The 115,343-nt window shown below is 60.1% G+C and carries 100 protein-coding genes (2 of these 100 cut by a window edge); 67 read left to right on the top strand and 33 right to left on the bottom strand.

The genetic code is table 11. The annotated features are described in order from the left end of the window. Positions 1 to 366 carry the end of an LLM class oxidoreductase gene (locus tag CFAEC_RS12035; protein ID WP_290277140.1) on the top strand. Its footprint begins 591 nt before the window's first position, so 366 of the gene's 957 nt are visible here — the last part of the coding sequence; its start codon lies beyond the left edge, outside the window; the stop codon is at positions 364 to 366. 27 nt (positions 367 to 393) lie between these two features. On the opposite strand, the gene CFAEC_RS12030 is transcribed toward CFAEC_RS12035, so the two are convergent. Beyond that, complete coding sequence (locus CFAEC_RS12030) at positions 394 to 1,785, bottom strand: NAD-dependent succinate-semialdehyde dehydrogenase (RefSeq protein ID WP_290279920.1); 1,392 nt, start codon at positions 1,783 to 1,785, stop codon at positions 394 to 396. Between the two features lie 213 nt (positions 1,786 to 1,998). On the opposite strand from CFAEC_RS12030, the gene CFAEC_RS12025 reads away from it, so the two are divergent. Further along, entirely contained in the window at positions 1,999 to 2,568 is a 570-nt protein-coding gene (locus CFAEC_RS12025; RefSeq protein WP_290277139.1) for a nucleosidase, read from the top strand. A gap of 11 nt (positions 2,569 to 2,579) precedes the next feature. Here CFAEC_RS12025 and CFAEC_RS12020 read toward each other — a convergent pair whose 3' ends face one another. After that, positions 2,580 to 3,926 (bottom strand): AI-2E family transporter, encoded by a 1,347-nt coding sequence (locus CFAEC_RS12020; RefSeq protein ID WP_290277137.1) that lies wholly within the window; start codon positions 3,924 to 3,926, stop codon positions 2,580 to 2,582. A 116-nt stretch (positions 3,927 to 4,042) separates the two neighbouring features. Between CFAEC_RS12020 and CFAEC_RS12015 the strand changes: the two genes are divergently transcribed. From CFAEC_RS12015 to exaC, 10 genes are all read left to right on the top strand, one after another. Beyond that, entirely contained in the window at positions 4,043 to 4,627 is a 585-nt protein-coding gene (locus CFAEC_RS12015) for a S24/S26 family peptidase (protein ID WP_290277136.1), read from the top strand. A 122-nt stretch (positions 4,628 to 4,749) separates the two neighbouring features. Continuing rightward, positions 4,750 to 5,292, top strand: coding sequence for a SipW-dependent-type signal peptide-containing protein (locus tag CFAEC_RS12010; RefSeq protein ID WP_290277135.1), 543 nt, complete (start codon positions 4,750 to 4,752; stop codon positions 5,290 to 5,292). A gap of 104 nt (positions 5,293 to 5,396) precedes the next feature. Continuing rightward, on the top strand, positions 5,397 to 5,984 hold the full coding sequence (locus tag CFAEC_RS12005; protein ID WP_290277133.1) for a SipW-dependent-type signal peptide-containing protein: 588 nt from the start codon (positions 5,397 to 5,399) through the stop codon (positions 5,982 to 5,984). Next, complete coding sequence (locus CFAEC_RS12000) at positions 5,985 to 7,406, top strand: hypothetical protein (protein ID WP_290277131.1); 1,422 nt, start codon at positions 5,985 to 5,987, stop codon at positions 7,404 to 7,406. Then, positions 7,399 to 8,022: a hypothetical protein gene (locus CFAEC_RS11995; protein ID WP_290277129.1), complete on the top strand. Its 624-nt coding sequence runs from the start codon at positions 7,399 to 7,401 to the stop codon at positions 8,020 to 8,022. Before CFAEC_RS12000 ends, CFAEC_RS11995 begins: the two co-directional genes overlap by 8 nt. Positions 8,023 to 8,358: 336 nt before the next feature. Further along, complete coding sequence (gene dnaK / locus CFAEC_RS11990; protein ID WP_290277127.1) at positions 8,359 to 10,218, top strand: molecular chaperone DnaK; 1,860 nt, start codon at positions 8,359 to 8,361, stop codon at positions 10,216 to 10,218. Further along, positions 10,218 to 10,889, top strand: a complete 672-nt coding sequence (gene grpE / locus CFAEC_RS11985; RefSeq protein ID WP_290277124.1) for a nucleotide exchange factor GrpE — start codon at positions 10,218 to 10,220, stop codon at positions 10,887 to 10,889. Before dnaK ends, grpE begins: the two co-directional genes overlap by 1 nt. A 218-nt stretch (positions 10,890 to 11,107) precedes the next feature. Further along, positions 11,108 to 12,295, top strand: coding sequence for a molecular chaperone DnaJ (dnaJ, locus tag CFAEC_RS11980; RefSeq protein ID WP_290277123.1), 1,188 nt, complete (start codon positions 11,108 to 11,110; stop codon positions 12,293 to 12,295). 218 nt (positions 12,296 to 12,513) lie between these two features. Then, positions 12,514 to 12,858 (top strand): heat shock protein transcriptional repressor HspR, encoded by a 345-nt coding sequence (locus CFAEC_RS11975; protein ID WP_435384287.1) that lies wholly within the window; start codon positions 12,514 to 12,516, stop codon positions 12,856 to 12,858. A 371-nt stretch (positions 12,859 to 13,229) separates the two neighbouring features. Beyond that, positions 13,230 to 14,750 (top strand): acetaldehyde dehydrogenase ExaC, encoded by a 1,521-nt coding sequence (exaC, locus tag CFAEC_RS11970; RefSeq protein WP_290277118.1) that lies wholly within the window; start codon positions 13,230 to 13,232, stop codon positions 14,748 to 14,750. A 70-nt stretch (positions 14,751 to 14,820) separates the two neighbouring features. Here the strand turns inward: exaC and CFAEC_RS11965 are convergent, their stop codons facing one another. Together CFAEC_RS11965 and CFAEC_RS11960 are read right to left on the bottom strand one after the other, a co-directional pair. Next, entirely contained in the window at positions 14,821 to 15,972 is a 1,152-nt protein-coding gene (locus tag CFAEC_RS11965) for an alpha/beta hydrolase (protein ID WP_290277117.1), read from the bottom strand. Further along, a complete protein-coding gene (locus tag CFAEC_RS11960; protein ID WP_290277115.1) occupies positions 15,969 to 16,211 on the bottom strand; it encodes a hypothetical protein in 243 nt (80 codons plus the stop codon). Before CFAEC_RS11960 ends, CFAEC_RS11965 begins: the two co-directional genes overlap by 4 nt. A 97-nt stretch (positions 16,212 to 16,308) precedes the next feature. Between CFAEC_RS11960 and CFAEC_RS11955 the strand changes: the two genes are divergently transcribed. Further along, on the top strand, positions 16,309 to 17,100 hold the full coding sequence (locus tag CFAEC_RS11955; protein WP_290277113.1) for a carbon-nitrogen hydrolase family protein: 792 nt from the start codon (positions 16,309 to 16,311) through the stop codon (positions 17,098 to 17,100). Positions 17,101 to 17,113: 13 nt separating this feature from the next. On the opposite strand, the gene CFAEC_RS11950 is transcribed toward CFAEC_RS11955, so the two are convergent. Then, positions 17,114 to 18,340: an FAD-binding oxidoreductase gene (locus tag CFAEC_RS11950; RefSeq protein WP_290277111.1), complete on the bottom strand. Its 1,227-nt coding sequence runs from the start codon at positions 18,338 to 18,340 to the stop codon at positions 17,114 to 17,116. 359 nt (positions 18,341 to 18,699) lie between these two features. Between CFAEC_RS11950 and CFAEC_RS11945 the strand changes: the two genes are divergently transcribed. Continuing rightward, positions 18,700 to 19,308, top strand: a complete 609-nt coding sequence (locus CFAEC_RS11945; RefSeq protein ID WP_290277107.1) for a hypothetical protein — start codon at positions 18,700 to 18,702, stop codon at positions 19,306 to 19,308. 724 nt (positions 19,309 to 20,032) lie between these two features. Here CFAEC_RS11945 and CFAEC_RS11940 read toward each other — a convergent pair. Both CFAEC_RS11940 and CFAEC_RS11935 read right to left on the bottom strand, forming a co-directional pair. Beyond that, on the bottom strand, positions 20,033 to 21,076 hold the full coding sequence (locus tag CFAEC_RS11940) for an LLM class flavin-dependent oxidoreductase (protein WP_290277106.1): 1,044 nt from the start codon (positions 21,074 to 21,076) through the stop codon (positions 20,033 to 20,035). Between the two features lie 89 nt (positions 21,077 to 21,165). Continuing rightward, complete coding sequence (locus tag CFAEC_RS11935) at positions 21,166 to 22,323, bottom strand: NAD(P)-binding domain-containing protein (protein ID WP_290277104.1); 1,158 nt, start codon at positions 22,321 to 22,323, stop codon at positions 21,166 to 21,168. Positions 22,324 to 22,642: 319 nt separating this feature from the next. On the opposite strand from CFAEC_RS11935, the gene clpB reads away from it, so the two are divergent. Further along, positions 22,643 to 25,201 carry an ATP-dependent chaperone ClpB gene (gene clpB / locus CFAEC_RS11930; protein ID WP_290277102.1) on the top strand — a complete coding sequence of 853 codons (2,559 nt, stop codon included), beginning with the start codon at positions 22,643 to 22,645 and terminating at the stop codon, positions 25,199 to 25,201. A gap of 11 nt (positions 25,202 to 25,212) precedes the next feature. On the opposite strand, the gene CFAEC_RS11925 is transcribed toward clpB, so the two are convergent. Beyond that, complete coding sequence (locus tag CFAEC_RS11925; RefSeq protein ID WP_290277100.1) at positions 25,213 to 26,097, bottom strand: chymotrypsin family serine protease; 885 nt, start codon at positions 26,095 to 26,097, stop codon at positions 25,213 to 25,215. Between the two features lie 139 nt (positions 26,098 to 26,236). On the opposite strand from CFAEC_RS11925, the gene CFAEC_RS11920 reads away from it, so the two are divergent. Beyond that, the gene (locus CFAEC_RS11920; protein ID WP_290277099.1) at positions 26,237 to 26,524 is read left to right on the top strand and encodes a DUF7218 family protein; all 288 of its coding nucleotides are present in this window, start codon (positions 26,237 to 26,239) and stop codon (positions 26,522 to 26,524) included. 27 nt (positions 26,525 to 26,551) lie between these two features. Here the strand turns inward: CFAEC_RS11920 and CFAEC_RS11915 are convergent, their stop codons facing one another. Next, a complete protein-coding gene (locus CFAEC_RS11915; RefSeq protein ID WP_290277097.1) occupies positions 26,552 to 27,937 on the bottom strand; it encodes an MFS transporter in 1,386 nt (461 codons plus the stop codon). Positions 27,938 to 28,057: 120 nt separating this feature from the next. Here CFAEC_RS11915 and CFAEC_RS11910 point away from each other — a divergent pair, with 120 nt between their 5' ends. From CFAEC_RS11910 to CFAEC_RS11875, 8 genes are all read left to right on the top strand, one after another. Beyond that, positions 28,058 to 28,777 carry a helix-turn-helix domain-containing protein gene (locus CFAEC_RS11910; RefSeq protein WP_290277095.1) on the top strand — a complete coding sequence of 240 codons (720 nt, stop codon included), beginning with the start codon at positions 28,058 to 28,060 and terminating at the stop codon, positions 28,775 to 28,777. Between the two features lie 56 nt (positions 28,778 to 28,833). Next, the gene (locus tag CFAEC_RS11905) at positions 28,834 to 29,664 is read left to right on the top strand and encodes a sulfurtransferase (RefSeq protein WP_290277093.1); all 831 of its coding nucleotides are present in this window, start codon (positions 28,834 to 28,836) and stop codon (positions 29,662 to 29,664) included. A gap of 36 nt (positions 29,665 to 29,700) precedes the next feature. After that, positions 29,701 to 30,972, top strand: a complete 1,272-nt coding sequence (locus CFAEC_RS11900) for a TtfA family protein (RefSeq protein WP_290279918.1) — start codon at positions 29,701 to 29,703, stop codon at positions 30,970 to 30,972. A gap of 64 nt (positions 30,973 to 31,036) precedes the next feature. After that, on the top strand, positions 31,037 to 31,591 hold the full coding sequence (gene pyrE / locus CFAEC_RS11895; protein WP_290277091.1) for an orotate phosphoribosyltransferase: 555 nt from the start codon (positions 31,037 to 31,039) through the stop codon (positions 31,589 to 31,591). Next, positions 31,536 to 32,255, top strand: coding sequence for a TrmH family RNA methyltransferase (locus CFAEC_RS11890; protein WP_435384234.1), 720 nt, complete (start codon positions 31,536 to 31,538; stop codon positions 32,253 to 32,255). Before pyrE ends, CFAEC_RS11890 begins: the two co-directional genes overlap by 56 nt. An 88-nt stretch (positions 32,256 to 32,343) precedes the next feature. Then, a complete protein-coding gene (locus CFAEC_RS11885; protein ID WP_290277089.1) occupies positions 32,344 to 33,561 on the top strand; it encodes a glycoside hydrolase family 76 protein in 1,218 nt (405 codons plus the stop codon). A gap of 274 nt (positions 33,562 to 33,835) precedes the next feature. Continuing rightward, on the top strand, positions 33,836 to 34,870 hold the full coding sequence (fbaA, locus tag CFAEC_RS11880; RefSeq protein ID WP_290277088.1) for a class II fructose-bisphosphate aldolase: 1,035 nt from the start codon (positions 33,836 to 33,838) through the stop codon (positions 34,868 to 34,870). A 108-nt stretch (positions 34,871 to 34,978) separates the two neighbouring features. Beyond that, positions 34,979 to 36,157: an FUSC family protein gene (locus CFAEC_RS11875; protein WP_290277086.1), complete on the top strand. Its 1,179-nt coding sequence runs from the start codon at positions 34,979 to 34,981 to the stop codon at positions 36,155 to 36,157. On the opposite strand, the gene CFAEC_RS11870 is transcribed toward CFAEC_RS11875, so the two are convergent. Continuing rightward, positions 36,154 to 37,005 carry a diacylglycerol kinase family protein gene (locus tag CFAEC_RS11870; RefSeq protein ID WP_290277084.1) on the bottom strand — a complete coding sequence of 284 codons (852 nt, stop codon included), beginning with the start codon at positions 37,003 to 37,005 and terminating at the stop codon, positions 36,154 to 36,156. The two genes, CFAEC_RS11875 and CFAEC_RS11870, sit on opposite strands and share 4 nt — an antisense overlap. Before the next feature lie 120 nt (positions 37,006 to 37,125). Here CFAEC_RS11870 and CFAEC_RS11865 point away from each other — a divergent pair, with 120 nt between their 5' ends. Next, positions 37,126 to 38,415 carry an adenylosuccinate synthase gene (locus CFAEC_RS11865; protein WP_290277081.1) on the top strand — a complete coding sequence of 430 codons (1,290 nt, stop codon included), beginning with the start codon at positions 37,126 to 37,128 and terminating at the stop codon, positions 38,413 to 38,415. 385 nt (positions 38,416 to 38,800) lie between these two features. Continuing rightward, entirely contained in the window at positions 38,801 to 40,522 is a 1,722-nt protein-coding gene (locus CFAEC_RS11860; protein WP_290277080.1) for a DUF5635 domain-containing protein, read from the top strand. 89 nt (positions 40,523 to 40,611) lie between these two features. Here CFAEC_RS11860 and CFAEC_RS11855 read toward each other — a convergent pair whose 3' ends face one another. Continuing rightward, positions 40,612 to 41,796 carry an amidohydrolase gene (locus tag CFAEC_RS11855; protein ID WP_290277079.1) on the bottom strand — a complete coding sequence of 395 codons (1,185 nt, stop codon included), beginning with the start codon at positions 41,794 to 41,796 and terminating at the stop codon, positions 40,612 to 40,614. A 94-nt stretch (positions 41,797 to 41,890) separates the two neighbouring features. On the opposite strand from CFAEC_RS11855, the gene purT reads away from it, so the two are divergent. The 3 genes from purT (at position 41,891) to CFAEC_RS11840 (ending at position 45,291) form a co-directional block, all read left to right on the top strand. Further along, a complete protein-coding gene (gene purT / locus CFAEC_RS11850) occupies positions 41,891 to 43,117 on the top strand; it encodes a formate-dependent phosphoribosylglycinamide formyltransferase (protein ID WP_290277078.1) in 1,227 nt (408 codons plus the stop codon). Positions 43,118 to 43,207: 90 nt separating this feature from the next. After that, on the top strand, positions 43,208 to 44,281 hold the full coding sequence (locus tag CFAEC_RS11845; RefSeq protein ID WP_290277077.1) for a hypothetical protein: 1,074 nt from the start codon (positions 43,208 to 43,210) through the stop codon (positions 44,279 to 44,281). Between the two features lie 17 nt (positions 44,282 to 44,298). Next, positions 44,299 to 45,291 (top strand): hypothetical protein, encoded by a 993-nt coding sequence (locus CFAEC_RS11840; RefSeq protein ID WP_290277076.1) that lies wholly within the window; start codon positions 44,299 to 44,301, stop codon positions 45,289 to 45,291. Here CFAEC_RS11840 and CFAEC_RS11835 read toward each other — a convergent pair. Together CFAEC_RS11835 and CFAEC_RS11830 are read right to left on the bottom strand one after the other, a co-directional pair. Further along, positions 45,288 to 45,824, bottom strand: a complete 537-nt coding sequence (locus tag CFAEC_RS11835; protein WP_290277075.1) for a GNAT family N-acetyltransferase — start codon at positions 45,822 to 45,824, stop codon at positions 45,288 to 45,290. The genes CFAEC_RS11840 and CFAEC_RS11835 overlap by 4 nt on opposite strands. A 202-nt stretch (positions 45,825 to 46,026) precedes the next feature. Next, complete coding sequence (locus CFAEC_RS11830; protein ID WP_290277074.1) at positions 46,027 to 47,394, bottom strand: FAD-dependent oxidoreductase; 1,368 nt, start codon at positions 47,392 to 47,394, stop codon at positions 46,027 to 46,029. Between the two features lie 528 nt (positions 47,395 to 47,922). Between CFAEC_RS11830 and pta the strand changes: the two genes are divergently transcribed. Continuing rightward, the gene (pta, locus tag CFAEC_RS11825) at positions 47,923 to 49,305 is read left to right on the top strand and encodes a phosphate acetyltransferase (protein WP_290277072.1); all 1,383 of its coding nucleotides are present in this window, start codon (positions 47,923 to 47,925) and stop codon (positions 49,303 to 49,305) included. Positions 49,306 to 49,309: 4 nt separating this feature from the next. Next, positions 49,310 to 50,506 (top strand): acetate kinase, encoded by a 1,197-nt coding sequence (locus CFAEC_RS11820; RefSeq protein ID WP_290277071.1) that lies wholly within the window; start codon positions 49,310 to 49,312, stop codon positions 50,504 to 50,506. Positions 50,507 to 50,613: 107 nt separating this feature from the next. On the opposite strand, the gene CFAEC_RS11815 is transcribed toward CFAEC_RS11820, so the two are convergent. Genes CFAEC_RS11815 through CFAEC_RS11805 form a run of 3 tightly spaced genes read right to left on the bottom strand, consistent with a single transcriptional unit; the run spans position 50,614 to position 55,521 of the window. Then, the gene (locus CFAEC_RS11815; protein WP_290277068.1) at positions 50,614 to 53,112 is read right to left on the bottom strand and encodes a serine/threonine protein kinase; all 2,499 of its coding nucleotides are present in this window, start codon (positions 53,110 to 53,112) and stop codon (positions 50,614 to 50,616) included. Next, positions 53,102 to 54,163: a transporter substrate-binding domain-containing protein gene (locus tag CFAEC_RS11810; protein ID WP_290277065.1), complete on the bottom strand. Its 1,062-nt coding sequence runs from the start codon at positions 54,161 to 54,163 to the stop codon at positions 53,102 to 53,104. Before CFAEC_RS11810 ends, CFAEC_RS11815 begins: the two co-directional genes overlap by 11 nt. Further along, positions 54,163 to 55,521, bottom strand: a complete 1,359-nt coding sequence (locus CFAEC_RS11805) for a GlnX family signal transduction membrane protein (RefSeq protein WP_435384286.1) — start codon at positions 55,519 to 55,521, stop codon at positions 54,163 to 54,165. Before CFAEC_RS11805 ends, CFAEC_RS11810 begins: the two co-directional genes overlap by 1 nt. Positions 55,522 to 56,083: 562 nt before the next feature. Here CFAEC_RS11805 and CFAEC_RS11800 point away from each other — a divergent pair. From CFAEC_RS11800 to CFAEC_RS11790, 3 genes are read left to right on the top strand one after another with little or no spacing between them, the layout of a single operon-like run. Beyond that, positions 56,084 to 56,611, top strand: coding sequence for an NUDIX domain-containing protein (locus CFAEC_RS11800; RefSeq protein ID WP_290277061.1), 528 nt, complete (start codon positions 56,084 to 56,086; stop codon positions 56,609 to 56,611). 24 nt (positions 56,612 to 56,635) lie between these two features. Further along, positions 56,636 to 57,574 carry an ABC transporter ATP-binding protein gene (locus CFAEC_RS11795; protein ID WP_290277059.1) on the top strand — a complete coding sequence of 313 codons (939 nt, stop codon included), beginning with the start codon at positions 56,636 to 56,638 and terminating at the stop codon, positions 57,572 to 57,574. Positions 57,575 to 57,577: 3 nt separating this feature from the next. Beyond that, positions 57,578 to 58,339, top strand: coding sequence for a DUF2705 family protein (locus CFAEC_RS11790; protein ID WP_290277057.1), 762 nt, complete (start codon positions 57,578 to 57,580; stop codon positions 58,337 to 58,339). 7 nt (positions 58,340 to 58,346) lie between these two features. Here CFAEC_RS11790 and CFAEC_RS11785 read toward each other — a convergent pair whose 3' ends face one another. Next, positions 58,347 to 59,660: a Na/Pi symporter gene (locus tag CFAEC_RS11785; protein WP_290277055.1), complete on the bottom strand. Its 1,314-nt coding sequence runs from the start codon at positions 59,658 to 59,660 to the stop codon at positions 58,347 to 58,349. Positions 59,661 to 59,883: 223 nt separating this feature from the next. On the opposite strand from CFAEC_RS11785, the gene CFAEC_RS11780 reads away from it, so the two are divergent. Further along, positions 59,884 to 61,083, top strand: coding sequence for a multidrug effflux MFS transporter (locus CFAEC_RS11780; RefSeq protein ID WP_290277053.1), 1,200 nt, complete (start codon positions 59,884 to 59,886; stop codon positions 61,081 to 61,083). Positions 61,084 to 61,123: 40 nt separating this feature from the next. Here the strand turns inward: CFAEC_RS11780 and cls are convergent, their stop codons facing one another. The 4 genes from cls to CFAEC_RS11760 form a co-directional block, all read right to left on the bottom strand. Then, positions 61,124 to 62,626: a cardiolipin synthase gene (cls, locus tag CFAEC_RS11775; protein WP_290277051.1), complete on the bottom strand. Its 1,503-nt coding sequence runs from the start codon at positions 62,624 to 62,626 to the stop codon at positions 61,124 to 61,126. A 26-nt stretch (positions 62,627 to 62,652) separates the two neighbouring features. After that, positions 62,653 to 63,444, bottom strand: coding sequence for an exodeoxyribonuclease III (locus tag CFAEC_RS11770; RefSeq protein ID WP_290277049.1), 792 nt, complete (start codon positions 63,442 to 63,444; stop codon positions 62,653 to 62,655). A gap of 71 nt (positions 63,445 to 63,515) precedes the next feature. Continuing rightward, the gene (locus tag CFAEC_RS11765) at positions 63,516 to 64,523 is read right to left on the bottom strand and encodes an N-acetylglutamate synthase, CG3035 family (protein ID WP_290277047.1); all 1,008 of its coding nucleotides are present in this window, start codon (positions 64,521 to 64,523) and stop codon (positions 63,516 to 63,518) included. Next, complete coding sequence (locus CFAEC_RS11760; protein WP_290277046.1) at positions 64,513 to 65,094, bottom strand: peptide deformylase; 582 nt, start codon at positions 65,092 to 65,094, stop codon at positions 64,513 to 64,515. The genes CFAEC_RS11765 and CFAEC_RS11760 overlap by 11 nt, the downstream gene beginning before the upstream one ends. Before the next feature lie 16 nt (positions 65,095 to 65,110). Between CFAEC_RS11760 and CFAEC_RS11755 the strand changes: the two genes are divergently transcribed. From CFAEC_RS11755 to CFAEC_RS11740, 4 genes are read left to right on the top strand one after another with little or no spacing between them, the layout of a single operon-like run. Then, positions 65,111 to 65,323 carry a DUF3263 domain-containing protein gene (locus CFAEC_RS11755; protein ID WP_290277044.1) on the top strand — a complete coding sequence of 71 codons (213 nt, stop codon included), beginning with the start codon at positions 65,111 to 65,113 and terminating at the stop codon, positions 65,321 to 65,323. Positions 65,324 to 65,328: 5 nt separating this feature from the next. Further along, entirely contained in the window at positions 65,329 to 66,033 is a 705-nt protein-coding gene (locus tag CFAEC_RS11750) for a LytR C-terminal domain-containing protein (RefSeq protein ID WP_290277042.1), read from the top strand. Between the two features lie 51 nt (positions 66,034 to 66,084). Beyond that, positions 66,085 to 67,221, top strand: a complete 1,137-nt coding sequence (locus CFAEC_RS11745; RefSeq protein WP_290277040.1) for a glutamate--cysteine ligase — start codon at positions 66,085 to 66,087, stop codon at positions 67,219 to 67,221. Then, positions 67,208 to 67,813: an alpha/beta fold hydrolase gene (locus tag CFAEC_RS11740; RefSeq protein ID WP_290277038.1), complete on the top strand. Its 606-nt coding sequence runs from the start codon at positions 67,208 to 67,210 to the stop codon at positions 67,811 to 67,813. Before CFAEC_RS11745 ends, CFAEC_RS11740 begins: the two co-directional genes overlap by 14 nt. A gap of 193 nt (positions 67,814 to 68,006) precedes the next feature. Here the strand turns inward: CFAEC_RS11740 and CFAEC_RS11735 are convergent, their stop codons facing one another. From CFAEC_RS11735 to CFAEC_RS11700, 8 genes are all read right to left on the bottom strand, one after another. After that, a complete protein-coding gene (locus tag CFAEC_RS11735) occupies positions 68,007 to 68,384 on the bottom strand; it encodes a monovalent cation/H(+) antiporter subunit G (protein ID WP_290277036.1) in 378 nt (125 codons plus the stop codon). Then, positions 68,385 to 68,660: a monovalent cation/H+ antiporter complex subunit F gene (locus CFAEC_RS11730; RefSeq protein WP_290277034.1), complete on the bottom strand. Its 276-nt coding sequence runs from the start codon at positions 68,658 to 68,660 to the stop codon at positions 68,385 to 68,387. Positions 68,661 to 68,666: 6 nt separating this feature from the next. Further along, entirely contained in the window at positions 68,667 to 69,176 is a 510-nt protein-coding gene (locus CFAEC_RS11725) for a Na+/H+ antiporter subunit E (RefSeq protein WP_290277032.1), read from the bottom strand. Next, complete coding sequence (locus tag CFAEC_RS11720) at positions 69,173 to 70,957, bottom strand: Na+/H+ antiporter subunit D (RefSeq protein WP_290277029.1); 1,785 nt, start codon at positions 70,955 to 70,957, stop codon at positions 69,173 to 69,175. The genes CFAEC_RS11725 and CFAEC_RS11720 overlap by 4 nt, the downstream gene beginning before the upstream one ends. Continuing rightward, the gene (locus CFAEC_RS11715) at positions 70,950 to 71,441 is read right to left on the bottom strand and encodes a Na(+)/H(+) antiporter subunit C (protein ID WP_290277027.1); all 492 of its coding nucleotides are present in this window, start codon (positions 71,439 to 71,441) and stop codon (positions 70,950 to 70,952) included. The genes CFAEC_RS11720 and CFAEC_RS11715 overlap by 8 nt, the downstream gene beginning before the upstream one ends. Further along, the gene (locus tag CFAEC_RS11710; protein ID WP_290277025.1) at positions 71,442 to 74,489 is read right to left on the bottom strand and encodes a Na+/H+ antiporter subunit A; all 3,048 of its coding nucleotides are present in this window, start codon (positions 74,487 to 74,489) and stop codon (positions 71,442 to 71,444) included. It abuts the gene before it with no gap. Positions 74,490 to 74,877: 388 nt separating this feature from the next. Then, the gene (locus CFAEC_RS11705) at positions 74,878 to 75,432 is read right to left on the bottom strand and encodes an acetyl-CoA acetyltransferase (protein WP_290277024.1); all 555 of its coding nucleotides are present in this window, start codon (positions 75,430 to 75,432) and stop codon (positions 74,878 to 74,880) included. Between the two features lie 322 nt (positions 75,433 to 75,754). Then, positions 75,755 to 77,128 carry a dipeptidase gene (locus CFAEC_RS11700; protein ID WP_290277021.1) on the bottom strand — a complete coding sequence of 458 codons (1,374 nt, stop codon included), beginning with the start codon at positions 77,126 to 77,128 and terminating at the stop codon, positions 75,755 to 75,757. 277 nt (positions 77,129 to 77,405) lie between these two features. Between CFAEC_RS11700 and CFAEC_RS11695 the strand changes: the two genes are divergently transcribed. From CFAEC_RS11695 to ppk2, 13 genes are all read left to right on the top strand, one after another. Further along, positions 77,406 to 77,960 (top strand): hypothetical protein, encoded by a 555-nt coding sequence (locus CFAEC_RS11695; RefSeq protein ID WP_290277019.1) that lies wholly within the window; start codon positions 77,406 to 77,408, stop codon positions 77,958 to 77,960. After that, positions 77,960 to 80,734, top strand: a complete 2,775-nt coding sequence (locus tag CFAEC_RS11690; RefSeq protein WP_290277017.1) for a vWA domain-containing protein — start codon at positions 77,960 to 77,962, stop codon at positions 80,732 to 80,734. Before CFAEC_RS11695 ends, CFAEC_RS11690 begins: the two co-directional genes overlap by 1 nt. Before the next feature lie 41 nt (positions 80,735 to 80,775). Then, complete coding sequence (locus CFAEC_RS11685; RefSeq protein ID WP_290277016.1) at positions 80,776 to 84,366, top strand: tubulin-like doman-containing protein; 3,591 nt, start codon at positions 80,776 to 80,778, stop codon at positions 84,364 to 84,366. Then, positions 84,367 to 87,168: a hypothetical protein gene (locus tag CFAEC_RS11680; protein WP_290277014.1), complete on the top strand. Its 2,802-nt coding sequence runs from the start codon at positions 84,367 to 84,369 to the stop codon at positions 87,166 to 87,168. Next, positions 87,168 to 89,315, top strand: coding sequence for a SaeA-related protein (locus CFAEC_RS11675; RefSeq protein WP_290277012.1), 2,148 nt, complete (start codon positions 87,168 to 87,170; stop codon positions 89,313 to 89,315). The genes CFAEC_RS11680 and CFAEC_RS11675 overlap by 1 nt, the downstream gene beginning before the upstream one ends. Positions 89,316 to 89,317: 2 nt before the next feature. Continuing rightward, positions 89,318 to 91,303, top strand: coding sequence for a GAP1-N2 domain-containing protein (locus CFAEC_RS11670; RefSeq protein ID WP_290279914.1), 1,986 nt, complete (start codon positions 89,318 to 89,320; stop codon positions 91,301 to 91,303). Beyond that, the gene (locus tag CFAEC_RS11665) at positions 91,300 to 92,259 is read left to right on the top strand and encodes a hypothetical protein (protein WP_290277011.1); all 960 of its coding nucleotides are present in this window, start codon (positions 91,300 to 91,302) and stop codon (positions 92,257 to 92,259) included. The genes CFAEC_RS11670 and CFAEC_RS11665 overlap by 4 nt, the downstream gene beginning before the upstream one ends. A 1-nt stretch (position 92,260) precedes the next feature. Beyond that, entirely contained in the window at positions 92,261 to 93,490 is a 1,230-nt protein-coding gene (locus CFAEC_RS11660; RefSeq protein ID WP_290277009.1) for a TRAFAC clade GTPase domain-containing protein, read from the top strand. Then, positions 93,487 to 93,699 (top strand): hypothetical protein, encoded by a 213-nt coding sequence (locus tag CFAEC_RS11655; RefSeq protein WP_290277007.1) that lies wholly within the window; start codon positions 93,487 to 93,489, stop codon positions 93,697 to 93,699. Before CFAEC_RS11660 ends, CFAEC_RS11655 begins: the two co-directional genes overlap by 4 nt. A gap of 267 nt (positions 93,700 to 93,966) precedes the next feature. Beyond that, positions 93,967 to 95,610, top strand: coding sequence for a chaperonin GroEL (gene groL / locus CFAEC_RS11650; RefSeq protein WP_290277005.1), 1,644 nt, complete (start codon positions 93,967 to 93,969; stop codon positions 95,608 to 95,610). 452 nt (positions 95,611 to 96,062) lie between these two features. Then, positions 96,063 to 96,236, top strand: coding sequence for a hypothetical protein (locus CFAEC_RS11645; protein ID WP_290277004.1), 174 nt, complete (start codon positions 96,063 to 96,065; stop codon positions 96,234 to 96,236). 82 nt (positions 96,237 to 96,318) lie between these two features. Next, positions 96,319 to 96,456 carry a PorA family porin gene (locus CFAEC_RS11640; RefSeq protein WP_290277002.1) on the top strand — a complete coding sequence of 46 codons (138 nt, stop codon included), beginning with the start codon at positions 96,319 to 96,321 and terminating at the stop codon, positions 96,454 to 96,456. Positions 96,457 to 96,598: 142 nt separating this feature from the next. Then, positions 96,599 to 97,498: a polyphosphate kinase 2 gene (gene ppk2 / locus CFAEC_RS11635; RefSeq protein ID WP_290277001.1), complete on the top strand. Its 900-nt coding sequence runs from the start codon at positions 96,599 to 96,601 to the stop codon at positions 97,496 to 97,498. A 55-nt stretch (positions 97,499 to 97,553) separates the two neighbouring features. Here the strand turns inward: ppk2 and CFAEC_RS11630 are convergent, their stop codons facing one another. The 3 genes from CFAEC_RS11630 to CFAEC_RS11620 all read right to left on the bottom strand — a co-directional run bounded on the left by CFAEC_RS11630 (position 97,554) and on the right by CFAEC_RS11620 (position 102,493). Continuing rightward, positions 97,554 to 101,435, bottom strand: a complete 3,882-nt coding sequence (locus CFAEC_RS11630; protein WP_290277000.1) for a Pls/PosA family non-ribosomal peptide synthetase — start codon at positions 101,433 to 101,435, stop codon at positions 97,554 to 97,556. 8 nt (positions 101,436 to 101,443) lie between these two features. Further along, a complete protein-coding gene (locus tag CFAEC_RS11625) occupies positions 101,444 to 101,890 on the bottom strand; it encodes a MarR family winged helix-turn-helix transcriptional regulator (protein ID WP_290276999.1) in 447 nt (148 codons plus the stop codon). Positions 101,891 to 102,199: 309 nt separating this feature from the next. Continuing rightward, the gene (locus tag CFAEC_RS11620) at positions 102,200 to 102,493 is read right to left on the bottom strand and encodes a rhodanese-like domain-containing protein (protein WP_290279911.1); all 294 of its coding nucleotides are present in this window, start codon (positions 102,491 to 102,493) and stop codon (positions 102,200 to 102,202) included. A 160-nt stretch (positions 102,494 to 102,653) separates the two neighbouring features. On the opposite strand from CFAEC_RS11620, the gene CFAEC_RS11615 reads away from it, so the two are divergent. The 5 genes from CFAEC_RS11615 to CFAEC_RS11595 are packed head-to-tail and all read left to right on the top strand — an operon-like array spanning position 102,654 to position 106,144. Then, complete coding sequence (locus tag CFAEC_RS11615; protein ID WP_290276997.1) at positions 102,654 to 103,259, top strand: DUF4178 domain-containing protein; 606 nt, start codon at positions 102,654 to 102,656, stop codon at positions 103,257 to 103,259. Beyond that, positions 103,259 to 103,744: a DUF2617 family protein gene (locus CFAEC_RS11610; RefSeq protein WP_290276995.1), complete on the top strand. Its 486-nt coding sequence runs from the start codon at positions 103,259 to 103,261 to the stop codon at positions 103,742 to 103,744. The genes CFAEC_RS11615 and CFAEC_RS11610 overlap by 1 nt, the downstream gene beginning before the upstream one ends. Next, positions 103,741 to 104,154: a DUF4247 domain-containing protein gene (locus CFAEC_RS11605; protein ID WP_290276993.1), complete on the top strand. Its 414-nt coding sequence runs from the start codon at positions 103,741 to 103,743 to the stop codon at positions 104,152 to 104,154. Before CFAEC_RS11610 ends, CFAEC_RS11605 begins: the two co-directional genes overlap by 4 nt. A 17-nt stretch (positions 104,155 to 104,171) precedes the next feature. Continuing rightward, positions 104,172 to 104,597, top strand: coding sequence for a DUF350 domain-containing protein (locus tag CFAEC_RS11600; RefSeq protein WP_290276990.1), 426 nt, complete (start codon positions 104,172 to 104,174; stop codon positions 104,595 to 104,597). Then, positions 104,585 to 106,144, top strand: coding sequence for a polyamine aminopropyltransferase (locus CFAEC_RS11595; protein ID WP_290276989.1), 1,560 nt, complete (start codon positions 104,585 to 104,587; stop codon positions 106,142 to 106,144). Before CFAEC_RS11600 ends, CFAEC_RS11595 begins: the two co-directional genes overlap by 13 nt. 52 nt (positions 106,145 to 106,196) lie before the next feature. Here CFAEC_RS11595 and CFAEC_RS11590 read toward each other — a convergent pair whose 3' ends face one another. After that, positions 106,197 to 106,673 (bottom strand): inorganic diphosphatase, encoded by a 477-nt coding sequence (locus CFAEC_RS11590; RefSeq protein ID WP_290276986.1) that lies wholly within the window; start codon positions 106,671 to 106,673, stop codon positions 106,197 to 106,199. A gap of 166 nt (positions 106,674 to 106,839) precedes the next feature. Between CFAEC_RS11590 and dacB the strand changes: the two genes are divergently transcribed. The 10 genes from dacB to CFAEC_RS11540 form a co-directional block, all read left to right on the top strand. Next, positions 106,840 to 108,105, top strand: coding sequence for a D-alanyl-D-alanine carboxypeptidase/D-alanyl-D-alanine endopeptidase (gene dacB / locus CFAEC_RS11585; protein ID WP_290276983.1), 1,266 nt, complete (start codon positions 106,840 to 106,842; stop codon positions 108,103 to 108,105). After that, positions 108,106 to 109,047: a tRNA lysidine(34) synthetase TilS gene (gene tilS, locus CFAEC_RS11580; protein WP_290276980.1), complete on the top strand. Its 942-nt coding sequence runs from the start codon at positions 108,106 to 108,108 to the stop codon at positions 109,045 to 109,047. 54 nt (positions 109,048 to 109,101) lie between these two features. Further along, positions 109,102 to 109,686: a hypoxanthine phosphoribosyltransferase gene (gene hpt / locus CFAEC_RS11575; protein ID WP_290279909.1), complete on the top strand. Its 585-nt coding sequence runs from the start codon at positions 109,102 to 109,104 to the stop codon at positions 109,684 to 109,686. Positions 109,687 to 109,834: 148 nt separating this feature from the next. Next, on the top strand, positions 109,835 to 112,351 hold the full coding sequence (gene ftsH, locus CFAEC_RS11570; RefSeq protein WP_290276979.1) for an ATP-dependent zinc metalloprotease FtsH: 2,517 nt from the start codon (positions 109,835 to 109,837) through the stop codon (positions 112,349 to 112,351). After that, positions 112,329 to 112,937 (top strand): GTP cyclohydrolase I FolE, encoded by a 609-nt coding sequence (folE, locus tag CFAEC_RS11565; RefSeq protein ID WP_435384233.1) that lies wholly within the window; start codon positions 112,329 to 112,331, stop codon positions 112,935 to 112,937. The genes ftsH and folE overlap by 23 nt, the downstream gene beginning before the upstream one ends. Next, positions 112,938 to 113,792: a dihydropteroate synthase gene (folP, locus tag CFAEC_RS11560; RefSeq protein WP_290276975.1), complete on the top strand. Its 855-nt coding sequence runs from the start codon at positions 112,938 to 112,940 to the stop codon at positions 113,790 to 113,792. After that, entirely contained in the window at positions 113,785 to 114,189 is a 405-nt protein-coding gene (gene folB / locus CFAEC_RS11555; RefSeq protein ID WP_290276973.1) for a dihydroneopterin aldolase, read from the top strand. Before folP ends, folB begins: the two co-directional genes overlap by 8 nt. Next, positions 114,190 to 114,678: a 2-amino-4-hydroxy-6-hydroxymethyldihydropteridine diphosphokinase gene (gene folK / locus CFAEC_RS11550; RefSeq protein ID WP_290276970.1), complete on the top strand. Its 489-nt coding sequence runs from the start codon at positions 114,190 to 114,192 to the stop codon at positions 114,676 to 114,678. 3 nt (positions 114,679 to 114,681) lie between these two features. Continuing rightward, positions 114,682 to 115,149 (top strand): DUF3180 domain-containing protein, encoded by a 468-nt coding sequence (locus tag CFAEC_RS11545; protein ID WP_290276968.1) that lies wholly within the window; start codon positions 114,682 to 114,684, stop codon positions 115,147 to 115,149. A gap of 10 nt (positions 115,150 to 115,159) precedes the next feature. Continuing rightward, positions 115,160 to 115,343: the 5' end (the start) of a DUF6779 domain-containing protein gene (locus CFAEC_RS11540; RefSeq protein WP_290276965.1), read on the top strand. The gene runs 593 nt beyond the window's last position; 184 of the gene's 777 nt are visible here — the first part of the coding sequence; its start codon is at positions 115,160 to 115,162; its stop codon lies beyond the right edge, outside the window.

Genomic DNA, 115,343 nt, shown 5'->3' with positions numbered 1-115,343 from the left:
CCGTTGTTGACCGTGGGGTCGTGTCTGCAGTCAATGGCCTGGCACCGGGAGCATGCCGACGCCCACGTGACCTACCACCGTGCCCTGCCGGTACAGAAGAAGTACATCGACGGTTGGCGCTCGGAAGGCAATGGGAAACCGTTCGCCATGTCGATGTCGCTGGATCTGCATGCGGATGTGGACGCGGCCGCGGGTCCGATCAAATTCGGGTGGCGTGTCGGGGCCAGGCGCCTGGTGGAGATTCTCCGCGAGCTGGAGGCGATGGGTGTGGATCACGTCATCCTGGGTGTGAAACGGGGCACCAGACCCGCTGAGGAGGTGGTGGATGAACTCATCCACCATGTGATTCCGGAATTCAGAGTGTAGAGATCCGGAAGCACCCTCATCGGTTAGTTAGAAGTTGCCGTCAATATCGGTGACAACCACAACCTTCTGGTTCACGAACTCCTTGATACCCAGATCAATCAGTTCATGCCCATAACCGGAGTTCTTCACCCCGCCGAAGGGGATGTCTGCCTTCACGCCGGTGGGCTGGTTGATGTAGACCATGCCGGTATCGATGCGGCGGGCGACCTTCCTGGCGCGGTCGATGTCCTCGGAGAACACCGAACCACCCAGCCCATAAGGGGTGTTGTTGGCCAGTCGCACCGCCTCGTCTTCATCCCTGGCGCGGTAGAACTGGGTGACCGGCCCGAAGAACTCAGTGTGGGCGGTGATGGAATCATCGGGAATATTGGTCAGCAGGGTGGGGCGGAAGAACGCACCCTTCTCTGGAACCTCAGCGCCGATGACCTCGACGGTGACACCTTCATTGCGGGCTGTCTCCACCTGGGTGGCCAGATCATCGGCGGCCTTCTGTGAGGACAGCGGTGCGAGGGTGGTGGCAGGATCCATGGGATCACCGGCCACCAGCTCGGCAACGTGCCTGGTGTATTCCTCCAGGAATTTATCCGCTACCGCATCAACCACGATGAGACGCTTCGAGGAGACACACACCTGGCCTGCGTTCCAGTGACGGCCGAAGGCAGCCCACCGGGCGGCCTTCTCAATATCGGCATCCTCCAGGACCACGAAGGCATCCGCACCGCCGAGTTCCAGGGTGGACTTTTTCAGATGCTTGGCGGCGGTGGAAGCAACCACGGAACCTGCACGCTCAGAACCGGTTAATGCGACACCCTTGATGCGGGGATCAGCCAGGATGCGGTCTGTTGCATCATGGTTGGCGAAGATATTGGTCAGCAGCCCCTCGGGTGCACCGGCGTCCATATAGAGCTGAACCATGGCCAGCGCTGACTGTGGGACATTCGCGGCGTGCTTCAACACGATGGTGTTACCGGCCATGAGCTGAGGTGCTGAAATGCGGATGACCTGATAAAACGGGAAGTTCCACGGTTCAATGGCATAGAGAACACCCAGTGGTTCATTCACCAGCGAGACATCAGTGTCACCGAAACCCTTGGCGCGGAGATAACGGGGAGCAAGGTGCTCCGGTCCGAACGTGGAGTAGTACTCGAGAATATTGGCAGAGAGTTCAACCTCAGCCTCGGCCTCACCGATGAGCTTGCCCATCTCCAGTGTGAGGATCTCAGCATAACGGCGTGAATTCTCACGCAGCTCCCGGGCGGCGCGGCCCAGCAGTGCTGCACGCTCCTCAACCGGCTGGTTTTTCCAGGATTGGAATGCGTTATGGGCGCCGCTGACGGCGGTTTCGATCTGCTCCGGGGTGGCATCGTCGAAGGTTTTAACCACGTCACCGGTGTAGGGATTAATTGTCTGATAGGCTATTTGATAAATCCTTCCTAAAAATATTGGCTGATTATAATGTAATTCCTATCGTATCAAAAGTTGACATGTCAAGTAAAAGTGGGTGTGGAAGGTTTTTGAATGGGCGGATAATTCCTCAGGGAATCTCCAAGTAGAAGGTGCCCCGGGCAACGCAGTGTTGCCCGGGGCACCTTCTGTCTCATGTTGGGGGAGGCTGTCGGTTACGGTGAGCTGGTGACCACTACACTTTTTGTCTCCGCAACGCGGGAGGAAGCTGCTTATCTTCCCGCAGGTACTGATCTGATCGTCACCGGCATTGGCACTCTTAATTGTGCGATCGCCCTCACCAGGGAACTGGCCGGCAGGTCAGCACTTCCGGATCGGATCATCAACATCGGTACCGCTGGCGGTCTGCACGACGGTATCAGCGGTGTGTTTGAGATCGCGCGTGTTTTCCAGCACGATTTCTCCAGCGACCTCATCTCCCAGATGCTGGGGCGTCCCTATCCCAATGGCAGTGGGCTGCCGGTGTCTGGTCGTCTTCCCGTGGCACATCTGGCTACCGGTGACGCTTTCATCAGCGACACCGCCACGCGCGAACGCCTCGCACGCAGCGCGCACCTCTGCGATATGGAGGGTGCTGCGGTGGCGGCGGTCGCAGCCAGCTTTGGCGTTCCCGTGACCCTGCTGAAGCAGGTCAGCGACCAGGCTGACGAGGGGGCGGCGACCACCTGGTTTGAGGCGGTTGATGCAGGTGCCAAAGAGCTTTACGACGCCCTGATCGCCCACGACTTCCTTCCATAAGGCGGGAAGGGTTAGTCGTCCTCCACCGGTGTGGAACCAGGTCGCTCCGGGGTATTCTTCCGGCGGCCGATGTTGGCTAATCGTTCACGGACAGAGTGGAACGCCTCGGAGGAGTTCGTTCCACTCTTGTTCGCGGACCGTTGAGTCTGGATCTTGATGTCATCCACCGTGATTTCACCGGAACGTAGTGACACCAGCTCTGCGTGATAGCGGAACCACACCGCGACCACCGCTGCGACGGGCACCGCAAGGAATGCGCCCATGATGCCGAACAGGGTGGAACCAATCGTGACGGACAGCAACACGATGGCGGCGTGCAGTTGCATCGCCTTGCCCTGCAGGAATGGCTGGAGGACATTGCCCTCGAGTTGTTGGACCAGAATGATCAGGCCGAGCACCAGCAGTGCATTGGTGAGTCCGTTGGTCACCAGGGCCACGATCACGGCCAGGGCGCCTGCGGTGAACGCACCGATGATCGGGATGAAGCCACCGAAGAAGGTGATCACCGCGAGGGCCAGGGCGAGCGGAACCTGGAGGATGACCAGGCCGATACCGATGAAGATCGCGTCCACCAGGGACACCAGCGCCTGGGTGCGGATGAAGCCCGCGAGGGTATTCCAGGAACGGGTCAGAACCTCGGTGAGGTGCCAACCGGCGTTATCACCGGTGTATTTGCGCAGCCAGGGAAGGAATCTCACACCGTCCTTGAGGAAGAAGAACGTGAGCACGAACATCACGACGATGGTGACCACCACGGTGGTGGCTGCCGAGAAACCGGTGAACACACCGGAGGCGATATTTGATGCCTGATCCTGGACCCATGCGGTGGCGTCACTGACGAACTCATCAAGCTGTCCGAGGTCGAGGTTCAACGGGCCGTTCTGAAGCTGGTCCAATAATGATTGGACACCTTCATAGGCGCGTTCATAGACCTGCTGGGACTGGCTGGCCACGCTGGGGGCAATGGCCGTGAAAATGCCACCGATGAGGAGGAAGAATCCGAGGATGGTTGCGACGGCAGCCAACGCCGGTGGCCATTTGTGTTCCCGCAGGAACTTGGTCACCGGCCAGAGGACAGTACAGACCAGCAGCGCCAGGAGAATGGGGAGCAGACCTGCCCAGATGAATCCGAGACCCTGCCAGAAGATCCAGGCGGCGATGACAAAAACAATGAAGCGCAGTGCCCACCCCGCGGCCCAGCGTCCATCCCGGCCGATCACGGCTGCACGGTCGATGGTTTGACCGGCTTCAAGGGCCTCGAAGTCCACGAGGTCACCTTCCACTGCTTCCGAAAGCTTCTCGGACATGTCTGTATTCTTCCCCGTGCTTTGTGGGGGGATGTCTGATGGTTCGGTCATCTGAGCTCCAACTATCAATGGTATGAGTGGAAGTGATCTATGAACCGCAACGATACCGGTTCTTAGGTTGTTAGTCTGGACAGCATTATCTGAGGGTTATGGCGGGAGGGGTCGGGGTGGGCGTCGCAAAGCGTAAAAAGGCGTCCGGCCACCGGGCGGCGCTGCGTTGGCTGGGGGAGGTGGTGCTGACTGCGCTGGCGGCATTCGGGGTGCTCTGCGTGGTAGCGGTGATCGCGGCGTATGCGTTCGGGATCAATATCATGATGTTCAAAACCGGATCGATGTCCCCGGAGATCCCCGCGGGTTCAGTGGCATTGGTGAGGACGATCCCCGCTGGTGAGGCGGAGGTGGGTGACGTGGTGGCGGTGGATCGCGCGGGCAGGTTGCCGATCACCCACCGTGTGATCTCCAATGAACCCGATCCGGAGAACGCCCCGGAGGGACGGATCATCCAGATGCGGGGCGATGACAATCCGCACCCGGACCCCTTCCCGTATCACGTGGAGGAGGTGAAGTTGCTGTTCTGGTCGCATCCGGAATGGGGACATCATGTGGCACGGCTGGCGGATCCGCGCACGCTGGGACTCGTGACCATCATGGCAACGGTGATAGTGATCTGGGCGTTCTGGCCCAGGGATGGACGTGGGGGAGCGGGTAGGCACCGGCGACGGAATCAGGGCACGCCAAATCGGGAAAATTAGCCCAAAACCACATTTTGTCCTGATTTTTCCGAATAAATGTGTGCGACTCCATTGTCTTAAAAAAGAAACTGAATATAATAAATAACTGAGAGTCGGGAAAGCGATAGGTAGGTGGGATTCACATGGGGCAGAGATCCCGCCAACTCCGCGCACTTGCGGCGGGCGGCGCGGTGCTGGGTATCGGTGCCACCATGACACTGGCGGCATGGAGTGACGTGGAGATTTTCGAGGGCACTTTTCAAGCCGGGACTTTTGATATTCAGGGATCGGCAGACGGCATCGCCTGGGCCAGTCATGCAGATACCCCACTGCGGTTGTCCTTCACCGGTTCTGACAACCTGGTCCCCGGAGTGGCGGTATATGAGGAATTCCACCTGAGAAATATCGGCACCATCCCGGCGCCGGTCACCTACTCCGCTGTGGCCCAGGGGGATCTGGGCCTGGAGGCAGACCTCACCTACCGGCTTTCCGCCGTTGATGCAGGTGGCTGCGATGCCGGCACTCTGGCAGCTGGGACCGCCATTGCGGAGGGGGAAGAGTTTATCCTTGCAGTGGATGCGACCCAGCCACTGTGCATCGAAGTCCAACTGGCTGACTCCTATGGTGCAACCCTTGCAGAGCAGGGGAGGGTCGTCTGGACCTTTGATGCAGTGCAACAGGAATGACCGTGCAGAGGCTGCAAGGCTGGGACCGCCAGCCGGAGAAAAGACAGCGCCTTTATACGTGAGAGATCTACCACCGCTAAAAAACAAGAAATGATCTGATTGACGTGACGCAGAGTCGACGCCTCCGGGCAGTGCTGGCATCCACCGCGGTGCTGGGGCTCGGTGCTGTCGCAACACTGGCACTGTGGTCTGACTCTGAAGTTATCTTCGGCGAGTTCACCTCGGCAGGTTTTACCGTGGAGAGCGCCCCTGCCCCCACCGCCACCTTTGAAGAACATGACAGCCGTGACGGTGCTGTGGTGCTCAACTTCGACCTGCCCTTCGGCGGTCTCGTCCCCGGGGAACCAGTGGAGGCAGAACTGTGGTTCCGCATGACAACCGCCACATCCGGCGAGGTGCAGGTGCTGGCACCGGTGGTGGAACGCGCGGATCTCAATGACCACGTGGATATAGAGGTCAGTACCGGTGCCTGCCCGGTTGGGGGACAGGAGCTGCAGTCAGGTTCCCTGGGTGAACTTGTCCCTGCAACAGAGACACTGAAGCTTCCTCCCGCAGGTGGGAACGGCCCAGGTATTGCTCAGGGGCTGTGCATCGGGGCAACCCTCCGGGACATCTCTGATCTGCCTGCGGGAAATTACTCCACCGGGACAATTGAGTGGAGTTTCGCAGTGACAGAGAGGGTGGTGGGGTAGATGGCGGGTCATCATTCACGGTCGTTTGCCAACTCTGCTGTGGTGGCGGTGCTGGTGGTGCTGGTGTCCATTGCCGCTGTGATCCTGTCCTGGGGTGTCATCAGCATTGTTGGTGCCAAGGAAGACGGATCGCAGTCATCGCTGACACCTGCCACGGATTCAGTGACCTTCGACGCGGAGTTCCAGGCTGAGGAAAAACCTGTGGAAGTTATCGGGCAGTACGCAAGAACCTACGTCCGTGGTGCCAGTGGAGATGAGTATGAACTGCTCAGCGGCTACAGCGGAGAGCGTCAACCTCGTCAGACTGAAGAATGGACAGAGATTGATGATGGCAGGGATCATGAAGCAGGCACAGTGAATTTTGGCACGGCTTGCGTCTACGGCGGGGATGATTCCACAGCTTCCTGTGGTGAAGCAGGTGATGCAGGAGCTGCTGCAGGTGCTTCATTAACAGGTGGGTATATAGATGAAATGCTGTATAAGGCAGACCTCCTCGGGCTGCCGATTGGAATTGTCTTCCCTCCCAATATGAAGGCTGCCGCCACCATTCCATTGGGGGTTCAGGCACGATGTGCTGTGGATGAGGATGGGAATCCTGATCTTTTTGGGAGCCGCCCAACCGGGACCATTTCGGTGGGAACCGGTATTCTTCTGGGGCTCATTGAAAACGTCGACCATTACGATCTGGCTACTCTGATCAATGAAGGGGGAGACCCCTTCCCTGACGGGGACACTGTTCACGTGAGTCGGACGAAACGGAATGGCACCCTGGTTAGCTCCTCCTATATCCACACGCAGATCACTATGAACTGGGGAGTTGATAACCAGAATCTCCGGGCTTTTTCCGAAGTGACGGTGGCTTATCGAGGTGAAGTTCTCGGCCCGACTGAGTGGGATTCCCACACCATCCGTTCGGAATGCGGATTGAAGCTTTCAGATGGTCGCGGCAGCACAGCTCCTCACGGTGCTTCTTCCCCCGTCGCCCAGTCTCTGGGAGCTTTGATGATGCCCCCTGCAACATCCGCGACCGGTAGTCCGCAAATCTTCGGTTTCACCACCGAAGACACCATGAGCCTGCCGGGAATGGATTATCATCTTCTGGCTACCCGCGAACTTGATGCGTCCGATCGCCTGGAGATCGAAGCGGTGCTCGCTGAGATTGCTGCTTCTGGCGATGTTGAAGGCCCCAACTGGAAGTTGTTTGACGCCCAGGCGGCTGGTGAGCTTGTCCCGGTTGTTGAAATTGAGCTTGTCGACGGCGCGATCGCCCAGGCCCGTCCCCTGATTCCCGGCGCTTCAGTACCTGTACCTGATGTTGTCATCACCACCTCCTCAGCACCCACTACATCCGTCAATGCTACACCGACCACCTCTGCGCAGACCACCTCTGCCACCACCCCGGAAGGTGATGGCGATGAGTAACCTCCTGCGAAGCCGTGGTGGAGTAGTTGCTTCCATCTCTGCTCTGGCGGTGGCAGCGGCCCTGTTGGCAGCGCCTCCTGTACTGACCGAAGCCCAGCGGAGCACCACACATTTTGCTGCCGCTGAACTGTACACCTCTGTTCAACCGGTGTTGAACCTTGAAGGGTCCACTGATAACGCAACCTGGGGTGGGTCGACAACACTTGATTTCGGCCCGGAGCAGATGGCTTTGGCTGTGGGAGAGGAGAATGCTGTCTATGCATCGCTGTTTGTGCGACCTGGTGCTGGAACGAATGCGGCAGCCTCAGTAACAGTCACTGAAACCGGGTTGTTGGATACCGGCTTCGCAGACTCCCTGCGAAGTCAGATTTATGTGGATCCGCCCAGTTGTGATGAGTCCGGTATCGGTGCACAGCAACCAATTGCTTCTGGAGCGTTGCGTGGACAGTCCACCTCCCGCTTTGGTTTGGATGCCCCGGAGATAATCGGGGAGGCGGGCGATCCTGTTGGCCTGTGTGTCCAGGTCTGGATGAATGACAATAACTGGTTGCTCGGCGGGACAATCCCACCCATGGATGCAGCCAGGTGGGAGATAGCTGCAACCACGACCAGTTGACGGCTTGCTCAAAGGTTCGCTGCACGGGATCGCGTGATGGATTTCGCCCTCGCAACCCCGAAAACTTGGCCGGATAACGGTGAAAAACGTCCGCTCTTAGCGAACAAAACTTCCGTGCCGCCTTATGGAACCTCAGGGTTGTCCCCTATTTAGCCCTGATTACCAGCAGGAATGGGCAAAGTTGAGTCGACTTGGAATAACTTTATGGTTAGGGTGGTTGCAGAAGGTGTAAGGTTGAGTGTGATCCGCTCAAGGGTATCTGTTAGTATGATCCCCGAAGTTGAGCTCAACGCAGTCAACCGCCGAAAGTAAATCGAAACATCAGGAGGAAACATAATGGGACGTGCAGTAGGAATTGACCTTGGTACCACCAACTCTGTGGTATCCGTACTTGAAGGTGGAGAGCCGGTAGTTATTGCAAACTCCGAGGGCTCCCGCACCACCCCGTCCGTGGTGGCATTCGCCAAGAACGGCGAGGTCCTGGTTGGCCAGTCCGCCAAGAACCAGGCTGTCACCAACGTTGACCGCACCATCCGCTCCGTCAAGCGCCACATCGGCACCGACTGGTCTGTCGCCATCGATGACAAAAACTACACCTCCCAGGAGATCTCCGCACGTACGCTGATGAAGCTGAAGCGCGATGCCGAGGCTTACCTGGGCGAGGATGTCACCGACGCCGTCATCACCGTCCCTGCCTACTTCGAGGACTCCCAGCGCCAGGCCACCAAGGAGGCTGGCCAGGTTGCAGGTCTGAATGTTCTGCGTATTGTCAACGAGCCAACCGCTGCTGCTCTGGCCTACGGCCTGGAGAAGGGCGACCAGGAGCAGACCATTCTGGTCTTCGACCTCGGTGGTGGCACCTTCGATGTCTCCCTCCTGGAGATCGGCGATGGCGTTGTTGAGGTCCGTGCGACCTCCGGCGACAACGAGCTTGGTGGCGATGACTGGGATCAGCGTGTTGTTGACTGGCTGGTTGAGAAGTTCCAGTCCTCCAACGGCATCGACCTGACCAAGGACAAGATGGCCCTGCAGCGTCTGCGCGAGGCTGCTGAGAAGGCCAAGATCGAACTGTCCTCCTCCCAGAATGCCAACATCAACCTGCCATACATCACCGTTGATGCTGACAAGAACCCACTGTTCCTGGACGAGAACATCTCCCGCGCTGAATTCCAGCGCATCACCCAGGACCTCCTGGACCGCACCAAGACCCCGTTCAACCAGGTGGTCAAGGATGCCGGTGTCTCGGTCTCCGAGATCGACCACGTCGTGCTCGTCGGTGGTTCCACCCGTATGCCTGCCGTGACCGAACTGGTCAAGGAGCTCACCGGTGGCCGCGAGCCGAACAAGGGTGTCAACCCGGATGAGGTCGTCGCAGTCGGCGCAGCCCTCCAGGCCGGCGTGCTGCGCGGCGAGGTCAAGGACGTGCTGCTTCTCGACGTCACCCCACTCTCCCTGGGTATCGAAACCAAGGGTGGCGTGATGACCAAGCTCATCGAGCGCAACACCACCATCCCGACCAAGCGTTCCGAGACCTTCACCACCGCAGAGGATAACCAGCCTTCTGTTCAGATCCAGGTCTTCCAGGGTGAGCGTGAGATCGCCAACGCCAACAAGCTGCTCGGATCCTTCGAGCTCGGTGGCATCGCACCTGCACCACGTGGCGTCCCACAGATCGAGGTCACCTTCGACATCGACGCCAACGGCATCGTGCACGTCACCGCCAAGGACAAGGGCACCGGCAAGGAAAGCACCATCACCATCCAGGACGGCTCCGGTCTGTCCCAGGAAGAGATCGACCGCATGGTCAAGGACGCCGAGGCTCACGCCGAAGAGGACAAGAAGCGCCGCGAGGAGCAGGAAGTCCGCAACAACGCTGAGTCCCTGGTCTACCAGACCCGCAAGTTCGTCGAAGAAAATGACGACAAGGTCTCCGAGGATCTCAAGAACACGGTTGAGGAAGCCGCCAAGGGTGTTGAGGAAGCACTCAAGGGCGAAGACCTCGACGCCATCAAGGCTGCCGTGGAGAAGCTGAACACCGAGTCCCAGGAAATGGGCAAGGCCATCTACGAGGCTGACGCAGCTGCAGGGGCAACCCAGGCAGATGCCGGCGCCGAAGGTGCTCCAGCAGATGACAACGTTGTTGACGCTGAGGTCGTGGAAGACGACGCAGCCGAAAACGGTGAGGACAAGAAGTAATGACCAACCCCAACGGAATGCCCGACAACCCCGGCGATCCTGAGAACACCGACCCGGAGGCAACCTCCGCGGACTTCGCCGAGCAGGCGGCGGATGATGCCGCAGCCCGCCAGGCCGAGGATCCAGAGGCCGGACACGACGCTGAGGTAGAGCCCGAAATCGACCCGGCGCTGGAAGCTGAGATCGACGCGGCCCTCGCTGACGTTGATGTGGATATTGATCCAGATGCTGACGGCGACGGTGTGGTTACCGACATCGAACAGCAGCTTGCTGAACGCACCGAGGATCTGCAGCGGGTCACCGCCGAGTACGCCAACTACCGTCGACGTACCGAACGTGACCGTGCCGGCATCATCGACACCGCCAAGGCCGGCGTTGTTAGTCAGCTGCTCCCGATCCTTGATGATCTGGATCTGGCTGAGCAGCACGGTGACCTGGCAGAAGGTCCACTGAAGACGTTCGCGGACAAGCTCCTGAACACCCTCACCGGCCTCAAGGTGGAAGCCTTCGGAGCCACCGGTGATACCTTCGATCCGGAGATCCACGAAGCAGTACAGGATCTGTCCGAAGGTGACACCAAGGTCCTGGGCACGGTTCTCCGCAAGGGGTACCGGTTCAATGACAAGCTGATCCGTAATGCGATGGTCATCATCGCCGATCCGGAGCAGTAGAACCCACCTCAGCAGGACTGGTGGGTGACGGACAGGTTGTTCGTCGATAAGCGTGCAGTTTCAACCGCACGCACAATGGGGCGCGGTGTCTGGAAAGGCCCCGCGCCCTTTGTGGCCACCCCCTGGTGGCGATAATTGCATAGTTTATGAATACAGACTTGTAGAATTACACATTTTAATTACCTCACGCAGCACAGAATGAGGGGAGGAGATGCCCAGTGAACAACGCAGAATGGGCAAATAAGAACTATTACGCGGACCTGGGTGTCTCCAAGACCGCAACCGCCGACGAGATCAAGAAGGCCTACCGCAAACTCGCGCGCGAAAATCACCCGGACAAGAACCCGGGGGACACAGCCGCGGAAGACCGGTTCAAAAAGGCCGCCGAGGCCTACGATGTCATCGGCGATGAGGACAAGCGCAAAGAGTTCGACGAACTGAAGTCGCTGCTGGCCTCGGGCGGAATCCGTGGAGGATTCGGAAGCGGGGGTGCCGGCTTCCCCGGCGGGTTTCGCCAGACGCAGGGCTTCGACGCCTCCGACCTCTTCGGAGGAGCCGGACAGGGTGGAGGATTTTCTGCGGACGGCGGTCTGGGCGATATCTTCGGTGGCCTTTTCAACCGCGGCAGTGGTCCTCGCCAGTCAGCTCGGCCGACGCGGGGGGCGGATGTAGAAACCGACATCACCCTGGAATTCACAGAGGCAGCCAAGGGAACCACCATCGCAGTGGAGCTCACCGGCGACGCACCGTGTAACACCTGCCACGGTTCCGGATCCAAATCCGGCCACCCGTCCAAGTGCGGGCAGTGCAACGGTTCGGGATTCACCTCAGAAAACAAGGGTGCCTTCGGGTTCTCCGCACCCTGCACCAACTGTGGCGGCACCGGTGAGGTCATCACTGACCCCTGCGCCGACTGCAGCGGCCAGGGCACCGTCCGGCGGGCGCGTTCCATCACCGTCCGGATTCCTGCAGGCGTGGAGAACGGGCAAAAAGTCCGCCTCGCCGGTCAAGGTGAAGCAGGCCCCAACGGCAAACCCGCGGGTGACCTCTTCGTCCGTGTCCACGTGAAGGATGATCCGGTGTTTGAAAGAGATGGCAACAATATCCACGTCACCGTGCCGGTGAGTTTCTCGGAACTCGCCCTTGGCGGGGCCATCTCGGTTCCGACCCTGGACAAACCCGTCAAGCTGAAACTGGCACCGGGCACCCCGGATGGTCGCACCCTCCGGGTGCGTGGGCGCGGTGTGGAAACCAAGAACATTAAGGGCGATCTCATGGTCACCGTGCAGGTCACAGTGCCGGACAGTCTGGATGACGCCGCCACCGAGGCACTGCGTTCCTACGCCGAGGCGGAGAAAAACTCAGGTTTTGATCCCCGAGCCGACTGGGCGGGAAACAACAGGTAGCCGATACGCAGTAACCGAGGAGACCACCATGATGTCGGGGCCCCAACCAGGGTGACCCCCACATGACCGAGGGGAAGCAGAAGAAGGCAGCGAGAGCGATGTCAACAACCAAGAGCAACCATGATCACGACCACAGTCGGGACAGCCGTGACGGTTCCGACCGCCCGGGGTTCAGCGGGGAAGTTTATGTCATTTCTGTTGCCGCGGAACTGGCCGGGATGCACGCCCAGACCCTGCGCACCTATGACCGCATGGGGCTTGTCACCCCACGTCGAACACAGGGCGGTGGCCGTCGGTATACCCGCAACGATGTGGAACTCCTGCGTAAAATCCAACGTCTCAGCCAGGAGGACGGCGTCAACCTCGCCGGAATCAAGGCCATTATTGAACTGGGTGAGGAAAACCGGAACCTCAAGGATTCACTCCGTAAACTCACGGCCGAGAACGATGAGCTGAGAAATGAACTCCGCCGCGGTGGTGGCCGCCCGCGGGGTGAACTCGTCCATGTTCCCCGCTCCACCGCAGTGGTGATGTGGGAACGGCGTAAAGGACGCAACCTCTGATCCGACCTGAAACCTGACCTTCTAAGGCGGGGAAGACCCGGTGGGAGCAGGAGACGCGGTGGCGTGGGAAGATTCCCAGCCACCGCCTTCACGTATATTCGAACCAGCTGTGAAGATACCTGGTGGGGGTGGATGAGGCCTCGGGGACAGGACTTTTCTACTGCAGAAATACATCTTCGGGGGTGGGGCGGTTGATCGGTGCTGGCGGGGTTTTGGTCAACGGGTTTATGGTGGCAGCAAAGTGGGCCCTTGTGCCTGCCGTCACATATATTCATCTGGTGTCGCCTGGCGCACAGTCCTGGTGGGTGCTGTATCGCCACTTGCCCGGATATGAAAGCGTCAGGCGCTGACAGGATCTTGAAGGAGATGCCATGACCGTCTATGCAAACCCGGGAACTGAAGGCGCGATCGCCAACTACGAGAAGCGGTATGACAACTACATCGGTGGCCAGTGGGTCCCACCGGTGGATGGCCAGTATATGGAGAACATCACCCCGGTCACGGGTGAGGTGTTCTGCGAGGTCGCACGGTCCACCGCCGCTGATGTTGAAGCCGCACTGGATGCAGCACATAAGGCTGCACCGGCGTGGGGTCGTACCTCTGTTGCTGAGCGCGCATTGATTCTCCACCGCATCGCGGACCGCATGGAGGAGCACCTCGAGGAGATCGCTGTTGCTGAGACCTGGGAAAACGGCAAGGCGGTCCGTGAGACCCTTGCCGCTGACATCCCTCTTGCGATCGATCACTTCCGCTATTTCGCCGGCGCCATCCGTGCGCAGGAGGACCGTTCCTCCCAGATTGACCACAACACCGTTGCCTACCATTTCAACGAACCGATTGGTGTTGTCGGCCAGATCATTCCGTGGAACTTCCCGATCCTCATGGCGACCTGGAAGATCGCACCGGCGCTGGCGGCAGGTAATGCCATCGTGATGAAACCTGCGGAGCAGACCCCAGCCTCCATCCTCTACCTGATGAACATCGTCGGTGACCTTCTCCCAGAGGGGGTGCTCAACATTGTCAACGGGCTTGGCGATGAAGCCGGTACCGCGCTCTCCGGTTCGGACCGCATCGGCAAGATCGCCTTCACCGGTTCCACCCAGGTGGGCAAGATCATCAACAAGGCAGCCTCCGACAAGATCATCCCGGTCACCCTTGAACTGGGTGGCAAGTCCCCCTCGATCTTCTTCGATGACATCCTGGCCAAGGATGATCCCTTCCGCGAAAAGGCCGTCGAAGGCTTCGCCATGTTCGCCCTCAACCAGGGCGAGGTGTGTACCTGCCCATCCCGAGCGCTGGTCCATGAGTCCATAGCCGATGAGTTCCTCGAGCTCGGCGTCCAGCGGGTAAAGAGCATCAAGCTGGGCAACCCGCTCGACACCGAGACCATGATGGGTGCGCAGGCGTCCCAGGAGCAGATGGACAAGATCTCCAGCTACCTCAAGATCGGCCCGGATGAGGGCGCGGAAACCCTCACCGGTGGCAAGATCAACAAGGTGGAGGGCCTGGACAATGGTTATTACATTGAGCCGACCGTGTTCCGCGGCACCAATGATATGCGGATCTTCCGCGAGGAGATCTTCGGACCGGTGCTCTCTGTGGCCACGTTCTCTGACTTCGATGAGGCCATCAAGATTGCCAATGACACCAACTACGGCCTCGGCGCCGGTGTCTGGACCCGCGATCAAAACACCGTCTACCGTGCCGGCCGTGCCATCCAGGCTGGTCGTGTCTGGGTGAACCAGTACCATAACTACCCGGCACACTCGGCCTTCGGTGGTTATAAGGAATCCGGCATCGGCCGCGAGAATCACCTGATGATGCTGGCCCACTACCAGCAGACCAAGAACCTCCTGGTCTCCTACGATCCGAACCCGACGGGCCTTTTCTAAACGGCTCAGAGGAATCCCGCTCATGCTGCCTGCCCCCTGTGACTACAGGGGGAGAGCGGCATGGGCTTTTTCATCGTTTCATCACCTCAGCCAAACGGTCCAGGAACGTTGGGTCTTCCCAATAGTCTGAGTGCCCCGCAGTTGATTCCCATACTGTCGCCCCGAATCGGGCGGATGAAGGATCGGCTCCGTGAATCCCACCGAAATCAGTGGCGGCCAATCCGATGGGATCCCGCGAACCGGTGACGGCATAGACCTCCCCGGCGATATCGCTGGCATGCCCGACCCCCGCGCCCGGACTGCCAACCAGCACCACGGCATCAAACCCCGGGGTGCTTGTTGCTGTGCTTGCCGACGCCCCGTTCCCCACCACCACGCTCCCATAGCTGTATCCCACCACGACGCGCCGTTGCTCGGGTTGGCGGTGGGCCAGGGTTTCCTGGAAGGCCCGCAGGTCCTGGGATCCGGTCACGGCAGTGCGGTCAGACACCGCCAGTGGGATGGAGGCGGGGGCTGTGTACCCCAGCCACATCACGGCAGCGGCACCCGTGGACTGGTGGAGGGTGCGCACCCGGTCGAGGTTGCCCTGCCACTGGGCGGGATCAGACGACCCCACACCGGCCACCAACGTGGCCACGGTATCGGCTGCATCGATATCACCGATGGCTGTCACCAGGGTGCCATCGCCTATTTCTAGAAGAGTGATGTCGGGGTTGTCCGCGACGAAGCCCTGGATGTGCGGGGGAGCGTTCATGAGGTTGAACTCGTGGATGGCCGTGGCCGGCAGATCGCCGAAATCCTTGAGTTCCCGAAGGGGCGGGGTGGCGATCTGGGTGCACAGGGCGGCGATTTCCCGGGCACACATGAAGTCCAGAAGATCACCCAGCCCCGCGATCTGGTGAAGCACTGCGGTGGCCATGGGGGATTGGTCGGTGGCGCGTTCAACAGTGGCCAGGTAAGACTCCAGAACCCGCACGGTGGTGGCGGTGCTGGAGAGGACCCGGGCCGCAGAGGAGATCCGGTGGACCGTGTCGGTGAGTACGGCGTTATGGCGGTGGAGCTGTGTGATGCTGAGCAGCAGGGAGCTGGCATCGGTGAAGGTCGGGAGGGTGTTCCAGGCAGTGGTTCGGCTGATGGACTGGTTATCCAGTGTGGCTGCGATGGCGAGCAGAGCATCCGCGAGGGCCTCCAACTCAGTGCTGCGCAGGTTGAGGGTGGTCATCGACGATCCAAGTCGGCTGCAAGGGATGCGTCGATGTGTAGGAACCGACCCGCCAGATCCTGCATGGAGGACATGAGTGAGGAAAGGGAGAGTTCTTCGCGGTCAAGCCCGGACCTCCAACCCACGTCCGCCTGGAGCAGCGCGGAGGCCGTGCGGCTGGGGTGGCACTGGACGGTGAGTGTGGGAAATGCGAGCGTATCGGTGGTGTGGCTGAGCCGATCAGGGAAATCTGTAGTCATGAACATGGCTTTGAGTACAGATCGAATCCGCTTGAATGACAAGAATCTTCTGCTTTACCCTGTGAATAACTTGGGCTCTCCACCTAGGCTGTGAAACATGCGCATCGCTTTGATACAGATCACCACCGGTTCCGATAAAATGGCCAACCTCGAATTGGTGAAAACCACGGCAACTGAGGCCGCCGAACGTGGCGCACGGTTACTCGTCTACCCGGAGGCAACCTCCCAGGCGTTCGGGACGGGGCGCCTGGACCCACAGGCGGAAGACCTGGAATCGGGTGAGTTCGCCACCGCGGTGAAACAGCTCGCGGAGGATCTTGATGTGGTGATTGTCGCCGGGATGTTCACCACCGCAGACACCGTTGAGCGTGAAGGCAAAACCATCCACCGTGTGCACAACACCGCCCTGATCACCGGTGGTGACCTGCACGAGGGGTATCGCAAGATCAACACCTATGATGCCTTCGGTTACCGGGAGTCCGACACGGTTAAGCCGGGAAACGAATCACATCTTTTTGAACTCGACGGCGTGAAGATCGGTGTGGCGATCTGCTACGACCTCCGTTTCCCCCAGCATTTTCAGGACCTGGCGCGCGCCGGGGCCCAGATCATTGTGGTGCCCACCTCCTGGCAGGACGGCGATGGAAAACTAGAGCAGCTGCAGGTGCTCAGCAAGGCGCGAGCCCTGGATTCCACCAGCTGGATTCTCATGTGTGACCAGGCCCGTCCCACCGAGGAACGGAAAGGCCCCACAGGTATCGGGCATTCAGCCGTGATTGATCCAACGGGTGTGGTGATCGCGAGTGCTGGTTATGAAGCGGAAACAATCATCGCGGATGTGGATCTTTCAGGGCTGGAAAAGGTCCGGGAATCCATCCCGGTCCTGTAATCCACAAGAATTATTAAAACGGCAGGTGCTCGATCCGGTTGCGGGGTGTTCCGCGCCTGATCAGGGCTCGCCGGATATCCCTGGCCATCTGCTCCGGTCCGGCGATGAGCACATCACGATCAGCCCACGCCCCCACGCTGGTGACGATCTCCGCCATCATCCCCACCTGGGTCAGATGCAGACCGCGTGGAGGTTTGGACGCCTCGGTGCCCTGCACCCACCAGGCATCCTCTTCGTTTGTGGTGACGGGGACAACCGACAGCCACGGGCAGGCCGCTGCGAAATTCCACAGGCCCATCAGTTCATAGAGTTCCCCGGGGTATTCCGCTCCGACGAAGAAATGCAACCGTGGAGGATTGGTCTGGCTCATCAACTCAAACATCATGGCGCGCAGTGGCGCGAGGCCGGTGCCGTAGGCGATGAATAACAAATCATTCGGTTTCTCGGCTGGAGGGTCGGTGCTGGGGGTGGCGTCGACAAGCTCCGTTGAGGTCGGGCGCCCGAAGAGGCGCTGGCCGAACTCGCCCTGCCCGGTGCCGATCGACCACACATCACCCGGCCGGGAATTCGCCAGCAGACGCAGGGCGTTGTCCTCATCATTGACCTGGATGTGGAACTCCACCTGACCCCACTGGTTGGCGGGGATGGAGGGGCAGAGGAAACGCCAGGCATTCTGCAAGTAATCAGTGGTGACCGGAACATATTGGCCGGGGGAGTAGTCAAGTTCGGCCTCTGCCTGGAGGCGAACCACATAGAAGCGCCTGCTGCGTTTTTCCACCTCCACTACCGTGGCGGGGATGGAGGCGGGCTCACCGGCGTCGATGGATTCCTGTGCCGCGCGGGCCATATCCCGGGTCACCGCGGTGACGGCACGTTCCGCGAAGAGTTCTGTTTCGAAGGGGAGATTCTGACAGACCTCGCGGAGTGCCAGGTTGGTGGCCTTGCCGAATGTGGTGAAGGCAGCGGGGGTGAAACCGAAACGACGATAATCCCGGGCGAGGGTGCGGAAATACTCCAAGGTATCTGCCCCCACCGCGCCCTCAGGGCCCACTCCATCAAGCAACGCTGCCAATGATTCCGCCATGCTGATGTGGGTCTTGTCATCGGCGTGCGGAATGTAGGCGGATGCGAGTGGGTCAAGACTGAACAACCTGGTTATGAGCGTGCGGAGGAACACGTCCGGGTTGTCCTCAATGAGGGAGGTAACTGGGCGCATGGGTCGGGGTGTCACGTTCTCCATTGTGCACTTTTTTGCTGTTGAGGTGGGGTAAAGGCACGCCTCCGGTAACTACCGGGCTTAAGAAAGATTAGCTATGAGGAGTGCAGCATCAGATTGATGCAGAAGATAGGGAAGGAGATCTGGTTTTCCAGCTCGCTACATCGAAGTCTGATTTGGTCACACCTGAGCTGCACTGAAGTGCTTCTACGAATGTTGCTTATAGCAAATTGGATGTAAGAAGCGTCTCCGCAACCAGGAGGGCATAACTGCCGGTCAGGTGGCCGGGTGGCAAAGGTTACATTCACTTAGCAAACTTAATATGTTAGAGTTTGCTGTGTTGGCTGGGAATAATTTGTGAATTTCTTAAAAGGAGTTTGGGTATGAAGGTGCTCAAGAGAGCGCTATTGGGTGTCCTGGCTATTTTCTTGGTGGTGCTGATCTCGGCAGGTGCCGCGATCTACCTCACCAAACCGTTCGCTTCACCGGTTGAGATTGAAACAACTTCCAGTGACTCGCGGATCATCACGGCAATCGAGAAGCAGGAACAGATTGTGCTGATGAGTGCCAGCGTCCAGGGGATCAGTACTGAACGGGTCGACGGCACAATCTGGGGGCGGACAGTTCCAGGCGCCTCACGGACACAGTTTCTGCAGTACAGTTATCGGGCGAAGTTGGGAATCGAAGGTGAAGATGTTTCGGTAGAAGCTGATGGCGCAGATCGGTTTATCATCCATATTCCTGAGTTCATCTTTATCGGCCACTCAGATGAAAAGTTTGAAACTGTCATGGAGAAGAACGGGGCGTTGAGTTTCGCGACCACCGACATTGATCCTGCAAAATCGATTACGAAGATCCTGGATGTGGAAGCTAAAACTGAAGAGATCAACGCTAACCGCGACCTGCTCGAAGAACAGGCGATAGCTTTCTACACCGGGATCATCACCGCTATCGATCCGAGTGCGGAACTGGATTTTCAGTTCAGCAACTAAGGCTTTAACTGAGGCTTTAACTAAGGCTTTTGGAACTGCGCTCAGTTGCGGGATGTGCCCGATTCGAGCTACCGGCTCGATGGGCCCTCAGCTTTCGAGGATCCTAGGGCTTCAGTACGTGAGTGCGGCAACGAGATTGACCACCAATCTCAAAATCCTTAATCAGTAGATGCAGACTAACGAGGGACATTGCTCATGCAATGTCCCTCGTTTTGATCATTGTGGGGAGTCGCAGAAAAAACACGTCCTCCAATGAGCAGCCACCTCTCCGATCGTCGATTGAGTGGCGCTCATTCTAGGCCCACTATGTGGCCATTCCCCTCAATGTGAAAGGACAACTCGTGTCTAATCGTTGCTGTGGATTCGGCAACTTCCTCGTCGATTCCCTACAGTTGGTCCTCACTGGTGGGCTCTGGGCGATTTGGATCTTCATCCGCGAGATGAGACGTCGATAGGCAGGGCGGTGGTGGTGGCCCAGTTTCCGCCGCCAGCACCAGCCGGCACCACTGATCTCCTGGTCTATGTCTGACAAATAGAGTGCGCAGCTTGAATTGCGCCCGGCCGGTGTGTCCGGTCATCAAAAACGAACCCAGGGATCGATATGTTCTGCAGGTGACTTCCCGAGTGGGCCCCGCGGGAGCTTTTTCTCAGAAGCGTTGAATTCTCGCGTTGGCCTTTCGCGAGGCCCGTGAATCCAGCTCGGAACCTGCCAAGAATCGATCACCTAAAACTCATACCCGGTCACTGGTCCGTTGGTGTTGGGCTCCCATCCCAGTGCCGGTGCAACATGTTCGGCGAAGTTGGCAAGGATGGAGGCGTTGAGTTCCACGCCCATCTGGTTCGGGACGGTGAGCATGAGGGTGTCGGCATCCATGACGGCCTTGTCCTGCTTGAGCTGATCAATGAGCTCATCCGGGGATCCGGCATAGGAGCGCCCGAAGGTGGTGCGGGTGTCATCGATGATGCCGATCTGATCCTCGCCCTGGCCCTGGAGTCCGAAGAGTTCGCGGTCGCGGTCGGTGACAATCGGGAAGATCGATCGGGACACTGACACCCGTGGGGTCCAGTCGTGCCCGGCGGCCTTCCATGCTGCGCGGTAGTTCTGGATCTGGTCAAACTGCAACTCACTCAGTGATTGGCCGGTGGCCTCTGAGACGAGGGTGGAGCTCATCAGGTTCACCCCGTCTTTGGCCGCCTGGATGGCGGTGTTGTGGGAACCGGCACCCCACCAGATGGATTTACGCAAGGTGGGGTCGTGCGGGAAGATCGGCAGTGGGGTGCCCGGGCGGTAGAGGCGTGGGTACTGGTCCTCGGCGGCCACGGCCATGCCATAACCATCCACGGCAGCCATGAAGCGCTGGAATTTCTCACGGGCCATGCCTGCGCCCTTGGGGTCTTCCCCGGTCTCATAACCGAAGGACTCCCAACCCTTCTCGGCAGGTTCGGGTGATCCACGTGAAACGCCGAGGGCGACTCTGCCGTCGGCAAGCAGGTTGAGTGCGGCCGCTTCTTCTGCCAGGTAGAGGGGGTTTTCATAGCGCATGTCAATCACTCCGGTACCCACCTCGATGTGTTTGGTGGAACCGATGATCGCGCCGAGCAGTGGCATCGGTGAGGCGCCCTGTGGCGCGAAATGGTGGACGCGGTAATAGGCGCCGTTGACCCCGATGGCGTCTGCCTCCCTCGCCAGTTCGAGGGCCTGGTGGAGCATCTGGCGCTCCTGGCCGATCTGGTAGTGGCCGAAACTCAAGAATCCGAATGCCTTCATATTTTTCTAGCTTTCCACGAGTTAATTGATGTGTCAACAACTAATAATGCTTATCGACGCCCCGCTGGCATCTCGGTGCAGCGTGCCCGTTAAAGGCCCAGCCTCTTGGCGGTCACCCGGCCCGCGATCCGCCCGGCCCTGGTCGCGCCCACTGTGGAGGCGGTGGACCCGTAGCCGACCAGGAGGATGCGGTCATCGGCTGCGGGGGAGACCTCATCGTTCATGAGGATGCCGTGGCCACTGCGCAACTTCATGGGTGCCAGGTGGCGTAGTGCTGCACGGAAACCGGTGTTCCAGAAAATGACATCCACATCCAGTGCGGTGCCAGCGGGGTGGGGGTCCCAGCTGTCGGGTACCGCGAGACGGTTATTGGAGGAGGGTCCCAGGCCATGGGCCAGGGAGGTTCGAGGCTCACCGAAGATCACGCCGGTGGGCGTGATCTCCTCGAACATGCCGCGGCTGACAATGAGGCCGCGTTCCACCCCGCGCATATAGTCGGGCCATTGCGGGATGCCGGTGGTGCGGACCACGCTGGCAGGGGCCTTGCCGGAGTGGGTGCGTTCACGGACGGCGCGTTCCACGGCGATTCCCCAACCGTCGTCGAATTCCTTCTCCGTGAAGTTCGGGGGCCTGCGGGTGGCCCAGGTCAGGTCGGCGATGCCCTCCATTTCCAGGAGGAACTGCACCGCACTCAGGCCTCCGCCCACCACCAGTACGCGTTGGCCCTCAAAGTCGGAGGCCTTGGTGTATCCCACTGTGTGTAGCTGCCTGCCCTGAAACTTATCTATTCCCGGAATATAAGGCACATAGGGATTGGTCCAGGTGCCGGTGGCGTTGAGTACGTACCGCGCCTGCCAGCTGCGGTCGTCCTCCGCGCGGACAAGTAAGGGTGACTCCGGGGTGGATTCCGCCCCTCCCACTGGCATCACCGATGCCACCTTCACTGGCCGGACCACCTCAAACCCGAAGGTGGTTTCATAGTCACCGTAATAGTCGGTCACCAGTGTGGAGGCTGGAACCTTGGGGTCGGGTCGCGTCATGGGTAGCCCGGGAAGGTCGGCGATACCGTGTGCCTTGCCTAAAGTGAGGGAATCCCACCGGTGCCGCCAGGCACCGCCTGGGCCATCGTTGGAGTCCAGGATCAGGAAATCCTGTCCCGGGGTCAGGCCGCGCCGGGCTAATTCATGGGCGGCGGCGAGGCCAGCCTGGCCCGCGCCGATGATGATCGCGTCATAAATTGTTGTCATGTCAACAATATTAGCACCGTGTGGAGCTTGATGCCAGGGTGTGATGTCGTCTGCCCATCCCGCTCCGCGCGCCCTTCCTGTCGTTTAGGTTGGGGGCAATCCCTGATGCCATCCAGTCGTCTCGTGGTTAAACTTGATCGCAGCTTACTCAACTTCGCGGATTGCATGGTTTGCCTTGAGTGGAATAGACTCAACTTTGCAGTTGTTGAATCAGATGTAAGCAAAAGAAATGGTCGCTGACCTGTGTGGATACACACAGACTCTCCTGGGTATAAACCTCGGTCGTGGTTGGCGAAAATGATGAAAGGATTTTTGCGAAATGAGTTCATTCAATCCAACTACCAAGACTTCTGAAGCGATGCAGGCCGCTCTCCAGCAGGCATCTGCCAATGGCAACCCTGATATCCGCCCGGCACACCTCCTGGTGGCCATCCTGGAGCAGACCGATGGCGTGGCTGGCCCTGTTCTGACCGCTGCCGGAGTTGATCCGAAGAGCATTGCCGCCGAAGCCAGGAAACTGGTTGACAGCTACCCCAAGGCATCCGGCTCCAGCATGGCCAACCCCAACTTCAACCGCGAGGCACTCAACGCGCTGACCGCTTCCCAGGAGCTCGCCGGGGAACTCGGAGATGAATATGTCTCCACCGAGGTCCTCCTGGCAGGTATCGCCCGGGGTAACTCCGACGCTGCTGATCTGCTCAAGGGCAAGGGTGCTACCTATGACTCCATCAAGACCGCCTTTCCTTCTGTCCGCGGAGCACAGAAAGTCACCACCCAGGACCCGGAAGGCCAGTTCCAGGCACTGGAGAAGTACTCCACTGACCTGACCAAACTCGCCCGCGAAGGCAAGATTGATCCGGTGATCGGCCGTGACCAGGAGATCCGTCGCGTGGTGCAGGTCCTGAGCCGCCGCACCAAGAACAACCCCGTCCTCATCGGTGAGCCCGGTGTGGGTAAAACCGCCATCGTGGAAGGCCTGGCCCGGCGCATCGTCGCAGGTGATGTCCCAGAATCGCTCAAGGGCAAAACCTTAGTCAGCCTCGACCTGGGTTCCATGGTCGCGGGTGCGAAATACCGCGGTGAATTCGAAGAGCGACTCAAGGCGGTCCTGGATGAGATCAAGGGCGCCAACGGGGAGATCGTCACCTTCATCGATGAGCTGCACACCATTGTCGGTGCCGGCGCCTCCGGAGAATCCGCCATGGATGCCGGCAACATGATCAAGCCGCTGCTTGCCCGCGGTGAACTGCGCCTGGTCGGTGCCACCACCCTCAATGAATACCGCAAATACATTGAGAAGGACGCCGCGCTGGAACGTCGTTTCCAGCAGGTCTATGTGGGCGAGCCGAGCGTGGAGGACGCCGTGGGTATCCTCCGCGGCCTGAAGGAACGCTATGAGGTCCACCATGGTGTCCGCATTCAGGACTCCGCCCTCGTGGCCGCCGCTGAGCTGTCCAACCGCTATATCACCAGCCGTTTCCTCCCTGACAAGGCCATTGACCTGGTTGATGAGGCCGCCTCCCGCCTGCGCATGGAGATTGATTCCTCCCCGCAGGAGATCGATGAGCTCGAGCGCATCGTCCGTCGCCTCGAGATCGAGGAGGTCGCCTTGACCAAGGAAACTGACGTGGCCTCCCGCGAGCGTCTTGATCGTCTGCGCTCTGAGCTTGCCGACGAACGCGAAAAGCTCTCTGAGCTCAAGGCCCGCTGGCAGAATGAAAAGTCCGCCATCGATGATGTCCGTGGCTCCAAGGAGGAGCTTGAGGCTCTGCGTATGGAATCTGACATCGCAGAACGCGAGGGAGATTATGGCCGTGTCGCTGAGCTGCGCTATGGCCGGATCCCGGAGCTGGAGAAGCAGATCTCTGATGCGGAATCCAAAATCGGGGGCACGGACAATTCCATGCTCACCGAGGAGGTCACCCCCGATGTCATCGCCGAGGTCGTCGCCGCCTGGACGGGCATTCCGGCAGGCAAGATGATGCAGGGCGAGACCGAGAAGCTGCTCAACATGGAATCGGTGCTGCACCAGCGTGTCGTCGGCCAGCATGAGGCCATCACCGCGGTGTCTGATGCGGTGCGTCGCTCCCGCGCTGGTGTCGCTGATCCCAATCGTCCAACCGGTTCCTTCCTCTTCCTCGGTCCCACCGGTGTGGGTAAGACCGAGCTGGCCAAGGCCGTGTCGGAGTTCCTCTTCGATGATGAACGCGCCATGGTTCGCATCGATATGTCCGAGTACTCCGAGAAGCATTCCGTGGCACGCCTCGTCGGTGCGCCGCCGGGATATGTGGGCTATGACCAGGGTGGTCAGCTCACCGAGGCCGTGCGCCGCCGGCCGTACACGGCCGTGCTTTTCGACGAAGTGGAAAAAGCCCACCCTGATGTTTTCGATATCCTCCTCCAGGTCCTCGATGATGGCCGTCTCACCGACGGTCAGGGTCGCACCGTGGACTTCCGCAACACCATCCTCATCCTCACCTCCAACCTGGGGGCCGGTGGAACCCGCGAGCAGATGATGGATGCCGTCAAGTTGGCATTCAAACCGGAGTTCATCAACCGTCTAGATGACATCGTCGTCTTCGATCCCCTCTCACGTGAGCAGCTGGCCAGCATCGTGGACATCCAGGTTGCCCAGCTGGCGGACAGGCTCTCGGGCCGTCGTCTGGCCCTGCGAGTCTCGGATTCCGCAAAGCTCTGGTTGGCGGAACGCGGTTATGATCCCGCCTATGGTGCCCGTCCGCTGCGCAGGCTCATCCAGCAGGCCATCGGTGACAAACTGGCGAAGGCGTTACTTGCCGGGGACATCCGTGACGGTGACGGCGTGCTCGTCGACGTCGCCGATGGAGGAGATTTCCTCGACGTCGTCCGCGATCATTAACTGAGCGCCACTTATCCAGCGGTGTAGAGGGTGAGGTCCCAGCCGGGCATCCAATCGCCGATCGACATTCCCACGAGCGCGGGCATGTCGAAATCATAGGCCGATGCCACACCCACGGCCCATAACTGACCCCCGTACCGGGCGAAGATGGGCCCACCGCTGTCACCGGTGTTGCTGAACCCCTGATAGTAGAACTGACCTTCATTCCCGTAGGTGTAATAGGGACCGCAGGACAGTCCCGTCCGGTATCCCAATCGGCAGATCTCAGGCCGGGTGGCCTCCAGCCAGCCCAGACTCTGCCACCCGGATACCTGGGCGTCGAGGGGCAGGGCGGCTGTGGCGATGGTGGTGGGGTAGAGCTCGATCAGGCCGATATCCACACCGAAGATTCCGGCTGGTGAACCGTTAACCCGGGAATCCACCATGGAACCGATCACGGGATAGTTGCCGTGGCCATCCGGTACTGCAAACAGTTGCCCCGGTACACCGCAGTGCCCGGCCGTGATGATGAAACGGCGATCCCCGGCGCCGGTGAGCCAACCGGCGGAACAAGCGAACCCGTTATTGATATTGAGGATCTGCCCGCCGGGAACCACATGACCGGGTGCTGGTTCCCACGGTTCCAGCACGTCATTCTGGGGTACTGCAGGGTTGTCGGGGGACGCAACCTCTGTTGGCTCCGGGGGAGGTTCCTCTGTCATACTCGGCTCCGTAGTCTCTGGGGCCTCCGTGGTCTCTGGTGAGAGTGGTGTGAGCGAGGGCGGGGCGAGGAATGTCCACGACGTTGTTGCCGGGGGCGGGGCGGCGGTATCTCGCACCTCAGATTCTGACTCACATCCGCTGAGGAGGGCACCGGTGATCGCCAACACTGCAGCGGCGAGGACTCGGCTTCGCATGGGCGATCCTTGAGGTAGGGGGCTCCAACGGAATCTGCATGGACGATCTTGAATTTGAGGATACGGGAGCTTCATTCCTGCCGGGAGCGATTCCCCAATGTGGTGGCGGTCACCCCCGAAGGCTCGTATCGTTGGGGGCATGACTCAAGACAAAAACCCGGAGAAGACCCCAGGTGGACCGTCCGTGAAGGACGGTGAGCTCTATGAAAAGCTGCGGGAGGAGGGCTCCAGCAAGGAGAAGGCCGCTCGCATCGCCAATGCCGCCGCCAATTCCTCGCGTGAGGAGGTGGGTGCCAAAGGGGGTGAGGCGGGAAGTTATGAGGACTGGACCGTTGATGAGCTGCGCCGGCGTGCGTCGGAACTGGAGATTGATGGTCGCTCGACAATGAACAAGGCAGACCTGATCAACGCCCTGCGTAATCACTGATCACAATGACTGGGGCCCGCGGTCTTCTCAGGCAGTTGTGGTTCCCGCCGTCTGGCCAGCGATATCCTGGCTACTTTCTGAGTAGTACCTGCTGAGCTGGCGGTACTGCTTCGATGCGAAAGCCAACAGCACGATCACCAGCATGATCAGCCCGGAGAACATGAACATCAGGGCCATGCCGCGTGCGCTGCCGTCACCGAGGATCGTGCCGAAGATGGAGTCTGCGCCGGGTCCTGCCATCCACGGAATCAGATAGGCCTCGGCGACAAGTGCCACGATCACCGCGGAGAAGGGATTGGCAGCCATCTCCACCGCCATGGCCAGCCCGAAGACCCGGCCCTGCTGCCGGAAAGGAACCACACGCTGCAAAATGGTCTGTTCCGCTGCTTCCGCGGCAGGGGTGATGAGCATGAAGATGAAGATGCCGGCCACAAACAACCAGCCCACCTCACGGATGGCGAACAGCATGCCGATAACCGCGATGCCGACGTTGACCACCAACAGGGTCCGCACCGGATTGGTGCCCAGGCCCACCCGCGAGATGATGATGCCACCGAACACAAAACCCAGACCGGACAGCCCCAGCATCAATCCCCAGAACTGCGGGGAGAACAACTCCAACCCATAGGGATCCATCAGGGCTGTATAAACACCGCCGACAAGGTTGTTGAAACATGTAAACAGGATCAGGGCCAGCAGGCCGGGGACACTCCGGATGATCCGCAGGGATCCGCGGATATCCAACCCGTGGGACACGGTGGTCAGTTCCGCGGGTATGTCCTCCTCCGTGCCTGACCCGGTCACTACCTCCGACTGCGTGACAATCTCCGGTTCGGGAATCTTCACACCGATCAGATGAATCACCGCCACGGTGGCCAGCACAAGACAGATCCACAGGGTGTTCTCCATACCGAGCAAACCGATAGCCATGCCGGCCAGGATCGCTGTGACCAGGAAGGCCACACCCTGCACCGCCCCCACCAGGCCATTGGCCTTGGCCCGGTCATTCTCAGGAACAAGCAGGGTGACCACGGTGGCCAGGGCAATGTTGCGGAGATGTTCCACGATCGCCCCCACCAGGATCAGGAGACTGAATAACCACAGTGCCGGAGAATCCAGACTGATGGCGGCGGTGTCCATCCACAACACCCACACCAATCCTGCGAGGGCGAAGAAAGACAGGGTGATCAGGGATGACACCATCATCACCGTCTTCTTGCGGTTGTGATCCACGATGCCCCCGAAGAAGATGGAGGAGACCGCCAGCGCACCCATGTATCCGGCGTTGAGGATGCCGGCCAACGCCACATTCCTGGTTTCCAGATACACCCAGAACAGCAGCGCATAAGCAAGGAATCCTGTCACCACATTGAAGATCAGGGTGTTGATCAAGACCTGGTGGAAATATTTCACAGCGATATCCTACGCAGGCACCAGTCCTGTGCGGTAGACAAAAAGTTCAGCTGCGGCCTGTTCCCCCCAGTGCTTGCCCGGTGACTGGGATGGAAAAGTCGGGTACTAGCATGTGAACCCGTGAAGATCGACGAATTGATTGCGCTCGCAGGTGGGCAGCCAACCCGGGTGTCCAAGCGCTCCGGGGTCTCCCGTTCCACCCTGAAACGGGTCAAGGACGGCACCAGCGAACCCACCCTGTCGACTCTGCGTGAGGTTGCCCTCGCCCTCGGACTGGATATCACCGTTGATGCCGGTCCCGCCTCTGATCCTTTCGCCGCAGCTGCTGCACGCACCCTCATCGATGATTCCGTCCCGGAGAACCCCGGGGATATTGATGTGGTGGCGTGGCTCGACCGTTTTGAACGCTGGAATATCAATGACCCCCTCACGTTGGTTGCTGAGGCAGGCATCCTCCAGGGCATCCACCTGCGCCCCGGCGCCAGGTTCATGACTGTGGAACCCGGGGAGCTGGCAGATCTTCCGGACATGTTCAGTCAGCACAACACCCAGTGGGCCCTGTCCGGTGCGGCTGCCGCCACGGTCCTCATGGGCAAGGTGGTGAATGGGCCGACAGTGGTGTGGCACGACTCCACCCACCCCGGGCAGTTCGGATTCGGTACCCCGCTGGATACCGCGGAAGACGCTGATGTGATTCTGGTACCAGCCGGAGCCACCGAGTTGGCAGGAAGCTACGCCCAGGGCCCGCTCAACTTCGTCGCTCCGGTGCAGCTGGTCATTGATCTCCACAGTCTGGGAATGCTCACGGAGGCGGAATTCCTCACCCGAGGCTGGCGCTGACCTGTACCGCCACCCAGCTCATGCACTGAACCCGATCAACGCCTAGGCTCGTGGGCATGACCGTGTCGATTGCCCCATCCGAACTAGCTAAATCGATCCATTCCGGCGAGAAGACAACCGTTCTCGCGGCGTTCTGGGCCCCCATCGAGGGCGCAGGACTGACCCTTTTCCGTTCAGAGCACATCCCCACCTCGCTCTTCTGTGACCCCGCCATGGAGCTTTCCGGCATTCCCGGTTCGGCTGAGGGCCGCAACCCCCTCCCACCGCTGCCTATTCTGGCCAAGGCGTTCCGCAGTTGGGGATTGAACACCGACCGTGAAGTGGTTGTCTATGACCAGGGTCGCAGCCTCTACGCTTCGCGTGCCTGGTGGATCCTGCGCTGGGCGGGTATTCCCAATGTTCGGATCCTTGATGGGGGGTTCCGCAAATGGGAGGAGGAGAATCACGGTCATGCCGGTGGTCCCGGAAACTTCCCACACTTTTGCAATGTCCGACCCAACCCGGGGCAGATGCCGGTGGCCACGATCGAGGATGTCCGCGCCCACGAGGGGATCCTCATTGATGCCCGCGACCCGGGTCGTTTCGCCGGTCGGCATGAAAAGCTTGACCTCAAGGCCGGCCATATCCCCGGTGCCATCAACATCCCCGCACGCTCCCTGCTCAATGATGATTACACCATCAAGACACCTGAAGAGATCCGCAAGTATTTAGCAGCCGCCGGTGTGACCAGCGGAGATGGTGTGATCGTCTACTCCGGTTCAGGTAACCACTCCTCCCAGGTGCTCGCCGCCATGGAGCATGCAGGCCTCACCGGCGCCGCCCATTATGTCCCCGGCTGGTCCCAGTGGAGTGCGAACCCACGCAACCCTGTGGAACGCTCAGCATAAAATATGGAGCCCCATGCCAGTAAGGTGTGAGTTGTGATGGAAACACTGGTGTTGCTCATCGCCGCTCTCATCCTGGCGGCCGGTATCGCTTTGTGGACGGCAGATGCGCGTTCCAAAAAAACGCTTGTCGACGCCCCACCCTCCCCGGAACCGGAACGGTTCCCAGGCGCTGAGGTTGCACCGAGCCCAGAACCTGAACCAGACCTGGCTCCTCCGGTTCCGGACAAAGCCAGTGCACGTTATGACGAGGGCGAACAGGACCTCGATAACGAGATGGAAGCCGACCTGGTCTCAGTGCCGGAGGTCTCCGAACCTGAGCTGGAGATCCGGGATCCCGAACCAGCCCCCGCGCCGACCCAGGCGCGGGAGGAGAGCCAGGGGGGCGTCGAGAAGCACTCTTTTTTGCAGTCACTACCCGGGAGCCAGCGGCGCGAACGCAAACAGTGGGCATCGCGCCACGGTTTCGATTTCATCCGCGAGGATGCCTTTCTCACCGATGAATGGTCCAGGGGGGCGGCGTCCACCGGTGCGGTGGCACGGGATGTGGCCAGCGGGATGGCGGAAGGCTATGAAACCCACCTGGTGGATCTCGCCGGGGTGCCGGTGATGGCGATGCGTCGTGGTCGACACTCCGAGGTTGTCATTGATGCGCGCCGGGAGACTCTCGCCGTTGACCCTGTTCGCAATGATTCCGATGACCTGGCGGAAGTGGATTCCTTTTCCGGTTTCACACTGCTCAGCAACATGGCCGGGGTGGCGCAACGCTTCGTGGATGAGCGCGTGCGGGTGGCGTTCGAGGCGATGCCGGAGGCGGTCACCGCCGTGTGGTTCGAGTCAGACTGGGTGCTGGCTGAAACACTTCGTGGCAGCACCGCCGATGATTGGGAGGATATGTTGCGGCCACTGGCGTTGCTCACCGATGCCTCCTTCACTCTGCCTCCTCGCCCGCAGGAGAAAACCGTGGATCTCAGGCTTCTCCATCCCACCCGTTCCCAGCCGCCGGCCTCTGATAACCCTGAGCCCGCCGTGCCGGAGGAGACAGATGTTGATCTGACTCAGCCACTGGTGATCCGCCCGGAGGAACCGCTCCAGATGCCGGTGCGTGGTGTGCAGGAGAGCAGGGGAGTGGTGGAACCGCGGGCACTGGGCGCCGATGACGTTGATTCCATCGCCGATGGCCGACCCACCCCCAACCCCAGGGATTACCACGGCACCCGGGTGATCAGGGAGCTGGACGGTGACTCCAGTATCTTTGACGATTCCGATGAAAACACCACCCCACCTGGGGATTGGGACCGCAACTCCTGACGTGTCCACCCCGGGTTCTATGCTTGACTGACTACTTCAATAAACAAGGGAAGGGACTGGCTTCATGTCTGCACCTCATGTCAACGTCGAACTCCGCGCGGAATTGGCGGAACTGATCAAGGAACTGGCTGTCGTCCACGGAGAGGTCACCCTGTCCTCCGGCAAGAAGGCCGATTATTACATTGATGTCCGCCGGGCCACCCTGCATTCCCGCGCCTCGCGTCTGATCGGCCAGCTGCTGCGTGAAACCACCTCTGACTGGGATTTCGACGCAGTGGGGGGTCTCACCCTGGGTGCTGATCCGGTGGCCACCGCCATCATGCACGCTGATGGCCGCGAGATCAACGCCTTCGTGGTCCGCAAGGAGACCAAGAAGCATGGCATGCAGCGTCGCATCGAGGGCCCGGACATCGTGGGGAAGAAGGTTCTGGTGGTGGAGGACACCACCACCACCGGCAACTCACCGCTGACCGCCGTCGAAGCCCTGCGTGAGGCCGGAGCCGAAGTCATCGGTGTGGCCACCGTGGTGGACCGCAACACCGGTGCGGACAAGGTCATCGCCGATGCCGGTCTGCCCTACCGTTTCCTCCTCGGCCTCGACGACCTTGACCTTGGATAACGCAGCCTCGGTTCCGGGTCCCACCGAATGGGGTGAATCGCGCGTGGGCAAAGGCCCCTGGGAGGATGAGAACCCCGGGGTGCCGCGTCCCACTGATCCGCGCTTCGACTCTGAGCTGCTGGAATCCGGCGACCGCCGCAACGTGGTGGATGCCTACCGTTATTGGACCCGCGAGGCGATCGTGGAGGACATTGACACGCGCAGACACACGCTGCATGTGGCGATCGAGAACTTCGAAAATGATGCCAACATCGGCACGGTGGTGCGCACCGCCAATGCCTTCGCGGTGGACACCGTTCACATCGTGGGCAGGCGTCGGTGGAACCGGCGAGGCGCCATGGTCACCGACCGCTATCAGCACCTGGAGCATCATCCGGATGTGCATTCGCTCCTGGTGTGGGCGCTCCGCAATGATCTCACCGTGGTGGCGATTGATAACACCCCGGGATCCATACCGATCGAGACCGCGGAACTGCCCGAGAAATGTCTTCTCCTCTTCGGGCAGGAGGGCCCTGGAGTGACAGAGGCGGCTCGTGAGGGCGCATTGATGACCTGTTCAATCGCACAATTCGGGTCCACCCGGTCCATCAATGCGGGTGTGGCGGCGGGTATTGCCATGCACACCTGGATCAGACAACACGCAGATCTGGCGGATTCCTGGTGATTCAGCGCTCCGGAAAGTTAGGATTTCGTTATACTTCTAATCGTTACCTACTTTCCACGGCACTAGTCCCGGAGGCTCAATCATTTAAGTGTTAGATAAATGGGTCAACCGCGCTGATCTCGCTGAATCAGCCATCAACGAGCGTCATTCCGCTCGTGTCTGGGGCATGCCCCGGACCAACCTGGGGTATGTGGCATGGCCGGCCAACGCCAAGGAGAAACTCTTCGTCCATTGGCACTACTGGTGGCAGGCACACTACCTCGACTGTCTGATCGATGCTGCCCGTCGACGCACCACCAAGGCCCGCCGGGATCGCATCCGTCACACCATGCGCGGCATCGCCGTGCGCAACGTGGGGAAGCTGACCGCCAACAAGTATTACGATGACAAGGCATGGTTGGCCCTGGCCATGGGGCGGTCCGGTCGGGTACGCAAGATCCGGGTGCCCAAGGCGCTCAAGCCGTTGGAGTCGAATATCGTCGCCGGGATCGATTCCCTCACCGGTGTGCTTCCGTGGCGCTCCGGGGAAACCTTCTACAATGTGCCCTCCAATGGGCCGGCCGCGATCATGATGGCGCGCACGGACCGCCTGGAGCAGGCCATCTCGATCACCGACTGGATCTTTGACAACCTCATCGATATGGATGGCCTGGTCATGGATGGCCTGCGCATGCGGATGCACGGTCCCGAACTGGTCCGCAACATCCACCCCTACTGCCAGGGAGTTGCGTTGGGAGCCTGCCTGGAGATCGCCCTGAAACTCCGGGAACGGTCAGGGGTGTCCACCACCGATGTGGGCAGCTGGCGGGATGCCGATAAATCAGAGGATTCACTCCGGTACATCGCGCATATCCGTGCACTGGTTGATTCGATCTCCCGCCACATGGCCAACCCCCACGGCGTGATCGACTGGGATACCGGTGATGGTGACGGTGGCCTGTTCAAGGGCATCCTTGCCCGCTATCTCGCGGATGTGGCGGTTCGCCTGCCGGATGATTCCGCCGCAAACCGGGAGACACGGAAGAAAGCTGCCCGGATGGTCATCGAATCTGCGGAGAGTGTGTGGAACCACCGCCTCGAGGTGGATGGTCTCCCTGTCTTCGCCACGGACTGGACCGCGGATGCCCGCCTGCCCCAGAACTTCGGTATCGGCTCCTCCGGAATTAATGAGATCGTCAGTGTGGTTCGCGTGGATGAGCGTGATCTGTCGGTGCAGTTGTCCGGTTGGATGCTCATGGAGGCTGCTGCCAAGGTGGCGGAGTATGTCACGGGGAACCGGGATGAATTCACGGGTCGTTCGGTTTAACCCCCCGTTCCCAGTGCGAACACCCGCGTTGACCTGCAGGTTCGGGGAAGGCCTGGACTAGGGGAATAATCACAGCGCAAAAATGGCGTGATGCGGGCATAATTGAGTGCAGGCAGTCGCTGGGACCACAGCAGGTGTCTGATCAGACAAGATCGGACATTTAGCTGAGTGGTTGCAGCGGTGCGCACACGTGTGTCCGGGGGAGTCCCGACACACATCGATTCTGACATGACAGTGTCTGAACAAGACAGTCAGCTTATAGAGGAGACTTTCTATGCCAATCGCAACTCCCGAGGTCTACAACGAGATGCTCGATCGCGCCAAGGAGGGTGGCTTTGCCTTCCCGGCGATCAACTGTACCTCCTCGGAAACCATCAACGCTGCGCTGAAGGGCTTCGCTGAGGCGGAGTCCGACGGCATCATCCAGTTCTCCACCGGTGGTGCTGAGTTCGGTTCCGGTCTGGGCGTGAAGAACAAGGTCAAGGGTGCTGTCGCACTGGCTGCTTTCGCACACGAGGCTGCCAAGAGCTACGGCGTCAACGTTGCTCTGCACACCGACCACTGCCAGAAGGAAGTTCTGGACGAGTTCGTCCGCCCACTGCTGGCCATCTCCCAGGAGCGCGTTGACCGCGGCGAGCTTCCACTCTTCCAGTCCCACATGTGGGATGGATCTGCTGTCCCAATCGATGAGAACCTCGCCATCGCGCAGGAGCTGCTGGCCAAATCCAAGGCAGCCAACATCATCCTCGAAATTGAGATCGGCGTTGTCGGCGGCGAGGAAGACGGTGTTGAGGCCAAGGCTGGCGCCAACCTCTACACCACCCATGAGGACTTCGAGAAGACCATCGATGCCATCGGCACCGGTGAAAACGGCCGCTACCTGTTGGCCGCCACCTTCGGCAACGTCCACGGCGTGTACAAGCCAGGCAACGTGAAGCTGCGTCCTGAGATTCTCCTCGAGGGCCAGCAGGTTGCCCGCAAGAAGCTCGGCCTGTCCGATGACGCCCTGCCATTCGACTTCGTCTTCCACGGTGGCTCCGGCTCCGAGAAGGAGAAGATCGAGGAGTCACTGCGTTACGGTGTCATCAAGATGAACGTGGACACTGACACCCAGTACGCCTTCACCCGTCCGGTCGCATCCCACATGTTCGAGAACTACAACGGCGTTCTCAAGATCGACGGTGAAGTGGGCAACAAGAAGGCCTACGACCCACGCTCCTACCTGAAGAAGGCGGAGCAGTCCATGTCCGAGCGCATCATCGAGTCCTGCCAGGACCTCAAGTCCGTGGGCAAGACCACCGCGAAGTAGAAAACCGCGCTCCTGCACCACATTTGATTCACCACACGTCCGGTTCCCGATGGGTAATTTTCGGGGACCGGACGTGTGCGTTTTTCAAATGACACTACTGTTGATTCCATGGCCAAGAAGAAGCTCGGGACCATTGCCCGACTCCATGAGATAGACACCTCACTCCGCAACCGCCTCATCCGCGTCCGGTCACGCGTGATGTTTATTCTGCAATCGGCGATCGGCGCGGGTGTCGCGTTCTGGTTCGCGGTGGAGGTTGCAGGCCATCCCCAGCCCTTCTTCGCGCCCATGGCCTGCGTGATCATCCTCGGTCTCTCCGGCGGTGACCGGGTCAAACGCGCCACAGAACTGACCCTGGGGTGTGCCCTGGGCGTGGGCCTCGGTGATCTGCTGGTCATGCAGATCGGATCGGGATACTGGCAGATATTCCTGGTGGTGCTCGCCGCCCTGACCGTGGCCTCATTCGTGTCCAAGGCCCCTCTGGTGAGCAACCAGATGGCGGTCGGCGGCATCCTCATCGCCACAATCCTGCCGCCGAGTGAAGGCGGTGGTCTGGACCGCATGGTCGATGCCCTCATCGGCGGTGTGGTGGGCATCCTGGTCATCGCGCTCCTGCCGTCCTCGCCGCTGCGCGCCGGCCGGCAGGAGGTGGCCAACGTGTTGGGCATTGTCTCCAGTGTGCTCGACGACGTGGCTGATGCTTTGCGACGACAAGACTCCCGCGCCCTGGACCAGGCCCTGCGAGCAATCCGTAACTCCCAGACGGATGTGGACAAACTGAAGACCGCCGCCTCCTCGGGCAAGGAACAGGCCACATTATCCCCATTTCTCTGGAGCAACCGTGGGCGGATCAGATCCCTGTTCCGAATCCTCTCACCGGTGGACAACTCCATCCGCAACAGTCGTGTGCTCGCACGCCGGGCGTTGGTGCTGACCCAGGACGGGGATGAGGTCAGCACGGATCAGATCGAAGTCATCGAAGAGATCGCAGCAATCGCCCTGAGCCTTTCCGATCTCTACGAACGACACCGTGAGATCAGCGAAGCCACCGAGATCCCCGAACTGGTACGCCGACTGCGGCATCTGGGTGCGCGCGTGGGCACCGACATCGCGGAGGGGCGTGTCCTCTCCGCGCAGGTGATCCTGGCCCAGTCGAGATCAATCATCGTGGATCTACTGCAGATCTGTGGCATGTCCAGGGAATCCTCCGTGGCGGTTCTGGTGCCCACCTCTGACAGCCCCGCCTACCCGCCTGAGGTGTGGGTCGAGGAGGACGAGGAGGCCTAAGGCCTGACTATCTGCAGGTCACGCAGATGGCGGTAGAAGGTGACACGTTCAACCGCCCGCTTGCGGGGCACCCCGTCCACTGTCACCCGCAGCGATGGGCCACCGGCCTGGAGGGCACGTCCCGTGGACAGACTCTCCGGGATTACGGTGCCCGTCGGCCTCTTCAGCAGGCCTTTCCTGATCTCAGTGCCGGGCAGGGGTGTGTCCATGGTGACCGCCGCGATCCCCGGGGCATCCATCATCGGAACCAGCCGGGCGCCGAAGACGCCGCGGCGGGGGGACTTCGGGGAGGCTTCATGACGAATGATCACGCGGTCATCCACGATGATCTCCCCGGTGATCTCACCCGGCTCCCATTCCGTGATGGAGGCAGAACCAGCCACGGCGATGGCTGCGTCATCACGGATGGTGGGCACCGGCCGTACAGCACCGGTCAGGGCGAACGCCAGCGCCTGAGAAGGATCGGTGGGCAGGCCCCAGTTCTTCGCTGCGGTGGAATCACCAAGGGGCACATAGCCCACCTCTGCCCAGAGATTATCTGCACGCATCAAACGGGTGATCACAGCGGACAGGGCGGCATCGGAACCAATCACCACCACGCGCAGGATCCGGTCAGGCTGTTGGGGTGCGGGCTGCGGTGTGCCGAGGTGCGCCACATCAGGTTGTTTGGCGATCTCATCCAGGGAGGGGGTCGGGTCGTGGGGGAGGACGTCGAAGGCGGCATCGTCAAGCATCTTTAAGTCACGCCGCGTGGGCACAGCCGGGAGGTCAAAGACCTCCGGCACCACCGGAGCTTCCGAAAAATCGGTGATTGAGGGGGCTTCACAACGCAGAACCAGAAGACGCATATCTCTAACCATAGTATTTCAATTCCGGGAAACGGCCCGGTGCCTAGTAGTATGGAATAACGTCGAAGTGCGTAGACTCGCGCATGCTCCAACTTCACGGATCGGAAGTGACGTAAACCAATGGCTGCAATCGTTATTGTCGGCGCCCAATGGGGCGATGAAGGCAAGGGTAAGGCCACGGATATTCTCGGCGGACTCGTCGACTACGTGGTTAAGCCCAATGGCGGCAACAACGCCGGACACACCGTTGTTGTGGGCGGAGAGAAGTATGAGCTGAAGCTCCTTCCCGCCGGTGTCCTCTCCGAGACGGCCGTCCCCATCCTGGGCAACGGTGTCGTGATTAACCTGGAGGCACTCTTCGAGGAGATCGACGGGCTCGAGGCCCGCGGTGCAGATGCCTCCCGCCTGCGTATCTCCGCCAACGCCCACCTGGTGGCTCCTTATCATCAGGTCATGGACCGGGTGCAGGAACGATTCCTGGGCAAGCGTGCCATCGGCACCACCGGACGTGGCATCGGCCCGACCTACCAGGACAAGGTCGGTCGCGTGGGCATCCGCGTGCAGGACATCTTTGATGAGTCCATTCTTCGCCAGAAGATCGAATCCGCACTGGATGTGAAGAACCAGACCCTGGTCAAGATGTACAACCGCAAGGCCATCGTGGCCGAGGAGATCGTCCAGTACTTCCTGGGTTATGCCGACCGCCTGCGCCCGATGGTGGTTGACTCCACCCTGATGCTCAACCAGGCACTCGATGAAGGCAAGCATGTTCTCATGGAGGGTGGCCAGGCCACCATGCTGGATGTGGACCACGGCACCTACCCGTTCGTGACCTCCTCCAACCCGACCTCCGGCGGTGCCTGCGTTGGTTCCGGTGTCGGTCCGACCCGCATCACCTCCACCCTGGGCATCATCAAGGCCTACACCACCCGCGTTGGTGCAGGTCCGTTCCCAACCGAGCTTTTCGACAAATGGGGCGAGTACCTCCAGACCGTCGGTGGCGAGGTCGGCGTCAACACCGGACGCAAGCGTCGCTGCGGCTGGTATGACTCCGTGATCGCCCGCTACGCATCCCGCGTCAATGGTTTCACCGACTACTTCCTCACCAAGTTGGATGTGTTGACCGGCATCGGTGAAATCCCGATCTGTGTCGCCTACGAGGTTGATGGCGTGCGTTTCGACGAAATGCCCATGACGCAGTCTGAATTCCACCACGCCAAGCCCATCTTCGAGACCATGCCTGCATGGGACGAGGACATCACCGGTTGCCGCACCTTCGAGGAACTCCCGCAGAAGGCCCAGGACTATGTCCGCCGCCTTGAGGAACTCTCCGGGGCACGGTTCTCCTACATCGGTGTCGGCCCTGGCCGTGACCAGACCATCATGCTGCACGATGTGATGGCTTCTTAGGACGATCGCGGTAGGGGTTTTTACCCGCAACCCAACCTGCCCCCTGAAATCATGAAAAGCATGGTTTCAGGGGGTTTTTCCATGACAGAAGTTGGTCGGTGGGCGATTGGCTAAAAGAGCAGGCTGAGCATATCCATGATTTCCCCCTCCAGCCCGGTTCCGTGAAACTTTTCAATCCGGGGCACAGGTCGACCGATCTTCATCTGCGTGCTCCTGAGGTGTCGCTCAGGGTGAGGGCTACTGTTCCCATTTTCTGGTGGGAGAGAAAGGAAAGCAATGAGCGCAGTGGAAACCCCTTAATCTCACAAGGTTTCGCCTTTTGACGATTCCGTGTGAGATTAAGGGGGTGCCTAATCTAACAAAGATTGAAGTATGCTGGTGAAACATGAGGGAACATGGGTTCTTAAGACGCAAAACAGTTGAGAAAGAAGTTCAACTGATTCTGGGCAGTGAGAAGCAGGGCCGTCTCACCCGAACAACGGAAACTCAATCAGTAGATCTGAAGGAGGAAGCTGGCCGACGTAATGGTTCAGCAATCGAACCTGGAAAGGCCGAGAATTCTCAAGCCGCGATCCAGCTGGCAGATGAATCAGCCTGCATGTCGAATTCTCCGGGTGGCGGAGCACTGATCGTCGGGGTGGAGGACCGGACCGGGCAGGTGATCGGCACCGAGCTGGACCAAGACTGGCTGCGGCATAACATCTTTCAAAAGGTTGGAATTGCCCCTGACATCATTGTGGAAGAGATTGCTGGCCACCGGCTGTTAGTCCTGTATATCGCGGAATCACGTGAGCCGGTGGAAGACACCAAGGGACGGATCCGATGGCGGGTCGGCGACCACTGCACCCCGGTCGATCGCGCGCAATGGTGGGAACACCGCGATGAAGCTGTTCAGAAAGACAGCATGGCAGAAAGTTCCATGGTCTCGGTTGATGCTGTGCGTCCGCAGGCCATGGAGCTGGCGAGGCAGTGGTTCGATGCTCCTACTGCCTTGGATGATGAAGAGATTCTGCGCAGGACAGGTGCTCTACGCTCAGATGGAGCCCTCTCCCAAGCCGGTTCCCTCCTGTTCACTACAGCGGGACGTTCATTTCTGGACTTCACCGAATTTGATGTGCCGGGAGGAAATGTGGCCAATTATATGGCGATGAATCCTGAGCTCTCACTCCTTGAACAACTCGCAGAGATGGAGAAAGTCATCTCCGGTGTCAATACTGCGATCACGGTGGAGCGTGGTTTTCATCATGAACAGGTCCGGCGTATCCCTCCTCTGGCGATCAGGGAAGCACTGCTCAATGGAGTCATCCATCGGGACTGGAACCGGAATGCTGCCACTGAGGTCCGGTGGACGGATCTGGATAGTTCACTCAGGGTGTTAAGTCCCGGTGGCTTTCCCGGAGAGGTGAACGCCGGAAATATTCTCAGTAACAGGGAAGCGAGATATCCCGCCCTGGCCGACTTGTTCCGCGCCCTTGGTCTTGTGGATAAGCAGGGTGTGGGTGTTGATCGAATGTACCGGGACATGATCATTTTAGGTCACCAACCTCCCCTGATCACGGAATTGCCGGGGCAGTACGTGGAGTGTGTTCTTGTCGGGGGTGAGCCCGTGTCGCCGATCGTCAACTGCGTGAGAGCAATAACCCCATCTGCGCGCCAGCAGGACTTTCGTGTGGCCATTATTCTGCATCAACTTTTGCACAGGTCATTCATCACAGTGGAAATCCTCACTGGGGCACTCCAGGCGGGAGCGCAGGCTGCCCGTGTGGCTTTAGAGACCGCCCGTCAGTCCACCGTGCAGGCGCAACCACTCATCAGGCGATATAAAGACGTGTGGATACTGGGTGAAACTGCCCGGTCACTGGTGTCCTCTGCCTATGACCCCGACAGTGCTTTTCCCTTTGTTGCCTATCTGTCTACGGTTCAAGAGGAGCAGTCGCGCGTGGTCGATGAATGGCTTGTGAATCATGATGCCATCACCACGGGAGATCTTGCGGAACTAACCGGAACAGCGCGGGGAACCGCCAAGCGCACTCTTGAGACACTGGCAGAGAATGGCGTGGTGGAGCCTGTGGGCAAGGGGCGGGCATCTCGCTACGAAAGGGTCTAATCTCACAAGGTTTCGCCTTTTGGCGATTCCTTGTGAGATTAAGGGGGTGCCCAATCTAACAATCCTGTGTGGGGTCGGGGGAGAAGAGCTCAGTCCCGGATCAACCAGGCAGATGCAGCAGCGATGAACGCTTCCAGGCTGCGGTCCAGGGTGGGTTGGATCGCCGGGGCGAAGAAGGGGGAGTGGTTGCCGGGGGCATTCTCCGGATCCTCGTAGCCACCCACGAACCAGAACACATAGGGAACCCCGAGGGCATCAGGGATCACGGAGAAATCCTCAGAGGCGGTGGAAGGTGGAACGACCTCATACTCATCTCCAAACACTTCCGTGAAGGCGTCTGCGACCACGCTGCGGGCATCGGCATCGTTGAAGGTCAGGGGTGCACGGTCATAGTATTCAAAGGTGGGTTCCTTCGGGGAGCCGGCAGTCTGGCATTCGCTGCGCACGATCCGTTCAATGGCGGTGCGGATCTTCGCCTGGATCTCCGTAGACATGGCGCGGGTGTTGATCAGGAGTTCTGCTGATTCCGGGATGATATTGGATTTGGTTCCGGCGTTGATCGCGCCGACGGTCACCACACCGAAATCAAAGGGGGAGATCTCGCGGGCGACCACGGTCTGGAGACGGGTGATGATGTGTGCGGCCAACACGATTGGATCCACTCCCAGGTGGGGCATGGAACCGTGTGAGCCGGCACCGAAGATTCGGACGCGGATGGATTCCATGGTGGACATCACGGCGGTCTCCGGCATGGAGACCACGCCGGCCTGGGAAGCCATGACGTGTTGGCCGAGGTAGACATCCGGGATGGGCATCACGTTGGCGATATCAGCGTCAACCATCGCACGTGCGCCGGAGGCGGTCTCCTCCGCCGGCTGGAACACCGCCACCAGGGTTCCGGACCAGGCATCTCTGTTTGAGGAGAAGACATCAACGGCGCTGAGCAGGGTGGTGATGTGGAAGTCATGGCCGCAGGCGTGCATGACCCCGTGGATTTCTGAGGCGTAATCAAGGCCGGTTTGTTCGGCGACAGGGAGGGCGTCGATATCGCCACGCAGGGCCACCACCGGGCCGTCACCGTTGTTGATGATCGCCACCGCACCGGTGGCGGTGACGTCGATGAGTTGATCGATATCCATGCCCTTGAGCTCGGCACGGATCCGCTCGATGGTGTTGAACTCTGCGCTGGACAGCTCAGGGTTCCGGTGGAACCACTTGTACAATTCCTCACGCTCGGCGCGGGTGTTGGCCAGATTCTCCAGAAGTGCGTTCATAAGTCATACCGTACTATCCAGGTCCGGTGTCCGGGGCGTCCGATACAGTTGGCAGTAGCCATACTGAAACAGGTGCTCAGACGGAGGAAACCCCATGTATAAGCCAGAAAAGATCGGTACCCCACTCCAGCCCAATGCCACCAAGGTGATGTTGCTGGGATCCGGTGAGCTGGGCAAGGAAGTTGCCATCGCTTTTCAGCGTCTGGGAGTGGAGGTTCATGCGGTTGATCGTTATGACAACGCACCGGCGCACCAGGTAGCGCACTTCTCCTATGTCATTGACATGACAGATCCGGTTGCCGTCCGGGAAGTCATCAGCACCGTGAAGCCTGATTTTGTCATTCCGGAGATCGAGGCCCTGGCCACTGATGAACTGGTCAGGATCGAGGAAGAAGGCTTGGCCACCATCGTCCCCACCGCCCGCGCCGCCAAGTTGACCATGAACCGCGAAGGCATCCGTCGGCTCGCCTCAGAGGAGCTCGGTCTACCCACTTCCCGGTATGAGTTCTGCTCCAGCTTTGAGGAGTTCAAGGAAGCATCTGAGCGTCTCGGATACCCGAATGTGGTCAAACCCGTCATGAGCTCCTCCGGTAAGGGACAGTCCGTGGTCAAATCCGCCGATGACCTGGAAGCGGCGTGGGAGTACGCCATGAGTGGTGCCCGGGTAGCTAACCAGCGGGTCATCGTGGAGGAATTCGTCGAATTCGAATATGAGATCACCCTGCTGACAGTCCGCGGTATTGATCCCGCCACCGGTAAGGCCGCCACCTGGTTCTGTGAACCGATTGGTCACCACCAGGAGGATGGTGACTATGTGGAGTCCTGGCAGCCGATGGACATGAATGCGCATGCCCTGGAAAATGCCCGTTCGGTGGCTGCCCGCATCACCAATGCGCTTGGTGGGCGTGGGGTTTTCGGCGTGGAACTGTTTGTCTCCGGGGAGGATGTGTACTTCTCCGAGGTGTCTCCGCGCCCACATGACACCGGCCTGGTCACGCTGGCCACACAACGATTTTCCGAATTTGAACTTCACGCGAAGGCGATCCTCGGACTTCCGGTTGATGTGACTCTGGTTTCTCCAGGGGCTTCCGCTGTGATCTATGGTGGCGCCGATTCCATGGGGGTGTCCTACTCAGGTTTGGCAGAAGCCCTCGCGGTGGAGGAAACTGATCTCCGACTCTTTGGCAAGCCCGAGGCATTTCCTAAGCGTCGCATGGGTGTTGCTGTGTCCACCGCTGAGGATGTGGATACCGCCCGTGAGCGCGCCACCCGCGCGGCCACAGCAATCAAGGTGCACCCCGGTGGAGACAGCGTCGACTAGATGATCCCATGCCTCCGCCTGTGGCTATCAATTTTATAACATTCACCAATTTCTGTATGTTGATGAGGAACCCTGACTTAAGGTGAGGGAATGTACCGCGAAGGGATTGCCACCGGGGCCTTTGCTGCGGCCTGCCTCTTGTTTCTCTCAGCATGCGCCAGCGAATCGGATACTGAAGCTGCACCGACGGTTACTGTCACTGCTGCTCAACCATCAGCGGACGCAGTGACGGATACCGTCACCCCAGCCACCACCCTGCCTGACCCAGCTGCCACCACACCGGTGGCGGCAGAAGGTCAAACTTTCATCCGCATTGATCAAACTACCTACGACATCGGGTTGCCGGATGTGGAAACCGCCGTATTCACCTCAGGTGACGGTTCGATCCACTGCTCTTTTACTGCGGAGCACGGGCAGTACGCCTACCCGCAGCGGATGTTCGCCATTGATGAGACGGTGGGAGGATGCCTGTACGGAATGGAGGACGCGGATGGGGTAGCTGACTACGTGTCCATCACCACCGATGCCACTGTGCAGCCGACATTTGCAGAGCCACAGGACGGCATCTCCCCTACCTTCCCCACGGCCTCAGCCACCCTGGATACCGGTGAATTCGTCCACCTGGGAAAGATTGGTTGCTTCGCTCCAACCGCCTCCGAGATTGCCTGCACCAAGTTCACCACCGGTGAAGCCTTTTCTATTGATGGCAGCCCGGATGGTGCGGGGTTTGGTGAACTCAGCAATGAGCAGGTGATGGCGCAGCTGACCGATGATGCAGGCTATACCCAGGTGTTGTCCCGGGTGATTGATATCCCCTTCAACGGTGAAGACGGTGTGCGGTGTTTCTATGACACCACCGTGGAGGAACGTTATTCCTGCGTGTCCCTCAATCTTGCGGGGTGGGAACCTACAGAAGGACCCGGTCCCGCTAATATCCTGGCCTGGGAGCTGCAAGATGGCAACGCTGAATTTGTGCGTGCATTCGCAGCCAACCCGGGATTTGATCTCTACGAGTCCCGGCAACCTCTGGAACCGGGGTTGTACCGCCTGGATGATGGCCTGGTAGCTGATTATGACGGCACCAGGATCACCTTCACCACCCAGAACGGGGATTCTTTCTGGACCAATGGGCCGGACTACGGAACCCAGACTGGATCCGGATAACCAAGGGATTAAATGCCATGAAAGCCCGATGGCTCTGGGTGCTGCCCCTGGTGGCGCTCACCGGTGTGGTCTGCTCTACCTCATCGGAACGCGATATCAGGCCGGACGAAACCACCGTGGTGCAGGAACCTGAGCCTGCGACCCCCGCTGCACAACCAGGACTGCCACCGGCTTCACCCCGCTATGAGCGTCTACCTCGGGATTATTTCACGGTCCCTGATCCCGGCGTCGGAGGCCAGGTAGCCTTTTCCAGTCCTGATGGTTCCATCCACTGTGAATTCCGGCCGATGGAGGAAAATCCGCCACAAGATGGGGAACCCCCTGGCGACTGGCGTGTGGGTTTTTCCCAGGGCGCCTGCCGGTGGGGGAATCACCATCAACCGGATTATGTGGTGGCCGATAGCAATCCAGGGAACCGCCCCGGCTTTGCGGAGCAGCAGAGCTGGATTAGCCATGTCATGCCGGATTATTACACGCCTCTTGTTGAGGGGAATTATCTAGATCTCCACACGATGGGTTGTTTCACCGAAAGCGCGGATGAAATTTCCTGTCTGAAGTACCAGAGCGGCGAAGGCTTCACCATCACTAGCGCAGGTTACCAACAGCTTTCCGGGGCTGCTGTCGATGCCCGCATGGAGACCGGAGATGGGGTCACACAGGTATTCTCTCCGACACCCGTTTTTAGTTTCGCCGATGGGCAGGAGGTGGCATGTTTCCACGAACCACCGGATGAGACAGCATTCTTCTGCCAGTCCTATGGACCATCGTTATGGGAAGGCTCACTCAACCTCGTGCAGTTCGCATTATCCGAGGAGCATGTTGAGCTTGTAGGCGCGAGGGGATCCAACCCCGGCCTTGATGTTTATCTGGCGCGACAACTGGTGGGTGCGCCGAAAGCACTGGTCCTTGATCATCTGACCGTGTACAACAATGGCACCCGACTCACTTTCCTCACCCGCAGCGGGGAGGAATTCTGGGTGAGTGCGGATGCCGTCGGGGTGGGCGACTAGTTGGCGAACTTCACCAGATCAGCAGCCTTGAGCAGCATGGGGAGGTGAGGGACACCGGCATCGTCAAAGAGGGATCCGCAGACGGTGAAACCGAAGCCCTCGTAGAACTTCTTCAGTGGCTCCTGGGCGGTGAGGATGACATCCTGCTCCGGGAACTGCTCGTAGGCTAGGCGCAGTGAGTTCTGCATGATCTCCTCGGAGAGTCCTGTTCCGCGGGAATCCCTGGTCACGGCGAGGCGACCGAGCTGGGACAGGGGGGCGTCGTCAAGCTCAAGGGTGGCACCGGTGGTGGCCGCAACCTCGGAGACGGTGGTGGGGATCAGGCGGGCGCAGCCGTCAAGGGCGCTGATGCCGTCGGTGCGGCGCTGCCAGGCAAGGATGTGGTGGGTGGTGTTGGCGGCATCGACGTCCTCGATCTCCGCGTATGGGGTCTTCTGCTCGTGAACAAACACATCAACACGGAGCTTGTACAATTTGTGCAGCTCGAGGGAACTCAAGTCCGAAATGTTGGAAACAGCAAAGTAACGGGTCATGGCCAAATACTAACGTGTCTGAGCCGGAAAGGGCACTTGGAGTGAAGGGGAGAATAAAATACATTCGCCCCTGTACACGCCCCAGCAGGATCGGCTCCCGTAGCCGACTTGCTCAGAGTCCAAGTATTTGATGTATCAAGTAACATCCTGCCGGGTCAGAGACTTTTATCGCATCACCGGCATGGGTTGGGGTCGGGGCTGCCTAGATCTCGTACTCCGGGCGGGCGAAACGGACCATGTCATTCCAGTCCACGACCTTCTTGCGTTCGCGGCCTTCTGCTTCACCGGCTTTGCGCTCAGCTGCATCCAGCAGGTGCCAGCCATCCCAGGTGGTGTAAGGGACCTTGCGATCATCAAGCAACTCGATGATGGCATCGGCCGAGGGGTTCGCCGGAGCAGGCAGGGAACCGGCCGCGACATCCGCCAGGAGCATCTCGGTGGTCTCCTTGGCATCGGATTTGGTGTTTCCGATCAGGCCGATGGGGCCTCGCTTGATCCAGCCGGTGGCGTACAGGCTGGTAACCGGCGCACCGGTTGATGGGTCGAGCACGCGACCGCCATCGTTGGGGATCACTGCGCGCTCAGCGTCGAAAGGCACATCCTGGACCGCGTCGGAACGGTAACCCACGGCGCGGTAGACCGCCTGGACATCCCAGGTGGTGAACTCTCCGGTGCCGGTGACGCCACCGTTGCCGTCGAGCTGGGTGCGTTCGGTTTTCAGGCCGACAACCTTGCCGTCCTCGCCCAGGATCTCCACCGGGGATTCGAAGAAGTGGATGAACAGCTTGTGTGGTGCGCCCTTGGGGTCGCGGATCGCGTACTGCTCCAGTGTCTGGCAGACCAGGTCCTGGGACTTGGACTCGCGTCGTGCTGCCTCGGAGGCGGCATCGTAATCAATGTCCTCGGGGTTCACAATGACCTCGATGGTGGGGGAGTGGTCCAGCTCCTTGAGCTCCATCGGGGTGAACTTGGCCTGGGCGGGACCACGTCGGCCGAAGACATGGATCTCCTTCGCCTGGTTCTTGGACAGGGATTCGTAGACATTATCCGGGATCTCGGTCACCTTGAGTTCATCACCGGTCTTGGCCAGGATGCGCGCGACATCGAGGGCGACATTGCCCACTCCGATGACAGCGACCTTCTCTGCGCTGAGGTCCCAGGACCGCTCAAAGTCCGGGTTGCCATCGTAGAAACCGACGAATTCGCCTGCGCCCCATGATCCTTCCAGCTCAGCGCCCTTCACCCGCAGGTCCTGGTCACCGGTGGCGCCGGTGGAGAAGATGATCGCATCATAGAACTCGCGCAACTCATCAACAGTGATATCCCTGCCGATCTCGATATTTCCGAGAAGCCGCAGTTGTTCCTTGTCCAGGACGTTGTGCAGGGACTTCACGATGCCCTTGATGCGTGGGTGATCCGGGGCGACACCATAGCGGATCAGGCCGAACGGGGCTGGCATACGCTCGAAGAGATCAATCTGAACCTCCTGATCGGATTTCATCAACAGATCGGATGCGTAGATTCCGGCTGGGCCAGCGCCAACAACAGCGACGCGCAGAGGGCGAGACATAGACAGTTCTATTCCTTCACAAGTGGTTGAGACAATCCCAGCGCCGGTCGGGGCGATGGGCGACCGCCCTCCATCAATGGTGGCGGGCGGCCCGAGAGGCTATCAACCCTTCATGTTACGTACTTTTCCGGTGCTTATAAAGAAGTGGGCGGTTTGTTGACCGCAGCGGGAGCCCCTCTGGTCCGTGGGGTCGCCCCATCGTTGTGCGCCTGGCGCACGATGTGGGGTGGGTCGGGTGGTGTCAGAGGGGGTGAAAATGACATCTAAAACTTCGCAAAACCATCTTCGCAACTTATAACACGCAAATTTTGTTTTTGTGAAGATGGGCAGTTTGTGCAGCTCATGCGCCTATGGAAAACCTGCAGGTAGGTGATATGAAAGAAAAAGATTCAATCAGTGATGTGGTTGGGAGCCAACGGCGCTAAACTATGCGAAGAATCACAACACTTGCCATGAGTGCTTAACGGCACAGGTGTGAAAGGCTGCTGTCGAAGCTGTCTTTCCACGTTGATAGTAGAAAGGCGATGCATGTCTGACACCCCAACATCGGCCCTGATCACCACGGTTAACCGGAGCTTTGATGGTTTTGATCTGAAAGCGTTGGCGCAGGATCTTGAAGTACGACTCGTCGAGATTCACGGAGATGAATTCGACATGTCCAAGGTTCTCGCAGCAGATCTCCTCGCGGATGGTCCCGCTCTCATCGTCGGCGCGGGCAATGCTCACTTCGATGCGCAGGTTGCCGCTGCACTCGGTATCCCGATGCTCCTGCTGGTAGATCGACGCGGTGCTCACGTCAGCCTCGCCCGCACCCAGGCCAAGAATGTGGGTGCAGTGGTGGCTGCGGCCTTCACCGCTGAGGAGGAGGAAAAGCCCGATCAGTTGAAGAGGACCGTGCGCAACAACGGTTCCCTCGAGCCGGTCATGAGCGCCGCACTTTTTGAGAACTGGCTGCTCAAGCGTGCCCGCACGGAACAGTCCCACATCGTGCTCCCCGAGGGTGATGATGACCGCATCCTCATGGCCGCCCACCAGCTTCTGGAGAGGGATATCTGCGAGATCAGCATTCTCGGAGATCCTGAGCAGATCCAGGAGCGTGCCACCGAACTCGGCCTCAACCTGAACAAGGCCTACCTGATCAATCCTCTGACCGACCCCAAGGCGGAGGAGTTTGCGGAGCAGTTCATGGAACTTCGCAAGGCCAAGGGCATCACGATTGAGCAGGCCCGTGAGACGATGAAGGATATCTCCTACTTCGGCACGATGATGGTGCACAACGGTGACGCCGATGGAATGGTGTCCGGTGCCGCGAACACCACCGCTCACACCATCAAGCCGAGTTTCCAGATCATCAAGACCGTTCCCGAAGCCTCTGTGGTGTCCTCGATCTTCCTCATGGTGCTCCGTGGCCGGCTCTGGGCTTTCGGTGACTGCGCCGTGAATCCGAACCCGACCGCTGAGCAGCTCGGAGAAATCGCCGTGGTCTCTGCCCAGACTGCAGCCCAGTTCGGCATTGATCCCCGCGTGGCCATCCTCTCGTATTCCACCGGCAACTCCGGCACCGGACCTGATGTGGATCGTGCGATTGATGCACTGGCAGAGGCCCGCCGTCTCGCGCCGGAGCTCAAGGTGGATGGCCCCCTCCAGTTCGATGCCGCCGTTGACCCGGGTGTGGCTAAGAAAAAGATGCCGGATTCCGATGTTGCGGGACATGCGAATGTCTTCATCTTCCCGGATCTGGAAGCCGGCAACATCGGCTACAAGACTGCTCAGCGCACCGGGCATGCACTCGCTGTCGGTCCGATCCTCCAGGGCTTGAACAAGCCCGTCAACGATCTGTCCCGTGGCGCCACCGTCCCTGACATCGTCAACACCGTCGCAATCACCGCCATTCAAGCCGGAGGCAAGTAAAACCATGGCACTAGCACTCGTATTGAACTCCGGTTCCTCGTCGATCAAGTTCCAGCTCGTTGATCCGAAGAACCACGCCACCGATGACCCGTACGTGTCCGGGCTGGTGGAGCAGATCGGTGAGCCCATGGGCCGGATCATCCTCAAGATCGAGGGTGAGAAGATCGTCAAGGAAACCCCCATTGCCAATCACGCCGAGGGTCTTTCCACGTCCTTCGACCTGATGACGGAGCACGGTTGCGGCCCCTCCCAGGTGGATATCGTGGCCGTCGGTCACCGCGTGGTCCATGGTGGCATCCTGTTCTCCGCACCGGAGTTGATCACCGATGAGATCGTGGAGATGATCCGGGATCTGATTCCGCTGGCACCGTTGCACAACCCCGCCAACCTCGATGGCATTGAGGTTGCCCGAAAGATCCTGCCGGATGTGCCACACGTTGCCGTCTTCGACACCGGCTTCTTCAATTCACTGCCACCGGCGGCGGCGCTCTACGCCATCAACAAGGATGTCGCGGCAGAATACGGTGTCCGCCGCTACGGTTTCCACGGCACCTCCCACGAGTATGTCTCCCAGCGGGTCGTGGAGTTGATTGATAAGCCAGCTGATGAGATCAACACCATCACCTTCCACCTGGGCAATGGTGCTTCCATGGCCGCTGTCCAGGGCGGCGTGGCGGTTGACACCTCCATGGGAATGACCCCGCTGGCCGGTCTGGTCATGGGTACCCGCACCGGTGATATCGACCCGGGCGTGGTGTTCCACCTCGCCCGCAATGCCAACATGAGCATCGATGAGATCGACAACCTCATGAATAAGAAGTCCGGAGTCAAGGGTCTGTCCGGAGTCAATGACTTCCGTGAGCTGCACCAGATGATCGAAGATGGCGATCAGGATGCCTGGTCCGCCTACAACATCTACATCCATCAGCTGCGTCGCTACCTTGGTTCCTACATGGTGGCCCTCGGCAGAGTTGACTGCCTGGTGTTCACCGCGGGTGTGGGTGAGAACGCCCAGTTCGTCCGCGAGGACGCCCTGGCACACCTGGAGATGTACGGCATCAAGGTGGACCCGGAGCGCAACAAGCTCCCCAATGATGGTCCCCGCCTGATCTCCACGGATGACTCCACCGTCAAGGTTTTTGTCATTCCGACCAATGAGGAGCTGGCGATCGCCCGTTACGCGGTGAAGTTCGCAGATTAGACTGCTCAGCCACATCCCACTGACACTGAATGCCCCTCACCGACGGTTGGTCTGCAACACAGCAGAACCAGCCGTCGGTGAGGGGCATTCTGCTTGTCAGATGAAGGTCAGAACCAGGTGAACGGGCGGACCGCATTGGCCATGTCCACCAGCGCATAGCGGTGGCGGGCGAAGGGGGCGGATCTGGCCTGCACCCTCAACGCCTCGGAGATCCCCTCACGCAGACCCCGTTGGGAGAAGGGATACTCAAACAGCGGGTTCGGTGATGCGGACGCACGCAGACCACTGTCACGCAGCCAGGTCAGTCCGGCGGACATCACGGCAATTTTGATCTGGTTGAATCGTGGTTCATTGGTGGGGATCTCAGAAAGCCGGCGTGCGGCGCGGCGGATACGGGATTCGCTCAGGTTGGAACTGACCAGCAGCATGATGGTGGTGAGGGTGGCCATGCGGTGATGACGTGAGGCCTGGGACAGCTTGTCCAGCGACTGCACCGCCAGCTCGACCTGGTTTTCCGCCATGAGCTGACGCGCGAGGCCGAAGGCGGAGGACACCGTGGTGGGGTTGGTCGCCCACACCAGGGCGTAGAGGCGCAGCGAATGGAACCGCAGGATCGTGGGTTCCGTGGTGATGTGGGACCAGGTTTCCCCGAGACCGTCGAAGGTGTGGACGTCCATGTTCTCAAAATCGGTGCCCAGGGTTGCTGTTGCGCTGGCGAGTGCCGGCGGCAACAACGCGGTGTTCTCGTATCCCTGTTGTTGGAGGATCAACTCATCCACTGCGGCGAGAGCAAGCTTGGGGGCAGCTTCGCCGGGCAGAATGGTGAGCACGGTGTAGAAGAACTCCTGGGCGGTGACGTAGTCGTCGAGAAGCAGGTGGGTGATGCCGGAGAACCACTGGTGGCGCCAGTCCCGGCCCATGCGTTCCCTCAGCGTCTCCAACCACGCGAGGGCTTCGGTGGTGAATCCGAGATCCAGGAGTGCCCGGACCACCCCGAGCGGAATCTCTATGGAGTTGTGATACTGGGAGTCCTCCATGGAGGTGCGCAGTGTCTCCAGCGTTTCTGAGGCTTCGGCGTAGGACGAACCAGAGAGCATCCGTGCCCCGGGGTCAGACCTGTCGATCAGTGGGACCGGCAGCGCGGAGACGATCTCGGGTGAGGTGATGCGCACCTGGCGGTCGATGCCGTCGATGAGCTTATCGGTGCGGAACACCATGTGTTTGGTGCCGAAGGTGCTTCGCTGTGGGGAGAACAGGGAGTGCTGCGCGGGGAACTGCCTGCCATCCCGGATAGCCAGGATCTCTCGGAGCACGCCGAAGAGCTGGGTACGAAGCTCCGCCACCGAGCTGAAACGGTCCTCTGGTTTCTCTGCGGTGGCGCGCTGCAACAACCGGTAGAAGGACAGGTGGCGACGCAAAAGAGGCTGGTCATTCGGTGATGGGGTGCCGGGTTTGAGCACCCCATCCTCGACGGGCAGCTTCATGGTCAACGCGGCCAGGGTACGGCCGATGGTGTAGATATCGGAGGCCACTGAGGGACCATGCGTGGACACCTCAGGTGCCTGGTAACCCTTTGTTCCATAGATATACCCATAGGCTCCGATACCGGACACCGCGCCGAGGTCGATCAATTTGATCTGATCCTCGGTGGCGATGATGTTCTCCGGCTTGAGATCGTTATAAACCACGCCGCGGGAATGCAGGTAGTCCATGGCGGGCAGAACCTCGAGGATATAACCGATCGCCAGGTCGAAGCTCAACACCCCGTCCTCCTGCTGTTTGCGCCGGTCGTTGAGTGAGGGGCCGTTGACGTATTCCATCACGATGAACCCACCGGGCACCCGGGGATCATCGATGAAGTTGTAGGCCTTCACGATCCCGGGGTGGGTGATGTCGGCGAGGAAGGCACGTTCCGACTCCGCGGTGCCCTGATCCTGGATGCTGGCCTGGGCCATCATGCCCTTGAGCACCACGATGCGGTTGGCCACATTCAGGTCATTGGCCAGGTAGATCCATCCCATGCCGCCGTGTGCGATGACACCCAGCACCTCATACTGGTCGGCGACAATGTCCCCGGCCACCAACTGGGGCGGTTTGATCCCCGGCTTGAGCTTGGCCGCCGGGTCGATCAGGAGTTCGCTCTCCGGTTTCGGGGTGATGAACGGCAGTTCCACCATGCCGTCAGCCACCACGCGTGCCTGGCGCCTGATACCGCGCCGTTCGCGGAACGTCGAAATTGCTTCACGACGACTACGTGCACTCGGGTCGGCAGGGTCCAGTCCGGGAGTGGCCGCTGTGGCAGCGGTGGGGGAATCTGTGTCCCGGTCCGTCGCATCAGTGGATTCCGCGACCTCCGGAACGAAATGCCCCTGCGTGGCACGGATCTGATCCAGATCCCTCAGGAGATAATCCAGACCCTCACCCAGGAAATCATCGGAGTCATCCTCGTCGTCCTCATCATCGGCGAAGGGATCAAACTTCACGGATTCTGTCGGCGGAGCGATGGCCTGCTCGACTTCCTCCACGTCATCATCATCGTCGGCGAAAGGATCGAATTTCACCGCCTCGGTGGCTGGAGACACCGCTGGGTCCCTGTCATCCGACATCTGTGTCCCCTTCCTCTTCAGGTGGATTCTCTGGTTCTTCTTCCGGGCGGTACTGCAGCGATGGCGGGCCGTAGGTGTAAAGATGCTGGCCGAACCACTCATTGAACATGGACCACCAGGTGGTGTCCGCCTGGATTCTCTCCATCGTGGCGTTCACTTGCCGGACCAGGCCGCTGCTGTCCCTGCTGCCCCTGCTGGGTGCGATCACCACGGCGTAGGACTCCCAGGCCAGGATGGACGGCAGGATGCGGGTATAAGGATCCTGCGATGCGATACCCGAGAGGATGGCATCATCACCCAGGATCGCCTGCGCCTGCTGCTGTTGGAGAGCCATGAGACAATCCGACCAGTTGCGGGTGCGCATGATATCGGATGCAGGTGCCATCGCACGGGCGTGCTGCAAGGCGGTGGAACCATCCGCCACACAGACGGTGTGCGCATTGAGATCATTGATGCCCTGGACCTCGGAATTATCCATGACCAGAAGACGGGTCTGAGTGCGGAAATAAGGGGTGGAGAATTCGAACCGCCGGGCACGATCCTCGGTCACCGAGATTGAGCGGATGACAATATCCACATCCCCCTGGGACAGCGCACGGAGACGGTCACCGGAATCGATGAAACGGAAATCCACCGCCTCGGGGTTGCCGAAAATATCGCGTGCGATCTCCTTGGCCAGCTGAACCTCGAAACCACGCAACTGGCCGGTGACGGTATCCCGGAAACTCAACAGGTTCTGTGACTGATCCACACCCACGATGAGACGGCCCCGTTTGTAGATCTCCGGCACCCGATCCCTGGCCTCGGCGTCATCGGGACGGAGGGATCCCTCCCAGGTGTCGGTGATGACAGGTCGTGCCTCCACCTGACCGGGTTCCTCGATGATGGACCCCGGCGGCAGCGGCGGGCCTGCATCGGGGTTGACCCGCGGGTAGGCTTCCGGTTCCTGCACCTCAGGGGCGATGCACGCTGATAAAAGCGACGCGGAGAGCAGGGCCGACAAGGCAGCCGCACCGGTGCGGCGGGTGGGGCGTCGATAAGCTTTTTTCATCACAGGTACTCCTGCAGCCGGGGTCGGATGCCGATCCACAGGGCCACCACCGCTGCGATGGAGAGAATTAACACCGCGATGGCCACGAGCGCGGTCGCTGCCAGACCACTCTCAATATAGGCACGCATGGAAACGCGGGAATCATTGATCAGTTCCGCGAGTGCGGTATCCAGCTCATCAAAACTGGTCTGACCATTCTCGTTGATGTTCAGGGCGGTGTTCACCGCGGCGTTGTAGTCACCATTGAGCAGGAACACCATGAACTCATCATGCTGCTGTGACCAGTCCTCCATGGCATTGCGGGCCTGGAGGATCAGTTCCTGATGTTCCGGGGTCTGACCCTGCGAGGTCTGCTCATACTCCGCCAGCGCGCGTTTTATCTGGCTGATGGTGGCGTTGAATCCGGTGGTGCTTCCCTGGATGGACTGTCGGCGCACCAGTGCCAGCGTCTCCGTCGTTCGGGTCTGCTGGGCATAGATGCGCGCTGTAGTCATGGATTTGAGGGGACCGGAGGCCTCCTCAAAGCCCTTCGTGCCCGCCTGCCAGGTGGTCCAGTCTGCGGCAGCCACCCAGATGGTGGCCACCAGCATGCAGGTGGTGGCCACGGCGAAGCCCTTGTTGATCCGGCGGCGGGTGATACGCATGAGCCACCACTGCGCCACCGCCAGCATTCCCAGTGCCGCCAGAAGGCCAGACAGCGGAACCCACTGGGGGCGCATCATATTAGCCTGCTGATCAGACACCGCACGACTGGTCATGTTGTACAGCTCAGATGCCATGGGCAGGATCTCATTGCGCATCATGGCGCTGGCCTCAGCCATATAGGCCACACTCACCGGATTACCTGCGCGGTTATTCGTCCGGGCCGTCTCCACCAGCCCGGTGTAGATGGGCAGCTTGCGCTGAATCTCGGTAACCAGCTCCATCAACCGCTCATTGGAGGTATCCGCTGAGGAAGCCGTATCCGTCGCCGCAACCGAGGCACGGTCAATCGCCGTGTTGTACCGCACCCGGTTCATCGGCCCCTCAATACCAGCCTGCACAAAACCAGTGGTGGCGGTGGTGTCGGCCACGGACAGAGACGAGTACAGCACATGGGCGTTGTAGGAGACAGGCTCCGTATTGGTGATCAGTTCATCCAGATGCGTCTGCCGGGTTTCAGACGAAACCGACATGGCATAACCCGCCGCGAAGATGGCCACGGAGATGATCACCGTCATCAACGTGATCTTGCCCGGGGAGGTGGTGATGAATCCCCAGAGACGCCGCGCCACGAACAGCGGCTGTCCGAACGTCTCCTGGATGATGGCGCTGACAATACTGCGACGGGACTGATCTTCCGAGGTGATGGGATCCAACCAGTGATCCGGGGACTCCTCCGCCTCGTCATAATCATCAAGTGCCTCCCGGGACGCCGACCTATCCGGGAACCGACCATCAGACAGGGAGGACGGCACGCTATCCGCCACACGGTTGGACGATTGGTCAGGTATCCCACCCTGGGATCCTGGCCCGTCGCCCTCCCCAGCCTGGTCATCCGTCCTGTTTTCGGCATGCGCGCCGGGATTTTTGACAGTTTTCCCCGTCTCACCTGCAACTGTGGATTGCTCCCCAATTCCATCCCGCGTCATTGCTTCAGGATAGCGCGGTTGATGCCTGTGAGAAAGTAGGCGTGGATATACATTTGTGACCCGGCTCAAATCACGTCCACCGGTTACACCCAGCCGCAACCCTGAACAGGCGGACGCAGTGCCCGCATAGACCTCATACAGACCTCATGCAGGCCACAGATGGGCCCCAGATGGGCCCCAGACCGGCCAGGGCCTGGTCCCGGTTTGTCCCCGGTTTATCCCCGCAGACACCGGAAGCGGGCCCCTGTTCTGACCCACAACCTGTGATCACTCGCCTAGTGTGGTCTACATGAAAGGTGACGGTGATGGTTGGGCAGCTGGGCCTGCGGGTTCGGCAATGTGGGGACGAAACGGAGCTGCAGGGTTACTTCTGGTGGCTGGAGATGCTGACCAGAGCGTGGATCGGTGGCATGTGTTGCTGCAGCACCGTGCGCACTGGACCAATAATGGTGGAACGTGGGCGTTGCCCGGGGGTGCGCGGGATTCTCATGAGTCCGTGGCTCAGGCTGCGCTGCGTGAGGCCGCCGAGGAAACGGGAATTGATGCAGAACGGGTGGAGATCCTGCATTCTCTGGTCACTGCCGGTCCGTTCCCGGGTGATCCGAAGAGGCCGGAACTAGCCTCGGACTGGTCTTATACCACGGTTATCGCCCGCACCACCAGCGGGGATGTTCTGGACACCATTGCCAATGAGGAGTCCCTCGAGCTTCGATGGGTGGCTGTGGGTGAGGTGGAGGATCTCGCGCTCATGCCTGTGTTCAGGTCCGCCTGGCAGGATCTCAAGGGGCTGATCGGGGAGGTCGCTGTGTCCCGCTGACCAACTAATGACAAACTGGTCTGCATGATCGAAGTCGCAGGCCTCACAAAAAAGTATGGGCAGGTTCGTGCGGTCGAGGATCTGACCTTCACGGTCAAGCCGGGTATCGTCACCGGTTTCCTCGGTCCGAATGGTGCCGGTAAATCCACGACCATGCGGTGCATCGTCGGATTGGATAACCCCACCGCAGGACAGGCCACCATTGATGGACAGCCCTACCGGGCGTTGAAGAACCCATTGAACCGGGTGGGCACTCTGTTGGATGCGAAGGCAACCCACCCAAACCGTTCCGCAGCCAATCATCTGAAGTGGATCGCACAGGCTAATGGTCTGTCTGCGAAAAGAGTGGATGAGGTGCTCGCGCTCGTCGGGCTCTCGGATGTGGCGGGCAAGAAGACGGGTGGATTCTCCCTCGGCATGGGGCAGCGGCTTGGACTGGCTGGCGCATTGCTGGGTGATCCGGATTACCTCATCCTTGATGAGCCGGTCAATGGTCTGGATCCGGAGGGTATCCACTGGGTGCGCATGCTGTTGAAGAACCTGGCATCAGAGGGGCGTACCGTGCTGGTGAGTTCCCATCTTCTATCTGAGATGGCGCTCACGGCGGATCATCTGGTGGTGATCGGCCGCGGCAGGTTGGTGGCGGACACCCCGATCCAGGACTTCATCCGTGAGCATTCCGCGACCACCGTCATGGTGCGCACAACGCAACGAGAGGCGTTGGAGGCCGCGTTGCGCGGCGAGGGGATCGGGTTTGAGACGAAGCTTATCGACGCCCACCCCATGCCCACCTACATCATCAGTGATCGCACCACCGATGAGATCGGCACCCTCGCCTTCACACACAACATCGGCCTGTTGGAACTCTCAGAGCACCGCGCCTCACTTGAACAGGCATTCCTCCAGACCACGGGCGAATCCGTCCAGTATCACGCATCAACACCGGAACAGCAGGAGAAGTAAGTCATGTTTCTGAACGTTCTGAGGTCCGAGTGGACCAAACTGATCACCACCCGTTCCTTCTGGTGGACATCTGTGCTGTTCATCCTGCTGGGTGTGGGATTCGCCGCCCTGACAGGAAGTTTCGCCACTGGCGAGGATCTCGCCACCACCCTGTTGCTGGCCGGTAACACCGTCTCCGGTTTGTATATCGCCAGCTTCATCGTGGTGATCGTCCAGGCGGTCATGGTGTTCACCACCGAATTCAGGTACGGCTACCAGCAGTATTCCTTCCTGGCCACACCGAAGCGCTCGGTGGTGGCACTGGCGAAGTGGCTGCTCTATGCACTCCTGGCCATGGTGATCACGTTCATCACCGTGCTGTTGTGTTTCTACGTGGCCAAGGCTCTTGCCTCGGAGGTGGCCAGCAGCACCCTTGATGTATGGAATGACAACGAGGCTTTGCGCATCATGTGGCAGTACCCGGTGGGTGCTGCACTCCTGGTGACCTTCTCCTCCGGTGTGGCACTGTTGCTGCGCCAGTCCGCGGGAGCCATCACACTGATCCTGATGTGGCATCTGGCGCTGGAGGATCTCGCGGGTCTGCTGCCCCGGGTTGGGGAATTCGTGGGCAAATACGGGCCGTTCACCAATCTGCGTTCCTACATCACCGGATTCCAGACCTCTGATCCCGGCTGGGGGCCGGAGTTCGGGGCGGTCTACTTCGGTATCTGGGCCGTGGTGTTGTTCATCGCCGGCATCGTGGTGCTGGAGAAGCGCGACGCCTGAGAAGTTGTCAGGTCATCACCGTGTACAGCAACAGAAGAGCCGATGGAATGGCGATGTAGAAGCTGACGAGGGTGATTAGCGTGGTGGTGTAACTCCGGGCTGCCAGCTGTGCTGATTTTTCCGCAAGGGTGATGATCGCACGGCCCACCCGGGGGATACACAACACCACGATTGCACCGAAGAGATTGAGTGACACGTGAACCAGGGCGGCCTGTAGCGCGAATGCGCCGTGGATGCCTACGACGGCGAAAGTGGCGATTGCGGCGGTCATGGTGGTGCCCACGTTGGCTCCCAGGATCACCGCCAGGATCGCCCGCCGTTTGAGGGTTTTGGTCACGGCGAAAGGCTGCATGGAGGACACGGTCACCGCGGATGCCGTCACCATGATGGTGAACAGAACCCCGACACCGAAACCGAGGAGATTGGTCCGGACGGTGGCGGGTTTTGATTCCTCCGGGTCGGAGAACATATCCAGCAGGGAATGCGCGGTGGCTGCGGTGATCATGTGAAGTTGGAAACTCATCACCCGGATGGAGACCAGAATGATGGCGGTACCTGCGATCAGGGAGAAGACGGCAGCCACAGTCTGACTACCGAACAACCCGAATAGACCGTTGGTGCCGATCAACTCGATGAAGGGTTCCACCACCGTCTGCACGATGTGGGTGGTGGGTACCGTGTTATCGGCTGAGCCGACAAGCCGGTCAGCCATGTAGCCACTGAAGGAGCGCAACGGATGGAAAAGAACCTCTACCGTGACCGCGACCAGGACAACCAGGGTGTTGAACCACAGGTGCATGGCGGCGGTGGTGAAGGCTTTTTTGAATTCCCTCCGTTCACCCACATAGGAGAATGACACCAGCAGGGCGGTCATGGTGGTGCCGATGTTGGCGCCCATGATGATGGGGATGGCCACGGGAACGGAGATGAGTCCTGTTCCCACTGCAGCCACGGTCAGCGTGGTCGTGGTGGTGGAGGATTGGACGAGGGCGGTGGCGAGAACACCGATCAGCAGTCCCATATAAGGGTTGGCTGCCAGCTCATACATCCGGTTGGCGCTGGTGGTACCCACGCTGTACACACCGTCGAGGATGAGGTTGATGCCCACGATGATGGCGAAGATCGAGGCCAGAACCACCAGCCAGCGAACAAACTTCCCCCACCCGGAGAGCAGCACCTGATCATTGCCGGCGCTGACCTGTTTGGGATTGATGGGGTGGAAGGTTCCGGGAAGAAAGGCCGCCGCCGGGCCACTCCGGGTGGGGATCGGCGGGGGGAGCGACCGACGGGGATGTTGAACGTATTCAAAACTACTGGCCATCTGGACTCCCCCTTTCCTTAAACCCATTCGAAACCCATGCGAAACCGCTTCGCCTGGATGAATATAAAGCGCCCGAGATGTCATCACACCTTTGAGCCATACACTCAAATCGTACATGTATGACAGGTGAACAATCCAAAATGTAGGTCGTATGACACCTACCCGCCCAATGGATCGTGTATGATTTCGCGGTTCAACCCAATCGTCGAACGGTAGAACCACAATGGTGCAGGGTAAACAACAGCTTTCCACCCCACTTCTCCTTGGGCTTGCGCTTCTCACGGCCACCCCGGCTCTGTCCACCGACATGTATCTGCCGGCATTACCCATGGTCGCCACTGATCTGGACACCACCACACCCATGGTGCAGCTGACCCTTTCGGCATTCATGGCGGGCATGGCCATGGGCCAGCTCATCATCGGTCCGATCTCTGATTCCATCGGGCGCAGAAGGCTGCTGCTTGCTGGTGCCGTCATCTCGCTGGTGGCCAGCATCGCCTGTGCGCTGGCACCGACCATCGGTGTCCTGATCGCCATGCGGTTGCTGCAGGGGCTCGGGGGCGGAGCCTGCGTGGTCATCGCCCGCGCCGTCGTTCCGGATCTGGCCCGGGGTAGGGAGGCCGCACAGGCCTTCGCTCTGCTCATGATCATCCAGGCGGCGGCTCCGATTCTGGCACCGGTCATCGGTGGTGTGGTGTCTGAACCTCTGGGTTGGCGTGCGGTGTTCTGGGTGCTGGCGGCCATCAACGTGGCGCAGGTAGTGGTGGTGGCACTCGGGATCAGGGAATCACGACCGGTCGGGGAACGAACCGGTGCGGGGTTGAGGGGCATGATGTCCAACTACCTCTACGTGCTGAAGAACCCCCAGTTCCTCGCCTATACCCTGGTCCTTGCATTGTCCTTCGGTGCGATGTTCTCCTATATCTCCGCCTCGCCGTTCGTTCTGCAGAACCAGATGGGTATGAGCCCGCTGATGTTCTCAGTTGTCTTCGCCGTCAATGCGGTGGCCCTGATGCTGTCCGGTTTTATTAACCGTCGGTTGCTGCAGACTCTTCACCCACACCACATCATGCGCGGCACCATGATCAGCTTCATCGTCCTCATGCTGGTGCTGGTGGCGGAGGTGACCCTGATCCGCTCAACAGCCCTGTTCCTGGTGTTGGTATTCCTGGCGGTCGCGCATGTGCCTTTCCTCATGGCCAATGCCACTGCGCTGGGCACCGCGGTGGTTCGTGAGCGCGCCGGCTCGGGGTCTGCGGTGATGGGTTTTACCCAGTTCGCGGTGGGAGGCATTGTCAGTCCCCTGGTGGGACTCGGCTCGGATCGTGCCCTGAGCATGGCGGTGGGAATGGTGGTGTGCGCGCTGTTTGCCGGCACCGCGGTGTGGGTGGCTGGGTGCCGTCCACTTCCAGACATGGGATGAAGGCTTTTTGCAGGGCCCAGTGCAGAACCCAGTGCAGCTCCTATTGCAGCGCCGAGGTCAGGCGCATCACATTGTCCAGATAGCGGCGTCCCCAGCTGCGTTCATTCCACTTATCCAGGGTGAGCCGGGTGCTGGTGTCCTTGTAATGCGCGGTTATCTTATCCAGATCACGGATCAGGTCTCCTTTGGCCACGAGCATGGAGATCTCATAGTTGAGACCGAAGCTGCGCATGTCCAGATTGGACGATCCCACCACACCCATGGGTACGCTGCCGGCTTCCCGATCGGGATCCGCGATCATGTACTTGGTGTGCAGGACATAGGGCTTGGGGTACATGTAGATCTTCACCCCGGCTTCCAGGAGTGCCTGGTAGTAGGAGGACTGTGCGTGGTTGACCATGAACTGATCAGCCTGTTCAGAGACATACAGCTCCACCCGGACCCCGCGGTAGCAGGCAGATGTCACGGCCTCCAGAAGGGATTCATCAGGAATGAAGTAGGGGCTGCACAACACCAGGCGGTCCTTGGCGTGGTGGACGATGGAGTTGAACATCCGCAGGTTCGGTTCTGTGGTGTATCCGGGACCGGAGGGCACCAGCTGGACCACATTCATCTGGGAATCCTGGGCGGTGTCCGGGATGGTCTCATGGGCCTCATCGTGGTCGCGGATCTCCAGGGTCTCATTGGATTCCACATACCAGTCACCGGCGAAGACCATCTCCATGGAGGAGACGATGGGGCCGGACATCTCCACCATGAGGTCCACCCATTTGCGGCCCATCTTGATGTTCTTGCGCTGCAGATAACTGGCATCGATCATGTTGAGGGATCCGATGAAACCGCGGTGGCCGTCGATAATCAGCATCTTGCGGTGGTTGCGCAGATCGGGGCGGCGGAAGCGGCGCCTCCACGGCTGGAGGGGGAGCATGAGGTACCACTCGATGCCCATGGCGGTGAGTTTCTTCTTCAATTTCCGGTAACCGGGGTATTTCCAGCTGCCCACGTGATCGAAGAGGAGCCGCACTTTCACACCGCGTTCCTCCGCGCGCCCCAGAGCCTCATAGAACGGCCGGGTGGTCTCATCCCAGGCCATGATGTAGATCTCCACGTAGATATAGTCTTCGGCCGCATCCACGGCTTCGGTCATGCGTCGGATGATGCCGTCATAGTCGGTGTGCATGCCATGGTTGACACCGATCACAGCAGGCATGTTGGTCAGTCGACGGTTGAGGCGGATGACTGATTCGATCTCCGGGTGCATGCTCACACCGCTGGGGTAATCGGGAACATCATCATGCACGTCATCGATGAGGTCGTTGACCTCCTGCTGGATGCGGTGTCGCCGTTTATTGATATAGGGCGAACCCATGAGCAGGAACAGTGGCAGTCCCAGGAAGGGGATCAGCAAAATGGCCAGCAGCCACGCGGTGGAGGTGCCGGGGCGGCGACCCTCGGGGACATAACCGATGGCGATGATCTTGATGGTGTAATCCACGAGCAGACCGATGGTCTGCCAGAGCTCCAGGTCAATGGATATGGTCATGAGAGCCTGTGTTTTCCGCCCCGTGATTAAACTGCATAGTCGACGATGACGGGCGCATGATCTGATGCACCCTTCCCGCCCCGTTCCTCCACGTCCACGAAGGTCTCACCGGCGACCGCCGCCAGGGCGGGGGAGGCCAGTTGGAAATCAATACGCATGCCCTCACCCTTGAGGAAACGTGCGCCCTTGTAGTCCCAGTAGGTGAAGACGCCTGGCCCGGGGTTGGTCTCCGCAAGACCGGTTTCCAACAGCTGTTGATAAGCTGCGCGCTCCGGTTCGGTGATGTGGGTTCTCCCCTCGAAGGCGGACACATCCCATACATCCTGATCTGTCGGGGCGATATTGTAATCACCGAGCAGCACCAGTTTCTCCTCCGGGTTTGCCCGCAGCACATCGGCCACATGGTTGCGCAGTGCGTACAACCAGCGCAGTTTGTAGTCATAGTGTGGGTCGGCGATCTCCCGGCCGTTGGGCACATAGAGGCTCCACACGCGCACGCCTCCACAGACCGCGCCGATGGCACGGGCCTCAATGGCCTGCTCCGTATCGGCATCCTTGTGAAATCCGGGCTGACCGGGGAACTGCGTCTGCACGTCCTCCAGCCCGACCCGGGAGATGATGGCCACCCCGTTCCACTGGCTCAGCCCGAAATGGGCCACCTCATAACCGTGTTCGGTGAAACGGTCATACGGGAACTGATCATCGCGGCATTTGGATTCCTGCACCGCCAGAACATCCACGTCATGCCGAATGAGAAAATCCACCATCCGGTCCACGCGGGTGCGTGCCGAGTTGACGTTCCAGTTCACGATGCGCATGACCTATACCCTAGCGTTTCCACAAAGATTGCTTATCGACGACCCAGACCATCGCTTCCTACCGCACGCCCTCAACGGGTGCGTTCGGCATAACGGTGGCGATGATGTTCGGTGAAACCGAGTTTGGAATATAACCCGACCCCGGCCTCATTTCGTGAGATTACCTGGAGGTAGGCCTCCCCGGCACCCATGTCCGCGCCCCAGTGCTGGATGCGGGCACCGAGCGCGGTGCCCAGCCCGCGGCGTCGATAAGCAGGCGCGACTTCAACGGCCGAATAACCGAGGAAGGTGCGCGACTCGGCGGACGTGATGGTCGCGCGCGTGATGGCGACCGTCTGGCCGAGTGAGGTGAGCAGGCGGCCGAATCCCATCTGGCCGTCGATGCGGGTGCGCAGCAGCTCGAGCGCCTCCGGCGGCAGGGCACGGCCACGGAAGTGGTACATGCCCAGCCACTCATCATCGGGCTGCTCATCCACCCGGAACTGCAACCCCTCCGGAAGTGCCACGGGGGCCAGGCCTTCCAGTTCCCTGGTCATCACCAGGATCTCCGGCCCCAGGGTCCAGGCGTCAGGCTCTGCCGAAACTACCCTGTGTGCGGGTTTCCCGATGCGTTCCGGGATGTGCAGGCGGACAGGGAGCCGGTGGGCGGCGTAGAATTCCTCGATCTCGTCCATCGGCACCGGATCAAAACCGGTGGTGGGGCCCAGCGGGGAGGCGGAGTTGGAACGTTCGGTGATGCCGTCGCCGGCGCGCATGAGCCAACCCCCGGCCCACTCGTTGGCAAGTCCGGGGAACGCCTTGGCGGTGGCCACCTCCACCGCGCGGATATCCGAGTTACGGATGGTGCGCGGGGAGAGGATCTTCACCACCTCGAGCTGATGGTCCGGTATCTCGATGCCATCGGAGGTGGACGGCATGCCACCCACGGACTGCGGGCGCACCACCAGGGGATTCAGGCCGATGACGTGGCCGATCACATCGGTCCAGTGCGGATCGGCGTCATTGATGCGACGCCGCACCACCACGCGGTCGCCGATTTTCGGGTCGTGGCTGCGGAACCGCGGCAGCCTAGACGTCATGTCCGAAAGGATCCTCATCCTCGCCGGGCATCCAGGTCAGACCGGCCTCGGTCCACCCATTGGCCTTGATGGTCTTCTTGGCCATGCGCTTCCACCGACCGATGAGCGTATCGGTGTAGAGGAACCCATCCAGGTGTCCCACCTCATGCTGGAAACAACGCGCCAGGAAACCGGTGGCCTCCATGGACCATTCCTCACCGTGCTCATTCAGACCGGTGACCTTTGTCCACTCTGCGCGGCCGGTGGGGAAGCCCTCACCGGGAACCGAGAGACAACCCTCCTCCTCGCTGCCGTCATCAGAGGGCATGGTTTCCGGGATCTCGGAGGTCTCCATGACCGGGTTGATGAAGCAACCGCGGTGCATCTCGCCCTCATCATCGGGACAGTTGAACACGAAGATGCGTTTGGACACCCCGATCTGGTTGGCGGCCAGACCGACACCGTTGGCCACCTCCATGGTCTCGTACATATCATTAATCAGTTCCTGCAGCTCCGAGACCTCCTCGGTTACTTCAGCGGTCGGGTTGTGGAGGACGGGATCACCGTGGATAACAATTGGTCGGACAGTCATGTTCTACAGTTTAGGCATGCTCAGCCCTGAAGATTTAACGCTCCTCACCTTTGAGGCCTCCGCACCCCGGGCCCAGGGGGCCAAGGAGGAAGCGATCCGGGACCGGTTCGGGATCTCCCCGGTGCGCTACTACCAGCGCCTCAACCTGATCATCGATACCCCCGAAGCGATGAAAATCAACCCAACCCTGGTCTCCAGGTTACGGCGTCGCGCTGGGAAGATAGACTAAGCGCCATGACTTCGGACATGCAGAACTCTTCCCCGTCGGACGCCGGAGACGGCGCAGGTAAACCCGCCGGAGGCTCCGGCCTTCCCGTGCGCGGACTGGCCATGATCCTCATCGCCGTGGCAGTGCTTCTGGCGGCGTGGGCCTTGTGGTCAATGCTGAGTGACAGTGATGATTCCGCAGCCGGTGATACCGGCACCACTGAGACGACAGTGGCATCGGAGGCGACCCCCGATCAGCAGAATACCGCTCCGGTTACTGCTCCGGACGGGGAGCAGGATCAGAACGGTCAGGACACCACCGTGGATGAAAATAACCGTGAGGAAACCGTGGCGGGTGAGGGCGTAGACGAGCCTGCTGATGAGCGCGGTGCAGATCCCGCTCCGGCCCGGCCTGCGGGTTCCGCAGCGGACAGCACCCCGGTGACCACCCTGCATGTTCTGAACAACTCCACCGTCACCCAGCTGGCAGCACGGGTGGCGGACTCCCTTGAAGGTGACTATGACACCGTGGAATCCGGCAACCTCCCGGATGTGGCCATCCCGCGGACCACCGTCTACTTCACTGAGGGCAACCCCGATGCGGAGAAGGCTGCCCGTGAGCTGGCAGACCGCGTCAACGGTGTGGCCATGGAACGCAGTCCTGTCCTGCCTGAGGAAACCGAAGGCGAGGACGCCATCGTGCTGGTCCTCGTGGAAGATGTCACCCTGTAGCAGCAACCCCACTGTGACTGCCGGCGAGGATCCCCAAGGAGGCCCCACACCATGGCTGTTGAGTTCAAACGTTCACCGAAACCGACCCTCGGCGTGGAGTGGGAGGTGGCACTCGTTGATCCTGAATCTCGTGATCTGGCACCGCGTGCCTCGGAGATCCTGGACATCGTGACTGAACGACACCCGGATATCCACCTGGAACGGGAGTTCCTCCAGAACACCGTTGAACTGGTCACCGGGGTGTGCGACACCGTTCCGGAAGCTGTCGCGGAGCTTGATCGCGGTCTGACCGCCATCAAAGAGGCCGCGGCAGAACTGGGATTGCGTCCCTGGACCTCGGGCTCCCATCCGTTTTCTGATTTCCGTGAGAACCCGGTGTCGGAGAAGGGGGCATATGATGAGATCATCGCCCGCACCCAATACTGGGGAAACCAGATGCTCATCTGGGGAATCCACGTCCATGTTGGGATCAGCCACGAGGACCGGGTCTGGCCCATCATCAATGCGCTGTTGACCAACTACCCGCACCTGCTGGCCCTGTCTGCGAGCTCTCCGGCCTGGGATGGATTGGACACAGGCTATGCCTCCAACCGCACCATGCTCTATCAGCAGCTGCCCACCGCGGGCCTGCCGTATCAGTTCGCCAGTTGGGATGAGTGGATCTCCTATATGGCGGATCAGGATAAGTCCGGCGTGATCAACCACACCGGCTCCATGCACTTTGATATCCGGCCGGCGTCCAAGTGGGGAACCATCGAGGTCCGCATCGCGGACTCCACATCCAACCTGCGGGAACTGTCCGCCATCGTGGCGCTGACCCACTGCCTGGTGGTGCACTATGACCGCATGATTGACCGCGGTGAGGAACTACCCACACTTCAACAGTGGCACGTGGCGGAGAACAAATGGCGCGCGGCCCGTTACGGGCTGGACGCAGAGATCATCATCTCCCGTGACACCGATGAAGCCATGGTGCAGGATGAACTCCGCCGAATGGTGGCACGTCTGGAACCCCTGGCTGCCGAGCTGGGATGCCAAGGGGAGCTGGAGTTGGTGCTGGAGATCCTGGAACGCGGTGGCGGCTATGAGCGTCAGCGCCGGGCACATAAGCGCACCGGTTCGTGGATCGCAGCAGTGGATCTGGCCTGCGATGAGCTGGAGGAGTTGAAACCCCTTGGAACCGAATAAACCCATCGTGTTCATCCCCGATTCCGGGGAACTCACCGATGCCTTCGCCGAGGTGGTCAACATGCTGCCCGCCGGTGTGAAACCGCGCATCGCACCCTGGGAAGGGACCGCGGAAGCGGGACAGACAGACGTGGAAAAGCTCCTGGATAAGCACGAGCTACGCCGCATCATCCTGGTAGGCGGGGGACGTGGCGCTGCTGTGGCGCTGCGCATCGCACAGGCACAACCCGGCAGAATCACTCATCTGGTGCTGGACAGTCCCGCCATCTCCCTGGATGAACAGGGGCGCAAGGTTGGTCGCGCATTGAAGAAAATGCCGGGTTTCCTGCTACGCGGACGGAAAAAAGAACTGGTCAGCCACGTCGATGAGCTCAGCAACTCCACTGCCACGGATTACGCAGATGTTGGGATTCCGACCCTGGTGATCAGTGGTTCCCGCTATCCGCTGCCCGGGGCCAAGGAGCTTCTTGGCGCCCTGCCGCAGGCTGTCGGCGTGACCATTGATGGTGCCGGGCTTCGTACCTACACCACCCACCCCGCTGACTTCTCCGCCGAGGTGGGCAGGTTTCTCCAAACCGCGTCAGAACGATAAATTCTGAGTGACGTGCCGATGCTCCAAGGAGTATGGTGTGATCCCGTTACTCCCCCAGGATTCAACATCTTTCGCCAGTTTGGGGTTTTAACACGAAAATATGGCTAGATGTTGGTTTGTTGGTTTGTTGGTTTGTTGGTTTGTTGGGGCTGGGGGATTCCGTGGTGATGCCGACGCGGGGAGCCCCAAACCGCTACTTCTTCACACCGCGGTCCGCCGGGGCATCGTTGCGGGAGAGTTTGCCCTTCTCTCCGTAGAGCCCCTCACGGCGGGATACGCGTCCGACACGTTGAGCAGTGACGGGGCTGGTCAACATGGCGAAAAGGACAAGTAGAACGAGGATGCCCATGTCACCACGCATGGAGAAGTCGAAGTCCTCGTGGCCCAGCATGCGGATCAGCGCACCCACCACGGTGAGGATCAGGCCGGTGGTCTGCGGCTTGGTGATCGCATGGACCCGCGACATGGAGTCCTTGAACCGCACCAGACCCACCGCTGCGGAGAAGGATAGAAAAGCACCGGTGAGGATGAAGATCAGGGAGATGATGTCGGTGAACAGCTGGATGGTCATTTAGGCACCGTCCCTCTTTCTGAAACGTGCAACGGCGACGGAACCCATGAAGCCCATCATCGCCACCACCATCATGGCGTTGCTGACCGTGGTGTCCAGGGTCCAGCAGATGTAGGTGGCCAGGGAACACTGGATCATGGATACCGTGCCGTCCAGACCCAGGAGGCGGTCGATGGAGTTCGGGCCGCTCATGATTTGGTATGTGGTCAGGATGAAGGACATGGAGAACAGGAAGGCCGCGATGGTGAGGATGGCCGTGTAGATCTCGGGGTTCATCGTGGGTCAGCCCCTTTCGAAAACGCGGATCAGGTTGCGCTCGAGTTCGGCAACGTTGTTAACTTCGTTCTCGATGGCGTCGGGTGAATCAGCATCGAGGACGTGGACGGTCCACATGCGGTTGGCGATGTCGATGTCGGTAACCGAACCACCAGGCTGCAGGTTGTACAGCACGGTGGCGAAGGAAAGCACGAGATCGTTCTGCACACGCATGGGTACGTTCAGGATCGCGGTCTTGGGTGGATCCTGGGGACGGAGCGCCAACCACGCCACCTTTACCGAGGCCACGGCCAGATCCCACAGCCAGTTGAGGATCAGCATCACCAGCGCTCCCCAGCGGATGCTGAGGTTGCTGATGGGCATGGCAGGCAGGGGAAGCAACAACACGATGGCGGCCGCCACCAGGAAGCCACCGACCACATTGGCCCAGGACAACTCGCCCATGAGCATGATCCACATGACGGTCAGCCACAGGATGAACAGTGGGCGGAAACGCCGCTTGAAGCCTGCAATCATGAGGTGGCCTCCTCAGGGGTCCTGGCACCGGCTGGTGCTGAGTTCGTCATGGTTTCACCGGTGACCATGCGGTCATTGTCGGAACCGCCGCCACTGAGTTCACTGTCGAGGCGGTTATCCAGGTTGTCGCGGTTGGCATCATAACGTTCCATCTCCAGGGTGCGGTGGGGATTTTCAAAGTTCGGTCCCAACACCGCCGAGCGGTAGATGTTCACGTCCTGGACTGATTCCGCCGCCCGGCCGGTGATGGCGGACAGCGGACCTGCCAGCACCGACACCATGAGGGAAGCGATCACCAGGATGGAGGTGGAGGCGACCATGCCAAATGGCATGCGTCCCACATCGGAGCGGTCCTTCACAGATACCTCGTCCTGCACATCCGCGAGCGGGGCGGGGCGTGCGATCGCGGTGGCACCGTCCGGGGCATCCTTGCGGTCACGCCAGAAGGCCTTCGACCAGACCAACACCATGGTGTAGAGGGTGAGCAGGGAGGTGACCACGGCACCGGCGATGAGGGTCCAGGCCAACCAACCGCCGACCTCTGCACCCGCTTCCAGCAGAATGATCTTGCCCAGAAAACCGGAGAATGGTGGGATGCCACCCAGGTTGATGGCGGGGATGAAGTACAGGATCGCCAGGAGTGGGGAGATATAGGCCAGCGAACCGAGCCGGCGCAGGGAGGATGAACCCGCCTGTCGTTCTACCAGTCCCACGACCAGGAAGAGTGTGGTCTGGACCAGAATGTGGTGGATAGCGTAGAAGATCGCGCCGGAGAGACCCGCGGCAGTGCCCAGGGCCACGCCGAAGATCATGTAGCCGATGTGGCTGACAAGGGTGAAGGAAAGCAGACGCTTGATGTCATTCTGTGCCATCGCGCCGAGGATGCCCACGAGCATGGTGGCCAGCGCCACCCACATCAAAAGGGTATCCAGGGAGCCGTCGGTGAATATCACTGATCGGGCACGGATGATGGCGTACACACCGACCTTGGTCAGCAGGCCGGCGAACACGGCAGTAACCAGTGAAGGTGCGGTGGGGTAGGAGTCAGGCAACCAGGAATCCAGTGGGAAGATCGCCGCCTTGATACCGAAGGCCACCAACAATACTGCGAAGATCGCCGAGCGGGTGCCGTCCGGGACGTCTTCCATGCGCAGACCGATCTGGGCCATGTTGAGAGTACCCACGGAGGCATAAACCATGGCCAGACCGAAGAGGAACACCATGGACGATGCCATGGACACCATCACATATCCCACGCCGGATCGGACTCGCGCAGGTGAGGCACCGAGGGTGAGCAACACATAGGACGCCACCAGCAGAACCTCGAACCCGACGTACAGGTTGAAGAGGTCGCCGGACAGGAACGCCAGGTTCACACCCATCGACAGCAGCAGGTAGGACGGCATGAACACCGCCACCGGCTCATCCTTGCCACCGTCACGGATACCCTGGCTGATTGCATAACCCATCACGGCGAAGAGCACGATGGAGGACACGGTGAGCATGGACACCGACAGTCGGTCAGCCACCAGGCTGATACCCACCGGGGCGTCCCAGCCACCGACCTGAAGCGTCTGGATGCCTTCCATATCCACCAGGTAGAGCATGGTGGCGTTGAGAGCAATGAGGAAGGCGAGCACGGTCAGGGTGATGGCGCGCTGTGCCTGCACATATTTGGACAGGATCAGCGTCAGTGCGGCAGCCACCGCCGGGAGAATCACCGGCATGGGGACCATGTAGGGCAGCAACGGGATCAGGAAGTCATAGAGTTCACTAGTCATCCTTTTCTCCCCTCAGTGGCTGCTCGAAGGATTCCGGTCCGAACTCGTCGCCTTCGGAGGTCATGCGTCCTGTCTCTGGGTCATCGGAGGCGTCATGGTCAGGGGCGGCTGAGGCGATGGTCGGGCGCACGGAGATGGCCACGTCCTCGGTGTCGTCCTGAATGAAGTCCTCGGTGCGGTAACGGTACTGACGGTAGGCCAGTGACAGCATGAAGGCGGTCATGGCCATGGAGATCACGATCGCGGTCAGGATCATCGCCTGTGCCAGGGGATCGGCGATGTTGTCCTCATATAATTCGTTCTCACGTCCCTGGATGGGGGGAGCACCGGCAGAACCACCGGCGATGAGGATGAGCAGGTTCGCACCGTTGCCGATCATCATCAGGCCCATGATCATCTTGGTCATGGCGCGATCCAGCAGCATGTACACACCTGCCGCCACGAGTGCTCCCGCGGCCAGGAGCAGGAAGAGATTGGCTACCATCTACTGCTCCTTCCCATTGTTGCTTTGCGACGTTCCATCAGTGCTGTGTTCTGTTGCCGGCCCGGTGTCCGTGGCCTGGCTGTGTATCGACGGCAGTGGCCGCGGTTTGTCAGCCACGCTCCGCACCGCACTGGTGCTGGAGGCCATTGTGGACTCCCTCCGTGCGCTGCGGGCCAGGCGACGTGCCCGGTCGCGGGCGCGTTGTTTACGCATATCCTCATCCCGGTCCAACTGACCTCCCAGACTGTGCAGGATGTGCATGATCAGTCCGATGACGATCAGGTACACGCCCAGGTCGAAGAGCAGGGCGGAGGCGATGTGGATGTCACCGATGAGCGGCAGCGTGAGATCCCAGATGTGTGAGGTCAACGGCGGTTCACCCAGAGCCATCGGCCACAGGATCGCGGCGGCGGAGGCGATGAGGCCCATGCCGAGGATGCGTCCGGGGTCGACAGGAAGTGCCTCCTCCAGCTCATCACGACCACCGGCCAGATAACGCAGGGCGAAGGCCAGTGCGGCCACCAGGCCACCGGCGAATCCGCCACCAGGGCCATTGTGACCGACGAAGAAGAAGTACACAGAGAGCATGATCATCGACGGGAACAGGATGCGGGTCGCCACATCCACCATCAGTGACCTGTTCTGGGCCTTTTCGGTGTCCACCGGAGCAGCGAGCCAACGACGGCCGGTGGTGGCCAACGTCGGACGACGGGAATCCCGTCGGAAGCTGCGGTTACGGTAGACCAGTGAGGCGATACCGGTTGCCGCAACCACCAGAACAGAGATCTCACCGAAGGTATCGAAGCCACGGATATCCACCAGCAGCACGTTGACCGTGTTGGCACCGTGTCCGACCTCATAGGCCAGATCCTGCATGTAGGTGGAGATCGGCTGTTCGGTACGGGCATTCATGGCGAAGATGGTGAACACCACCACGGAGATACCCACGGATGCTGCCAACCAACCACGCATGCGGGCGTTCTTCGGGTCCGGCTTCCAGGTGACCTCGGTGGGCATCTTGCGCAGAACCAGCATGAACACGACCATGAGCACGGTCTCCACGAGGGTCTGTGTGAGCGCGAGGTCCGGTGCGCCGTGGAGAGCGAAGATGACGGCCAGACCATAACCGGTGACACCGATGAGGATCAGTGCGGACAAACGGTTCTGCATCTGGGTGGCCACGATGGCGACCAGGATGATGATGACAGCCACCACACCCTGGAACGGGTTGTCCCAGAGTTCCATCCGGACGTCATTGCGTTCACCCAGGATCAGGGCCACCATCGGAACGACGGCCAGGACCAGGAAGATGACACCGATGTTCAGGGTCAGGGAGCCACGCTGGGTGGAGGCGGTCAGACGCAGGGAGAGTACCCGTAGGTAATCGAGGATCGCATCGTAGGCGGTGTCCGCATTACCGAAGGCTGCGGTCTTCGGCTGCAGTCGGTGAACAATAGGCAGCTTCCAGTAGAGGAGGAAACCGACGACGATGATCAGCGCGGATAGTGCCAGCGGAAGGTTGAAACCGTGCCACAGGGCCAGGTACGTCTCCTCACCCGGGGCGACGTTGTCCAGGTGGGTGACAATCGCGGAGGACATCGGTGCCGGGATCAGACCCAGAATGACCGTGAGGCTGGTCAGGATGAGGGGAGCAATCCAGAGATCGAAGGTCATACGGTGGGAACCGGCCACGGCCGGGGACTCACCGTTGTTCTCCGGGAAGAGGCTGCGCTTCGTGGCGAAAGCCCCGTAGAGGAAGTAGCAGGAGTAGGCCATGGTGAAGATGGAACCCAACACGATGCCACTCAGCATCAGGCTGCCAGGCATGCCCTGGATCATTGACTCATTCAGAACAGAATCAATGGCGGTTTCCTTAGCGATGAACCCGAACAATGGCGGAATACCAGCCATGGAGGCCGCTGAGATCGCGGCGAGGGCGAACATGAGGGGTTGTTTCCTGCCCAGTCCGGACAACTCGGTGATGTCGCGGGTTCCGGTCGTGTGGTCGATGGCGCCAACCGTCATGAAGAGCGTGGCCTTGAAAAGGGAATGGCCAAAGGTCAGGGCGAGACCAGCAAGGAGAGCTTCCCTGGAGCCGATGCTGATCACCGAGATGATGAAACCGAGCTGTGACACGGTGCCGTACGCCAGGATCAGCTTGAGGTCCTTCTGGCGCAGTGCCATCCAGCCACCCATGATCATGGTGACGATACCCAGGGGCAGAATCACCAGGTACCAGGAGCTCACCACGTTGAAATCAGGTGCAAGGCGGGCCACCAGGTAGATGCCTGCCTTCACCATCGCCGCCGAGTGCAGGTACGCAGAAACCGGTGTGGGGGCGGCCATCGCTCCGGGCAACCAGAAGTGGGTCGGGGCGATCGCGGACTTGGACAAGGCACCGGCGAGGATGAGCAGCGCGCCGATGGAGATATACGGCACCTCCGCCCAGTCGCCCTGATACACCGGGATGTCGGAGAAGTACCAGACACCCGTCTGCGCACCGATGAGGATGATGCCCACCAGCATGGCGAGCCCGCCCAGGGTGGTGACCATCAGGGCCTGGCCAGCTGAACGCCTTGATGAGGCACGCTCACCGTAGTAACCGACCAACAGGAATGACAGCACCGACGTGATCTCCCAGAAGACGTACATCAGGAGGATGTTGTCTGAGATGACCAGGCCGTACATGGCCATCGCGAAACCGACCAGCTGGCCACCAAAGGCGCTCAGGCGACCGGGGTTGGAATCGAAATAACCCCAACAATAAAGGAGAACCAACGCACCGACCCCCAGGATGATCAGGGAGAACAGGGCCGCGAGGGAGTCAAGCCGCATGGTGATGTTGAGGTGAGCGGAAGGCATCCACTCGTAGTGAAGGGAAAGTTCACCCCCATTATCAAAGGTGCCTCTGATGAACTCCCAGACAACCCAGATGAAGCCTGCGCCCGGCACGACAGCCAGCAGACCGAATGCGGATCGTCCCATGGCTCGGATCAGGATGGGGGCGAGTACTGCGGCGGCAGTAAGTGCGAGAAAAAGAATCAGCACGCTATTTCAGTTCCCCTTTGTTGCGGATGTGGACGTGACAGGTGCCACCCCCTGAGTTCACGACGCCCACGTGCGTGCTGCCCCCAGCCAGCGGCCGGAGCCGCAGATTCACGAAGCCATGAACTGAGAAACACCCAAGCCCCAGGCGGCGTCGCAAAGGGCGTGGCAATACAGGGTGCAGTCTACCTGCGGTGCGGGGCGCTTCCCAACGAGAAATTGATTCTGACTGTATATATAGGGGCCTGTTGCACACCTTTATGAAGGGTTCTACCAGCTCACGGCAAGATGGCAGGAATCTGGAAAAATATTCAAAAAAGATCCCATTCCGGGGGTGTACATCGTGTACACCCGGAATGGGAGACTTTTTGTCCGGTTCGCGCTGGGTGTTCTATCCGTAGATGAGGTGAGCGGCTGAACTCATGGCAGCGGCAGCGGACTGTTCAGCGGTGCCACCGAATCCCATGGCCCAGGTGCGACGGTTGTTGTTGCAACCATAGATGAAGGTGACGGTTGCCTCGAAGATATCGAACTGGTGGAACTCAAGGATCTCGACGCGACGGCCGGCATCAGCCAGCAGGTTGGTGCAGGCGGAGACAGGGCCGGTGGCCATGATCTCGGATTCGGTTGCGGTGCGCTGGGAGCCGGAGTTCTCGATGATGGTGGCGGTGTAGTGGTTCATGCCGCCACGACGGGAATCAGATTCGAGGTTGCTGATACGCAGGTTTCCGGTGGGGGCGTAGGTGCTGGTGAACGTGCGCCATTCCATGCCGCGTGCCTCATCGCGCAGACCGCGGGGGAGCTTGAAGCCAAAGCGTGCGCGGAAAGGGTCATCTGCGTAGATGCGTGGCTCAGACTGGATCGGATTAACGCTGGCGGGACGAGGGGTCTCGCGGCGGTACTCGATGATGGTGGAGCGACGGGTGGTCTGGGTGGAGATAGACATGACACGGTCCTTTGCGTCAGAAAGAAAGCGGACGGATCTCTTTTTGCGATTCGAAAAAGATGTTTAAAAAGATCCTGTTAGGTGAAGGACCGACTCTTGAGCTTGTCTGGGGTGTTAACGACTACTTCCCTGGTGCGGGGAGTCAGTCCTTATCCCGCAGCAGGGTACGTAGCCTCCGCTACTCGCTTAGAGTCAATGATTTTTGTCATGTCGGCTATGGTAACCATGCTCACATTGCGTCGCAAGAGTGCTTTCCGCAGAGAGGAAACCCCACCCCCGGCAGGGGGTGGGGTTGAATGGCGTCTGATGGTGGCTGGGTGGCCTATTTTTCGTATGTGAGCAGGAACAAAGCTTCTGCCGTGGCAATATCCCTGATCTCATCGGGATCCACCGACTCATCCGCAGAGTGGATTACCGAGAGTGGTTCCTCCACCCCATAAAGCGCGAGTTCCGCAGCGGGATTGACCTCCATCAGCTCGGTGCACAGGGGGATGGATCCTCCTGAGCCCACGGTCACCGTGTCCTTTCCGTCGTATGCTGCCGACAGGCAGTCGGACAGGGTGGACATGGCGGGGCCGGAGATATCGGTGGAGAACGGCTGGTTGATGTCATCGACGACCACCTCGACCTGTGCGCCCCAGGGGGCATGGTTGATCAGGTGGGATCTGAGTTTCTCAACAACCTCGATGGCATCCTGGCCGGCGGGTACCCGGAGGTTGAGTTTGGCCGATGCGGTCGCCGGGACGGCATTGACGGCTTCCGCCACCGGTGTGGACGTGAAACCGGTGATGGTGATTGCCGGGCGAGCCCAGACGAGGGAAGCGGGGTTATCGCCATCGCCGAAGGTATCCACCCCTTCGAGGATGCCGGCATCGGAGCGGAACTCCTCCGGGTCATAGGGGAGCCCGTCCCAGTCGGTGGTGTTGTCCACTCCATCGATGACTGTGCGTCCGTGTTCATCGTGGATGGAATCAAGGATGCGCACGAGGGCAGCCACGGCATCTGGTGCTGCGCCACCGTACTGTCCGGAATGCACAGCCTGACGCAGGGTGTTTACAGTGATGGTGACCTGGCCGCCACCGCGGAGGGACGTGGTCAGGGTGGGAACCCCCACGGCTGCGTTTCCACTGTCCGCGATCAGGATGGCATCGGCCTTGAACAGCTCCGGCTTCTCCTTGATGAGCTCAGACAATGCGCCACCTCCCATCTCCTCGGAACCTTCGACCACGAAGGTCAGGTTGAGGTCGGTGCCGCCGAGTGCTTCCACGGTGCGCAGAGCTGCCAGATGCATGACCAGGTTGCCTTTGCAGTCTGCCGCCCCACGGCCATACCAACGCACACCATGCTCACCTTCCCGCTCGGTGAGGGTGAATGGTTCGGAGGACCAGAGATCCAGTGGTCCTGCAGGCACGACATCGAAGTGGCTGTAGAGCAGTACTGTCGGCGCGTCATCGGCACCTTTGAGGGTTGCGACGAAGTTGGTGGTGCCGTCGTCTGCCGGGTGCTCGGTTACCTCGAAGCCTGCGTTATTCAGCGCAGTGCGGGTCCAGTCGGCGGCCCCTTTGTAGTCCTGCAGTAGTGCCGGTTCGCTGTGAACGGAATTGAAAGAGACGACTTCCTTGAGCTGAGTGAAGATCTGTTCACGCTGTGCTTCCAGATGCTGTTTGATTTCCGGCACATTCTTGAATGAGGTCATGGTTATACACCTTATATATCGGTACGGGTGGAGCGGGAAGTCTCTTCGGGAAAATCTTTATCTGGAGGGGTTCCTGTGGAAGTGGGTCCTCACGGTTTGCCTGGGTGTTCGAATAAGTTCTACTTTTCCGTGAGCGGAGGAAGGGCATGTCCACCCCGTGGGTAAAGTAGGGTGCATATATTTGAGAATGCAGGAGACTCTTCGAGAAGATGATGTATCACAGAATTTTCTGGAGCTCTCTCAAGCCCGAATCGATTCTTCACATGCGGAGTAGCTGATGTCACAAGGATTTACCCAACCACCTGGAGGAACATTTGGTTCCTCTTCTGGAGGATTCTCCGGTGGACAATCTGGTTTCGGCGGTGGCTCCCAGGGCGGTGGCTTCGGCGGCCAGCCTGGTGGCTTCGGGGGAGGTGCACCAAGTGGTGGTTTCGGCGGTGGTGCTAAGTCCTCCTCCGGTAGCCGTTTCGGTTCTTCCCCGGGTGGTTCCGGCGGGGGAGGTCGTCTACAGTCCGCACCTGTGGTGTGGGTGGCTGCAGGACTGGCACTGGGATTGATTGGCATCGGGCTCAACGCCTGGCTTACCTTCGGATCGCTCGTGGCCACTGACGGGCTCTTTCTCGTCATCGCAGGAATCGCGTGGGGATTGGCGGGACTCGTCGGGGCACTCCTGATCGGTAAGCACATGACGGAGGTGAATACGCGCAAGGCCACCGGATTCTATACGGAAGACACCGGAAAAAAGGTGCTGTTCAACATCGCAGCGGTACTGCTCGTGATCGCGGTCATCTGGTCAGCGTGGGATATCGCCCTGTGGATGGGAAAACTGTGATGATGAAAATTGCCAGAAACAGGTCTCAGAAGAAAAAACGTTTCACCGCCGCTGCCGCAGCTCTCTTCCTCGGTGCGGTTCTCAGTTTCCCGGCGGCAGCTCTCGCCCAGGAACCGGCACCTGGCGTTGAAGGTTCCTCCGGTTCCCTCAACAACGTCGGTGCCTGTATCGCCGACAAGGGCGCTCTTGATGTCATCATCATGATCGATGAGACGGAATCCCTCATCCATGAGGCGCGTGATGGTGTGGTCAACGCTGACAAACCAGGTGCAGATGCCCAGCACCACCGCGTTCCTGCAGCACAGAGCTTCGTCGAGGAACTCTTGGCCAAGCAGGCTGACGGAGATCTGCAGACCCGGATCCGGGTTGCCGGTTTCGGGCAGACCTATAAGTCCGGTGCCACCGTTCCGGAGAACTACGGTGAGTGGACTGAGCTCAGTGACACAACCGTGAACGGTATCCAGGATGAGATCGCCCAGTTCAGTGAGCGCACCCAGGAGCAGTACACCAACTATGCCGCTGCCGTGGAAGGTGCCTACCAGGACTTCCCCCGTTCAGGTTCCGAGGACGCCTGCCGCATGCTGGTGACCTTCACCGACGGCGCTCTCACCGCACAGGAAGGTGCGCAGCAGGCAGAACAGGCGCTGTGTGCTCCTGGTGGCGTCACCGATCGTCTCCGCAGTGCGGGGATCACCCACATCGGTATCGGCCTGTCTGCGCCGAGCAACCCTTCTGATTTCAGTCTGCTGCGAGGCACCACCGCAGGTGGGGCTACCTGTGGCGTGGAGGCACCCAACGGCGCCTTCTTCCCGGCGGACAATGTCGGTGGCCTCTTCGCGGCTTTCCGGGAGGCACTGGCCATCGGTGGCGAAGCTACCGGTGAGACCCGTGCTGGCGATCCCTTCAGTTTCACCCTGGACAACTCGGTGAACTCCGTGCGTTTCACGGCGATTGCCAAGGATGACCTCGGGGAAAACGCATACCTGGTGCTCACCGCCCCAAATGGTGAGACAGTGGAGCTCAAGGACTCCGGTGAGGCATCGCTGAACGCGACTGATGTGACCTGGGAGGCGGAGACCTCGCCGGTGCAGATGTCGGATGGCACCCTGACCCTGCAGGACGGTGGGGAATGGAAGGGTGTCTGGAAGATCCAGTTCCAGGGATTCGACCCGGCTGCGGCAGAGGGAAGGGTGTTCAACTCGGTGGAGATCCAGCCGGATCTCCAGCTCGTGTTCAGCGGTGGTGACTCCGTGGACGGTGCCCTGAATCTGCGTGATGATCAGCAGTTGAGCATGAACCTGGTCGGACGCGACGGCGAGGCCCGTGTCCTGGAGGGCGAGGCCCGGGTTGATCTTGGTTTCACACGTGCCGATACCGGTGAATTCCTGAGTATCGCCGAAGGTATGGACCTCTCCGGTGGGCAACTGGAAACCCCTCTGGGCATGATCGGTGAACTTCCTGCCATCGGTTCCGTGGAGGCACGCACCACCGTCACAACGGCCGGAGTGGACGGTAACCCCGGAACCACCCTGAGCCCGATTCTCAACACCACCCGCATCACGGTCACCCAGCGGGACATGCCGCAGGTTCCCGGGGGCGTCCGCTTCAATGCGGATGAAGAAGTGGTTACGGTGGATGTCCCGATTACCGGTCCGGGGCGCGTCTGGGTGAACCCGGATGCGCAGCTGACCGGAACCCTCCCTGAGGGTGTTGCAGGCGTTGCCGCTTCGAGTTCCTTCGACAGCATGGACAACGCACTGGTGCTCGGACTGGATGAACAGGGCACCCTGCCGGTTCAGTTCACGGTGCAGGAACTGCGTGACGGCCTGGTTAACGGCTCCATCCCACTGCAGATATCCAATGCGGAAGGTGGCAATGAAACCACCGTCGACCTGCCTGCTGAGGGGTCTCTGAGTGTTCCGGTCGATACCGCGATCTTCCTCGCGGCATTTATCGCAGTGCTTCTGCTGGCCATCCTGATCCCCCTGGCCATCCTCTATGCCTGGCGTGCCATGACCGCGAAGGTGCCTGACAAGGCCATGAGCGGGGTCCGGATCCCGGTCGAGTTCAACGGTGAGGCATTGCGTTATGCAGACAGCAGCTCCCCGGACCTGGATTCGCAGACTGTCGCATCCAAACAGATTCAGGCCGCGGGCAATCGCTTCAACGTGGAGGGACATCCCCTGAGAGTCCAGCGGTTCCTCTGGAATCCTTTCGCATCACCGACAGTGATTGTGGAAACAACACCGTCCATCAGCTTCGATGGCAAGCAGAAGGGAACCCAGGCCAAACTGCCACTGGCAGTCCAGGGAACCTGGTTCCTGACCGCCCGTGGAGCAGACCGCAGCAAGATGGAACTAATCGCCCTGACCAACCTTCCCCGCAATCAGGAACAGCTTGAACGCATGGTCACCGACATCATCAGCAAAGCTCCTGACCTGGCCCGGAAGCTGCAGACGCAGCTTGATGATGCCGCGACCATCACACCAGCCAGCACCCCGGCGCGGGGGCAGGCTCCCCAGGCTCCCACAACGCCAACTGATGATAAGCAGCAGCCTGCCCCAGGTGGGGGTTTCGGTGGTGGCTTTGGCTCCGGTGGTTTCGGGGGAGGTACGAATACCCCGGATTCCCCGCCAAGCGGTGGTTTCGGTGGTGGTTTCGGCAGCGGCGGCAATAGCGGAGGCTTCGGCTCCGGTGGTAATGGTGGCGGTTTCGGCGGTGGACCGGGCAAGCCTGGTGGCTTTGGTTCCGGTGGCGGCTTCGGCGCACGTTAACCTGTAGATAAGCAATTTATTAACAATTTAAGGATTTATAGATGAAGAAAGTTCTAGTTGTTGGTTGTGGTGGCTCCGGAGCCAAGACCTTGGCTTATATGATGGACCAGCTCAAGACAACGCTTGCTGATAACCTCCCGGACAGGTATCCGAACCCCAAGGAAGCCAAACTCCCCGGTGCCTGGCAGTTCGTCTCCGTGGATGTCCCGACCTCTCCGGAGAGCCCCGGGCCCAACCTGCCGAATGTTCCGGAGGCAGGTGGCCGTTATATCTCCTGTGGTTCCTCCGACCGTTATGCCACGGTGGATGTTGCAGTTTCCAACCAGCTGGCCTCGCGGGGAGCCCTGGGTGGCATCTCTTCCTGGGCCCTGAGCAACCCGGATTCTGAGACCACACCGATCAGTAAGGGAGCTGGTCAGTACCGCTCCATCGGACGGATGCTCATTCTGAGCAAGCTCCAGGAGATCCAGGCTGAGCTGCGTAAATCATGGGATGTCCTGTTCAGTGGTGAGACGGAGCGTGAGCTGGCTGATATCCGTTCCGCTCTCTACGGCACCGCTGTCTCCAGCAGTGAGACTTCCAAGGAGCAGCCGATCGTCTTCGTCGTCTCCTCGATGGCCGGTGGCGCCGGTGCATCGATGGCGTTGGATATCTGTCGTCTCCTCACCGGTCTCGAAGGTAACGCCGTGGGCCTGAGCTCACTGTTCATGGTGACCCCGGATATCTTCTCCCAGCTCTCCCCGGACCAGGTTGCCGGCACCAACCCGAATGCCCTGGCCATGTTCGCTGAACTTGCCGCAGCGCAGATGGGGGCTGCCTCCGAGGAGGATTCCCGTCTCTTCAACGCACTCGGTGTTGCCGTGGGTGATGATTCCATCCCTGTCGGACGCATCTTCCCGGTGGGCATCCGCTCCGGTGAGAACGGAGCCCTGCTGGGCGACGGCAAGCCTGATACGGTCTACCGCGCCCTGGGTCGAGGTCTGGCAGCTCTCATGGCTGATGAGGTCTCGATGGACAACTTCGAGCAGTTCACCCTGGGCAACCGGGGTGGTGGCAGCGCCGACCAGAGCAAGTATGCCTGGGGTGCGCAGGAGGCCAAGAACATCCCATGGGGTAGTTATGGTTACTCCCAGCTCTCCATGGGCCGGGACCGCTATGCGGAGTACTCCGCCCAGCGACTGGCACGCTCCGCGGTGGACCGCCTGCTCAAGGGGCACTACGATCCCACCAACGATGCAGCCTCTGACCAACAGCTCCAAAAACGCCTGGAGAACAACCTGCCCACCATCGCAGGCAAGCTGGGGGATGTCCTCCCGATCAATCATCAGGTGGGGGACTGGATCTTCCAGGGTTTCAACCAGGTGATTGAACACTGGACCCAGCGCATGAAGAACCTGGTCAAGGAACAGATCCCAGCTGCTGACGGCAGACGCGGCAATGAGTGGGTCAGCACCGTCCAGCAGGCGCTGCAGAGCAGTAGCCAGCAGATAGAACATGATAACCGTCATGAGCTCTATCAGGGTGTTGCTTCCTGGGCGGGCGCCGATGTCCTCCAGCAGCGGATCATCGACCTGCTCCGGGATGAGATCGCGAAATTCGGTGTCCCCTATGGCATGAGCGTCCTCGAATCCATTCAGAGCGAGATCCAGCAGAAGATCATCACCAACCTTGCACAGCAGGGCAGTGACCGTGCTCCGGAAGCTGTGTCACTCGTGGAGAACCGTCGCCTGGAGATGGAGAACAGCAAGGGCAGGATAGACAACTCTGATGCCTATATCCAGACGATCGTCTCTGAGACAACAGCTCAACTCCATGCCCGTGCCGTCCAGTTCATCGCAGAACACATGGCCAGCGTCCTGGATGATTTCAGCAAGAACTTCCTCACCCCACTGCAGCACACCATCCAGCGTGAGCACCATTCCCTGGAGAAGGACTACCAGCTCACCAATGACATCAACCTGGGAATCTCCCAGCTCAAGACCAATGTCCCGGCACTGTGGCCTGATGAATCACAGAGCACCGTCCCACAGCGTTTCAGTCAGGCAGCCAATGAGGTCTTCCTGACTGACGTGGACACCTTCCCCGTGCAGTTCCAGGCACATGTGCGTTCCTCCACTGAAGACACCAACGAGCAGAGTGATTACGCCAGTGCCCTGCAGGAGGCATCGACCCGCGTGGTCAGCGGTGTCTGGGAATCCAAGTCCGGATCAGAGAAGGCCCCCCGCGACCTCATCCGACTCCTGGATGTGTGGGTGGCACGCGATCTGACCAATGATCTGGCATCCGGGGGTCTCCGCGACCCGAAGCCCGCCCGCTTCGACCTCAAGATCACCACCGGTGAGGTTTTGGAACGCTCCCGCCAGTACATCCGCCGCCCAGGTTTCGGATTCCAGCAGTTCATCTCCAGCTCTCTTCGTGAGTTCATCACCGCGCCGGGACTGGCGGACCATGAGCGGCGCGCGCGTCGTCAGCAGGTGCTGAGTAAGTTCAGTGAGGCCATGACCTATGCGCTTCCGCTGGCGCAGATCAACCCACAGCTGGTGCGTGCCCTCTATGGCGACGAGGTTCGTTATAACTTCAACTTCTCCCGAATCCCCTTTGCTGGTGATGATCTCGGGGGAAGCCTGGAACAGGCTGTCCGCGACTTCCCGAATCACCGGCCGGCAGATGTTTCCAAACCACTGGGCAAGGCCTTGGTCTCCCAGGGCGAAGAACGGTCCATCGACATCTTCGGTTCCTACCCGAACTATGCTCCGATCGTGTTCGATTCCCTCCTGCCTCCCATCGAGAAGCAGTGGCGTCAGATCACCGGTGACCGTACTGAGTTCTGGCACGGACGCCGCACCCGTCCGCTGTCTGCTGCGCTGCCGATGACCGACCTGGAGCGTAACGCCATGGTCAGGGGCTGGTACGTGGGGCGCCTCATCGGTAGGATCTTCTTCCCTGGCACCCTGGACACCTCTGATCACACCCCGGTGCAGATCTACGAGGAGAAGTCCGATACCTGGATCAACTTCTCCACTCCGATGCTGACCCCGGTGTCCCGTTTCCGTCAGAGCCTGGACTGGCTTCCGAACCTGCTGGAATCCGCTTCCCTGGCCTGGGCACGTGCCGGAGAACGTCCTGTATTTGAATCGGTGGAGCCCTATATCCAGCTCCGCCAGCTCTGGGATGATGCCGCCAGCCCATCTCTGCCAGGCCGCACCACCCGTGGTGAGAAGCTCCTGCATGAATGGCTCTTCACCGGCGAGCGCATGGCGGGGGATGTTCTGCAGATCCCAGGTACTGAACCTGGGGTGAGCCCACAGGCCCGTTTTGAGGCCGCCAAGCAGTTCCTGCAGCGACAAAATGAGATCGCCCAGCACTATGTGCCAAGCGACAAGCTGCGTCAGGGACGCCTGTTCACCACCGTGGATCGCCCCTATGGTGATGTCCGTGACCGTGATCTGGCCTCCCAGATCCCGGTCTTCGCAGACTTGTCTGCAGATGTCTTCGATGGCACCCGGGAACTCATCGAGATCCTGGAGAAATGCCTGGCTGCAGGCCCCCCTGCGCAGCAGGTTTTTGATATGAACATCGTCCGTCGCGAAACCTCCTCCGGCCCTTCCCTGCCTGGTGAGGGTGAGTTCTAGATGTCTGCTTCTTATCCGCAGGACACCATTTTGACGGTGTTCCTGGGGCGGGGCCTGATGTCGGAAAGTATCCGACAGACCTTGGAGGATTTCGCCGCGACCGGCCTGATCCGCAACCTGGTGTGGATTGATGCTGATAGTTTCACGGATTCCTCTTCCGAGGTGACCCACCTCCACATGAGCAGGGATGGGTTCCCGGAGCTTCAGCGACGTCCCTTCAATGAGCTGGTTTCCAGGTCCCGTACCACCAGGCTCCACCTCGGTGTCATCAACGTTATCGATAGCAACGGTGGGATGCTCCGTGCGGCTGACCTGACCGCTCTTACCGACATCATCGACAGCGTGTGTTCCCACCACCAGGTGCATCGCTCCAACGTGATGATCGGTGCTGTTGCTGCACCCCTGGAAGAGGATCTGCCGATCCTGCGTGGTTATACCAACCTGATGTTGGCGCCTGAAGACAGCCAGAGCCCGGGCACCGCGACGGTCACCTACCGTCACGGTGGCACCGATCACCGTTTCACCCTGCACTGCGTGGCCAATATCGCGAGCCTGTATGGGCTGTGGGAAGGCAGCACCTCCACTCCGATTGAGCAGCTTGTGCCGGCGAAGGGATCCAGTTTCCGTCTGGTGCGTTCCTTCTATCGGCGTATTGACGGACAGGCGGTCCAGTCCCGCCTCAAGGAGGACATCCTCAGTACCACCGAGAATCCGCTGCCGCGTCTGGACCGCCCAGGTAGGGAACAGACCGCGCAGTATGCAGAGAACCCTGACTCTTTCGCGCAGAAGGCAGCTCAGGAGATTCTGGATGAGTTCCGGGTGCCGCTGATTGGTGAAGAGACACTGGCGCATGTCCAGAAGACGAAGACCATCAGCAACAGGACTGCGATCCGGCAGTTTGCCGGCACCTGGGCCAAGAAGATGGTGACCACCCCGAAGCGCTTCTTCACCGAACTCTTCGCGGAGTCCAGAACCCTGACAGGGGATGCACTCCAGGCCGGTATCTACGGCAGTACGGGATCCGCAACACGGGTGGGAAACCATGGGGAGTTTACCGCCCGGGGTGGGGAGAAACAGCGCAGCGTCGTCTACAACGAGGATCTTAAGATCAAGTATGCGGCTGATCTCCATGACCTGTGGCAGGCCTATGCCAACACCGCCCTGAGTCTTCTCGACGCTGAACCCCGATGGATCGCCCACGGGGAGGACGGCTTCCGGACCCCGACGGTGGTGAGTACCCGGCAGTCCTCGCGTGTGGTGGTTGCCCGCCGTACCTCTGATGTGATTCCCGGCCCGGAGACGAACTACGGTGACGGTCTTCCCGTAGAGGTGAAGGTGGCTGTCAATGTCGGCGAGGTAGCTCCCTATGATGTCGAAGGAGTCGCAGAGTTCGAACGCCGTCTGGCCCGGGAAAGTGACCGTGGTCAGCGGGGCATGGGTCAGGTCATCGGCGAGTTCAAGCGGTGGCAGGAACGAAATTCCAAGAGCTTCGCATTCTTCGTCGGGTCAGGTCTGCAGGGAATGCGCCGGGATCTGGAGAACCAGGAAGGGCACTGGAAACAGGAGATTGACAAGCTTTCCCGCAAGGGCAGGAACGCTGTCGGTTCAGGCCTGGGATCCAGGATCTTCCGGTGGTTGGGATGGGTGACTTTCTGGTCAGCCGTTGCCTTCGGTGCGTGGTGGGCGGTGGAGCACTACCTGTCTGAATCGCCAGTGGAGATGAGCCTCTGGGCTGCCACCTTCAGCGCCACCACCACCGCTTTCAAGTGGAAGTTCTTCGGTGTCTGGTTGGCTATCTGGTTGGTCTGGTGGATCACACAGTGTGTCTGTGAGACCCGGGATGAATTACGTTTCACCCATCTCCGTCGTGATCTCATCACCGAGCTGGAGGCAGCCCAGAAGAACCTGACTGCCACCCAGCAGTCCCAGGAACGGCTCCAGGTGGGCTACCAGCAGTTTCTTTCTGTCTCCAAGAGTGTCGGTGTGCTCCTGGAACGACCCTTCGGAAATATTGACCAGGACCGGAGGGAGTCACCCATTCCAATGAACTCCATGCCCGATTCCGTCATGTTTGCCGAAGCCATCCCTGATTCCGAGGCGGTGGCACAACTGACCCGCCAGTTCAGGCGTGATCTCTACAAACAGGGTTGGCTGGGTAAGTGTGTGTTCGGTGCCCTCGATGAAGCTGCAGCCGCACTGGCAGCGGAGACCGGCAATAACATCAGTTCACGTTCACTCTTCAGCAGTACGGGCGAAGGGTCCTATGGTGATCTCGCACAGATGTCGGCCTTTCTCACAGGAGACCGCTTCCGCCAGAATGACCGCAGCGTGGACATCTGGGAAAATATCACCGTGAAACTCTCCCAGGAGAGCGACACCGTGCGTTCCGGGATTCTCGATTCCCTCCAGATCTACCGGGGTGGTGAGAAGGTCGACGCACCCTATCTGCAGTCGCTCAAGGAACTACGAACTGTCGGATTCTTCAATAGTGAAGTGGCCAGTGAGAACGGCAGGGTCAGAGGAATACTCAACCTGGATCCGGACCTTTGTGTGTACCAACCGCAGGAGAATGAACTGGACACCATCGGTATCAGTGAGGTTCTCCTCCAGATCAGCGACCCCGCAGAGGGTCCAGATATTGCCTTCGCCCGCCCGCAGCGGGACGTATTTGATTCAACTCTGCTTGACCGCATGCCAACCAGTGAGGAGTTCTATTCCGGGCAACCGGTTGATTCGCCTTTCCTGGATCAGGGACTTCCTTCACGGCAGCGTCATGAACTACCAGGTACGGGAGAGTTCTAATGGCCAGTGAATACCAGATTCTCAGTGCATTCAAGATGTGGCGTGACACCGCCCGCACCAGGTTCACGGTGGAGGCACTGCCCACCGATGAGGCGCTGCTCGCCGCAGCTAAGAACCCGGAGCAGCTCAAACCAGGCGGTGACTACCCGGAGTTGCTGATGTGGGCCACCGCTTTGCGACGCGTGCTGGGTTATGTCCAGGTGGGTCACCTCCGGGTCATCGAAGAGGGAACTGATGCTGCGATGTTCACACCGGACCTGGATGCTGAGCAGACGCCTGAGGCCCCGGAAGCAGACGTGATTGTAGAAACCGAGCCTGCGGAAGCAGAGATCCAGGCACCTGCTCCCAAAGAGCCGGAACCTGAAATAACACCGGCACCCCGTCGACGTCGCTCTTCGGAGTCTCACCGCTTTGAACAGGCACAGAGTGCGCCGGTGGATGACAATATCCGTACCTGGCAGCAGTATGACTTCGCCCGCCTGGATGGTTTCGCCGAGGTCACCCCGGTACCGGGTGGATATCTGCACATCACACCGAACCAAACCGGTGGGTTGGATCTGGAGTGGGGAGTTCCCTATTCCTCCAGTTATGGAGCACGGGTGTTCCGTGTGGTCAGTGATGAGATGGAGTTTGAGCAGGATCCGGATCTCGGTGAGTACCGGGTGAGCACGGTGGGTGAGCGGTGGGTGGATGATGAACCCCTGACCACCGCCTACCGCATGTACCAGGTGTGGATGTATGAAGGTCTCACTGAAGCTGTGGCCGTGACCTCCCAGCCACAGCTGGTGGGGGAGCTGTCTTTCATCAACCCGGTGTCCAATATCGAATTGTCGGTGGCCGGTTCAGAGGTGAAGGGGCAGTGGGTCCCGGCTGAGCACACCCACCGTGTGGCGGTCTATGCGGCACCCTCCACGGAACGTCTGGTGCCTGTGCCCAGGAATGAGATCGCTGCGGACAAGAACAATTTCCAGGGTTTTCGTTTCCACCCGCAACACCGGGGCCGTGAGTACAAGTTTGTTGCCCGTCGCTTCGTGGAGATCAAAGGCCAGATGATCGGTTCGGCTCCTTCCGAGGAGTTCACCATTGATGTCCCCGCTGAGGTGGTGGAGGTCTCGATTGACATCAAGGAACGTTTCGATGGTTTCAGTACCAGCTTCGATGTGTCCTGGGAAGCACCGCACTCCGGTGAGGTGTGGATCTACCGCACCCTGGAAGCACCGGAGAGCGATCTGCGTTTCAACGCGGTGGAGACCGACCAGTTGGAGAGCTTCGGACTGGCTCGACGTGATTGGGCCAATGACCTCGAAGACACCAAAACCTCCTGCCGGGTGACCTGGCCGGAGGACTGGTACTCCATCTTCCTCACCCCGGTCAACGTGGTGGGCAATCAGGCGCAGGTCGGCGAGACCTACTCGCGGGTACGTGTCGGGGGGATCAGTCGACCCAAACTCTACGAGCGGGTGAACAACCAGCTGCTGACCTTCGGGTGGCCGGAGGAGGCACATGAGGTGACCGCGGTTTTCGGTGAACCCGGAACCGGCCACACCGTGGGACCGACCACGGACACCCCGGGATCCAGCCTCGCCTCGATCCACCGGGAGGCCTATGAGGAGGAAGGCGGCATGCGCGTCAAACTTCCCGGCGCGGGCGATGTCGCGCTTTTTGCCTCCCGTGTCTATGAGGGACGCCAGATCTGGGGTGAGCCGGAGGTGCTGCAATACCAGGGCCTGGACAAGTTCAGCTATCAGCTCCACAGGGAAGATGCTCGGCTTTTCCTCGTGATTTACAGTGAGCGGCCCAGCAACCAGTTCCACCAATTCTCTCTCCGGATACATCCTTCCCGTCTGCCTCTGGAACCAGAGGACGGACAGGAGGTCATGACGCGCAAGATCATCAACGACAGTGGTGCGCCCCGCTCCGCTGACCTGCTCGCCGGAATCAGTTCTTCGGCGATCCGTGGGGAAGACGAACAAGCGGTGGAGTACTGGGAGATTGACCCGGGAATCGCCGGGTTGCCGTCGACAAGCTTTTTGCGTCTGTTCATCCACCAGGATGACACCGAGAGGCCGCACCTGAAGGTGCTGATCGATCCCGCACCTGCCTCCCTGAACCTGGGGACCTGGACCGGGGGGAGAAACCACCAGTGACTATGAGGTGGACCCATGTCACCTACGCATCCTTCAAGGGAACCGCGGGCAGGGGAGGGTGGAAGGTGGGGTCGTGGTCAGCGCATGCGACCAGGGAGGATCTTCAGCTGATCGCTGAGGTCTCTCCCACGCACATTGAGACGGTGAGGCCATTCGATGACTTCATCAGTTCTGAGGAGATTGAAGCACTGCCGAGGCGTTTTGAATATCGCCCGTTGACGGAGCAGCGGTCTTTGCTGATGCAATCGGTCCCTGCCGGTAAGGATGCGACCGGACGTCCGGGGAATGTCTTCACCCATGCGGTGATCGATGCTGACCTGGACAGTGCGTTGCAGTCCTCCTATCCGATCTCCCTCTATCGTTCTGCTGACCTGCTCACCCCCTTCCGGGCGGCAGCGGTCAACACCGCTGAACTCGCCGATGACCTCGGTGAACCACGCCCCGGCCCGATGTCTGATCTGACCTTGTCCTGGATGATGGTGGACAGCATGTTCGGCAACCGTCGACAGCATTTCCACCAGCTGCAGGATGTCCTGCAGGCGGGGGAGCGCACGGCTGTTCTGGTGCTTAATAACACCAATGAGGCTGCCTACTGGATCCAGGCGTTGTCCTCCACTTTGACTCCCAATGAGGCACGCCGTCTGTTGCACTACTCAACCTTTGAACGTGCGGTGACCCTGCCTGCCCGGGACAAGTCCGTGGAGGCAAGCTCACTGTTCGTTGTTCCCGGCAGTGACCGGGAGCTTCTGGTGGACCGCCCGGACATTATCATCATCGATCCGGAACAACCCGTGGAAGCAGATGCGGGCCCGCAGGGAACCTGGGCGCAGATGACAGCGGGACTCTACACAGCAGGCTTTGACCCCGAGGTCCTCGTCGCAGGTTTAATTAACGCCAACGCCAACCTCGACGCTGACCAGCGCAAATTGGCACGTTTCGGAGATGGGTTGGCACGTTTCATCCGGGGTGGAGACACCACCGTAGGAAAGTTGACGCGGATGACCGCAGATCAGCACCTCTTTGGCGCACCCACGGCGAAGAAGACACCCGAGGTGGTGCCGGCACAACCTGAACCGCAAAAGATCGACATCCTCACCCGTGCTTCCGAAGTGATCCACTCGCCGCGCCGGGTGGTGGAATCACAGGAATGGACCAGCCTCCGACACCGCGCAGACAGTCCACGCTGGATCGGCAACATGTCCGAACAGGCCATCAACAATATTGAGAAACTCCATGATTCACCGGCGCAGGAACTGGTGTCCTATCTGGACTTCCTCCTGAAGACCGAACTCGTCGCCAGCAGTGGCGTCAAAGATCCGGATTTCCGGAGTAGTTTCGCAGATTTCCCGGCGATGGCCAACTGGCGCCGGGTACCTTTCACCGGCGCGGAGCATCCCCTCCTGAGAGATCTGCTTATCGACGCCGAGCGCGACGCCCGGAACCGGCGCGCAACCGGAGTTGCGGCCGGGCGACCGGTGCTGGTCCTGGACCACCTCATGCAACACCTGAACATGGACAGAACCCTCGGTGAGGTCATCACATGGCTGGATGGAACTGCGGGGCGCCAGATCATTGCGGAGATCAATGCAGGAGTACAGATCCAAACTGGAAGGAACTATTTTCTCTGGGATCTGCTCCGCATCTATTTCGGCATCGCGTTGACTACTGAGGATGATGAGGTGCACAAGGCGCTCACCACGCTGGCGGTGGACTCCGCCACCCGGTATGTGGAGAGTAGACGCAAGGACGGGAAGGATGAAACCGTTAGGCGTTTTGAAAAGTTTGGCGAGGACTTCGTGAAATATGATTCACCGGAGTTCCTCATCAACAGGCAGATAGCTGATCGCTATCGTGAGATCCTCCGGCAGGACGCCGTCAAGACCAGACTGTCCAGGGACAGGGACGTCGACATGATCTTCACCATTGTGGCTGAATCCGTGATCAGAGCTGTCCACCGGAACAACAGCGGAAAGGAAGTACAGCCATGAGTGTCATTCGGCTGGGCTCAAACCAGACCTATGACGTGGCCCGTGAAGGGTTCTCCGCACGTCTGGAATTCGATGTCAGCGGGGACGTGGCCTTCAGGGTTGAGATCCCCGCGGCAGAGAGCAATCGCCGTGGTAACACCTGGTGGATCCGCAATCCGCAGGGCAACACAGAGGTCACGGTCTTCCCGGACAGTAGCAGGGGTGAATTCCCCTCCGGTGCCAAGGTGTACGCCTCGGTCGTCATCCAGGGCGCCGGTAACCAGGAGATCACCCTGCAGTTGCCGACCTACCCGATCGGCGGGCTCCGTTCCATCCCGGTCCTCCACCTGTTCCCGGCCGGAGACCTGCTGCGTCTGCAGGCAGGCGATGTCAGCAATGACAGTTCACTGGACACGGAAGCTTCCGGGATCCGCTCCGCACTGGGTCGGTCTATGGACAAGGACGGTTCCACCGACGTCACCCGCGTCAATGTCACGGTATTGGTGGATAAGACCGCCTCGATGAAGTTCAGCACCGACCGCGATACCTTCGAGACAATGTGTTCCTTCGCCGCAGGTGTCCTCTCCGTGCTGAGCTCCGGACATTCCATCAGCCTGATGACCAGCAGCTCTTCTGACCCCAGAGTTCGCGTGGAAAACCCGGAGGAGATCAGCAGCCTCTCTGAGAGGTTCACCCCGGTCCGGGAGGTCGGGTGGAACTCAGACCTTTATCAGATCCCACCTGATGAATCAGTGGTGGTGATCTCGGATGATATCCCCGCGGAGGTGCTGAAGCTGCCCAACCGGATGCATGTCCTCAGCTCCCGGAAACCACTGGTGGATCACCGGACCAGTACGACCCATTTTGATCCCATGCTCATCAGCGCAATCAAGAACCATGACCAGCGTCTGCTGGCTGCTCCGGTACGTCAGATGTTTGACGCCCTGACCGGATCTGCACCGCGAGAGGACCACTGACATGACCACTCCTGAACTACAGCAACCGGCTTCCGGCTTGTTGCCCACCCGCTGCCCTTTCACTTTCAAGGAGCTGCCGGATCCGGAGATGACGTCTTCTCCCTTCGTCGACGCCACCGCCTTTGACGCAACTCTTCCGGAAGGATGGCAGAAGTCCGGCACCCTGACCTTCGCGATGGCCGGTGACCGTTCCTCCGGCAAGAGCATGTACATCGCAGTGATTGTAAAACTCCTGCGTAAACTCGTCGTGGCCAATGGCGGCTCCTTCTCCTATGCCGATGAACACACCCGGCGGATCTACCAGGAGAAGTACGAAAAGCCCCTCTTTGAACAAATGGGACTCCTGCCGCCGACCCCACCGGCATCTGCCCCCGATGCTCATCAACAGCGCCCCCTCATCTTTGATATCTCCACCTCGAACCACCCGGAGCAGCGGCTCTTCGTGGTATTTCGTGATGTCGCCGGTGAGGACCTCCAGGAGGAGAACTTCTCAGATCGGGAGTCAGAACTGGAGTTCTTCCAGAATGCCGACCGTATTCTCTTCCTCTTCGACCCGATGTCCGTACCCAGGATCCGACAGATGTTGGAAGGGTCAGTTCCCACCCACGAGGTGGACACTGACGGGCCGATGGTGGTCCTGCGGAACGTACTCCGGGTACTGGGCGCGGAGCACCGCCCCAAGATCTCCCTGTGCATGTCAAAATTCGACACCATGCAGCAGCTCGCGGAAGTGAACCAGGACCACCTGCACTACACAGGACCCAATATGGTGAACTGGCAGCGTGTGATGAGCAATTTCGGTGCGACTTTTCGCCGGGACAGTGCGCCATTGGATGGTCCCTATGACCGCATTGGCGGTGAGCTCCTCGACCTGGAGATCCGCAGTATGCTGCAGTGCCTGGATGCCACCCACCTGCTCAACCAGCTGAACCAGTCACTGCTCGGGGAGGAGCCCTATCCTTTCCAGTGCTTTGCGGTATCGCCCCTGGGTGCCAGCCCTGAAGGCGACCGCATCAACCGCAGCGGTATCGCACCTTTCCGGTGCCTTGATCCCCTGCGGGAACTCTTCTCCGAGATTGGTCTCCTGGAAGGGTTGGATGCTCCACGGGTACCGGTGCAGCGCCAGGGAAATCTCCTCGGCATGGTGTCCCCGGAGAGCACACCGTCGATTGAGTCTGATGAAGTGGAAGAAAAGACAAAGAAGCGTGGATTCTGGAGGTGGTTCAAGTGAGTTTCCAAGATATGGAAGCTGTGAAACTGGATGTGTTGCGGGCTGAGGATGAGGCGGAGGTTGATCGGAAGCAGAAGCGACGTGCCCGTAATCGCGCCACAGTTCTGTGGGTGGGCACAGGTGTCCTCGCCGTCATCCTCATCACCCTGCTCATGGTCTACTTCTGGTCACGGGCCCAGGGAGTAGCTGTGGACACGAGGTTGCCTTAGAGGATGTGGTTGGTGGGGGCTGACCCCCGGGAAATCACCCCCTTATCAGCCTCTAGCGAACTTCCCCCAGATCAGAGCTCCAAAGCTTGCACTCGACCACTGCGAGTGCTAGAAAAGGAGCTAGCACTTACCTCGTATGAGTGCCAAAAATGATCATGAACTATCTGGCGGGTGAGGTTGGTCCACACTCACTAACCGTGCCGTCGCGGGCGCCCGTCGGGTGGATGACGTGAGTGTCGTCCTATCACTAATGAGGAGCACAAACACATGGCAAAGATCATCGCCTTTGATGAAGAAGCACGTCGTGGTCTTGAAAAGGGCCTGAACACCCTGGCAGATGCCGTCAAGGTCACCCTCGGCCCAAAGGGTCGTAACGTCGTTCTGGAGAAGGCATGGGGCGCCCCCACCATCACCAATGATGGTGTCACCATCGCTCGTGAAATCGAGCTGGAAGACCCGTACGAGAAGATCGGCGCAGAGCTGGTCAAGGAAGTCGCCAAGAAGACCGATGATGTCGCAGGCGACGGCACCACCACCGCAACCGTCCTGGCCCAGGCACTGGTGAAGGAAGGCCTGCGCAACGTTGCCGCAGGTTCCAACCCGATGGGCATCAAGCGCGGTATCGAGCAGGCTGTTGCCAAGGTTACTGACAAGCTGCTGGAATCCGCCAAGGAAGTTGAAACCGAGGAGCAGATCGCTGCTACCGCAGGCATCTCCGCGGCTGACCCGGCCATCGGTGCTCAGATCGCCAAGGCCATGTACGCAGTGGGCGGCGGCAAGCTGAACAAGGATTCCGTCATCACCGTCGAAGAGTCCAACACCTTCGGTGTTGAGCTTGAGGTCACTGAGGGTATGCGCTTCGACAAGGGCTACATCTCCGGTTACTTCGCCACCGACATGGAGCGCCTTGAGGCTATCCTCGAGGATCCGTACATCCTGCTGGTTTCCGGCAAGATCTCCAACATCAAGGATCTTCTGCCACTGCTGGAGAAGGTCATGCAGTCCGGTAAGCCACTGCTGATCATCTCTGAGGATGTTGAGGGCGAGGCTCTGTCCACCCTCGTTGTGAACAAGATCCGTGGCACCTTCAAGTCTGTTGCTGTCAAGGCTCCGGGCTTCGGTGACCGTCGTAAGGCACAGCTGCAGGACATCGCTGTCCTCACCGGCGGCCAGGTCATCTCCGAGGAGGTCGGACTCTCCCTGGAGACCGCTGATCTGCCACTGCTCGGCCAGGCTCGCAAGGTTGTTGTGACCAAGGACGACACCACCATCGTTGATGGTGCAGGTTCCGAGGAGCAGATCGAGGGCCGCGTTGCCCAGATCCGTGCTGAGATCGAGAACTCCGATTCCGATTATGACCGTGAGAAGCTCAACGAGCGTCTGGCCAAGCTGGCCGGCGGCGTCGCAGTGCTCAAGGTTGGTGCAGCCACCGAGGTTGAGCTGAAGGAGCGCAAGCACCGCATCGAGGATGCTGTCCGTAACGCCAAGGCTGCTGTGGAAGAGGGCATCGTCGCCGGCGGCGGTGTCGCACTGATCCAGGCTGCTCACGTCCTGGATGATGACCTCGGCCTGACCGGCGATGAGGCAACCGGCGTCCGCATCGTTCGCGGCGCCCTGAACGCCCCACTGAAGCAGATCGCAGCCAACGCTGGCCTCGAAGCTGGCGTGGTCGCTGACAAGGTCTCCCGTCTGCCTGAGGGCGAAGGCCTGAACGCTGCAACCGGTGAGTACGTTGACCTCATGGCCGCGGGTATCAATGACCCAGTCAAGGTCACCCGTTCCGCGCTGCAGAACGCTGCCTCCATCGCAGCGCTGTTCCTGACCACTGAGGCTGTCGTTGCCGACAAGCCACAGCCGGCAGCTCCAGCAATGCCTGGCGCTGACGAGATGGGTGGCATGGGCGGCTTCTAAGCTTCCCCTGATCCATTCCTCATTTGATGTGCCCCGCACGCGCCTCGCGGTGTGTGCGGGGCACATCTTTATGGGCAACTTTCTTACCCAATTTATTTAGATAACCCCTGAAATCACCCCCGTTTTTGGGTGATTCTCAGATCTGCTTCCAGCTCGCCGGGCCTTAATCGAAGGTTCTCAGCTGGTCGTTACACAACCCTGCCCAAATGGCAGCCATTCTGGTGAAAAAACCTCCCCGTTTTTTAAATAACACCAGCTCAAGGGCTATCTTGAACATCAGATGAACAAATTTTGCATTCACTCTTAAATGGTCACGGGGCGCTGAGAAAACTTTATTTTTCACCTTGACGGCCCTTAAATATGTGCTTCAATAGTGAGGTGACGTCCTGAGGGCGTCAGCAAACTGGCAACCATCACCAGCTCCTTTGCTGGTCCTCTCAAGGAGATTTCTCGTGGATCTTTCCCTTCTCAAGGACAACCTGTCCGACTTCGCTACCCTCGGCAAGAACCTCGGCCCTGCTCTGCAGAACATCCCGAACCTGCTGAACGCAATCGTCAGCTTCTTCACCAACTTCGGTGATCTGACCGAGACCACCGGCGACGCTGCAGGCAACCTCTCCAGCTAATTGCTGCCTTGACTGCTGGGTAGATTTCTCAGAGTCAAATTTCAACTAACAAAATCTCTGAAATCTCTAGAAGGAGAATCACATGCAGGATGTAACTGACTTCCTCACCAACGTTTCCGAGCTTTCCTCCACCGGCCTTTTCGGCTCCGTCTTCGCAATCCTGAAGACCGCTGGTGACTGGGCTGACAACGTAGCTAAGCTGCTGGGTCTGCTGGGCTAATTCTTCTTACGCCCCGGCGTAATGAGATCTGAAAAGCTCCAATCCTTAAAAGGATTGGAGCTTTTCGCATTTCTGTTCCCAGGTAATGGGGAACTCTGACGTTAACGCGCTCAAAACTTCCGCAGTGGGTAGAATCCACTTCATGGCTGAAACCACTGAGAATGATCTTCCCGTCATCGACCTCGCCCAGACCGACGGGTACATCGTAGACGACTCCGACGAGGATGATCCGATACTCCTGCGGCCAGATGGCACGTCCATTGAAACGTGGCGTGAGAATTACCCTTATGAAGAGCGTATGACCCGTGAGGAATACGAGCGGATTAAACGCGGCCTTCAGATCGAACTGCTGAAGTGGCAGAACTGGACCAAGGAAACCGGCCAGCGCCACATCATTTTGTTTGAGGGCCGTGACGCCGCCGGCAAGGGCGGCAGCATCAAGCGCTTCAATGAGCACCTCAACCCCCGTGGTGCCCGCACCGTGGCGTTGGAAAAGCCTTCCCCACGGGAATCCACCTCCTGGTACTTCCAGCGTTATATCCAGCATTTCCCTGCTGCCGGTGAAATCGTCTTCTTCGACCGCTCCTGGTACAACCGCTCCGGTGTAGAGCGTGTCATGGGCTTCTGCACCGAATCACAGCACGCGGAGTTCCTGCGTGAGGTCCCCATGTTGGAGAACATGCTCCTGGGTTCAGGAATCTCCCTGACCAAGCTGTGGTTCTCCGTGACGCGTAAGGAACAGCGCACCCGTTTCGCCATCCGCCAGGTGGACCCGGTGCGTCAGTGGAAGTTGTCTCCGATGGATCTGGCCTCCCTGGATAAGTGGGATGACTACACCCGCGCAAAGGAAGAGCAGTTCCGGTACACCGACACCGATGAGTCCCCCTGGATCACCATCAAGTCGAATGACAAGAAGCGCGCCCGCATCAATGCCATGCGTTATGTCCTGTCCAAGTTCGATTACACCGACAAGGACTATGACGTGGTGGGGGAACCAGATCCTAAGATCGTCCTCCGTGGGCGTGACCAGATCGGTGACTAGGCACAAATAACAAAAACACGAACAACAGGGTTGTTCGTGTTTTGTTATTTACAGCTTAGATCCACGGCTCGATCGGGTTGCCCTGCCAACGGGTGTTGGCGGGGACGCGGTCGCCGCGCATGACCAGGGAACCTGGACCGATGGTGGCGGAGGCGTCGATAAGCGAGGCCGGAAGGGCCACGGAGTGGTCGCCCAGGGTGGCGCCGTCGGCGACGGTGACGGTGTCCAGGCTCATCACGCGGTCCTGGAAGAGGTGCGTCTGCACGACGGTGCCGGGACCCACCGTGGCGCCGCGGCCGATGTGGCAGAGGTCGGTTTCGGGGAACCAGTAGCTCTCGATCCAGGCGCCCTTTCCGATGTGCGCGCCGAGGGCCCTGAGGCCGAGGTTGAGGCTGCCCGTGCCCAGGTTCGGGATGAGGAACCAGGGGCCGGCGACGGTTTCCACGAAGGTGTCCTGGAGTTCATTGAGCCAGACGAACCAGCTGAACAGTGGGTGGTCGGCGGGTTTGTGTTTGCCCACGCAGATCCACTTGACCACCACGGTCAGCGCCATGGCGAGCACACCCACAGCCATGAGCACCAGTCCACCGACCAGCCAGGCCGCCCACAACCCATAGGTCATGGTGAACCACTGCAGAATCACAAGAGTTAGAGCCGCGAGCACACCGGACATCATCGGGGCTAAGAGACGGGCGGTTTCAATGAGACCACGGGAGATCTTGACGCTCATACCGGGGTTGTAGGTCTTGGCCTCACCCTCGTCGACCTCGACGGTGACGCGGCGCATGCGCTCCGGCGGGGAACCCCACCAGTTTGAGCTTGCCTTGGCCTTCTTCGGCGTGGAGGAGAGAACCGCCACCAGTGAGTTCTTGCCCAGTTTCCGTTCAGGCCCGGCGATACCGGAGTTACCCAGGAAGGAACGCTTACCAATCTTGGTTTCACCAGTGAGCAGCCAGCCATTACCCAGTTCATAACCACCGATGAGGGTGTCATCGGCCAGGAAGGCACCTTCGCGGATCTCGGCGAGCTTGGGCACCATCACGGCGGTGGAGATCTCCACATCCTTGCCGATCTTCGCGCCCAGACTGCGGAACCACATCGGGGTCAGCTGCGCCGCATACAGCGGGAAGAGATACGTGCGGGCATCATCCATCAGGCGTTCAATCGCCCACACCTGCCAACCGAGCCTGGACCTCACCGGCGTGATGGCACCCCGAACGCCAATGCTCAGCAGCCGCACCAGCACCCAGATGGCCACGGTGTAAGCCACAAACGCGGCCAGCGCGCCGACGGTGGCAAATAGCAGCACGCCCCAGACAAGGGTCAGAGAGCTTATCGACGCCAACCACAACGTCACCACCGCACCTACACCGATGGCCGCCAATGGAAGGAGGGACAACAGCATCGAGGTGGCCCCGAATACCGGAACCCAGCGGGTACGCCGTGGTGGGTGTTCCTGGGGGAAGCGGTGCTTCGCGCGGCCCACCTTCTGCGCCGGGGATCCAGCCCAGCGGGAACCGGGTTTGATGTCCTTGTCGCCGGTGACGGTGGAACCTGGCAGCAGGTGCGCACCTTCGCCGATGACGGTGCCGGGTAACAGCGTGGAGCGGGCTCCGATGCGGGCGTTCCGACCGATCTCAATGGTTCCCAGTCGGAGGATATCGCCGTCGAGCCAGTATCCGCGGAGATCAACCTCCTGTTCGATGGACACATTGTCACCCAGGGTGAGCATGCCGGTGATCGGTGGCAGGGAGTGCAGATCCACACCCTTGCCCACACTCACACCGAGGGAACGGGCGAAGTAGTTCACCCAGGTCGCACCGGAAATATTGCGCGAACCGGAGGCATCTGCGAGCCGTTCCGCAGCCCAGATCCGCAGATGTACGGAACCACCACGGGGATGGTCGCCGGGTTGGATGCCCCGGGTGAGCAGACGGGCACCCCAGCCGCCGATGGGGAGGCGACCGATCGGGGTGGCGAAGATGAGAATGAGTCCGATGACCAGCCACCAGGAGATGGGCCTGGCCCAGTCGAAGCCCAGACCCGCCATGATGTTGTTACCCAGAGCCAACCAGGCAATCCACTGGGCAGCCTGCAGGGTCATGATCGGGATCTGGATGAGACTCTGGGCAATCCGGGTACCGGCGGGCACGAGCGTGACATCCCGGCGGACGGTGGTGGCGGTTTCACTGAGTGATACCCCTGTGTCAGTGGCCACTGATTCCACACGCTCAGCGAGCTTCTCCAGACGCGGGTGATCATAGAGGTCACGCACGGCCACCGTGGGGACCTTCTCGCGGATGCGACCCACCAGGGTGGCGGCAGCGAGGGAAGTTCCACCGAGGGAGAAGAAATCAGCATCATTGCCGGACACGGATGTTCCGAGGACATCAACCCAGAGTTCGGCGATCCAGTTCTCCGTCTCGCTGAGGCCCTCGGCCTCCACGGTGGTGCCGGGCAGCGGCCACGGCAGGGATTTCTTATCCACCTTGCCGGAGGTGGTCACCGGGAGTTCCTCCATCACGTGGATGCGGGGAACCAGGGCGGCGGGCATCATCTCAGCGAGGCGTGTGGAGGCTTCACGATGGTTGAAACCGGTCTCTTCGTCCTCGAGCGAGACATACGCCACGAGCACCTTCTCATCGGCGCCGGTGGTTTGCACCACGACTGCGGAGGAACGCACATTCGGCAGGGCAGCCACATTGGCATCGACCTCACCGAGCTCAATGCGGCGGCCACCGATCTTCACCTGATCATCAACGCGACCAATGAAATAGAGGCCATCCTCCTCCAGGCGGACATGGTCACCGGAACGGTAGGCGCGGTGCCATCCCACACTCGGCAGGGGAGCGTATTTCTCGCGGTCTTTCTCGGGGTCGAGATAACGTGCCAGGCCCACACCGCCGATGACGAGTTCACCGACTTCACCCATGCCGACGGGCTGGCCGTCAGCATCAACCACCACGAGATCCCAACCGGCGAGTGGAAGGCCGATGCCGACAGGCTTGCCGGGGTAGAGCTGGGTGCCACAGGCAACAACCGTGGCTTCAGTGGGGCCATAGGTGTTCCATACTTCACGATCATCCGTCGATAAGCGTTCGACCAGCTCCTGGGAACAGGCCTCACCGCCGACAATCAGCAGGCGCACATGCGCCAGGGCCTCCGCAGGCCACAGGCCGGCGAGGGTGGGCACCGTGGACACGACGGTGATATCGCGACGGATCAGCCACGGACCGAGGTCCATGCCGGAACGCACCAGCGAGCGAGGAGCCGGAACCAAACAGGCACCGTGACCCCAGGCCAACCACATCTCTTCGCAGGAGGCATCGAATGCCACCGACAGGCCGGCGAGCACGCGGTCCTCCGGGCCGAGCGGACCCTGTGGATGATCCACCAGGAACATCTGGGCCTCCGCATCCACGAAGGCGGCCGCCGAGCGGTGAGACACAGCCACACCCTTGGGCTTACCTGTGGAACCCGAGGTGAAGATGATCCACGCGGTATCATCCAGGCGCGGACGGCGGGTATCCCCACCCGGGGTCGGCTTGATCATGTGGAAGCCGGTGGCATCAAACAGCGCATTGATGTGGGCTTCCCCGAAAACCATCTCGGCGCGTTCCTCCGGATCGTCGGCATCGACCGGCACATACGCGGCTCCAGCGGCAAGGGTCGCCAGGATGGAGATATACAGATCGCGCGTGCCGGAAGGCATGCGGATTCCCACCCGGTCACCACGACGGATACCCTGCGCATGCATCTCGGATGCGAGAGCGGTGACCTCCTGCATCAACTCCGCATAGGTGAGCACCTGGCCGTCATCGATGGCGGCAGCCTCAGGGTACCTGGTGGAAATGTCAGTCAGAATGTCCCACAGGGTGCGTTTGGGAGGCGCGTCGGATGCCCTCAGGTAGTGGGAGGGAACCTTGCTTAAAGACACGTTGCTATTTAGTCCTCTTCAGTGGAAATGATTGCGGCTGCCAATTTGCGAAGGTGCTTCAACTGCTTGGAAGTGGACTCATCGAGGGAGACATCCTCCGCAGTGCTCACCACCTTGTGCAATTCCGATTGGGCGGCGCGACCCTTCTTTGTCGACGCCACGATCTGACGACGACGATCCTTCGGGTCACGTTCACGCTTCGCCCACCCGTGTTTCTCCAGCGCATCGACGAGTCTGACCATATCCGAGGCATCGATGGCCAGCATGTCGCACAGAGCGGACTGGCTGGAGGCATCGGCATTGACCAGGCAGGTCAAAGTCCAGAATTCGCGCATGGTGGTGCCGTGATGCGCCAGCTGAGACTCCACCTCATCGCGGGTACGGCGACGGAGTCTCTCAAGCTGGTAGCTGGGGGATTCGAGGAGCTCTCTGGGAATATCGGGATGCGAAGGCATGCTTTCACGATAACGGCAAAAGGTTGAACGCGCTAATCATGGGTTAAGGCCCATTATTAATTATTTCTCACTGACTGCGGCCTGGGCAGGGATTTTGGCGGTTGCAGTGCTGGAAGGGAGGGTGGGAAAATTTCTCCAGAATTCACCTGGGGCGGGGAGGTAGGGGGTTGGGGGACGGGTCTGGAGGGGCCGAAATCCCGAACCACGACATCGCATTGCAGACATCAGTCCGGTTAACTACGACATCACTACTGATGTCGTGGATGCGATGTCGTGGTTAAGGGTTTCCCACCGCAGGGGCCCTACACATTATGCAGAGGTGTGGGGAAGTCCCGCCTGGACCCAACCCTGGGTGCCACCTGCGACATTGATGGAGTCAATGCCGCGCTGTTCCAGGTATTCACCGACCTGAGCGGAACGGCCTCCGGACTTGCAGATCAGGTAGATGTCGCGGTCCAGGTCGAGCTCACCCACACGCGAGGTGAATTCACTCATGGGGATGCTGATGGCGCCGTCTGCACGGACCTCGGCGTATTCGTCGCTTTCGCGGACGTCGATCAACTGGGCGTCTGCTGGAACTTCGTTGACGCTGACTTCCTTCATCATGTGCTCCTTGTTGTCATGGGGATGGTGGTTAAAGGACTTGTTTCCCCATCTACATTAACGACGCGGTCCGGGGAATGGAGTAGCCCCTGCTATATAAGCGTTTCACCATGTACTGTTCTGCTGGTAACAAATCTCCAACCCATGGGAGCACGTTTTCATGAATTCCACCTGGTTAATTCTGGCCATTGTCCTCGCCATCGTGGCGGTCGTCTTCTTTGTCATCTCGGCGAAGAAGAAGAACGCCGAGCAGACACCGCGGCCCCGCGAGGATCCTCTCAAGTTCAGTGACGGGTCGGCTGATTTCGGCCCGGATGTGTTGGGGCCCGGCGCGATCGTGGGTTATGGCGGTGTGGATTATGTTTGTCGCGGCGCGATCACCATGCGTCAGGGTGCCTACACCTGGCATGAGTACCTTCTCGAGGGCGGTAGGGGTGGCGAGTACCTGAGCGTGGACTATGACGAAGGTCAACTCAACCTCAGCTGGTGGATCTCCCGACCTGATCTGGATGTCCAGCCGGCGCAGGAACTCACGGTCGAGGGTGTTCGTTACCGCAAGGTGGAAAGTGGCGTGGGGCAGTTCTACTCCGAAGGCACCACCGGCGTCCCCGAGAGCGGCCGTTTCGAGTACTGGGACATGGCCGAAACCGGCGGCAATGGGCTGCTCGGGTTTGAGACCTTCAGCGAGGACTCGTCACCGGAACCCTCCCTGGGCTGGAAGGTGCTGCCCGGCGAGCTGACCGTTTATCCCGCGCCGAGAAGCTGATGCTGCAACTTACCTGCACCCCAGCTGATATCCGCGCCGGGGATCTGGGCGTGCGTTGGAATGCACCCATGCCTGAGATCCTCGCTGATCTGCTTATCGACGACCCGACCACCCAGTCCTCACTGCACCTGGTGGTGATTGGCGGTTCCCATGTGGTCACCGTCGACGCGCCCTCCGGGCGCTTTCGGGAGGAGATCTCCTGCAACGCCGGGGAGGAATGGCCCTTGCCTGAGGCTATGACCAAGCCTGCCTATCGTCTGGAAACCTCCACCCGCCAGCTCAATCCAGCTGACTTCGTGGAGGAGGCGTCCGCAATCGCCGCTGCCGGTGGGGACTGGCTGATCGTTAGTTTCCCCGGTGTGGGTGATCACCATCTCACCGCATTGCGTGGTGCCTGTATCGACGGAACGTGGCACTGGTGGACACACCACCTGTACCCGGGGGAGAACACCATTGTCAGCACGAGGAGTGAGTACCGCCCATGAATTCAAAAACAGCCAGGACACTGGGCCTGATCTTCCTGTTCTTCGCGGTGTTGAGCCTGATCTTTGCACTGGTGACCAAACCCCCGGTGGAGGATCGCATCGCGGAGAGCTGGTCGGGAAGTTCCGGCAGCTATAGCTGTGCGGGTGAAACCGGTGTGGCCGACCGGATCGAAGCGATGGAGCGTCCGAGCGAGCGTGCCACCGACCCGGCCACCGGTGATACCTACCTCAGATACCCGAAGAAGCTGGTGATTGTCGCCGGGGAGGGCACGTCTGACTGCCGGATCACCATTGAAGGCCTTGAGCGTGTGAACAACGGCGCGTTCATCTGGCTCGGCCCAGGTTTTGTTCCTTCAGCACCCAGCAATTCCAGCGGTGGATCATCCGGATCCAGCGGCGGCGTGAAATAACAACAGGAGTGGAAAATATGAGTGAGTATCTGATCAATGGTGTCGTGGGCACCCTCGCCTACTTTGTCCTCGCCGCCGTGATCCTGGTGGTCGGGTTTGTCATCTTGGACCTCATCACCCCGGGTAAGCTCCATGAGCTGGTCTTTGTCCATCACCTGCCCAATGCTGCTGTGATCACCGTGGCGCAGCAGGTATCCATCGGCATCATCGTGGTCACGGCGGTGCTCAACTCCTCGGATAATCTCTGGCAGGGGTTGATTGAGACGGCGGTGTTCGGTGCCTTGGGTCTGGTCATCCAGGTGATCGTGATGGCGTTGTTGGAGGTGTTCATCCCGGGTCGGTTCCGTGATCTGGTGGAGGATCCGAAACTGCGTTCCGGTGCCGTGGTGGCTTCGGTGATCCTCGTCGTGGTGGGGGCAGTCAACGCTGCATGTCTGATCTAGCTCGGCCGGCTGAATTAAGCCGGGTGTGGCGCTGGCTGTTGCTGGTCTCTGTCGCGATCTGTGCGGCATCGGGGCTGGTGTATGAGCTGGCGTTGATTTCGCTGTCCGCAAGCTTGAATGGCGGCGGTATCGTTGAAACCTCCTTGATCGTTGCGGGTTATGTGGCGGCACTGGGAGTGGGAGCCATCCTGGTCAAACCCTTCCTGCGTTGGCCTGCCCAGACCTTCCTGGCGGTGGAAACCCTCCTGGGGCTGGTTGGCGGGCTCTCCGCGTTGATGCTGTACATGACATTCGCGGTGCTGGGGCAGAACCTGTGGATGCTGGTGCTGGCCACAGCACTGATCGGCATCCTCGTCGGTGCCGAATTACCTCTGTTGATGACCATGATCCAACGCGGTCGTCTTGCTGATGCCCGCACCACCGGATCCCTGGTGGCCACCCTGAACGCCGCTGATTATCTCGGTGCGCTGGTCGGTGGATTGTCCTGGCCCTTCATCCTCCTGCCCTGGTTGGGAATGATGCGTGGTGCGGCGGCGGCCGGCATGATCAACCTCCTGGCCGCTCTTTTCGTCGGATGCGTCCTGCTCCGTCACCTGCTGCCCCGGCCCCAGTTCATCGGCGCGGTGGTGGGATTATTGACAGCCATCTCGTTATTGGCGATCGTCCTGCTCCGTTCCGATGGCATCGTGGCCACTGCCAGGCAGCAGCTCTACCGGGATCCGGTGGTGTTCGCCCAGCAGTCGGACTACCAGGACATTGTGATCACTGAACGGGGCGCTGACATGCGCCTGTATCTCAATGGTGGACTGCAGTATTCCACCCGTGATGAGCACCGCTACACCGAGTCATTGGTGTATCCGGGGCTGGCCGATGATGCGCAATCCGCCCTGATCATCGGTGGTGGTGACGGCCTGGCCGCCCGGGAACTGCTGCGTTTCCCCGATATGGCGATCACCCAGGTGGAGCTTGATCCCATGGTGATTGAGGTGGCCAACACCATCCTGCGTCCCGACAACGGAGGTTCCATGGAGGATCCACGGGTATCGGTGATCACCGATGATGCCTTCACGTGGCTGCGCGGTGGTGGTGCCCAGGGGCAGCGTTATGATGCCATCTTCGTGGATCTGCCTGATCCCAACAATGACACGATGGCCAGGTTGTACTCGCAGGAGTTCTACACCCTCGCCCTAGCCCGTCTGAATGAGGGGGGACGGATGGTGGTCCAATCATCCAGCGCGTACACCACCCCGGATGTGTTCTGGAGGGTTGGTTCCACACTCACCGCGGCTGGGTGCGGGACGGTGATCCCCTATCACGTGCACGTGCCCACCTTCGGTGACTGGGGTTTCCAGCTGTGCGGCCCAACAGGAATGGAACTAGAGCTTCGCTCTGATACCCCTGAGCTGAAATTCCTCAACCAGGAGGTACTCGCAGCCTCCGCGGTATTCGGCGAAGACAATCAACCACGCATGCTGGAGCCATCCACCCTGGATCATCCACGGGTGGTGGAGGATCTGCGCCGGGGTTACCGACAGGCTGGGGAATAGAAAGAACCCGCGTCCCCTACAGATAGGGACGCGGGTTGGATCTATCAAGAACTTAAGCCTTGAAACGCTCGATGGAGTCAGCGAAGATCTTCTCAGCCTCGGCCTTGTCGCCCCAGCCGGCACCTTCGACGTGCTTGCCCTTCTCCAGGTCCTTGTAGTGGACGAAGAAGTGCTCGATTTCATCCTTGAGGAAGTCAGAGACATCGGAGATGTCCTGGAGGTGGTCGTAGCGAGGGTCATCCAGAACCGCGAGGAGCTTGTCATCGCCGCCGGCCTCGTCGGTCATCTTGAACACACCGAGGATGCGGGACTTCACGATCACATTCGGGAACACGGATTCAGGCAGGATGACCAGGGCATCCATCGGGTCGCCGTCTTCGCCGAGGGTGTCATCGATGTAGCCATAGTCCAGTGGGTAGGCCATCGGGGTGAACAGGTAACGGTCGAGGTAGACCTTGCCGGTCTCGTGGTCGATCTCGTACTTGTTGCGGGAACCCTTCGGGATCTCAACGGTTACTTCGACGCTCATTGAATGTCCTTATCTTCTCGGTCGCTGATCAGGGGTGATCATGAAAAGTCTGATGCTAGCCCAAGATTCTAGCGTGTCTATGGTTTCTGGCTGGGTTGGCACGCGATATAAGGTGTGAGACCGGATCCGAATCCCAGGGAGAGACACAGTGTTGAGGAGAACCCACATGAAGAATGGTTGGTGGATTGCCTCATCGGTAGGCGCACTGGCTGTGGTGGTTGGCGTGGCGGGACTGGGCATCAACGCCCAGATCAACAGCCTGAACCACCCTCCCGCCTACACGGTGGCGGCACCCACAGAGATCTTCCAACCCGTCCAGGCCCAGGCAGAGGTGGATTTCACTCAGCTTCGGGCCGCGCTGGAAACAGCCGCGGATGACCCCCGGCTGGGGCGTTTCGTGGGCCAGATCCGGGACGTGGACACAGGTGAGATCATCTGGTCGCAGAACCCGGATGCCCCCGTCCGCCCGGCGTCGGCAACCAAGATCCTCACCGCTGCCGCTGCACTCTATGAACTTGGATGGGATGACACCATCGCGACTGATGTCGTAGCTGGGGATACCCCCGGAACGGTGGTGATCCGTGCAGCGGGTGATGTCACCATGAGCCAGGAGCAGCTCGATGATCTGGCGGAGCAGCTGGAGGGGCAGAGCATCGACACGGTTCTGGTGGACACCTCCATCTGGAGCGCTGAGACCTTCGCGCCGGGCTGGGAGCGCATTGACATCGATGCAGGTTATATCGCCCCCGTTGAACCCGTCATGATCGAAGGTGGCCGCATCGGTGGCAGTTACGGTGATCTGCCCCGCACCCACACCCCGGCCCTGGATGTGGCGAAGGCCCTGGCGGACCGGGTGGGCGCGGACGATACCGGCAAGGGAACCGCCACCTCTGAAGCGCTCGTCCTGGCCACCACAGAATCTGAAAACCTGGAGACCCGGCTGCGTCGCATGATGGAGGAATCCGACAATGTCATGGCCGAGGCCATCGGCCGCGAGGTGGCGCAGCACCGCGGGGAACCCACCGACACCGCCAGCTCAGCACGCCTGACCATGGATATTCTCGAGCAACAGGGATTTGATCTCACGGGTGTGAACATCGTGGATAATTCAGGACTGAGCTTTGACAACCTCATCACCCCGCGACTTCTCGATGATCTCCTCCACGCCGCCGCCACCGGCGACACCCTGCGCCCCTTGCTCAACACCCTCCCCATCGCCGGGGGTAACGGCACCCTGATCGATCGTTATGAGGATCTCGGTGGAGCCGGCTGGGTCCGTGCGAAAACAGGCACCCTCACCGCCACCTCCGCGCTTGCGGGAACGGTGACCTCGGACCGGGTGTACACCTTCGCATTCGTGTCCAACGGGTCGAATATCCTTGATGCACGCGCCGCAATGGATGAGATGGCCACCGTCCTCAGGGAGTTCTAGGTGCCCGCCACCATCGGCGATCTACCCCTGCCCAGAATCAGCCCGCATTTCCTGAAACTGCGCGTGGCGGTCCGCGCGTATCTGCGTGAGCATGTCCATATCGGGCTCTCCGGGGGCCCTGATTCCCTCGCGCTGGTGGCCGCCGCCCGCGCGGAGGGGGCCCGCGTCACCGCGATCTGCATCAATCACAATCTGCAGGACAATTCCGCCGCGGTCTCCGAAATGGCTGCCCACCAGGCTGAATCCATGGGCGCGCGGGCGGTGATCCGGTCCGTCACCGTGCCCGCAGGCAGCATGGAAGCTGCGGCGCGGGAGGCTCGTTATGCAGAGTTTGCCCAGCTCACCGACATGATCTGGACCGGGCACACCATGGATGACCAGGCCGAGACCTTCCTGCTCGCCGGGCTGCGGGGCAATCCCGCGGGGATGAAAAGTGCTTCTCGACGCCCCGACCTCACCATCATCCGACCCCTTCTGGGTGTGCGGCGAGCCGATACCCACGGGGCCTGCGAGGAATTACAACTCTCGCCGTGGTCTGATCCGCAGAATTTCGACCACGCTTTCCGACGGGTGTCCATCCGGGAGCAGTTGATTCCACTTCTTCGCGACATCCACGAGGGTGATCCGGTTCCGGGACTGGCGCTCGCGGCAGGCAGGGCTGCCATGGAGGGCGAGGCGTTGGAGTTTTTCGTCGATAAGCGTCGCAGTGAGTGGTCAGATGGTTTTCCGGTGTCGCTGGCCAGCGAACCGTTCGCACTGCGCCGGCGCATGCTGGCGGATTTCCTGCGCGGCCATGGGGTGCGCGTGACCTCACGGAAGGTGGAGGCGGTGGACCGTCTGCTCACCCATTGGCATGGGCAGGGGGGCGTGGCGGTGGGCAAAGCCGCCACGGGGAGGTTGGAAGTGGTGCGTGTAAGTGGCAAGCTTAGGGTCACCGGTTGAGACAACACACGAACAAAAGAAGGTGCGCGTAAGACTATGGGCAACAACGTGGAGATGGCAGACCAGAAGGACTTCAACGTCCCGACCAACCCGTATGGGGACGATATCGAGTCCGTCCTGATCAGCGAAGAGAAGCTCAAGGAGCGCATCCGTGAGATGGCTGACCGGGTCTCCGAGGAGTTCAAGGACTCCGAGGAGGATCTGATCCTGGTGTGCGTGCTCAAGGGCGCGTTCTACTTCCTGGCGGACTTCTCCCGCATGTTGTCCATCCCCACGCAGTCCGAGTTCATGGCGGTATCCTCATATGGAAACTCCACCTCATCCTCCGGCGTGGTGCGCATCCTCAAGGACCTGGACAAGGACATTGAAGGCCGCAACGTCCTCATCATCGAGGACATCATCGATTCCGGACTCACCCTGTCCTGGCTCATGCGCAACCTGAAAAACCGCCACCCGAAGTCCCTCAACGTGATCACCCTCCTGCGTAAGCCGGAGCGGCTGACCGCCAACATCGACATGTACGATGTCGGATTCGATATCCCGAATGAGTTCGTCGTGGGATACGGCCTTGATTTCGCCGAGCGTTACCGCGACCTGCCCTATGTGGGTACCCTCGAGCCACGCGTCTACTCGGATTAGGTGTGGGAACGATTCTGCCCTGCCGAACGTTGACACATCAATGACCTGCTAGTCAGAGTTTCACCTAATGCTCCACCCAGTGTTTCACCCATAGACCCGAGAAAGGCATGGGCCGGACCGCAGGCTCCAGCCGGGACGGCCATTGCGCATGAAGAACAAGAAATACCTGCAATACGGTGGCATCGCCGCCGTAGTCCTCATTGTTTTGTTCCTGTTCTCACTGTTCACCAGTGATACCAGGAATTTCCAGGAAGTGGACACCTCCGTTGCCATGGAGCAGCTGGAGGCCGGCAACGTCGCCGAAGCACAGATCGACGACCGCGAACAGCGCGTCCGCCTGACCCTGCGTGAGCCTATCGACGTGGAGGAACGCGAGGGTGTGGAGGAGATCATCTCCCAGTACCCGGCGCGCACCGCACCGGTGATCTTCGAGAAGGTGGAAGCCTCCGGCGCTGAGTCCTACACCACCAACGTCACCCAGGATAACTTCCTGGTCTCCATGCTCAGCTTCATCCTGCCGATGCTGATCATCTTCGGTCTGCTCATCTTCTTCCTGTCCCGTGCGCAGGGCGGTGGCATGTTCGGCATGGGTGGATCCAAGGCAAAACAGCTGACCAAGGACACCCCGACCAACACCTTCGCAGATGTGGCCGGTGCTGATGAAGCCGTGGATGAACTCCATGAGATCAAGGATTTCCTGGAGGATCCCACGCGCTACCAGGAACTGGGCGCCAAGATCCCACGCGGTGTATTGCTGTATGGCCCTCCCGGAACCGGTAAGACCCTGCTGGCGCGCGCTGTTGCCGGCGAGGCGGGTGTGCCGTTCTACTCCATCTCGGGTTCAGACTTCGTGGAGATGTTCGTGGGTGTCGGTGCCTCCCGCGTCCGTGACCTGTTCAAGCAGGCCAAGGAGAACAGCCCCTGCATCATCTTCATCGATGAGATTGACGCCGTGGGCCGTGCCCGTGGCTCAGGAATGGGTGGTGGCCACGACGAGCGTGAGCAGACCCTCAACCAGCTCCTGGTGGAGATGGACGGTTTCGGTGACCGTGGCAGCGTCATCCTCATGGCCGCCACCAACCGTCCCGATGTGCTGGATGCGGCTCTGCTGCGCCCGGGCCGTTTTGACCGCCAGATTCCCGTCACCGCCCCTGACCTCAGGGGTCGTGAGCAGATTCTGGAGATCCACGCCAAGGGCAAGCCCTTCGCCCCCGATGCCAATATCAAGTCACTGGCCAAGCGCACCGCAGGTATGTCCGGTGCGGACCTGGGCAATGTGCTCAACGAGGCAGCTCTCCTGACCGCCCGCATCGGCGGCAACGTGATCACCGCTGACGCACTCGAGGAGGCCACCGACCGCGTGATCGGTGGTCCACGACGCTCCTCCAAGATCATCTCCGAGCAGGAGAAGAAGGTCACCGCCTACCACGAGGGCGGCCACACCCTGTCCGCGTGGGCCCTGGCTGATATCGAGCGTGTGTACAAGGTGACCATCCTCGCCCGCGGTCGTACCGGCGGCCACGCCATGACCGCCCAGGAAGATGACAAGGGCATGTACAACCGCAATGAGTTGTTCGCACGCCTGGTCTTCGCCATGGGTGGCCGCGCAGCTGAGGAGCTCGTGTTCGGTGCACCGACCACCGGTGCCTCGGCAGACATCGAACAGGCCACTAAAATCGCCCGCGCGATGGTCACCGAATACGGCATGAGTCCCGCGGTGGGCATGGTCAAATACGGTGAGGAACAGGGCGATCCCTTCTCAGGGCGTGGGGGCGGCGGAACGCTGACCCACTCCCAGGAGGTGGCGGCGCTGATCGACACCGAGGTCAACTACCTGCTCAACAAGGCCCATGAGGTCTCCTATCAGATCCTCCATGAGTACCGCGATCACCTGGACGAACTGGCGGAGAAGCTCCTGGAGAAGGAAACCCTGCGTCGTCCTGACCTTGAGGTGTTGTTCACCGATATCGTGCCACGCAGCATTGATGAGGTGTTCCCGGACGAGGATTCCCGCTTCCCGCAGCAGGAGGGCCGCGAACCGGTGAAGACCCCGGTGGAGCTGGCCATCGAACGCGGCGAGGAACCACCGAAGCGCTTCTCCATTGTGGAGGCATCCAAGGCGGCCCGTGAACGTCGACGCAAGGAACTCGAGGCGCAGAAGCCCGCCGGGGACACCCCTGCTGAGGTTCCCGGGAGCACCGGTTCCACCCCGGCTCCCAACCGTTATGGCACCCCGCCGCCAGCTGATTGGACGGTGCCGGGCAGTGCGAATGCCGGTGGCACCGACTTCGGCGGCGCCACCAGGGTTCCGGAGCAGGGACCTGCACCCGACACCTCCCGCCCCAATCCTTATGCCCGGAAGAACCACAGTGGGGAACACCCCGGCATGAAGGCTTATGGCTTCGGCGACCAGGAACTGATGGACCAGTCGACCGGCGATGAGCACACCCCCGGTAATGTCTCCCGTGGAAACAAGGGCAGCAGCCCGGGGGATGCTCCCACACAGGTCATCGGTTTCCGTCTGCCGGACCATGAGCGTCCGGATCATCCGGACAATTCCGAGCCTGTGGAAGAACGCCCCGGCATGATGCAGGACGCCGTGGATATCGATGCCGATCAGGCAGAAGAGCCGGGAGCTGACAATGAAGGAGACAAGCGTGTCTAACAACATCGACGCGGTGCGGGAGTTCGACCAGGAACGCGCTGAGGCTGCGGTCCGCGAACTGCTGATCGCCGTGGGCGAGGATCCAGAGCGCGAGGGTTTGCTGGACACCCCGGCACGTGTGGCCCGCTCCTACCGGGAGATTTTCGCCGGCCTTCACGAGGATCCCACCTCTGTGCTGGAAAAGACCTTCTCCGAGGATCACCAGGAGCTGGTTCTGGTCCGGGAGATCCCGATCTACTCCACCTGTGAGCACCACCTGGTGCCGTTCTTCGGCGTGGCACACATCGGCTATATCCCCGGTAACAGTGGCAAGGTGACCGGTCTGTCCAAGTTGGCCAGGCTCGCGGACATGTACGCGAAGCGCCCTCAGGTGCAGGAGCGGTTGACATCACAGATTGCTGATGCGCTCGTGGACAAGCTTGATGCCCAGGCCGTCGCCGTGGTGATTGAGGCCGAGCACCTGTGCATGGGAATGCGCGGCATCCGGAAGCCGGGTGCCGTCACCACCACCTCCGCCGTGCGCGGTGGTTTCAAGAACAATGCGGCTTCGCGCGCGGAGATCTTCAGCCTGATTCGGGGGAACTAGATGAATGTGGACACCCTGACCATCCCGGGTCGGTGTCTGGTGATGGGGATTGTCAACGTCACCGAGGATTCCTTCTCCGACGGTGGCCGCTTCGTGGAGGTGGACCTGGCTCTTGCCCATGCCCGCCAGCTGGTGGCTGAAGGTGCGGACATGATCGATGTGGGTGGTGAATCCACCCGCCCCGGCGCCGTGCGCGTTGATCCCGAGACCGAGCTCAACCGGGTGGTGCCGGTGATTCGTGCGCTGCACGAGGAGGGGATCCACACCTCGGTGGACACCATGCGCGCTTCGGTGGCTGCGGCATCGGCTGAGGCCGGGGTGTCCATGATCAATGATGTCTCCGGCGGTCTGGCCGATCCGGAGATGTTCGCCGTGATGGCTGATGCCAAGATCCCGGTGTGCCTCATGCACTGGCGGACCGTGCAGTTCGGTGACGCGGCCGGTAATGCCGATCATGGTGGCAATGTTGTCGCCGATGTGCACCAGACCCTGGATGAGCTGGTCGCCCGCGCGCTGGCCGCCGGGGTGTCCAGGGACCAGATCGTGCTTGACCCGGGCCTCGGTTTTGCCAAGTCCCGCGAGGATAACTGGGCGCTGCTCAATGCACTGCCTGAGTTCATCGGCGGCGAGTTCCCGATCCTGGTGGGTGCCTCCCGCAAGAGGTTTCTTGCCGGCGTGCGGCGTGAACGTGGCCTTGAGGTGACGCCTGTCGACGCCGACCCGGCAACCGCCGCCGTTACCGCAGTCTCTGCCCACATGGGTGCCTGGGGGGTCCGGGTGCATAATGTTCCGGTGTCCCGTGACGCCGTGGATGTGGCAGCTCATTGGAGAAGCGCAGGTGCCTATCATGGCTGACCGTATTGAACTCAAGGGCCTGGAATGTTTCGGACACCACGGGGTCTTCGATTTTGAGAAGGAACAGGGCCAGCCTTTCATCGTGGATGTGACCTGCTGGATGGATTTCTCCGCGGCAGGTGCCAGCGATGATCTCTCTGACACCGTGGACTATGGTGCGTTGGCACTCCTGATTGCAGACATCGTGGAGGGCCCGTCCCGCGATCTCATTGAAACCGTGGCCACTGAGTCTGCGGAGAAGGTGATGGAGACCTTCGGTGCGCTGCATGCCGTTGAGGTGACCATCCATAAGCCGAAGGCGCCGATCCCACGCACCTTCGGGGACGTGGCAGTGGTTGCCCGTCGTTCGCGGAAGACCCACCAGAATCAGAAGACTCATCAGAAGGCAGTGAACTAGATGCGTGCCGTGCTCTCCATCGGATCCAACATGGATGACCGCTACACCCTCCTGCAGGGGGTTCTTGAGGAATTCAAGGATGAGACTGTTGCGGTCTCCTCCATCTACGCCACCCCGCCATGGGGCGTGGAGGATCAGGATGAGTTCCTCAATGCCATTCTCGTGGTGGATGTCGACTGCACCCCCATTGAGTTGTTGCGTCGCGGACAGAAACTGGAAAATGACGCCGATCGCGTCCGCACCCGCAAATGGGGCCCGCGGACATTGGACGTGGACATTGTTCAGGTTCGTGACGGTGGGCATGAACTGCTCTCGGACGACCCCGAACTGACCCTCCCGCATCCGTGGGCCTGGCAACGTGCCTTCGTGCTCATCCCATGGTTGGAGATTGAACCAGAGGCGGTGCTGCACGGATCCACCGTGGCAGCCCTGGTGGAGAACCTGGATCCCACAGACATTGAAGGCGTAACCAAGGTCAGGGAGTCCTAGCCCATGCAGAGAACGTCCACTGCGGTGCTGATCGGAGTCGGTGGTTTCATCGCCGCGGTCTCTGCGATACTCACGTGGCGTTTCTACGGGTCCATGACCACCATCCCCGTGACCGTGTCGGTGAGCCTGTGGGTGTTGGCCGTGATCTGTGTGTTCGCGGCTGTGAAGGTCCGTGGCCGGGTCGGTGACGGCATGATCGGTCAGGACAGCAGTCAGATGAATCCGGTGACGGTTGCGCAGCTGATGATCCTGGGCCGCGCGGGGGCGTGGACCGGTGCGATCGTGGGTGGAATCTATGTGGGCGTGTCCAGTTTTGTGATTCCCCGCGTGGGCGAGCTGATTGCGGCATCCGAGGATCTCCCTGGTGCCCTGGCTTCTGCGCTGGGAGGGATCGCCCTTGCCGCCGCCGGATTATATCTTGAACGCAGTTGCGAGGTCCCGCCTACACAATCCGGGGAAACGATCGGCTAGATTGGAATCCATGAGTCAAGAATCGTCGGGCAGCGAGCCGAAGCAGCAGCCTTCTGCCGACCGCGGACAGATTCTGTTGATGGTTCTCATCGGCCTGGCTCTGGTCGCCAGCGTGATCATGTTATTCACGGACAGTGACGGCGCCCAGAAGATCGCCCTGCTGGCAGCGCTGTGGTCAGCCATCCTCGCCTTCT

Source organism: Corynebacterium faecale, assembly GCF_030408735.1.
In the GTDB taxonomy this organism is placed as follows: domain Bacteria; phylum Actinomycetota; class Actinomycetes; order Mycobacteriales; family Mycobacteriaceae; genus Corynebacterium; species Corynebacterium faecale.
Note: the sequence above shows the minus strand (reverse complement) of the source record. Positions and strands in the feature narration are given on the sequence as shown.

Bases quoted from the DNA above. Each gene is read 5' to 3' on its own strand.
- pyrE (WP_290277091.1), top strand. From the start codon at position 31,037: ATGTCTGCACCTCATGTCAACGTCGAACTCCGCGCGGAATTGGCGGAA.
- CFAEC_RS11720 (WP_290277029.1), bottom strand. From the start codon at position 70,957: ATGACTAGTGAACTCTATGACTTCCTGATCCCGTTGCTGCCCTACATG.
- CFAEC_RS11705 (WP_290277024.1), bottom strand. From the start codon at position 75,432: ATGTCTATCTCCACCCAGACCACCCGTCGCTCCACCATCATCGAGTAC.
- CFAEC_RS11955 (WP_290277113.1), top strand. From the start codon at position 16,309: ATGCGCATCGCTTTGATACAGATCACCACCGGTTCCGATAAAATGGCC.
- CFAEC_RS11875 (WP_290277086.1), top strand. From the start codon at position 34,979: ATGGCCAAGAAGAAGCTCGGGACCATTGCCCGACTCCATGAGATAGAC.
- CFAEC_RS11660 (WP_290277009.1), top strand. From the start codon at position 92,261: ATGACCACTCCTGAACTACAGCAACCGGCTTCCGGCTTGTTGCCCACC.
- CFAEC_RS11770 (WP_290277049.1), bottom strand. From the start codon at position 63,444: ATGCGCATCGTGAACTGGAACGTCAACTCGGCACGCACCCGCGTGGAC.
- CFAEC_RS11750 (WP_290277042.1), top strand. From the start codon at position 65,329: ATGACTTCGGACATGCAGAACTCTTCCCCGTCGGACGCCGGAGACGGC.
- CFAEC_RS11690 (WP_290277017.1), top strand. From the start codon at position 77,960: ATGATGAAAATTGCCAGAAACAGGTCTCAGAAGAAAAAACGTTTCACC.
- CFAEC_RS11840 (WP_290277076.1), top strand. From the start codon at position 44,299: ATGAAAGCCCGATGGCTCTGGGTGCTGCCCCTGGTGGCGCTCACCGGT.
- folP (WP_290276975.1), top strand. From the start codon at position 112,938: ATGAATGTGGACACCCTGACCATCCCGGGTCGGTGTCTGGTGATGGGG.
- CFAEC_RS11765 (WP_290277047.1), bottom strand. From the start codon at position 64,523: ATGACGTCTAGGCTGCCGCGGTTCCGCAGCCACGACCCGAAAATCGGC.
- CFAEC_RS11625 (WP_290276999.1), bottom strand. From the start codon at position 101,890: ATGCCTTCGCATCCCGATATTCCCAGAGAGCTCCTCGAATCCCCCAGC.
- CFAEC_RS11675 (WP_290277012.1), top strand. From the start codon at position 87,168: ATGGCCAGTGAATACCAGATTCTCAGTGCATTCAAGATGTGGCGTGAC.
- CFAEC_RS11965 (WP_290277117.1), bottom strand. From the start codon at position 15,972: ATGACCACCCTCAACCTGCGCAGCACTGAGTTGGAGGCCCTCGCGGAT.
- CFAEC_RS12000 (WP_290277131.1), top strand. From the start codon at position 5,985: ATGGCGGGTCATCATTCACGGTCGTTTGCCAACTCTGCTGTGGTGGCG.
- CFAEC_RS11870 (WP_290277084.1), bottom strand. From the start codon at position 37,005: ATGCGTCTTCTGGTTCTGCGTTGTGAAGCCCCCTCAATCACCGATTTT.
- CFAEC_RS11615 (WP_290276997.1), top strand. From the start codon at position 102,654: ATGAATTCCACCTGGTTAATTCTGGCCATTGTCCTCGCCATCGTGGCG.
- dnaK (WP_290277127.1), top strand. From the start codon at position 8,359: ATGGGACGTGCAGTAGGAATTGACCTTGGTACCACCAACTCTGTGGTA.
- CFAEC_RS11835 (WP_290277075.1), bottom strand. From the start codon at position 45,824: ATGACCCGTTACTTTGCTGTTTCCAACATTTCGGACTTGAGTTCCCTC.
- CFAEC_RS11600 (WP_290276990.1), top strand. From the start codon at position 104,172: ATGAGTGAGTATCTGATCAATGGTGTCGTGGGCACCCTCGCCTACTTT.
- CFAEC_RS11595 (WP_290276989.1), top strand. From the start codon at position 104,585: ATGTCTGATCTAGCTCGGCCGGCTGAATTAAGCCGGGTGTGGCGCTGG.
- hpt (WP_290279909.1), top strand. From the start codon at position 109,102: ATGGCAGACCAGAAGGACTTCAACGTCCCGACCAACCCGTATGGGGAC.
- CFAEC_RS11810 (WP_290277065.1), bottom strand. From the start codon at position 54,163: ATGAAAAAAGCTTATCGACGCCCCACCCGCCGCACCGGTGCGGCTGCC.
- CFAEC_RS11920 (WP_290277099.1), top strand. From the start codon at position 26,237: ATGACTCAAGACAAAAACCCGGAGAAGACCCCAGGTGGACCGTCCGTG.
- CFAEC_RS11905 (WP_290277093.1), top strand. From the start codon at position 28,834: ATGACCGTGTCGATTGCCCCATCCGAACTAGCTAAATCGATCCATTCC.
- fbaA (WP_290277088.1), top strand. From the start codon at position 33,836: ATGCCAATCGCAACTCCCGAGGTCTACAACGAGATGCTCGATCGCGCC.
- CFAEC_RS11670 (WP_290279914.1), top strand. From the start codon at position 89,318: ATGAGGTGGACCCATGTCACCTACGCATCCTTCAAGGGAACCGCGGGC.
- CFAEC_RS11935 (WP_290277104.1), bottom strand. From the start codon at position 22,323: ATGACAACAATTTATGACGCGATCATCATCGGCGCGGGCCAGGCTGGC.
- CFAEC_RS11925 (WP_290277100.1), bottom strand. From the start codon at position 26,097: ATGCGAAGCCGAGTCCTCGCCGCTGCAGTGTTGGCGATCACCGGTGCC.
- CFAEC_RS11780 (WP_290277053.1), top strand. From the start codon at position 59,884: ATGGTGCAGGGTAAACAACAGCTTTCCACCCCACTTCTCCTTGGGCTT.
- CFAEC_RS11760 (WP_290277046.1), bottom strand. From the start codon at position 65,094: ATGACTGTCCGACCAATTGTTATCCACGGTGATCCCGTCCTCCACAAC.
- folB (WP_290276973.1), top strand. From the start codon at position 113,785: ATGGCTGACCGTATTGAACTCAAGGGCCTGGAATGTTTCGGACACCAC.
- clpB (WP_290277102.1), top strand. From the start codon at position 22,643: ATGAGTTCATTCAATCCAACTACCAAGACTTCTGAAGCGATGCAGGCC.
- pta (WP_290277072.1), top strand. From the start codon at position 47,923: ATGTCTGACACCCCAACATCGGCCCTGATCACCACGGTTAACCGGAGC.
- CFAEC_RS12010 (WP_290277135.1), top strand. From the start codon at position 4,750: ATGGGGCAGAGATCCCGCCAACTCCGCGCACTTGCGGCGGGCGGCGCG.
- CFAEC_RS11945 (WP_290277107.1), top strand. From the start codon at position 18,700: ATGAAGGTGCTCAAGAGAGCGCTATTGGGTGTCCTGGCTATTTTCTTG.
- CFAEC_RS11620 (WP_290279911.1), bottom strand. From the start codon at position 102,493: ATGAAGGAAGTCAGCGTCAACGAAGTTCCAGCAGACGCCCAGTTGATC.
- cls (WP_290277051.1), bottom strand. From the start codon at position 62,626: ATGACCATATCCATTGACCTGGAGCTCTGGCAGACCATCGGTCTGCTC.
- CFAEC_RS11755 (WP_290277044.1), top strand. From the start codon at position 65,111: ATGCTCAGCCCTGAAGATTTAACGCTCCTCACCTTTGAGGCCTCCGCA.
- CFAEC_RS11865 (WP_290277081.1), top strand. From the start codon at position 37,126: ATGGCTGCAATCGTTATTGTCGGCGCCCAATGGGGCGATGAAGGCAAG.
- folK (WP_290276970.1), top strand. From the start codon at position 114,190: ATGCGTGCCGTGCTCTCCATCGGATCCAACATGGATGACCGCTACACC.
- CFAEC_RS11830 (WP_290277074.1), bottom strand. From the start codon at position 47,394: ATGTCTCGCCCTCTGCGCGTCGCTGTTGTTGGCGCTGGCCCAGCCGGA.
- CFAEC_RS11815 (WP_290277068.1), bottom strand. From the start codon at position 53,112: ATGTCGGATGACAGGGACCCAGCGGTGTCTCCAGCCACCGAGGCGGTG.
- CFAEC_RS11610 (WP_290276995.1), top strand. From the start codon at position 103,259: ATGCTGCAACTTACCTGCACCCCAGCTGATATCCGCGCCGGGGATCTG.
- ftsH (WP_290276979.1), top strand. From the start codon at position 109,835: ATGAAGAACAAGAAATACCTGCAATACGGTGGCATCGCCGCCGTAGTC.
- exaC (WP_290277118.1), top strand. From the start codon at position 13,230: ATGACCGTCTATGCAAACCCGGGAACTGAAGGCGCGATCGCCAACTAC.
- CFAEC_RS11745 (WP_290277040.1), top strand. From the start codon at position 66,085: ATGGCTGTTGAGTTCAAACGTTCACCGAAACCGACCCTCGGCGTGGAG.
- CFAEC_RS11855 (WP_290277079.1), bottom strand. From the start codon at position 41,796: ATGAACGCACTTCTGGAGAATCTGGCCAACACCCGCGCCGAGCGTGAG.
- CFAEC_RS11735 (WP_290277036.1), bottom strand. From the start codon at position 68,384: ATGACCATCCAGCTGTTCACCGACATCATCTCCCTGATCTTCATCCTC.
- folE (WP_435384233.1), top strand. From the start codon at position 112,329: ATGAAGGAGACAAGCGTGTCTAACAACATCGACGCGGTGCGGGAGTTC.
- ppk2 (WP_290277001.1), top strand. From the start codon at position 96,599: ATGGCTGAAACCACTGAGAATGATCTTCCCGTCATCGACCTCGCCCAG.
- CFAEC_RS11545 (WP_290276968.1), top strand. From the start codon at position 114,682: ATGCAGAGAACGTCCACTGCGGTGCTGATCGGAGTCGGTGGTTTCATC.
- CFAEC_RS11790 (WP_290277057.1), top strand. From the start codon at position 57,578: ATGTTTCTGAACGTTCTGAGGTCCGAGTGGACCAAACTGATCACCACC.
- CFAEC_RS11845 (WP_290277077.1), top strand. From the start codon at position 43,208: ATGTACCGCGAAGGGATTGCCACCGGGGCCTTTGCTGCGGCCTGCCTC.
- CFAEC_RS11640 (WP_290277002.1), top strand. From the start codon at position 96,319: ATGCAGGATGTAACTGACTTCCTCACCAACGTTTCCGAGCTTTCCTCC.
- groL (WP_290277005.1), top strand. From the start codon at position 93,967: ATGGCAAAGATCATCGCCTTTGATGAAGAAGCACGTCGTGGTCTTGAA.
- CFAEC_RS11605 (WP_290276993.1), top strand. From the start codon at position 103,741: ATGAATTCAAAAACAGCCAGGACACTGGGCCTGATCTTCCTGTTCTTC.
- CFAEC_RS11975 (WP_435384287.1), top strand. From the start codon at position 12,514: ATGCACGCCCAGACCCTGCGCACCTATGACCGCATGGGGCTTGTCACC.
- CFAEC_RS11700 (WP_290277021.1), bottom strand. From the start codon at position 77,128: ATGACCTCATTCAAGAATGTGCCGGAAATCAAACAGCATCTGGAAGCA.
- CFAEC_RS11960 (WP_290277115.1), bottom strand. From the start codon at position 16,211: ATGACTACAGATTTCCCTGATCGGCTCAGCCACACCACCGATACGCTC.
- CFAEC_RS11940 (WP_290277106.1), bottom strand. From the start codon at position 21,076: ATGAAGGCATTCGGATTCTTGAGTTTCGGCCACTACCAGATCGGCCAG.
- grpE (WP_290277124.1), top strand. From the start codon at position 10,218: ATGACCAACCCCAACGGAATGCCCGACAACCCCGGCGATCCTGAGAAC.
- CFAEC_RS11730 (WP_290277034.1), bottom strand. From the start codon at position 68,660: ATGAACCCCGAGATCTACACGGCCATCCTCACCATCGCGGCCTTCCTG.
- CFAEC_RS12020 (WP_290277137.1), bottom strand. From the start codon at position 3,926: ATGACCGAACCATCAGACATCCCCCCACAAAGCACGGGGAAGAATACA.
- CFAEC_RS11820 (WP_290277071.1), top strand. From the start codon at position 49,310: ATGGCACTAGCACTCGTATTGAACTCCGGTTCCTCGTCGATCAAGTTC.
- CFAEC_RS11950 (WP_290277111.1), bottom strand. From the start codon at position 18,340: ATGGAGAACGTGACACCCCGACCCATGCGCCCAGTTACCTCCCTCATT.
- CFAEC_RS11590 (WP_290276986.1), bottom strand. From the start codon at position 106,673: ATGAGCGTCGAAGTAACCGTTGAGATCCCGAAGGGTTCCCGCAACAAG.
- CFAEC_RS11795 (WP_290277059.1), top strand. From the start codon at position 56,636: ATGATCGAAGTCGCAGGCCTCACAAAAAAGTATGGGCAGGTTCGTGCG.
- dacB (WP_290276983.1), top strand. From the start codon at position 106,840: ATGAAGAATGGTTGGTGGATTGCCTCATCGGTAGGCGCACTGGCTGTG.
- CFAEC_RS11725 (WP_290277032.1), bottom strand. From the start codon at position 69,176: ATGATTGCAGGCTTCAAGCGGCGTTTCCGCCCACTGTTCATCCTGTGG.
- CFAEC_RS11995 (WP_290277129.1), top strand. From the start codon at position 7,399: ATGAGTAACCTCCTGCGAAGCCGTGGTGGAGTAGTTGCTTCCATCTCT.
- purT (WP_290277078.1), top strand. From the start codon at position 41,891: ATGTATAAGCCAGAAAAGATCGGTACCCCACTCCAGCCCAATGCCACC.
- CFAEC_RS11800 (WP_290277061.1), top strand. From the start codon at position 56,084: ATGAAAGGTGACGGTGATGGTTGGGCAGCTGGGCCTGCGGGTTCGGCA.
- CFAEC_RS11685 (WP_290277016.1), top strand. From the start codon at position 80,776: ATGAAGAAAGTTCTAGTTGTTGGTTGTGGTGGCTCCGGAGCCAAGACC.
- CFAEC_RS11715 (WP_290277027.1), bottom strand. From the start codon at position 71,441: ATGGTAGCCAATCTCTTCCTGCTCCTGGCCGCGGGAGCACTCGTGGCG.
- CFAEC_RS11665 (WP_290277011.1), top strand. From the start codon at position 91,300: ATGAGTGTCATTCGGCTGGGCTCAAACCAGACCTATGACGTGGCCCGT.
- CFAEC_RS11860 (WP_290277080.1), top strand. From the start codon at position 38,801: ATGAGGGAACATGGGTTCTTAAGACGCAAAACAGTTGAGAAAGAAGTT.
- CFAEC_RS11890 (WP_435384234.1), top strand. From the start codon at position 31,536: ATGCCGGTCTGCCCTACCGTTTCCTCCTCGGCCTCGACGACCTTGACC.
- CFAEC_RS11680 (WP_290277014.1), top strand. From the start codon at position 84,367: ATGTCTGCTTCTTATCCGCAGGACACCATTTTGACGGTGTTCCTGGGG.
- CFAEC_RS11785 (WP_290277055.1), bottom strand. From the start codon at position 59,660: ATGGCCAGTAGTTTTGAATACGTTCAACATCCCCGTCGGTCGCTCCCC.
- CFAEC_RS11900 (WP_290279918.1), top strand. From the start codon at position 29,701: ATGGAAACACTGGTGTTGCTCATCGCCGCTCTCATCCTGGCGGCCGGT.
- CFAEC_RS11695 (WP_290277019.1), top strand. From the start codon at position 77,406: ATGTCACAAGGATTTACCCAACCACCTGGAGGAACATTTGGTTCCTCT.